The sequence below is a fragment of the Allobosea vaviloviae genome (assembly GCF_001298265.1).
GTDB lineage: Bacteria > Pseudomonadota > Alphaproteobacteria > Rhizobiales > Beijerinckiaceae > Allobosea > Allobosea vaviloviae_B.
In genome coordinates this window covers 226,879-339,882 of sequence record NZ_LGSZ01000048.1, presented here as the reverse complement: position 1 = coordinate 339,882, position 113,004 = coordinate 226,879, and the positions used below count along the sequence as shown (strand labels likewise).

The window sequence follows — 113,004 nt, the reverse complement described above, 5'->3', positions numbered from 1 at the left end:
TGACGCGCAGGGCATGCGTCGTCGGCTCGTGGCGCACGGCCAGCCCGAGCAGCGGTCCGCGCCCGGTCTCGTTGACCTTGCCGAAATCGGTATAGCGGTATTCGGCGCCGAGGATCAGGTTGTCGGTATAGGCGAAATTGACGCCGGCGCCGCCGGTCCAGCCGGTCGCCGAGCGCGTCGCGCTCTCCGCCAACCCCGTCGCGGTATTCTGAAGGCTGTAATCGAAATCGGTGAAGGCCGCGCCGCCGGTGGCGTAGATCATGAAGCGGTCGAGGGCGAAGCCGACGCGCCCGCGCACCGAGGCCTGCCAGTCGCGCCCGATGCGCGCGGCGATTCCCGGTGCGATCAACGTCGCGTTGGCATCGAGCGCCTCGACATCACCCTCGATGCCGAAGACGATGCTGCCGGCCTGGTAGTTGAAGCCGGCATGGGCGCCGCCCAGCGCGGAATCGGAACTCTGGCGGAACGCGGCGCCGTTGAAGGCGCGTCCCAACGTGTCGGAGAAGCGGGTCCGGTCCTGGCCCCAGACATAGCCAGCCTGCACGCCGAGATAGATGCCGGTCCAGGAATAGAAGGACGGCAGCGCTGGCGCGGGAGGCAGCAGCCTGGAGGAGGGAAGGTCGGCAGCGCCAGCCGGTGCTGCGCCCAGCATGCTGCCGCAGAGGACAAGAAGGCTCGCCAGGCCGGCCTTGAGATGCTGCGTTGCCATCGCGTCTCTCTACTCTGAACGAAACTGTTCGATGCGCTTTCAGACGCATCGTGATGACCATGATCAGAAAGCATTAAGGTTAACGATCGGCTAAGGTCGCTTCTGCGGCACTGGCGCGGGGAACATTCGCGCCAGACTGATGTTGCATCGCGGTGCCGCCGCGCGAGGCTGGACGCGGCAGCGGAGACGATCCTGAATGTCCCTCCTGAAACGGATCACGGGTGCGGCCGGCGTCGGCGTCGCGCTGGGTTATGTCTCCGAGGTGGTGACGCGGCGCCTGACCCGTGAAAGACGCCAGGCGGCGCGCGGGCGCATGGCAAAAACGCCGCTGCAGATGCCCTGGCTCGGCTGGAAGGACGTGCTGCTGCGCTTCGCCGGCAACGTCGCCGACAACCGGATCAGCTCGCTTGCCGGCGCGGTTGCCTTCTTCACGCTGTTGTCGCTGGTGCCGGCGCTTTCGCTGCTGGTGACGATCTACCGCTACCTGACCGACCCCGCGACCATCGCCGAACAGCTCGACGCGGTGACGACGGTGTTCCCGCAAGCCGCGCGCGAGCTGATCCACGAACAGGCGATGCGGCTGGCAGGCCAGAACGTCTCGGCCCTGTCGCTGACGTTCCTGATCAGCTTCCTGGTGGCGGCCTGGTCGGCCAATGCGGCGGTGAAGGCGGTGTTCGACGCGCTCAACATCATCTATCGCGAGCAGGAGAAGCGCAGCTTCCTGAAGCTCAACATCATCTCGCTGGCGACCACGATCAGCGGCGTGGTGCTGCTGGTGGCGGCGTTGACCATCATCGCCAGCCTGCCCGTGGTCACGGCGCTGTTTCCCTTCGCCTACGAGCTCGAACGGTTGATCCGTCTGGTGCGCTGGCCGTCCTTCTTCATCATCGCGACGCTGTCGATCGCCTGCCTGTACTGGATCGGGCCGAGCCGCCAGCGCGCCCGCTTCGTCTGGGTGATGCCTGGCGCTGTCGCGGCCGCTCTGCTCTGGGCGGCAGCGTCCTTCGCCTTCTCCTGGTATGTCGGCACGCTCGGCAATTACACCGCCACCTATGGCTCGCTCGCCACCGTCGTCGTGTTCATGACCTGGCTTTGGCTATCGGCGATGATCGTGCTCGGCGGCGCCGAGCTCAATGCGGAGCTCGAACACCAGACCGCTCACGACACGACCACGGGTCGCCCGAAGCCGCTCGGCCGGCGTGGTGCCAGGATGGCGGACACGATCGGCCCTCCGGCCAGCTGATACGGCCTTCGACCGCCTTGGCCTCCCGTCCGTCGCGCCCGGACGATTCCACCATCCCGCGCGATCCGAGGAGTTCTTGACATGCTCGACCCCGACAGCACGCGCCAGGACGATCTGCGCAGCGGCCGCGGCCCCTGGCTCGCGGGTCCGCCGCGGACGACGAGCGAAGGCCTCGACCGCGACATCCGCTGCGACGTCGTCATCGTCGGCGGAGGCATCACCGGAGCGCTCGCAGCCGAGCATCTGACCGCGCGCGGCCTGGACGTCGTGCTGGTCGATCGCGAGCGCGAAGGCTTCGGCAGCACCGCCGCCAGCACGGCGATGCTGCAATGGGAGATCGATCTGCCCTTGCGCCGGCTCACCGAACTCTACGGGTTCAAGACGGCCGCCGATGTCTATCGCCGCAGCTTCAAGGCGGTCGAGGGTCTGCGCGAGCGGATCGCGCAACTGGCACTGGGCTGCGCCTTTTTCGCGCGCGACACCGTCTATCTCGCGGCCGGCGAGGTCGGCCCGCGCGAATTGCGCGACGAATGGAGCTTGCGCGAGAAGGCCGGCCTGCCCGGCACATTGCTCGATCATGCGACGCTGCTCGGGGCCTTCGGCTTCGACCGGGCGGCGGCGATCGTGTCGCCGGGTTCGGCCGAGGCCGATCCCTTGAGCCTGTGCCATGCGCTCCTGCATGTCGCGGCCGGGCGCGGGGCGCGGCTGATCCGGGACGAGGCGGTCGCCTTCGACTCGACGACGGCCAGCGCTGCCGTCAGGCTCTCCGGCGGCCGCACGATCGAGGCCGGCCATGTCGTGCTGGCGACGGGCTATGTCATGCCAGATTGCGTCGACAGCGACTTGCATCGCGTCGCCTCGAGCTGGGCGATCGCGACACTGCCGCAGGCGCCGCAGGTTCTCTGGCCCGGCCCGGCCCTCGTCTGGGAAGCCTCGGAGGATTACATCTATTGCCGCACGACCACTGACGGCCGCATCGTGCTCGGCGGCGAGGATGAGGACACCGACGATCCCGACACCCGTCAAAGCCTCGGGCCGGAAAAGACGCAGGCGCTTCTCGGCAAGCTGCGCGCGCTGCTGCCGGGCGCCGAGCCGACGCTCGGCCATGCCTGGTCGGGTGCCTTCGGACAGACGGTCGATGGATTGCCGCTGATCGGGCGCGTCCCGGGCAGGCCCCGCATGCTCGCGGCCTATGGCTATGGCGGGAACGGGATCACCTTCAGCTTTCTCGCCTCGCGCATGATCGGCGCGCTTGTTGCCGGCGAGGACGCCCCCTGGTTCAGGCATTTCGCCATTGACAGGCCCGACCCCGCAAAGCTCTGAACCGCCTCGGGATTGCGACGGCGCAATCTCGATCTTGCGGAAGCCGGGGCAGACAAGCCCGCCCTCAAGGCGCATCTATCGGCGATGCGGCTCGACGCCGCGAACGAGGGAGGCTGCCATGATCGCGGTCCAGGACAGCAAGATGAAGACGCCGGTCAATCTGGAAGCGCTCGATGCGCCCTTCCATATCGGGGCGGTGACGCTGCGCGTGCACGATCTGCCCGCTCTGACCGCCTTCTATCGCGATGCGATCGGCCTGACCCTGATCGAGACCGGCGCCGGTGTCGCGACGCTGGGCGTCGATGGGCAGGTGCTGGTGCGGCTCGAACAGGGCGCGATGCGTCCGACATCGCCGGCGGGACTGTTCCACACCGCGATCCTGCTGCCGTCGCGCGCCGATCTCGCCGACTGGATCGGGCATGCCGCGGCGACGCGCCTCCCGCTCGAGGGAGCCTCGGACCATCTCGTCAGCGAAGCGCTCTATCTCTCCGATCCGGAGGGGAACGGCATCGAGATCTATCGCGACCGCCCGCGCGCCGACTGGCCGCGTCGTGACGGCGCGATCAAGATGGCGACCGAGCGCCTCGATCTGGAAGCATTGCTCGCCGAAGCCCGCGCTGGCGCCTATGCCGGCATGCCGAGCGGGACGCGGGTCGGCCACATCCACCTTCGCGTCGGCGACACCGCAGAGGCCGAGAGCTTCTATGTCGGCGTTCTCGGTTTCGACCTGATGGTTCGCTATCCCGGCGCCAGCTTCATGGCGAGTGGCGGCTATCACCACCATATCGCCGGCAATGTCTGGAACAGCCGGGGCGCAGCTCCGCGCCAGGCTGGCGAAGCGGGGCTTGCGTCTTTTGAACTGGTTGCCCGCGACCGGGAGGATTTCGAAACGATGCGCGGACGCATGCTCGCGGCCGGCGGCGCTGAAACGGCTGACGGCGCCGCGATCGCCGACCCGTGGGGCAACCGGCTGGTTCTGCGGGCGCCTTAGGCGCTCGACGGGTTCTGGGATGCCGCGACAGCATCCGAGACGAAGCGCGCGATTTCCTGCGTCGAGAACGGCTTGCGCAGGAAGCGCACGGTACGCAGGTCTTCAGGCACATCGGTGGGGGTCGACCCCGACACGAAGGCGAACGGCGTCCCGTTCCGCAGCAGGTTCGCTGCGACGTCGAACGTCTTGCCGCCCACCACATCGATATCCAAAAGCGCGCAGGATAGCTTCGACGCACAGATGTGGCGGGCCTGCGTGAGGGATTCGACGACGATCAGCTCAGCCCGGGTGCCGAGCTGCTCTGCCACCGCGGACTCGATGTCCATGGCGATGAACGGGTCGTCTTCGACGATCAGGACGCGGATATCAGACATCGACTGCCGCTGCCTTTCCAGTTTTGAACCCAACAACGTATCGACTGGACAACGTTAGCGGGATCGCGAGGTTCCTGAGGGTACCAAAAGCAGCCTGTTTTACGTCAAATGAGATGCAACAAGGTTAGCAAACGGTAACCCCGGGATAGGATCGCAGGCGGCCGCGCAGCGGTTAGCGACGCCGGCCGGGCCGGACCAGGTTCAGCTCGAATCCGGTTACGCCGAGCGCGACATTCACGCCGCGCGACCCTTGAAGAGACAGCGGCTGGAGCGTGACCTCGTTGTTGTTGCCGCCGACCAGCAGGTTCGCGCTGCCGCCGACGCCGGCCGAGGCACCGGCCGTCGCGCCCGCATACTGTCCCGAGAGTGCCCCGAGCGGCGCGCGGGCATAGGGGCCGTACACCCGCCATGACATGGTGCTGCTGCGGATCGTCCCGAGATCGAGGCCGAAATTCCTGACGACGCCGACATAGCGCTGCGCAGGTCCGCGACGCGGCGTGAAGGTGCAGTTCATCGGCCGCTGGGATGTCACGACCAGACCGAGGCCGCCGCCGACATTGCAAGTCAGGCGGCCCGTCGGCGGGCCGGACTGGGCGAAAGAGGGAGCGGTTGAAACCAGAAAGCCCACTGCAGCGACAACAGCAGCGAGGACCGGCCGCGAATGGCGAATGTTCATCTGGAGCTCCTGACATGAAGGTGACGATCAAACGCCGTACAGGGACCACAGTTCCGCGCAAGCTGGAACTGGTTAACGTCCGTTGCGTTGGAACGTCACCGTCGCATGGGAAAGGCCGGGGGATCGTGAGCCAGAGCCAAGCCGCCATTCAGACCTCGCCGCTGCCCATGTCTGGTGGCGCCGATGCCCCGCCGTTCTGGGAGCTGGAGGACTTGATCGGGAACGGCTTCCCCCGTGAGGCGGCGCTCGCCGTGATGGCGGCGCGGAGGCCGGCCACGACGCTGCGATTCCACGACGCCGCGATTCAACCTCCCGACATCCACGCGCCGGGACCTCTTCAGAAGCCCATACGGCACGAGCTTTTGACCGTCGTTCTCGCCGGAGCCTGAGCCGATACGAGGCTCAGGCTCGACCTGGAGCGCTATTGGCAGAAGCGACTTGAGGCCGAGCGTCTCGGCTGGATGTCGACATGCAGGTGATTGGCGTGGGCGGCATCCGAACCTGGGCCCAGGCTGGTCATGAAGGCGCCGCAGGCCGACTGCCTGATTGCCGCAAGGAAGCGTTCCTGCGTCGCATCGTGAGGTTTCTCGACCACAACCGTTTCATCCGCTTTGCCGTCTCCGGTCACGAACGCGAAGATATCGAGGGCCTGCCCGGTCGAATGCTCACTGAGTGGCCCATTCGTCGATCTGTTGCGGCGACGGCATTCGTGGCCGCCACCCACCCGCAGTTCGGTCAGTTCGCGAGCGAAATAGCCTTTCGCCAACGGTTGGACGCTCGTCTCGAGCCATAGCGCGACGGCCTTCGCCATGGTGCAGCTCAAGGTCGCCGGCGGCTGTAGGCTGGTCCGCACCGACACGCTCCCTGCTCTCACGGTCAGAGCCTCGACCACGACGGGATCGACGACGGAACAGGCCGCGTCGTGACCGGGCTTGATCTCGGTTGCGCGCACGCCGCTGCCATGAATGGCCACCAACGCCTCCACGCAACTTGCACCGGGCGCGGCGGCAGCGTTTGGCTCGCCAGAGTTTTTCTGCTCCGGAGACGATTCTGCCGCCGGTTTGCTCGCGGGTTCAGCTCCAGGTGCTTGGATTGCGGGCGGCAATTCGGGCGCGACAGGCCGCGTCGGTGGAAGACTGGGTGGGCGGCGCGGCGGCAAAGGCGCTTCGACGGCGAGCACCGGACGGGAGGCCGCTTCGTTGCCGCAGCCAAGGGATGCAAGCGCAAGGCCTCCACATATCGCCGTGGCGCGCAGGAGGACGCCTCGCGCCGTCCTGCGCCCCGCTCGTCGCCTGATTTGGAGCAGGGTCAGCTGTCGAGCGCCGATGCGCTTGCAACTGCAATCGCGGTGACGCCGGCAAGGCCGAGCGACAAAACCTCCGACACAAGCGCGCCTTGCTGCACCAGCCCGCCGAACAGGGCTGCCGCGATCGACGTCGCGGTGACCACCGCTGCGAGGAACGTCATGGCCATGGCTTCACACCCTCCCAGATGCCGAACCGACGCTTCTTTTGGATATTACCCGCCGATGGAACGCGGATGCCGTGGTCCGGTTCCGAGGGCGCGATGTGTTCTCTGTCGGACACATCGACAGACTGAGCGGATCGCCAGAGGCGATCCCGAACCGAAGGTCACACCTGAAAAAGCCCGCGGCGCAAGGCACCGCAGGCCGGATTCCCGGGAATGGAGACGGGCGTGAGAGATGCCCGAATGCAGCAGGGTCAGGCGGCCTTGCGGCCGGCGCGCCTGTCGAAGAACAGCGCCTGGCTGATCGCAGCCTTCACAGCCTCGGGCTGGAACGGCTTGGTGATCAGGAAGGCCGGCTCCGGCCGGTCGCCCGTGAGCAGCCGCTCCGGATAGGCGGTGATGAAGATCACCGGCACGTCGATGGAGGCGAGAATTTCGTTGACCGCATCGAGGCCGGAGCTGCCGTCGGCCAGCTGGATATCCGCCAGGACGAGTCCGGGACGCTTCTTGGCGACGAGCGCGATGGCCTCGCGCTGGGTACGGGCCACGCCGGTGACGGTATGGCCGAGTTCCTCGACCATGGTTTCGATGTCGAGCGCGATGATCGGCTCGTCCTCGATGATCAGGACATCCGTCGCGACCTGTTCGGCGATCTCCTGGCCCGCGGTCTGGACGAGGCCGGCGGCATCCGCCGCAGACACGTCCATGATGCTCGCGACCTCGTCGATCGAGAACCCTTCGACCGTGCGCAGCAGGAACGCCTGACGCGGACGCGGGGTCAGCGCCTCTAGGTTGCGCTCCACCGGGGAGTGATTGAGCGACGCTGCGGTGCCGGACTCGGCCGTATTGAGGCCGACCGAGGACCAGAGCTTGAGGAAGGTGCGATAGAGACCGATCCTCGGGTTGAGATCGCGCGGGAAAGCGCTGGGGTCGAGCACCAGCGCCTCCAGCATCGCCACGACATAGGCGTCGCCGCTGTTCTGCGTGCCCGTCAAGGCGCGTGCGAAACGGCGCAAATAGGGCAAATGCGGCGCAATTTCCTTGGCAATCGACATAGATATGTCCTCTTGAAACGTGCCGGAAATGAGCATCCGGCGGGGCCTGCTGACAAGCGATTTATTTTTCGCGGACGCTGGAACTTTCTGGGTGGAACCCTGTTGAAGGGGAGTACGAGTGTCGGTATCGCCCATCGCTGGCATCCGGACTTGGGTGAGTAGGATGACGGGACCCGCTGGAAAAGCAGGCCTGGTTTTTGTGCGAGGGCTGACATGAGCGACGCAGATACGGCGATGGACGATTCCGACGGGGGGGAGAGCGAACTGATGCTTGATCCGAAGGTGCAGGAGTCCATCGGTCGCTCGCTGAAGGCGCATTACGACGACATCGTCAACGCGCCGGTACCGGACAAGTTTCTGGTTCTGCTCGCCCAACTCGAGGCAACCGAACATCGCGCCGTCGGAGCATTCCCAGATGAGCGCAAGTGAGTTCAAGGACGGCCTCATCAAGGAGATTCCGAACCTGCGGGCCTTCGCTGCTTCGCTGTCGGGCTCGATGCAACTGGCCGATGATCTCGTTCAGGACACGCTGCTGAAGGCCTGGGGCAACTCGGAGAAATTCGAGCCTGGCACCAGCCTGCGCGCCTGGTTGTTCACGATCCTTCGCAACACCTATTATTCGCTCTATCGCAAGCGCGGTCGGGAGGTGCAGGACAGCGAGGGGACCTATGCCGAACGCATGGCGACGCACGGCAACCAGGAAAGCCATCTCGACCTGGCCGACTTCCGCAAGGCCCTGGCGAAATTGCCGGAGGAGCAGCGCGAGGTGCTGATCATGGTTGGCGCGACGGGCCTGTCCTATGAGGAGACGGCCGAGATCTGCGGCGTCGCGATCGGCACGATCAAGAGCCGGGTCAACCGCGCTCGCACGAAACTCGCCGAACTCTTGTCGATCGGGAGCCTCGATGACCTCGGACCCGATCGCAAGAGTGCGGCCGCGATGCAAAGGGTCGGCTCCGAAATCGTCGGACTCTGATGCGCCTCGCGCGCTTCAAGACCGTTCGAGGACGACTTCTCGCGCTTCTGGTGGCGATCGCCTTGCCGATCGCGTGCCTGACCGCGCTGGCCGCGCTCACGACCTATCGCACCGTGATCGCCGCCATCGAGGTGTCCCAGGCGCGGGCCGCGGACGGCTTCGCGGTACGCACCCGCGTCTGGTATCGTGGTGCGCTGCGTTCGTTGCTCGCGACCGGGACCGTGATTGCAAGCACGAGCGGCGGGGACGCTGATTGCGCCGTCTCCGGTCGAGCCCTGCTGCAGCAGGTTCAGGGCTATCGCGCCTTTCATGTATTGACGAATGCCGGCAGGGCTTGCGCGGTCTCGCTCGATCCGGGCCTGACGGTCGCGGACCTGGTTGCTGCCTCTGCCCGGCTGAAAAGCTTGCCCCCGGTCAAGGTGTGGGGCGGCGCTGAACTCGCCCAGATTCGCTATGACTACGTGACGCTGGCGGAGCGCCGCTATCTGGCGATCTATACCAGGAACCCGGATCCGGCGACGGTCTTGCAGGAAGCGCTCCTTCTCGTCGATCCGCAGCTGCTCGATCAGGTTTTCGATCTCGGTGAAGCCGGCGAAGGCATGAAGGTCGCACTCATCTCGAGCGGCGGCACGGTCGTTACCAGTCGAAACAGCACGAAGAGCGACGAGGATGCCTGGCTGCCGCGCGAGGAGGTTGTCCCGCCGGGCCAGATCCGCTGGGAGGCGCCAAGCCGCACGGGCGGAATGCGGACCTATGCGGCGCAGTTGGTGGCGGAGCCCGACCTTTATGTCATCGCCAGCTTCGATGAGGCGCCGGCCCGCGCGGCGCGGGTCCAGTTCCTCGTCCTGCTTTTCGCTCCGCTCCTGACTCTGCTGCTGCTCTGCATCGTCTATCTGCGCGCGATCGATCGGCATTGCGTCGTGTGGCTGCGTGGTATCGAGGCCACTGCGCGGGCCCGTTCGACCCATCCCAACGCCCGGGCGGTCATCGCGGAGGACATGCCGGCCGACATCCGCAGCGTCGCCGAAGCCTTCAATACCATGGTGGACGAGCAGGAGGTACGCCAGCGGCGGCTCCAGACCGCGCTGGACGACAACCGCTTCCTCGTGCGCGAACTGCATCACCGGGTGAAGAACAGCCTGCAGGTCGTGCAGAGCTATATCGGCTTGACCAAGCGCGATTATCGCGACGAAGCGAGACTCGCGTTGGCCGATGCGGAATGCCGTGTCCACGTTCTGTCCGCTGCGTATCGCTTTACGCTGGCGGATGGCGAAATGCAGCCGGTGCGCGTCGACCTGTTCATCGAGGATGTGGTCGCGATGATCGACAATCTCATCCGTCGTCGCGACCAATGGGTCTCGAGCCGGCTCGAGACGGAAGCGACGCTGTCGGTCGACCGGATCATACCGCTCGGCTTCCTGGTCGTGGACGTGGCCTCGCGCATGCTGCGCACCACACCCGGAGTCAGTCTCACAATCATCGTGCGGGATGTCGATGCATCGACGATCGCGATCACGCTCGAGGCGGATCGCGAGATCGCGCCGAGCGAGCCGCCCAAGATCTTTGCAGGCCTGGTGGCACAGATCGAAGCCGTGCAGGTGGAGCCCGCCGAAGGCCGCAGGCTCGGCAGCTGGCACGTCAGGCACAACGTCTGATCGTAAAGGGCCTTGCGCGGATGCCTTCCGCGATCGGCGGCCCGGGCGGAGATCCCGGAGCCGCTCAGCTCGGCTCCTCGACGGTCTCGATGGTGACGCCGACACCCAGCCCCAGGAAGGAGCCGGGCAGCCCGGTGAAGCTGCCCGACACGGGCGAGGCATCCTCCGGGACACGCGAGACCGCGACCCGCAGCAGTTGGCGGTCGGCGACGAGGTCGTTGGTCGGATCGAACTCGACCCAGCCGTCGCCGGGAATGAAGACGTCGGCCCAGGCATGCGTCAGGCCGACCGTCGAGACCAGCCCGGCCGCATTGGGCGTCCGGTCATGGATGTAGCCGGTGACGAAGCGCGAGGCGAAGCCCATGCGTCGGGCGAGCTCGATGAACAGCCAGGCATAGTCGCGGCATGAGCCCGCCTGCTGGAGAAGCGTATCGGCGGGGTGTTGAGTGCCCTCGTCATAGCGCACGGAATAGCTGAGGCTCGTATAGATCGCATGCGCGAGGTCGCGCAGCAGGTGACCGGACCCGCTGCCGAGCCGATTGCGGAAGTCGCTCAGCCACTGCTCGAGCACGCCGTCGGGGTCGGCGGCCGCCGCATCGAGATAGGGCTGGAGAACGATCCTCTCGCTATCGCTGTAGACCACAGCTGTGACGGCCGTCATCGGCTCTACATCCGTTCGCGGCAAGGCGGAGCCGAAACGCTGGATCAGCAGTTCGCTGACGATGTCGAGTTGATCGGCAGGCGCGTCGAAATGGGCGACCGCGACCGAATTGCCGTAGACGTCGTGCATCCAGCGCAACCGCGCCTGAGGCGAGATCGACAGCGCCGTATCGACGACGCGCAGGTCGAAACTGTCACGTGGGCGCAGCATCAGCCGGTGCGGTCCGAACTGCACAGGGCCGCCATAGCTGTAGGTCGTCGAATGCCGAATACGCAGATACATGGGTCGTTTCCGGTGGCAGAAGCGCTCCCGCCCTGATCAGCCGCGGGGCGCGACAAAAAACAAGCCGCCCGAAGGCGGCTTTGAAGTGCGATGCGAGGGGTACATCGTCAGATGAATGCGACACCGGCATGATTGTTCCCGGTCAGCGGTTGATGACGCGCGATTTTCTCAGCGGGTCACGACGCCGCTGGCTGTCGACAGCATCGCCTGCTGCGAGCCGCCGATGGCGCGACGGGTCACGCCGACCGAGCGCTGCGACGGATTGACCGCTGCAAGGCGGATGTCGGACGGAAGATTGTGCTCGATCTTGGCCTGGGCAACCGCAGCGGAGCTGTCGCGGTTGGTCTCCTGCAAGCCGGAGCCGAGAGTGAGCGCGAAAACAGCGGCGCCCATGAATCCGAAGAAAAGGCCGGCGCGCTTGATGGGGGCAAAGCTGTTAGCAAACATCTGTCTCTCCCGTCGCCTATGCCGGGCAAGAACGGCCGGCTTGTGAGGAGTTAACGCAAGGACGCCGAGAGGGTTCCATTTTGGGAGGCCGGGCGGCCGGCGAGCCCCGATCACATCGACGCGAGCGAGCCTGCAGGCTCAGGCCGCCTCGTCATTGGCGGCGATCCTGGTCTTGAACAGGCGCCACAGCGATTTGCCAAGACGGCGTGAGCTCAGATGGGCGCCGGCATGGCGCTTCTCCAGCGTGATCTTGCGGTCGTGGAAGTCCTCCAGCCCAGGGCGATGGCCGACGCTGATGACCGTCGCGTGAGCGAGTTCGGCCTCGAACAGACCAAGCAATGCGTTCTGGCTGTCCTCGTCGAGGGCCGAGGTCGCCTCATCCATGATGATGATGTCGGGCCGCTGGATGACGAGACGGGCAAAAGCGACGCGCTGACGTTCGCCACCTGAGAGGATGCGGTCCCACTTGTCCTGATCGTCGAGTCGTTTGGCGAGATAGGACAGGCCGCATCGCCGCAAGGCGGCGAGGACGATGTGGTCCGGCACCGGCTTTTCGGCCTCGGGATAGAGCAGGACCGTGCGCAGCGTCCCGATCGGCAGATAGGGCTTCTGTGGCACGAAGGCGAGCGACTTGCCGGCCGGCAGCGCGATCGAACCGGAACCCCAGGGCCATAGCCCCGCCAGCGCGCGGATCAGTGTGCTCTTGCCGGTGCCGCTTTCGCCGACGATCAGCACCTTCTCGCCAAGCCCGATCACAACCGACGCGTCCGCGATCACGGCCCTGCCATTGCTGTGGGCGATCGAGAGCCTGTCGATGTGGATCGCGCCATCGGCACTCTCCTTCATGTCGATATGGGTCTCGCCCTCCATGATCGTGCCGACATCGAGCCCTTCCAGAGCCTCCTGCAACTCGTCGACGCGGGTGACCGAGGCGAACCATTCGGCGAGGCGCACGAAGTTGTCGACGAACCAGATCAGCGCTGCCTGCACGGCGCTGAAGGCCGCCACGACCTGCATCACCGCTCCCAGGGAGACATCGCCGGAGAGGTATTTCGGCGCGATCAGAAGCAGCGGCACGATCGGGAAGAGCGCGCCATTGGTGTTGAGCACGAGGGCGATGACGCCCTGCTGCCTGATGACGCGCAGCCAGGCCGCGACGACGCGGCCGTAGTTCTCGCCCACTGAGCCGCGCTCGTCGGCATCGCCGCGGATCAGCGCGATGCTTTCGGCGTTCTCGCGAAGCCGCGTCATCTCGGCGCGAAACTGGGCTTCGGCCTCGTTCTTGGCCGCGATCCTGGCAACCAGCGGCCGCCCCGTCAGATAGGCGGCGAGCGAGGCGACGAGCGCATAGCCGATCGCGGCCAGCGCCATGTAGCTGGGGATCACGATCTCGACGCCCGCCAGCATGAAGCGGGCAGAGCCTGCGACATGCCACAGGATCGCGGCGAAGGTCGCGGCCGTCACCGCCGCGCTGATCAGCCCGATCGCGAATTCGACGAGCGGCTCGATGGCGAGGCGGACGTCCTCGGCGATGCGATATTCCGGTGCCGCCTGCTCCCTGGCGACGAATTGCAGCCGATAATAGCGCTGGTCCGCGATCCACCAGCCCGCGAGCCGGCGTGTGAGGTATTCGCGCCAGCGCATCTGTAGCAGCATCCGGCTGATCACCAGGGCGGACAGGGTGAGTGCCGACACCGCGATCAGCAGGGGCAGCCACGCCGCCACGCTCCAGGCGGCCGCCACGTCACGCTTTTCCAGCGCATCGAAGAAGAGACGGTTCCAGGCGTTGACGCCGACGGCGGTGGCGATCTGCGCGGCGACGAAGGTCAGAACGACGAGCGTCAGGCCCCAGGCACGCCATCGCGTCTCGCCGCTCCAGAACGGGAGGGCCACGACAAAAAAACGCCGCATGCGCGAGCGCTTGGCAACGGGCGGCGTTTCAGTCATCAGAATCGGAACTCCAGGCGGCGCCTGCCTTCGCCGCACATGGGGATCGCCGCCTTCAGCCAACGTGCCGCGTCAGCAACGGTTCCCCAAGGAAATGCGCGCAATGCTCCGCTGCCCGATGGCAAAGATATCCAAACTGGGCGAAAGCTCTCCGCAGGGGACAATTGCGACTGGGATCGTATCGCGGACGGAAGCGGACCGCTGGACTGTCTGAGCCGGGGGATCGAGCGAGGCATGACGGATACCGACCACCATGGCCGCAACGGCGTGCCCTGCCTGGCATGCCCGCTCCGGCTGAAGCCCGCCTTCAAGGACAAGACCGACGATGAAGTCCGCTTCATCCAGTCGATGAAGGTCGAGCATCGCCGTCTGCCGCCGGGGGCCGACATCATCCATCCCGGCCAGGAGGATGCGGAACTCTATACCCTGTTTGCCGGCTGGGCCTTCCGTTACCAGCTTCTTCCCGACGGTCGCCGCCAGATCCTGAACTTCCTACTGCCCGGCGATCTGGTCGGATTGCAGGCTTCCCTTCTGAGTGCCGCCCAGCACGGTATCGAGGCGCTCACCGAGGTCGAACTCTGCGTGTTCTCGCGCAAGCGGGTCTGGGATCTGTTCGTGCGGATGCCGAGCCTGTCCTACGAGATCGCCTGGCTCGGTTCGCGCGAGGAGAGCCTGATCGACCAGAACCTGACCTCGGTCGGCCAGCGCAATGCCGGCGAGCGCATCGCCGCGCTGGTGATTTCCCTCTATCGGCGGGCCGATGCGCTCGGGTTGGTCGCCGACAACAGCTTTCGCTTTCCGCTGTCCCAGCAGCAGCTCGCGGACGCGCTCGGCCTGTCGCTGGTCCACACCAGCAAGACCTGGTCGAGGTTGCGCAAGGCCGGTCTTTTCTCGACGTCGGACGGGCGCCTGACCTTGCTCAATCCGCGCCTGACCTCCCGGATGGCCCTGCTCTACGAGCGGGAATTGGAGCCGAGACCGCTGATCTGACGCCGATTGGCCGCGCGCGCGGGATTTAAGACTTGGCTCCGGACCACTCTTGACCCCATATGACGCGCAGGTAACGTTCGTTACAAGGTGATGGTCGTCCCGTGGGCGATGTCAGAGGTTTCATGTCACTCACGACCCGCAGCCGGTCCTCGCATGGTCGATCGCTGGCAGCCCGCATCGGGCAGTCCCGTGTCGCCCTGCGCATCGAGGACGAGATGCGGGTGACCGCCGCCGATTTGGTCGACAGCGTCGCGGAAGCCCGGCTCAAGGTCGCGACGGTGCGCTACAAGGTCCAGGACGAGGTTCGTAGCAAGACCGAGAAGCTGCGGTCGCGCGTCAGCGAGGCCCGGACGAAACTGGGCGACGAGGCGCGCTTCATCAAGTCTTGGATCGACGATCCGATGCGGACCGGCTCAGTGACGCCGTCGGGCCCGGCGCTGGCCCGGCGCATGGCCTCCTTCGTCGATCCGGCCTTGCCTGGCCCGGTCATCGAGATCGGCCCCGGCACCGGGCCCGTCACCGAAGCGCTGATCGAGCGCGGCGTCAGGGAAGACCGGCTGATCCTGGTCGAGTACAGCCCGGAATTCTGCAAGCTTCTGCGCCAGCGCTTCCCGCAGGCGACGGTGGTCGAAGGTGATGCCTACGCCCTGTCGACGACTCTGGCCGGGCATCTCGACGGCAAGGCCATTGCGGTGGTCTCGAGCCTGCCCCTGTTCAACCAACCCCCGGCGATGCGGACCGCCCTGGGCAAGGACGCCTTCACGCTGCTGGCGGAGGGCGCGCCCTTCATCCAGTTCACCTATTCGGTGGTGTCTCCGTTGCCGCGCAAGGGCTCCGGACTCAAGGCCTTCGTCTCGGACTGGGTTCTGCGGAATATTCCTCCCGCTCGCGTTTGGGTCTATCGCCAGGCGGTTTGACGGAGGCGCGAACCGGGCTGCGGATCCAGGTCGCAGGCAACGGGCCGAGCCGCTGGCCAGGTTTGAAACCGCTCTGCTGCAAAGGCCTTGGCTGAGCCGCGCTTGACCGGCGTGAAGCGCTCGGGCTTGGTTTTGGCTGCTGCCGTGGGGTGAGAGACAGCGTGACCGACATTGCGCGGCTTGTCGCCGACATCGCAGACGAGATGGCGGCCCTGCCCGAGCGCGGCGAGGTCGCGACCTATATTCCGCCGCTGGCTGCGATCGATCCGCGCCATTTCGGTCTGTGCATCGTGACGGCGGATGGGACCGTCCACATGGCCGGCGACGCGCTCGAACCCTTCTCGATCCAGAGCATCTCGAAGGTGTTTGCGCTGACGCAGGCGCTCGGCAAGGTCGGCGAGGCGCTCTGGAACCGCATCGGGCGCGAGCCTTCGGGCACGGCGTTCAATTCCATCGTCCAGCTCGAGCGCGAGCAGGGCATTCCGCGCAACCCCTTCATCAATGCCGGCGCGCTCGTCGTCGCGGACGTCAATCTCGGCGGGCACGAGCCGCGCGTGGCGATCGGTGAGCTGCTGCGCTTCGTGCGCTATCTCGCCGACGACGACACCATCGCCATCGACGAGGCGGTCGCGCGCGCCGAGCAGGCGACCGGTTTCCGCAACATCGCGCTGGCCAATTACATGAAGGCCTTCGGCAATATCAGACATGCGCCGGAGCTGACGCTTGGCGTCTATTTCCATCAATGCGCCATCGCGATGAATTGCCGGCAGCTCGCCATGGCCGGCCGTTTCCTGATGCATGGCGGACGCCATGGTCGGGCCGGCGCTCGCGTCGTCTCGGCCCTGCGCGCACGCAGGATCAACGCCCTGATGCTGACCTGCGGTCATTACGACGCCTCGGGTGATTTCGCCTTTCGCGTCGGCTTGCCTGGCAAGTCCGGGGTCGGCGGTGGTATCCTGGCGATCGCGCCCGGCAGGGCTTCGATCGCGGTCTGGTCGCCCGGCCTCAACACCAGCGGCAACTCGAAGATCGGCACCCTGGCGCTGGAACGGGTCGCCGAGGCGACGGGCTGGTCGGTCTTCGGCGCGGGCTGAAGAGGGCATCCTTGAAACCTGGCGGTAGGGTTACCGCTCACTGCCCGACAAAGAGGGAATATTAATCATCGAGCTGCATACTGTGGTCAGAATTCTTCGGCCGGGCCGCATCATCGAAGACTGTGCGCCCATGCCGTGTTGACCAGGATGGTGCCGGTGCAGCTCTTCCCCGCCTCGATCAAGAACTACCTCGTCGCGACGATGGCATGCCTCTGCATCCCCGGCGTCGGGGCGCTGGCCTATATGGCGACCCAGTCCTTGGCGGATGTCCGCACCAATATGCGCTTGACCGAGCTCGTCGAGGCCGACCGTGCGCTGCTGCTGGCCGGCAACCTCATCCGAAGCAACCGTGGCCAGGCGCAAACCGCGATCCAGGCCATGGACGATCCGAAGCCGATCATTCAGAAGGTCGAGCAGGCCAGCAAGACCGAGCTGGCCAATGCCGTGGCGCGGTTGAGGGCGACCGATCTCGCTGACCGCGAGACGCTGATCGACGGCATCGTCCGTCAGGAGAAGGCGACCGCGACCAAGCTGGCCGACATCCATGCTGAGGCCGGCAAGCCGAAAGCCCAGCGCAGCCTGGCCGCGACGATGCCCTGGTACAACGGCGTGGGCGAGATCGAGACCGCAATCGTCAAGGCCTCGGACGCCACGTCCAATGCCGTGCGGCTGGCCGATCCCGTGCTCGCCGATCTGCAGGCGTTCAAGGCGGCCGGCTGGCGCGTGCGGTCCAGCTACGGTTCTCAATGCTCGGTGCTTCGTCCGGCGCTGGGCTCCGGCAAGGCGCTCGAAACCACCCAGTTGCGGGCGCTCGGCGAACTGCGCGGAGCCTCGAGCGCCGGCGTGTCTCAGTTGCAGCAACTCAGCGCGCGTCCCGGCGTCGGCGCCGAACTGGTGCGCAAGGTCGGCGTGGCTGCCACTGAGGTTCAGGCGGCGAACCGTTTCATGGACGAGCTGATCGGCCGCCTCGGCCAGGGCGCCGGTCCGGTGATTTCGGCAGAAGAGTGGACGAAACAGTGCAATGCGCCGTTCACGGCGATCGTCAGTGCCGTCGAGCAATCGCTGGACGACATGGCGGCATCGACGCAGTCGAAGCTCAGCCAGGCCTCGATCGGCTTGTCGGTGATCGGCGCGCTGCTGGCCGTGCTGCTGGCGGTCTGCGTGACGAGCTGGCGCGGCATGCAGCGCCGCATCGCCAAGCCCGTCGTCGCGTTGAAGTCGGCTCTCGATGTGATGCAGGCCGGCGATTTCTCCCAGCAGATCCCGGCCCCCGCCTCGCCTGACGAGATCGGCGCCCTGAGCGGCGCGCTCGAGGCCTATCGCGAAAACGCCCTGTCCCTCGAGGCGAACCGGCGCGACCGCGAACTCGCCATGCTGGCCGACAGCGAGCAGGCGGCCAATGTCCAGACATTGCTGGCGGAGGTCGCGACCATCGTCGCCGCCGCCCAGAACGGCGATTTCTCCGGCCAGGCCTCGGTCGGCGATGTCGGCGGTGCGCTCGGCGATCTGGTGATGGGCATCAACGAGATCAACGCGGTGGTGGATTCGGCGACGAGCGAGTTCGCCCGGGCGCTGTCGGCGGTAGCCGAGGGCGACCTGACGGTGCGGGTCGAGGCCGCCTATCGCGGCAAGTTCGCGGAGTTGAAGGGCGCGATCAACGACACGGTCGATCGTCTGTCCGCGACGGTGCGCACGATCCAGGTGACCTCGGCCGATGTCGGGCTCGCCGCGCGCGAGATCAACATGGGTGCCGACGATTTGTCGAAGCGCACCGAGGAGCAGGCCTCCTCGCTGGAGGAGACCGCCGCCACGACCGAAGAGCTCGCAGCCTCGGTCAAGGCCTCGGCTCAGGCCTCGAAGGACGCAGCCGCCATCGCCAACGAGGCGATGCAGGCCGCGCAAAGCGGCGGCGCCATCGCCGGCCAGGCTGTCGAGGCCATGGCGCGCATCGAGAGCGCCTCGCAGAAGATCTCCGACATCATCCGTGTCATCGACGACATCGCCTTCCAGACCAACCTGCTGGCGCTGAACGCGGCGGTGGAAGCGGCGCGTGCGGGCGACGCCGGCAAGGGCTTCGCCGTCGTGGCCTCGGAGGTGCGGACGCTGGCGCAGCGCTCCAGCGCCGCCGCCAAGGACATCTCGGGCCTGATCTCGTCGTCGAACCTGGAGGTCGGCGAGGGCGTCAAGCTGGTGCGCCAGGCCGGCGAGCAGCTGAGCCAGATCCTGGCCTCCTCGCGCAAGGTCGCCGCCACCATCGCCGACATCTCGGCGGCGTCCGGCGAACAGGCCAACGGCATCGACGAGATGAGCCAGGCTGTGGCCCATCTCGACGAGATGACCCAGCAAAACGCCGCACTCTCCGAGCAGAGCGCAGCCTCGGCCGCCTCGCTCTCCTCCCGCATCGGGCAGCTCAACGACCTCGTCGCAGCCTTCAGGACAGGTCAGGAGGGCGCGGGGGCGTCGTCGTCCTACCAGCAGCACGGCAGCCATCGCCGCGCGGCGTGACCGAGCGGATGCGACCTGACGCCGGACACGGCGTCAGGTTTTCCACCATCAGGCGGCGGTCAGCCGTGCCTGATAGATCGACATCTGCGCATAGACCGCGGCGAGCAGCGGGGCCGCGACACCGGCAGCCTCGCCGCGCACCAGCAAATCTCCGATGATCTGGTCGGCCTCGATCGACGAGCCGTTCTGGAGATCGCGGTAGAGCGAGGGCGTCAGGTTCGAGCCCTCGGCCGTCAGCATGCTGCGAGCGCCCGCGACAGCCGCCTCGCCGGGAGGCACCCCGGCGGCGCGGATGATCGCCAGAATCTCGTCGAGCAGGCCGTTGGCGACCGCAAGACCTCCCGGTGCCGCCACGACCTCGCCGATCGTGCCGCGCATGAGGCAGGTGATGGCACACAGCGAGGCCAGGAACAGCCATTTCTCCCACATCTCGCGCTCGATCGCGGCCGACAGCCGCGCCTCGAAGCCCGCGCCCTGCATCAAGGCGTCGAGAGCCTGCATGCGCGCACTCGCCGTACCGTCGAACTCGCCATAGGTCAGGCTCTGCATGGGGGAGAGCTGGACGATCCGCCCCTGCGCATCGATCGTCCCGGCGATCCGGCAGACGCCACCGATGATCGCCTTGCTGCCGAAGCGGCGCTTCAGCGCATCGACATGCTTCATGCCGTTCAGCACGGGCATGATCATGGTGTCGGGGCCGACCGCCGGGGCAAGATCCTCCAGCGCGGGCGCAAGCGAGAACGCCTTCACGCTGAGCAGGATCGCATCGTAGTGGCCGGAGAGCTTGCCGGTCTCGACGATCTCCGGCGCCATCGTCAGGTCACCATGCGGGCTGACGATGCGCAGGCCATCGGCCCGGATCTGCGCGGCCCGGCCCGGCCGCAGCAGGAAGGTGACGTCACGCCCGGCCGCAGCCAGCCTCGCGCCGAAATAGCCGCCGGTCGCGCCGGCTCCCACCACGAGCAATCGCATGAGAGGTGTCCCTGTTTGCGTCGTGAAGCGTCGGCGTCATCCTGAAGGCATCACCCCTCACGTATCGACGGTCGCGTTCAGCGCGTTGCTCTGGATGAATTCGCGGCGCGGTTCGACCACGTCGCCCATCAGCTTGACGAAGAGATCGTCGGCCTCGTCGTTCTGGTCGTTCTTGACCCGCAGCAGCGAGCGGACGTCGCGGTCGAGCGTGGTTTCCCAGAGCTGGTCGGGGTTCATCTCGCCGAGGCCTTTGTAGCGCTGCAGCGAGACGCCCTTCTTGCCGATGGCCGTCACCGCATCGAACAGGTCGGTCGGGCCGTTGACCGCCTGGTCGTCGCCCTTGCGGCTGAGCACGCCCGGCTTGGAATAGGCCTCCTGCAGGGATGTCGCGGCTGCATCCAGCTTGCGGGCCTCGGCGCTGGCGAGCAATCCGACATCGATGGCCGCGACCTGCTTCACGCCGCGCACCATGCGCGAGAACAGGAACCCGCCCTCGCTCGCCTTGCCTTCCCAGCCGCGCTCGAGTTCGTCCGAGATCGCATCGAGGCGTGCGGCGACCTTGGCCGCGGCCTCGTTGGCCTGCTGCTCGTTCTCCTCGGACACGGGACGCAGCGCGCCTGCGATCGCCATCTGCTCGACGACGCGGCGGTCATAGCGTGAATGGAGCTGGCCGAGCGTGAACCGGACGCCGCGCGCCTCCTCGATCAGGGCGCGCAGATCCGAGCCGCCGCGCTCGACGCCGCCATTGGTCTTGAAGACGGCGCCGTCCAGCGCGGTCTCAACGAGATAGTCCTCCAGCGCGCGCTCGTCCTTGAGATAGACATGGCTCTTGCCGCGCGCCGCCTTGTAGAGCGGAGGCTGGGCGATGAAGAGGTGCCCGCGCTCGATCACCTCCGGCATCTGCCGGTAGAAGAAGGTCAGCAGAAGGGTGCGGATGTGGGAGCCGTCCACGTCCGCGTCGGTCATGATGATGATCTTGTGGTAGCGCAGCTTCTCGATGTTGAACTCCTCGCGGCCGATGCCGGCGCCGAGCGCCGTGATCAGCGTGCCGACCTGCTCGGAGGAGAGCATCTTGTCGAAGCGTGCGCGCTCGACATTGAGGATCTTGCCGCGCAGCGGCAGCACGGCCTGGTATTCGCGGGCGCGGCCCTGCTTGGCCGAGCCGCCAGCCGAGTCGCCCTCGACGATGAAGAGCTCGGACTTGGCCGGGTCCCTCTCCTGGCAGTCCGCCAGCTTGCCCGGCAGCGAGGCGATGTCGAGTGCGCCCTTGCGGCGGGTGAGATCGCGCGCCTTGCGGGCGGCCTCGCGGGCGGCGGCGGCCTCCGCGACCTTGCCGACGATCGTCTTGGCCTCGTTGGGGTGTTCCTCGAGCCAGGTCGACAGCGCCTGGTTGACCACGTTCTCGACGACGGGGCGCACCTCCGAGGAGACCAGCTTGTCCTTGGTCTGCGAGGAGAATTTCGGATCGGGAACCTTGACCGAGACGATCGCGGTCAGGCCCTCGCGGCAATCGTCGCCGGTGAGCGAGACCTTTTCCTTCTTGGTGATGCCCGAGCTCTCGGCATAGCCGGTGACCTGGCGGGTCAGCGCCGCGCGGAAGCCGGCGAGATGGGTGCCGCCGTCGCGCTGCGGGATGTTGTTGGTGAAGCAGAGCACGTTCTCGTGGTAGCTGTCGTTCCACCACAGCGCGACATCGACGGTGATGCCGTCCTTCTCGTTGCTGAGCATGATCGGCTGGGCGATGACCGAGGTCTTGGCGCGGTCGAGATAGCGCACGAAAGCCTCGACGCCACCCTCATACATCAGCTCCTCGCGCACCACCTCGGCACGACGGGCATCGGTCAGCACGATGCGGACGCCGGAATTGAGGAAGGCGAGCTCGCGCAGGCGATGTTCGAGCGTCTTGTAGTCGAACTCGATCATCGTGAAGGTTTCTTGGGACGGGGTGAAGGTCACCTCCGTACCGCGCTTGTCGCCGGCCGGACCGACGATGGCGAGCGGGGCGACCGCATCGCCATGGCGAAACTCCATGAAATGCTCGTTTCCGCCGCGCCAGATCCGCAGCTTCAGCGACACCGACAGCGCGTTCACGACGGACACGCCGACGCCGTGCAGGCCGCCCGAGACCTTGTAGGAGTTCTGGTCGAACTTACCGCCGGCATGGAGCTGGGTCATGATGACCTCGGCCGCCGAGATGCCTTCCTCGCTGTGGATATTGGTGGGGATGCCGCGTCCATTGTCGGTCACGGTGACCGAACCTTCGGCATTCAGCGTCACGGTGACGAGATCCGCATGGCCGGCGAGCGCCTCGTCGATGGCGTTGTCGACCACCTCATAGACCATGTGGTGCAGGCCGGAGCCGTCGTCGGTGTCGCCGATATACATGCCCGGCCGCTTGCGCACCGCATCCAGGCCTTTGAGAACCTTGATGGAATCGGCGCCGTAAGCGGCGTCTTCAAGGTCGCGGGCAGCGTCGTTCATGTCGTGGTCCTTAGGCGGGCGCGCGGGCACCCGCGATCGTCTTGATTCGTATCACGAATATAGGGGGTGAAGACGGCTTTTTCACGCGCCTACGCGTGCGTGCGCGTGGGTGCGTACTGAACGCAATCACACATCTGTTGACTTCAACATTAATGTTGAATTTGGTACAGTGTTCCGATGTGAGGCTCGATGAACGCGCAAGAGCTGAAGAAGTGGCTGGTGGCGCAGGGCTGCACCTTCGAGACGAAGCGAGGCGGATCTGGCCATCTCGTCGTACGACGCGGGCCGTTCAAATCCGAGATCCCGATGCATGGCGGCCGCAAGGAACTCGGCACCGGCCTGGTCAACGCCATCAAGAAACAACTGGGGTTGAAGTGATGCTGACTTATCATGTCGAACTGACACCCGACGACAATGACACCCTGCTCGTGACCTGCCCCTCCCTGCCGATGGTCGCAAGCTTCGGCGAGGATCGCGAGCGCGCGCTGCATCACGCTAAAGATGCGATCGAGACGGCGTTGGCGAGCATGATCGCGGATGGCGAGGTGATACCGCCTTCCGATCGTGCTGGGACCCTGGTGCGTTTGCCGATGCTGACCACCTTGAAGATCGAGCTTTATCGCGCCGTTCGATCGGCGGGCATCACGCGCGCCGAACTGGCGCGTCGGTTGGGTTGGAAACGAGAATCGGTCGACCGGCTGTTTCGCCTCGATCATGCGTCCCGGCTGGAGCAGATCGAGGCGGCGATGGCGGCGATCGGCAAGACCTTCGAGGTCGAGGTTCAGGAAGCGGCCTGAACCCTTATCCCGCAAACCCCGCGATCGCCTCCAGGAACGCCTCGCCATATTGCGTCAGCTTGCGCTCGCCGACGCCCTCGATCGCCCGCATCTGCTCCAGCCCCCCGGGCCGCGCGCGCGCCATGGCGATCAGCGTGCGGTCGGTGAAGATGATATAGGCCGCGACACCCTCCTCGCGGGCGAGCGACAGGCGCAACTGGCGCAGATGCTCGAACAGGCCGGCGGTGCCTTCGTCGAGACCGTCAGCGCGCGCCGCCTCGCGCCCGGCCCGGCGTATGCGGCGATCGACATGGGGATCGGCACGCAGCGCGATGGTTTCGCGGCCGAACAGAATGTCCTCGCCCTTCTCCGTCAGGCAGAAGCCGCCATGCTCGACGCTGGCCTCGGCCAGCGCGCCGGCGGCGAAGAGCTTGCGGGTCAGCGCCGTCCAGGCGCTCTTGGGCTTGTCCTGGCCGACGCCGAAGGTCTTCAGCCCGTCATGGTTCTGGCGACGGATGGCCTCCGTCGCGGTGCCGGTTAGGATGTCGGCGAGATGGGCCGCCCCGAAGCGCTGGCCCGAGCGCGCGACGGCCGAGAGCAGCTTGCGCGCATCGAGCGTCGCGTCCGCCAGCTCCGGCGCATCCGCGCCGCAGAGGTCGCAGCGGATCGGCGCATTCCCGTGCGGGCAGCTTGGCGTCTCCTCGCCGAAATAGGCCAGCAGCGCGCTGCGCCGGCACAAAGCCGATTCGCAGAGATCGATCATCGCGTTGAGCCGCCTGTGCTCGATGCGGCGGCGCTCGTCGTCGATCGCCTTCTCGTCGATCTGGCGGCGGCGCAGGGACATGTCGTCGATGCCGTAGAGCGTCAGCGTATCCGCATTCAGCCCGTCACGGCCGGCACGGCCGATCTCCTGGTAATAGCTCTCGATCGAGCCTGGCATATCGGCATGGACGACGAAGCGGACATCGGGCTTGTTGATGCCCATGCCGAAGGCGATGGTGGCGCAGACGACCACGCCGTCCTCCTGCAGGAAGATGTCCTGGTTGCGGTTGCGCACGCTTTGATCGAGCCCGGCATGATAGGGCAGGGCGTTCCAGCCCTTCTCGCGCAGTCCGTCGGCCAGTTTCTCGGTGCGGTTGCGCGAGGAGCAGTAGACGATGCCCGAGCCGCCGCGATGGCTGCGCAGGAACTCGTCGATCTGGCGCCGCGGCTGGTCCTTCGGCGCGAAGGACAGCTTCAGGTTCGGCCGGTCGAAGGAATGCACCACCAGATGCGGCGGGTTGGGGAAAAGCTGCTGGGCGATGTCGTCGCGCGTCTGCCGATCGGCGGTCGCGGTCAGCGCCGTCACCGGCACGCCACCCAAGGCCTCGCGCGTCTTGGCCAGCAGCCGGTATTCTGGCCGGAAGTCATGGCCCCATTGCGAGACGCAATGCGCCTCGTCGATGGCCAGCCTTGTCACGCCGAGCCGTCGCAGGCGCGAGACCAGCCCTTCGCCGGCCAGACGCTCGGGCGAGACGAACAGCAGGCGCAGATCGCCGGCATTCAGCCTGTCCCACGCCTCGGCCGCCTCGCTTTCGCTGTTCATCGAATTCAGCGAGGCGGCGGCGACGCCGGCCCGGGTCAACTGCCCGACCTGGTCGCGCATCAGCGCGATCAGCGGCGAGACCACCAGCGTCAGCCCGCCTGCGACCAGCGCCGGGAGCTGGTAGCACATCGATTTGCCGGAGCCCGTCGGCATCACCGCGAAGACATCCTGCCCGGCGAGCGCGGCTTCGATCACCTCCCACTGGCCGGGGCGAAAATCATCATAGCCGAAGACGGATTTGAGGATCGCGCGAGCGTGTGATTCGGCGGGATGCGGCATGGGTGAGGGTTTGCCCGAGGCCGCCGCGGATTGCCAGTCCTGGACCTCAATCGAGGCTTTCGACCTGGCCCGGCCTGACCGCCAGCCTCTGCGACCCTGATGGAAGCTCGGAGAACAACGCCGGATCGGCCCCCGTCATCCAGACCTGGCAGCCCAGAGCGGTCAGCCCCTCATAAAGCGCGGCGCGTCGGCGCGGGTCGAGATGGGCCGCGATCTCGTCGAGCAGAACCAGCGGGCTCAAGCCGCTCATGGCCGCGACAAGCCTGGCATGGGCGAGGACGAGCCCGATCAGCAGGGCCTTCTGCTCCCCGGTCGAGCCCTGGCCGGCCGGAATGCCCTTGGGGCCGTGACGGACCTCGAGGTCCGAGGCCTGCGGACCGGTCAGGGTGCGGCCCGCCGCCCGGTCGCGGGCGCGGCCCTGGCGCAGCAGCGCTCGGTAGCCGTCCTCGGCGTCGATTGCCGCCCCGCGCGAGACGAGCAGGTCGATCTCGCCCGACAGCGCGATGCCGGCATGGGGGAAGGGAGAGCCCTCGTCCCGCGTCTCCGTGATGATCGCCGAGAGACGCGCCACCGTCTCGGCCCGCGCGGCAGCGACGGCCACGCCGAGCTCAGCGATCTCGCGCTCGATGGCGTCGAGCCATTGAGTCTGGTTGGGGCTTTCCTCCAGGATGCGGTTGCGCGAGCGCAGGGCCTTTTCCAACGCGTTGGAGCGCGTGCCATGCACCGGATCGACGGCGAGAACCAACCGGTCGAGGAAGCGGCGGCGGTCTCCGGCTGAACCGCGAAACAGCCCGTCGAGATCCGGCGTCAGCCAGACGACACGCAGATGCTCGCTGAAGGCGAGCGCCGAGCCCGCCGGCGCGCCGTCGATCCGCGCGATCCGCGCGCGCCGGCCCTCTGCATCGGCGGGGCCCAGGCCCACGCCGAGCCGCGAACCGTCCTCGCCGAGCGCGATCGAGGCGGCAAACGCGCCGTCTCCATCCTTGCGGGCCAGATCGGCCAGATCGGCCCGGCGCAGGCCCCGGCCGGGCGAGAACAGCGACAGTGCTTCGAGGATATTGGTCTTGCCGGCGCCGTTCTCGCCGATCAACGCAATGATGTGGCCCCCGATCGTCAGATCGAGAGCCTCGTAAGAACGGAAATCCTGCAGGATCAGGCGCGCGACGGCGGCCACGGCACGTTTTGCGCCTAGACGCGCATCGGCATCAGCACATAGAGCGCCGAGGCCCCCTCGCGGTCCTGGATCACCGTCGGCGAGCCCGGATCCGCGAGCTTGAGCAGGGCGGTGTCGCCATCGAGCTGGGCGGCGATATCCATCAGATAGCGGGCGTTGAAGCCGATATCGAGCGGGCTGGCGTCGTAATCGACCTCGATCTCCTCGGTCGCCGAGCCGGAATCGGGATTGGTCACCGAAAGCGTCATCCGGCCATCGGCCATGGACAGCTTCACCGCCCGGCCACGCTCCGACGAGATGGTCGAGACGCGGTCGACGGATGCGGCGAAATCGCCCCTGTCGACGGTCAGGCGCTTGTCGTTGCCCGAGGGAATGACGCGCTGGTAGTCGGGGAAGGTGCCGTCGATCAGCTTGGAGGTCAGCACCACATCGGCGGTGGCGACGCGGATCTTGGTGGCGGAGAGTTCGATCGTGACTTCGCTCTCGCCATCCTCCAGCAGCTTCTGGATCTCGGACACCGCCTTGCGGGGCACGATGACGCCGGGCATGCCGACGGAACCCACAGGCGCGGCCGTATCGACGCGGGCCAGGCGATGGCCGTCGGTCGCGACCGCGCGCAGGACCGGGCGGCCTTCGACGTCGATGGTGTGGAGATAGATGCCGTTGAGGTAGTAGCGCGTCTCTTCGGTCGAGATCGCGAACTGGGTCTTGTCGATCAGGCGCTTGAACTCGCCGGCTGGCAGCTTGAAGCTGTGCGCCATTTCGCCCGCGGTGATGTCGGGGAAATCGCTCTCCGGCAGCGTCTGGAGCTGGAAGCGCGAGCGGCCCGAGCGCAGCACGAGCCCGGTCTCGCCGGTGGTTTCGAGCGAGACCTGGGCGCCGTCGGGCAATTTGCGCACGATGTCGTAGAGCGTGTGGGCCGGCACGGTCGTGGCGCCGGGCTCCGCCACATCGGCCGCAACGGTTTCCACAACCTCGATGTCGAGGTCGGTCGCCTTGAGCTTCAAGCCGGAGTCGGTGCCGCTGAGCAGGAGATTCGACAGGATCGGAATGGTGTTGCGGCGCTCGACCACGCGATGCACATGGCCCAGCGACTTCAGCAGGGTGGAACGTTCGACGGTGACCTTCATCGCGATTGAGTCTTCTGGCGTGCTGGCGCCCGGAGCGAATGCGCGGGCGGCGGGATGGCCCGCGACATTGCCGGAGCCCGGCGGCAGGCGCAAGGGCAGCAGCTGCCTGCGCCCACAGTCAAAGGTCGCACCGTCAAACGTCGCAGGCTCGAAAAAAGCGCCGCCCCCATCGGGAGCAGCGTCGATCCTCACTCCTGCAGCATGCGCTTCAGCAGATCGACCTCGTCATGCAGCGAACGATCCTCGGTGATCGCCTTTTCGATCTTGCGCACGGCATGAAGCACCGTCGTGTGGTCGCGCCCGCCGAAGCGTCGGCCGATCTCGGGCAGGGAGCGCGGCGTCAGTGCCTTGGACAGATACATCGCGATCTGGCGCGGCTTGACCACGGCGGCGGTGCGGCGCTCCGAGAGGATGTCGGCGCGGCTGACATTGTAGCGGGTCGCGACCAGTTTCTGGATGTCCTCGATCTTCACCCGGCGTGGCTCGCGCGTCCGCACCAGATCGCGGATCGCGGCTTCTGCGGTCTCCAGCGAGACCGGCTGGCCCGACAGCGTCGCATGGGCGAGCAGGCGGTTGGCGGCGCCATCCAGATCGCGACCATTGGTGGCGACGACGCGGGCGACATAGGTGACGACATCGGGGTTGACGTGGAAATTCGGATGGGCCGCGTGCAGCGTGTCCAGCCGGTTGGCGAGGATCTTGCCCCGCAGCCCCTCGTCGAGATCGCCGACCTCGACCACGAGCCCGCCGCCCAGCCGCGAGCGGATGCGCTCGTCGAGCGCTTCGAGATCATTGGCCATGCGGTCGCCGGCGACGACGATCTGCTTGCCGGCGTCGATCAGCGCGTTGATCGTGTGTCCGAATTCCTGCTGGATCGACTTGCCCTGGATGAACTGGACGTCGTCGACGACGAGCAGATCGATGCCGCGCAGCTTTTCCTTGAAAGCCAGCGCCGTTTGGGACTTCAGCGCGGCGACGAAGCCGTACATGAAGCGATCTGCGGTGAAATAGGCGACGCGCTTGCCCTGGCTGCGCGCCTCCTGCGCGATCGCCTGCAGCAGATGCGTCTTGCCCAGCCCGACGCCGGCATGGATGTAGAGCGGGTTGTAGGGCGCGGTGCCGGCCGGGGCCGCAGCGATGCGCTCGGCTGCGGCGAAGGCGAGCTGGTTCGACTTGCCGACGATGAAGGCCTGGAAGTTCATCCGGCGGTCGAGCAGCGTGCCGCAGGCATCGACCAGATCCCGTTCGCAGGGCTCTGCCTGACGGCCTGCCTGGGCGGGCCTGGGCTCGGCAGGCGTCACGGTCGACGGCCGGCTGCGCAGGGCGACGATCTCGGCCGGGGGCTGCTGTGACATGTCGCGGGACACCTGGCGCACCGACAGCATGACGCCATTGAGGGCAGGCAGTTCAGCCATGCAGTTGACACGCAGCCGCTCGGCATAATGCGCCTCGAGCCAGCTTTTCAGAAAGCGCGTAGGCACGGTGAGGTAGGCGACGCCATCGACGATGTCGCCGAGTTCGACACGGGCAAACCAGCTCGAGAACACGTCCTCGCCAAGCTCCGCCCGCAGACGCCGCCGCACGCGGTCCCAGGCTTCCACCGGCGACGCCTGAAGCGCGCCCGCGGGCTCAGGGTCGAAATCAGCCGGTCGCGATTCCACCAGCGCTGCCACCATCGACGCCGACGCAACCTCCACCGCTTCGCCCATTTGCTGCCGCTCGAACATCATTTGCCCCATTTCTTCCAAAATTTACGCGCCTGACCGCGACGGCCACAAAGTGGCCGCCGGGCCGGAGCTGTTCTGTCCGGTCAAAGGACAAGGGCTCCCGCGAACGTGATCCGTCCGCCGGTTTCCCGGTCCGATATGATCGATTACGCTTGAAAGGCTCGTCGCAGGACGAAGCCGCACTTCATCTCAGCTAGAAAAAGACAAAGAGCCGCATCCTCCAACCTCCAGGTCGCGAGCCAAGAACCGATAATCTTGTGGAAACCCCGGCTGGTCATCGCTGTCCGCCCGGCGTTGAAAAAGACCTTACAGGGCGCTCTCGAAGGGCCGCAATATCCCGCTTCGCCGGCTCCCCTGAGTCACCCCCCGCAGAGGCTTCGCGACCTGCAGGCAGCCGGCTCGCAATTGCCTGTGGGACTTAACATTTTCTTTACCAGGGAGAGATGGCGCGACCCCCGAATCTTTTTTTTCGGGGTGGGCGGCGCGGTGCCCAGGAGTCGTCACGATTCCCGGAGGAGAAATGCTTTGCCCGCTAAACTCATGAAAAATAAGCGCTTTCACTGCGCGGTCACGGCGGCCCGAATGGCCGATTTGCAGCCCTGAAAGCCTCAGTGGAGTCAAGCCTGTAAAGGCTCGGAAACGTTGTGGAATCGCGATTGGGGCGTCGAATTTTGATGACGCAGGGACCGTTGCAGAAGCGCAACGAGCCGGCTCGCAGACAACAAAAAAGCCCGGCGGGAAGCCGGGCTTTTCAAACCGTCGATTGATTGCCCGCAGGCGGCGTTCAGGAGGCGAGAGCGCCGATCCGATGCGCCAGGCGCGAGACCTTCCGCGAGGCGGTGTTCTTGTGAACGATGCCCTTCTGGGCCGCACGCATGATCTCCGGCTGAGCAGCCTTTAAAGCGTCGGCGGCGGCGCCCTTGTCGCCGGAGGCGATCGCCTCCTCGACCTTGCGCAGGAAGGTGCGCATCCGCGAACGGCGCGCCTTGTTGACCTCGGTGCGGCGCTCGATCTTGCGCGTCGCCTTCTTGGCCGACGTCGTATTGGCCATAGGATACGTCCTCGTCTGCTTCATCACGACCGGACGCCTGGCGAACTGCCCGGCAGGATCCGACCGCTACCTTGATGGAAATGCGTGAGCGACGACCGATGCTTTCGCGGGCCGTCGCGAGTGGGTGGCGTATAGTGCCAAGCTCGGTTCTCGTCAACGCGGAATTGCGGCTCGACGCGGAATTCTGCGTGGCTCGCCGCGTTTCAGCCCTCGGGGGTCAGGAAGCGGGCATAGCTCGCCAGATCGACATTGCCGCCGCTGATGATCACGCCGACACGCTTGCCTGCGACCGGAACCGCGCCGGTGAAGGCGGCAGCCGCAGCGAGGCAGCCCGTCGGTTCGACGACGAGCTTCATCCGCTCGGCGAAGAAGCGCATCGCCGCGACCAGCGCCTCATCGCTGACGGTGACGATGTCCTCGACGAGGGCCTGGATGATCGGAAAGGTATAATCGCCGAGGAAAGGCGTCTGCGCACCGTCGGCGATGGTCTTGGGGACGGCGATCTTCACGATCTTGCCCGAGCGCAGCGATTGCTGGCCGTCATTGCCGGCCTCCGGCTCGACGCCGAAGACGCGGCAGGTCGGGTTCAGCGCCTTGGCGGCCAGCGCGCAGCCCGCGAGCAGCCCGCCACCGCCGAGGCAGACCAGCAGGATGTCGAGCGGGCCGGCATCCTCGATCAGCTCCTTGGCCGCCGTGCCCTGTCCGGCGATGACGTCTGGATGGTCATAAGGCGGGATCAGACTGAGACCGCGCGACTGCGCCAGCTCGGCGCCGATGGCGAGCCGGTCCTGCGTATAACGGTCATAGGTGATGATCTCGGCGCCGTAGCCGCGCGTCGCCGCGACCTTCGCGGCCGGCGCGTCGAGCGGCATGATGATCGTCGTGGGCACGCCGAGAAGCCGGCCGGCATAGGCGATGGCCTGGGCGTGGTTGCCCGACGAGAAGGTGACGACGCCGGCCTTCTTCTGCGCGGGCGAGAGAGCCGCGATGGCGTTGTATCCGCCGCGGAACTTGAAGGCGCCCATGCGCTGCAGGTTCTCGGGCTTGAAGACGAGATTGGCGCCAGTGCGCTCGTTTGCCGTGCGCGAGGCCAGCGCCGGGGTGTGATGGGCGACGCCGCGGATGCGCCCGGCGGCGGTCTCGACATCGGCGTAGGACGGCAGGACGAGGCCCTCGGGGCTCGCGATGGTCATGGTCATGGCAGATCTCGATTCTCAGGGGGCGCGCTGCTCGAATGGCTCGTCAGCTGTTCTTGAAGTCGGGCTTCCGCTTCTCGGCGAAGGCGGCCATGCCCTCTTTCTGGTCCTGCGTCGCGAAGAGGGAGGAGAACAGCCGGCGCTCGAAGCGCACGCCTTCGGCCAGCGTGACCTCGAAGGCGCGGTTGACGGTTTCCTTGGCCATCAGCACGGAGGGCAGCGACTTGGCGGCGATGGCGTCGGCCGCCTTCATCACCTCGGCCATCAGATCGGCGAGCGGCACGATGCGGGCCACCAGCCCGGCACGCTCGGCCTCGTTGACGTCCATCATCCGGCCGGTGAGGCAGAGATCCATCGCCTTGGCCTTGCCGATGGCCCGGGTCAGCCGCTGCGTGCCGCCTGCGCCGGGGATGACGCCGAGATTGATCTCGGGCTGGCCGAATTTGGCGTTGTCGGCGGCGATGATGAAGTCGCACATCATGGCGAGTTCGCAGCCGCCGCCGAGCGCGAAGCCGGCGACCCCGGCGATGATCGGCTTGCGGCGCTGGCCGATGCGATCCCAATCGGCGAATTTGTCGTCGAGATAGGTCTCGGGATAGGTGCGGCCCTGCATCTCCTTGATGTCGGCGCCGGCGGCGAAGGCCTTCTCCGAGCCGGTGAGCACAATGCAGCCGATGGCGGGATCCTTCTCGAAACCGTCCAGCGCCGTGTTGATCTCGGCGATGAGCTGTCCGTTCAGCGCGTTCAGCGCCTGGGGCCGGTTCAGCGTGACGACGCCGACCTTGCCCTTCGTCTCGACGAGGATGGTCTCATAAGCCATGGCAGCCTCCCGGATGATCTCTTCGGCAGAGCATTAGCCGGGCGGCGGGCGCCGGTCCATGCGCGCCCGCGCAAGGCAGGTTGCGCGATGGCGGCCCGTTGCCGTCCTGCTGCGCCAGGCTTGTTGAACCGAATATCGGCTTCACGCGTATAGGTCCCATGAAAAGCGGCCGGTCAGGGCCGCTCGCGCTGGGGGCAGCGGAGACCATCATGAAGCGCCCAATCCTCGCCGCCCTGTTTGCCGGTGTCATGCTCTCCGGCTGTGCCGGCGCAAACATCTCTGCCGAAAACGCACCGCAGCCCGCCAAAACCATCGATGCGGCGCGTCTCTATACCGGCCTCTGGCACGAGATCGCCCGGCGGCCGATGGCGATTACCGATGGCTGCGTCGCCGGCGCGACCGAATACAAGCGGCCGGGCGGGCGGATCGAGGTGCTCGATTCCTGCCGTATGGGCACGCCGACCGGAGAGCTCAAGACGATCGGCGGTCCCGGCGAGATCCTCGATCCCGGCACCAACGCCAAGCTGCGCGTGACCTACACGGTCTTCGGCGTCGTGCCGGTGGTGCGCGACTACTGGGTCCTCGATCGCGCCAACGACTACAGCTGGTTCATCTCGGCCGATCCGACCCTGAAGGACCTCTATATCTTCACGCGCAACCCGCAGATCGGCGCGGCGCAACGCCAGCGGCTGGTGAAGCGCGCCGCCGAACTCGGCTACGATGTCTCGAAGCTCGAATTCCCGGAACAGCCGAAGCGCTGACGGCCGCGCTCAGTGTCTCGGTTGGCAGCTTTCGCAATAGAAGGTCGAGCGGCCGGACTGGACCAGCCGCTTGACCGCCATGCCGCAGCCCGGCGCCGTGCAGGGCTCACCTTCGCGGTCATAGACCCTGAAGCGATGCTGGAAATAGCCGAGCGAGCCGTCGGCATGGGCGAAGTCGCGCAGCGTCGAGCCACCCGACAGGATCGCCTCCTCCAGCACCTCGCGGATGATCTGCGCCAGCGCATGGGCCGCAGGGCGCGGCCGGCCCGTCGGCGTGGCAATCGAGCCCGCCTCGGCCTCCGGATGGAGGCCCGCCCGGAACAGCGCCTCGCAGACATAGATGTTGCCCAAGCCCGCCACGAGCCGCTGGTCGAGCAGGGCGGCCTTCAGCGGCGCGACCTTGCCGGCGAACAGCCGCGCCAGCGTCTCGCCGGAGAGTTCGTTGCCGAGCGGTTCGATACCCATCCCGGCGAAATGCTTCGAGGCCGCCAGCTCGGCGCGCGGCACGAGGTCCATGAAGCCGAAGCGGCGCACGTCGTTATAGGTGATGCGGGCGCCCGATCCCATGTGGAAGACGACATGGTCGTGGATCAGGTGCCGGCCGATCTCGTTGTAATAGGCACCGGGCTCGACCGGCTTCGTGCCGGGCGCCTCGACGACGAAGCGCCCGCTCATGCCCAGATGCATGATCAGCGCCTGCCCGTCGTCGAGATCGGCGATCAGGTATTTCGCACGCCGCGACAGCGCCTCGACACGCCGCCCGCTCAGCCGCTCGACGAAGCGATCGGGCAGGGGGAAACGCAGATCGGGCCGGTTCTGCTCGATGCGGGCGAATCTCTGCCCGAGCATGGCGGGCTCCAGCCCGCGCCTGACGGTTTCGACCTCGGGGAGTTCGGGCATGGTCGAGACCTTCGGAGAGACTTGCGGCGAAAGGGCCCGCGACAAGCCCCGCTCGTTTGGCTATGCATCGCCACAGGCGAAAACAAGATCGATTTTGCACAAGGCCAGCCCGATCGTGACAGCAGCTTCCGACACCACCCATTTCGGCTTCGAGACCGTGCCGCTGGCCGAGAAGCAGGCCAAGGTCGACGACGTCTTCCACAAGGTGGCAGGCCGCTACGACCTGATGAACGACCTGATGTCGGCGGGGCTGCACCGGGCCTGGAAGAGCGCCCTGCTGACGGCGATCCATCCGCCCAAGGACCGGCCCTTCCACCATCTCGATGTCGCCGGAGGCACGGGCGACGTCGCCTTCTCCGTGCTGGAGGCCGGCGGGCCGCAGACCGACGTCACCGTGCTCGATATCAACGCGCAGATGCTGAGCGTCGGCCGCGACCGTGCGGCTAAGCGCTTTCCCGATGACGAGCGTATCCGTTTCGTCCAGGGCAATGCCGAGGAACTCGGCCTGCCCGACGGCCATTTCGACTGCTACACGATCGCCTTCGGCATTCGCAATGTCCCGCGCATCGACAAGGCGCTGGCCGAAGCCTATCGCGTGCTCAAGCGCGGCGGGCGCTTCCTGTGCCTCGAATTCAGCCATGTCGACGTGCCGCTGCTGGACAAGGTCTACGAGGCCTATTCCTTCAACGTCATCCCGCCGATGGGCCGCATGGTGACGGGCGAGGCCGAGCCCTACCAGTATCTGGTCGAATCGATCCGGAAATTCCCCAGGCCGCAGGCTTTCGTCGGGATGATCGAGGCCGCCGGCTTCCGCCGCGCGAAGTACACGCCCATGACCGGCGGGGTCGTGGCGCTGCATTCCGGCTGGAAGCTGTGATCATGAGCCTCGCGTCATGCTCGGGCTTGACCCGAGCATCTCTCGACGGGAGCCTTTTTCGGCAGGAGATGGTCGGGTCTGGCCCGACCATGACGACTGAGTCATGATCTCATCCCTCTTCCATCTCGCCCGCACCGCCCGTGTCGGCTTCGTGCTGGCGCGTGAGGGCGCGCTCGCTTTGGTCGATCCGTCCGTTCTGCCGCCGCTGGCGCGCGGGGCGATCCGGCTCGGGCGATTGATCGAGCGCCGCGGCGCCGGCACCTCGGCGACGCGGCTGGCGGCCGCGCTGACGCGGCTGGGGCCGTCCTATGTCAAGTTCGGTCAGTTCCTGGCGACGCGGCCCGACGTCGTCGGCATGAAGATCGCCTCCGATCTCTCGGCGCTGCAGGACCGGATGCCGCCCTTTCCGATGGCGCAGGCGCGCGCCATCGTCGAGGCGGCGCATGGCAGGCCAGTCGAGCAGGTCTTCGCATCCTTCGGCGAGCCCGTCGCCGCCGCCTCCATCGCCCAGGTCCACCGCGCGAGGCTGCATGACGGCCGCGAGGTTGCGGTCAAGATCCTGCGGCCCGGCATCCGCGACCGCTTCCACCGCGATCTCGGCGCGATGCGCTTCGGCGCGGAACTGGCCGAGACCCGCTCGGCCGAGGCGCGGCGCCTGCGCATGACCGGCGTCGTCGAGACGCTGGCGCGCTCGGTGACGATGGAGATGGATCTGCGGCTGGAAGCCGCCGCACTCTCCGAATTCGCAGAGAATACCAAGGAAGACTTGGATTTCCGCGTGCCGCAGCCCGACTGGCAATTGACCGCGCGCGAAATGCTGGTCGACGAATGGATCGACGGTGTCCGCCTCTCCGACATCGAGGGCCTGCGCGCGGCCGGCCATGATTTGCCGACGCTCGGGCGCATCGTCATCCAGTCCTTCCTGAAGCATGCGATCCGCGACGGTTTCTTCCATGCCGACATGCATCCGGGGAACCTGTTCGTCGATGCACAGGGGCGCCTCGTCGCCGTCGATGGCGGCATCATGGGCCGCCTCGGCCTGAAGGAGCGGCGCTTCCTCGCCGAAATCCTGCTCGGCTTCATCACCCGCGACTACCGCCGCGTCGCCGAGGTGCATTTCGAGGCCGGCTATGTGCCGGTTCATCACGACGTCGCCGATTTCGCCCAGGCGATCCGCGCGGTCGGCGAGCCGATTCACGACAAGAGCGCCGACCAGATTTCGATGGCCAAGGTCCTGACGCTGCTCTTCGAGATCACCGGCATGTTCGACATGGCGACGCGCACCGAGCTCGTCATGCTGCAGAAGACGATGGTGGTGGTCGAAGGCGTCGCCCGCACGCTCGATCCGCAGCTCGACATGTGGACCACGGCCGAGCCGGTCGTTCGCGAGTGGATCACGCAGAATCTCGGGCCGCTCGGCCGGCTGCAGGATGCAGGGCGCGGCGCGGGTTCGGTGCTGGGCAGTCTCTCGCGACTGCCAGAGACGCTGGTCCGGGCCGAGCGCGTGCTGGGCCAGCTCGAGGACGCCTCGCGCCACGGTTTTTCGCTCGACGAGCGCAGCGTGGCGGCGATCGGCCGGGCCGAGGCCCAGCGCAACCGCTGGGGCAACTGGGCGCTGTGGATGATCACAGGCCTGCTCGCCTGGGCGGTGCTGGGGTAACATCTGTCATTCCGGGGCTTCGCGGAGCGAAGAACCCGGAACCCACGACGGGGTGCGCCTCAACCGGCTGCCCGAAACTGATGTTCACCCCTCGGCGTTCACCCGGTCGTGGGTTCCGGGTTCGCCGCTGTCGCGGCGCCCCGGAATGACAGGCAGCTCAGCCACAATCGGCCTTGTCGGCCGGCATCTCGGCGCCGATCATCCAGTTCGTCCCGAAGCGGTCTCGCAGCATGCCGAAGCGCGGCGACCAGAAGGTTTCCGCCATCGGCATCTGGATCGTCGCACCGTCCGACAAGCCGGCGAAGATGCGTTCCGCTTCGGCTATGTCGGTGACGTTGACGGACACCGACACGCTGCGCATCGGGCCGTCGCTGCGATCGGGCGGCGCGTCGGACGCCATCAGCATCTGGCCTTCGATCTCCAGGCAGGCGTGCATGATCTTGTCGACCCATTCCGGCGGGACATGCGCCTCGGCCGGCGTGCCGCGATGGTCCATCATGGCGAGGATCTTGCCGCCGAAGACGGCCTCATAGAGGGTGAAGGCCTCGCGGCAATGGCCGTCGAACATCAGATAGGGGGCGATCTTCATCGGTCTCTCCTGCGCTTGGGAAGCGGGCGATCACGCCTTGCGGCGGTACTCGGCGGTCATGAACTCGGTCCAGCCGCCATCCCCGTCGGGTGTGTAGGACGCCAGGATGCGGTGATCGGGGCCGACCATGGTGATCACGTCGCGATAGGGGATGATGGCGCCGTCGCCCATCAGGTTCGGCCCTGAGCTTTCGAGCGTCAGCACCTTGCCGCTCTCGTCGAGCGCGCCTTCGTAGAGCCAGAGATGCGTCATCATCGAGCCGATCCAGCTGCCGACGAAGCGGCCTTTCACGGGGTCGAAGCCGAGCGTCAACAGGGTCTTGCCGGTCGAGCCGTCGGGCATCTCGCCCTCGCCTTCGCAGAGCGTCCAGAGCCCTCCGAGCGAGCGCACGGTTTCCCGGCCTGTCGATTTCGATCGCGGCTGGCCGGGGCCCGTCGCGCAGTCCATCTCCGAGGTCCATTCACCGACGAGCTGCTGCAGCCAGTCGTGTTCCGTCTGCGGTTTTGCGAACATGGGCTTGTCCTTTCCGGTTGGAGTTTGACCTCGGATCTCGTCAGGAGCGGCGTTCGGCCGCGGCTTTCATCGCGGCCAGGCCCGCCTCGAAATCGCCGCCGATCATCCTGTCCATGTTCATGAAGACATGGACGATTTTGCCGAGGAATGGAGTCGGCCCGGTCATCGTCCAGACGACATTCGTCGTATGGCCCTGGGGCAGCAGCGCAAAGACGGCTGCGTTGTGGGCCTCGAACGGCGCGATGAAATCGAGCTTGAGAGCGACCTTTGTCGGCGCCACCTCGACGATCTCCATGCTGCCGCGCCCGACAGTCTTGTCGCCCTCCCAGGCATAGCGAGCGCCGACCCCGCTATCCGCACCGCTGAAGCTGCGCGTCATGGCGGGGTCCTTCTTCTCCCAGGGCGACCAGGCCCCCCAGGCCCTGAAATCGGCGATCAGCGGCTGGATGCGCTCCGGCGGCGCCTGGATCGCGATCGAACGCTGGACCTGGAACGTATCCGGCTTCATCGCGGCGAGGATCAGCACGATCGCGACCGCGATGACGACAAGAGCGACGAGGCCGAGCAGAACGGTTTTCATGACGCGGTTTTCCCTGACCCGAAGCGCATCGGTGCCTGCATGCGGCGGCACATTAGTTAACTCATAGGTTTAGTAAATTGCGGCCCGCCGGGAGTCAACCCGCCTCCGCTGTCAGAGGCTGGCAGTTGTCACGCGACCTAGCCCCCGGCTAAAGCTCGCCCGAACGAAAGGACGCCGCCCATGACGTTCGAGACCGCCTCCACTCCCGCTGCCGCCCTCGACAGGCTCGAGGCGCTCTATGCCGAGGCGAGAGCGGCGTTGCGGGACGACCTGCAGCGCTTCTTCGAGACGGGGCAGCCGCCCAGCGCCGGGGAGCGGGCGTGCTACCGCTACCCGCTGCTGCGCGTCACCTACGAACCGTCCAGGCTGCCCGCGGCGACGCGGCGCGGCTATGCCAAATTCGCAGCGCCCGGCATCTATTCGACGACGGTGACCCAGCCGGCCGAGTTCCGCGGCTATCTGCTCGACCAGTTGCAGCCGCTGGTCGACGAATATGGCGCGACCATCGAAACCGGGATCAGCTCGCAGGAAATCCCCTACCCCTACGCGCTCGAGGGCGGCGACGAACTCGGACGCGGCGAGATCACGGCCGCGGAGCTGGCGCGGCATTTCCCGACGCCGCTGCTCTCGCTGGTCGGCGACGAGATCGCCGACGGCACCTTCGACATCGTCGATGGCGAACCACGGCCGCTCTCGCTGTTCGACGCCGTGCGCGTGGACTATTCGCTGCGGCGGCTGGTCCACTACACCGGCACCGATTGGCGCGCCGTGCAGCCCTGGGTGCTGCTGACCAACTACCACCGCTATGTCGACCAGTTCGTCCGGCTCGGCATTGCCGAGATCGAGGCCGGCACGGCGTTGGCGCTGGTGACGCCCGGCGGGGTGCGGATCGAGCGCGATGGCATCGATGTCAGCGCCGCCGAGCGGGTGATGTCGTCGCCTTGGCACCGCTTCCAGATGCCGGCCTATCACCTGATCCGCGAGAACGGCCAGGGCGTGACGCTGGTCAATATCGGCGTCGGCCCCTCCAACGCGAAGAACATCACCGACCATCTCGCGGTGCTGCGGCCGCATTGCTGGCTGATGGTCGGCCATTGCGGGGGCTTACGCCAGACGCAGATCATCGGAGACTACGTCCTGGCCCATGCCTATCTCCGGCAGGACGGCATCCTCGACGAACTGGTGCCGCCCGATGTGCCCGTGCCCGCGCTGGCGGAGGTGCAGGTCGCGTTGCAGGAGGCGGCAGCCGAGGTCACCGGCGAGAGGGGCGACAAGCTGAAGAACCGGCTGCGCACCGGCACCGTGGTGACCCAGGACGACCGCAACTGGGAGCTGCGCTGGACCAAGGAGCGTCGCCGGATCAACCTGTCGCGTGCCATCGCGGTCGACATGGAATCGGGCACCATCGCGGCGCAGGGCTACCGCTTACGCGTGCCTTACGGCACGCTTCTCTGCGTCTCCGACAAGCCGCTGCACGGCGAAATCAAGCTGCCCGGCGCCGCCAACGCCTTCTACGAGCGCGCAGTCAGCGAGCATCTGCGGATCGGGCTCGCGGCGCTGGAAAAGCTGAAGAAGGCGGGATCGACGATCCATTCGCGCAAGCTGCGCAGCTTCGACGAGCCGCCGTTTAGGTGATGAGCCTTGCCGTCATTCTTGGGCGAAGCGAAGCGCAGACCCGAGAATCTCTTGCCGGAGATGCTCGGGTCAAGCCCGAGCATGACGTGAGCGCCCGATGACAGCCCTAGCCCAGCGATGCTAGGTAACGTTCATCTCAAGGCTCAGGAGCCCCGCCTTGTCCGCCTCCCGCTCCATCCTCCTCATCATCGGCGGCGGCATCGCCGCCTATAAATGCCTGGAGCTGATCCGTCGGCTGAAGGATCGCGGGATCGCCACGCGCGCCATCCTGACCAAGGCGGGCGAGGAATTCGTGACGCCGTTGTCAGTCGGGACGCTGGCTGGCGAGCGCTGCTTCACCGATCTGTTCTCGCTGACCGACGAGGCCGATATCGGCCATATCGCCCTGTCGCGCTCGACCGATCTGCTCGTCGTGGCGCCGGCCACCGCCGACCTGATCGCCAAGATGGCGACGGGGCTGGCCAATGATCTGGCATCGACGGCGCTGCTCGCCACCGACAAGCGCGTCCTGATCGCGCCGGCCATGAACCCGCGCATGTGGCAGCACCCGGCGACGCGGCGCAACATGGCGCAGCTCGAGAAGGACGGCGTGCTGGTCGTGGGCCCCAATTCCGGCGCCATGGCGGAGCGCGGCGAGAGCGGGCCGGGCCGCATGGCCGAGCCCGCTGAAATCCTGGCCGCGATCGAACGCGCCTTGGCCGACGAGGCGCCGGGCCAGCGCGCGATCGGGTTCCTCGGCCGTTTGCCCGGAGGCGCCGGCGAACAGGGTGCGCTCGCGGGCCGGCATGTGCTGGTGACATCGGGGCCGACACATGAGGCGATCGACCCGGTGCGCTACATCGCCAACCGCTCCTCGGGCAAGCAGGGTCATGCTCTCGCTGCTGCGGCGGCCGCCGCCGGCGCACGGGTGACGCTGGTCTCCGGCCCGGTCGCGATCCCCGATCCCGAGGGCGTCGAGACCGTTCATGTCGAATCCGCCCGCGAGATGCTGGCCGCTGTCGAGGCGGCGCTGCCGGCCGACATCGCGATCTTCGCCGCTGCCGTGGCCGATTGGCGCGTGGCCGACGCCACGCCCGAGAAAATGAAGAAGGACGGCAGTGGCCTGCCGCCGCTCGCCCTGATCGAGAACCCCGACATCCTCGCCACCGTGGCGCATCGACAAAGCGCCCGACCGGCCCTGGTCGTCGGCTTTGCCGCGGAAACGCAGAACGTCATCGCCTATGCGCAGGCAAAGCTGGCGAGGAAGGGCTGCGACTTGATCGTCGCCAATGATGTCGGCGGCACCGGGGTGATGGGCGGAGACGCCAACACCGTGCATCTGGTGACGCGCGACGGTGTCGAGAACTGGCCGACGCTGGCGAAACAGGAGGTCGCGACCCGCCTGATGGCCCATATCGCGGGGCTCGTGCCGGTCCGGACCGGAGTCTGACGGCATGGTCACCGTTCCCGTACGGCGCGTCGGCCACGGCCTCGGCCTGCCCTTGCCAGCCTATGAGACTGCGGGAGCGGCAGGCCTCGACCTGCGCGCGGCGCTCGGCGAAGGGGAAGCCCTGGTGATCGCGCCCGGCGAGCGCCAGGCCGTTCCAACGGGGCTCTCCATTCAATTGCCTGTCGGTTTCGAGGCTCAAGTGCGCCCCCGTTCCGGGTTGGCCTTTCGGCACGGCGTTACCGTGCTGAACGCGCCGGGGACGGTCGACAGCGACTTTCGCGGCGAGATTACGGCCATCCTGGTCAATCTGGGCGACGTCTCCTTCACGATCCAGCGTGGGGACCGCATCGCGCAATTGGTGATCGCCCCGGTCACGCAGGCTCTGCTCACGGAAACGGATCGCCTGGACGACACGCCCCGTGGAGCCGGTGCCTTCGGCTCGACGGGAATCGACGGCGGCGTGGTTTTCGGCAAGGATAGCGTCTGATGATCCTCCTCTCCCGCCGCAGCCAGCTCGCGATCGCGGCCGTGGTCGACATCGCCCTGCACGCCAGACCCTCGCCGGTGGCGGCCAAGCATCTGGCGGCCCGGCACGATCTGCCGCCGCGCCATCTCGAAACGCTGCTGCAGGCATTGGTCAGGGTCGGCATCCTCAAGGGCGTGCGCGGCCCGCGTGGCGGCTATGAGCTGGCCCGCGAGCGCCGCCGGGTCACCGCCGGAGCCATCGCGCGCGCCGCCATGCAGGAAGCCGGCGATGACGGGCTCGGTCCGGCGCCGCATTCGCGCCTGGTCGACGACGTGATCGGGCCGGAGGTGATGCGCGCCTCGCAGGCGTTTCTGGCCGTGCTGGACGGCATCACCGTCGAGGAACTCTGTCGCCGTGCGCAGGATGAAGCCGTCTTCGGCGTCATGGGCATCGACGGTGATTTTACGATATAGAATGTGAATTATTGAATTCATCGACAGTCTGCGTGAATTGATCTATTGTGAGTCCTCAATCGACGGCACCAGACCGACGCTTTCAGGAGAAACCCATGACTGAGGCAGCGCGTAAGCCCGAGACCGCCCCGGCGAAAGCGCCCGGTCGCGGCCGGATCTACGACTCGATCACCGACACCATCGGCGATACACCGCTCGTCAAGCTCAACCGCCTGCCAGCCGAGCGCGGCGTCAAGGCGACGATCCTGGCGAAGCTCGAATTCTTCAACCCGATCTCCAGCGTCAAGGACCGCATCGGCGTCAACATGATCGACGCCTTGGAGGCGTCGGGAGCGCTCAAGCCGGGCGGCACGCTGATCGAGCCGACCTCGGGCAACACCGGCATTGCGCTCGCTTTTGTGGCGGCCGCGCGCGGCTATCGGCTGATCCTGGTGATGCCCGAGACGATGTCTCTGGAGCGCCGCAAGATGCTGGCGCTGCTTGGTGCCGAGCTTGTGCTGACGCCGGGTCCCGGCGGCATGCGCGGCGCGATCGCCAAGGCCGAGGAGCTCAATGCCGAGATTGCGGGCTCGATCATCCCGCAGCAGTTCGAGAACCCGCACAACCCCGAGATTCACCGCAAGACGACCGCGCTGGAGATCTGGAACGACACGCAGGGCAAGGTCGACATCTTCATCGCCGGCGTCGGCACAGGCGGCACCATCACGGGCGTCGGTCAGGTGCTGAAGGAAAAGAACCCGAATGTCAGGATCGTCGCCGTCGAGCCCGAGGATTCCCCGGTGCTGTCGGGCGGGGCGCCCGGCCCCCACAAGATCCAGGGCATTGGCGCGGGCTTCGTGCCCGGCATCCTCGATCGTTCGGTGATCGACGAGGTCGTGACCGTTGGCAACCAGACCTCGTTCGAGACCTCGCGGGCGCTGGCCAAGTTCGAGGGCATCCCGGCCGGGATCTCGTCGGGGGCCGCCATCGCCGCCGCGCTCGAAGTCGGCGCGCGGCCGGAGAATGCCGGCAAGACGATCGTCGTGATCATCCCGTCCTTCGCCGAGCGCTACATCTCGAGCGCGCTGTTCGAGGGGCTCTGACGAGCGCCTGATCGGCGTGGAGCGCGTGACATCACGAAGGCCCGGTTCAACGACCGGGCCTTTTCATTGGGCTCGACCTAGTCCCGCTTCGGGAAGGTCAGCGTCACGCAGGTGCCGGGGCGGCTTGAGTCCGGAGCGAGAGGGGCGGAGGTCATGGTCGCCTGCATGCTTCTGAGCAGGCTTGCGATGACGGTCTGGCCGAGACCCCTGGTCTCGATTTCGCCGGGCATGCCGATGCCGTCGTCCTCGACCGACAGGGCGAGCGTGGCCGCATCCTCCTGCACCGTTTCCTCGAGGCGGACCACGATCTTGCCGGCCATGCCGTTCGGGAAGGCGTGCTTGATCGCGTTCGTCACCAGTTCGTTGACGATGACGACGAAGGACACCGCGTCGCGGCCCGGCAGCCGGATCGCGTCCATGGCGAGGCTCACCTCGATCGGCCGACCTTCGGCCGCCTTGCCGATCTCGGCCAGCAGATCCTCCATATAAGCCCGCGCGTCGATCTCGTCGGTCTCGATGTCCAGGCGCAGACGCCGCTGTCCTGCGGCGATGGCCTGGATGCGCGACTGCGCCTGCTGCAGGGCCGTGCGAACGGCCGGCTCGCCGCTCTGGCGGCTCTGGACGTTGAGCAGTGCCGAGACCATGGCGAGGTTGTTGCCGACGCGGTGATTGACGTCGCGCAGCAGGGCCTCGATTCGCAGGCGCTCGTTCTCGAGTTCCCGCGTGCGCTCGCTGACGATCTGTTCCAGCTGGGCGTTGCTCACCGCCAGCGACAGGCTGCGGCGCTGCCTTGTCCGCAATTGCAGCCAAGCGGCGAAGGCGAGGCCGGCCAAGGCCACGACGATGCCGATGCTCGCCAAAAGCCGGCGGCGCTCCTCGTTGCGGTTGAGGGAGACCAGCAGGGTGTTCTCGGCCAGCTGGATCTGCTCGATGCTGTCGCGCAACGCGTCCATGGCGCCGATGCCCTCACCTTGGCGGATCATGGCGAGCGCTTCGTTTTGGCGGCCGTCGCGCGTGAGGCCGACCGTGGCGTCGAGTTCCACGAGCTTGCGCTCCATGGGCTGCCGAAGCGCGGCGACGCGCTGCTTCTGCAGCGGATCGGTCTCCACCAGGCGTTCGAGTGTCTGCAGAGCGGGCAGGACGGCGCTGCGGCCATTCGTGAAAGGGACCAGATAGCTCGCTGTCCCCGTCAGCATGTAGCCGCGCTGACCGGTCTCGGCGTCGCGCAAATGGCCGAGGAAGCGCTCGGCGTTTTCGCGGACGGCAATGGCGCGGGAGACGCGCTCGGCGGTGTTCTGGGCCTGCAGATTGATCCAAGCCGCCAACAGGATGGCGACGGCCACGACGCCGATGGCGATCACCGTCGTTGTGGCCGAACGCAAACGCGCCCGAACGGCTGGAATCATGGGAACCGAAAAACGATCGCGGGGCCTCACCTGTGCAAGCATGGCTACCGTGTTACAGGACGGCACCCACGATCCCTATGTAAAAAGACAGAAGGCCGTCATGCCCAGTCGGCCGGTTCGCCACGCCAGGGCGGAGGCCTCACGCCTCGTCGTCGTCATCGCCTCCGGTGAAGAACTGCCGTCCGAGCAACGCACCCAGCACCACGACGCCGCCAACCAGCGCAATGCGCCAGCCCGTGCGGGATTTGACGCCGGAACCGACCAGCTTTGCGATCAGAGGCGCAGCGACCAATGCGGTGGCCGCCACCGGCCGAGCAGGACGGCGACGGTTCTTGACGTAAAGTGCGGCGCCGAAAGCGATCAACGCCGCCACGAACAGACCGCCCGCGATGAACAGGCTGGCCTCCGCCGTGCCGTATCGCAACGCCAGGACCGTATGCAGCGCGCTCAGGGCATAGCCCCCGGCGCATAGGACCAGCAGGACGGCGAACCCCATCAGCGCGTAGACGATGACGTTGCGCCTGACGGCGCCGGAAATCTCCGACGCGATATAGGCTCCGATTCCCCCCAGCATAGGCTCAGCGCGCCGAGAGGAAGCCGACGAACAGGCCGACAGCCGCCGCCAGGCCCAGGGCGCGCAACGGCCGCTCGCGGATTTCGTCCTCGATCAGGCGCTGCAGATCGGTCGCCTGCTCCTTGGCGACATCGACCATGCGGTCGGTATCGACGCCGACCGAACGCAGGCGCTCGCTCACCGTCGCAACCAGCTCCTCGGCGCCGCGGGCGAGACTGTCCTCGATCGCGCCGGCCTCGCGCTTGACGCGGGCGGCCGTCGCGCGTGCCTCGCCGGCCATCTCCTCGGCCCCGGCTGCAACCTCGTCCTTGGCATGCTTCACGGAGGCCGCAGCCTGACGCTTCGCGGATGTGGTGGTGGCCATGTCGCTTTTCCCCTGCATCGATCGGTCTTCGTGAAACGGATTCAAAAATCAGTCGCTATCTGCGGACGGTCCAGTCCTGACAAGCTTTCCGGGCAACGCGTACGGGCCGCAGCGGTTCCGTCCCGTCAGGCTCACGCCGCTTGTCGTTCGGGCTGATCGCTGCGCTCCTCGGCCTGCGCGGCGCGATACCGGGCGAATTCCTCCTGCGCCACCATGGCGACGAGCAGGATCGGAGTCGAGAGGACCGCGCCGACCGGCCCCCACAGCCAGAGCCAGAAGATGAAGCCGATGAAGACCAGGAAGGGTGAGACCGTCAGCCTGCTGCCGACGAAGACCGGCGTGACGGCGTTGCCCTCGATCAGATGGAGAACGAAATAGGCGGCCGCCGGCCAGATCGCCGTCAGCACCAGGGGTGCGTCGATCAGCGCGCTGGCGAACAGCATGACGGTGACGATGATCGGCCCGATGAAGGCGAGATAATTCAGGATGAAGGCGAGCGCGCCCCAGAAGATCGGGAACGGCAGGCCTGCCATCCAGGCGATCGTCATGGTGAGGACGCCCATGCCGAGATTGATCAGCGTCACCAGGCCGAAATAGCGCGCGACACGCGTTTCGATCTCCTGAAAGAATGCGCCGGCGGACTTCCGGGCGCCGCGTCCGAGGCAGAGGCGCAGCGCGCGCGCCTTGAGGTGGCGGCGCGTGGCCAGCCAGAAATAGACGGTGGCGACGAAGATCAGGAGGCCGCCGGCCACCGTCGAGGACGACATCGCGATATCGAGCAGCGGATTTCCCTGCGAGACGTTGAGTTCGGCGCCGGTCTTGCCCATCAGCGAGGCGATGGCATGCTTGGCCTCGTCCATCACCACGAAGACGCTGGCGAGCTTGGTCTTCAGCGCCGTCATCATCGCCGGTGCCTGATCGCTCCAGGCAGCCACGGGGACGGCGAGCACCGTGATCGCAGCCATGATCAGCCCGAGAAACAGAAGCACCACGATCGCCGCCGCCAGATGCTGCGGGACATTGCGGCGCACCAGCCAGTCGACCGCCGGTCCGAGCACCAGGCCGAAGATGATGCCGGCGGTGATCGGCAGCGCGATGACCTTTGTCAGGTACAGCGAGGCGGTGGCGAGGATCACGAAGATGCCGATGATCGTGTACCGGACGATCAGGTCATGCTCGGAGGGCGTGACGTCCTCATGCAAGTCCTCGACCTCGGGTTCCGCCATATAGCGCGGGAATGGCTTCCAGGCCGATGAGTTGAGCATGATGTCGGTTCCAACGCGCGCGAACCGCGCCCCCCGGCGCGTCGCATCGTTAAACGTCGGGTCGTCAGCGAAGGTTCCGGCTGTGTCGGGGTCCGCTCAATGCGCCTCGTCCCAGTTGCCGGCGGCGCGGGCATCGACCTGGAGCGGCACCCGCAGCTGCACCGCCGGATGCGGCGCCTCGACCATCACGCGGGTGATCACCGGCAGCGCAGCCTCGACCTGGTCGTCGGGCACCTCGAAGACCAGCTCGTCATGGACCTGCAGGAGCATGCGGACATCGAGCCTGGCTGCGGTGAGCGCGTCCTCCATGCGGATCATCGCCCGGCGGATGATGTCGGCGGCCGACCCTTGGATCGGCGCATTGATCGCCTGGCGCTCGACGAAGGCGCGCTCCGAGGGGTTCTTGGAGGCGACCGCCGGGAAATGGCAGATCCGCCCGAAGATCGTCTCGACATGGCCGTTGGCGCGCACGAAGGTCTTGGTCGCGTCCATGTAGTCGCGGATGCCGGGGAAGCGCTCGAAGTACTTGCGGATATAGGCGCTCGCCTCCTCGCGGCCGATGCCGAGCTGGTTGGCGAGGCCGAAGGCCGAGATGCCGTAGATGATGCCGAAATTGATCGCCTTGGCGCGGCGGCGCACCTCGCTCGGCATGCCCAGCACGGGCACGCCGAACATCTCCGACGCCGTCATCGCATGGATGTCGATACCATCGGCGAAAGCCTGCCGGAGTTGCGGGATCTCGGCGATATGGGCAAGCAGGCGCAGTTCGATCTGGCTGTAATCCGCCGAGATCAGCTTGTGGCCTTTGTCCGCGACGAAGGCGGTGCGGATCTTGCGGCCGGCCTCGGTGCGGATCGGGATGTTCTGCAGGTTCGGCTCCGACGAGGAGAGCCGGCCGGTCGTGGTCGCCGCGAGCGCATAGGAGGTGTGGACCCTATTGGTCTGCGGGTTCACATAGGCCGGCAGCGAGTCGGTATAGGTCGATTTCAGCTTGGCGAGCTGGCGCCATTCCAGGATCTTTGAGGGCAGCGGATGGCCCTGCTCGGCCAGCTCCTCGAGCACGCCCGCGCCCGTCGCCCATTGGCCCGTCGCGGTCTTCTTGGCGCCCGAAAGCCCCATCTTGCCGAACAGGATGTCGCCGAGCTGCTTGGGTGAGCCGATGGTGAACTTTTCCCCGGCGATCTCGTAGATCTCGTCCTCCAGTCGCGCCAGCGACTGGGCGAACTCGCCCGACAGCCGCGACAGGATCTGGCGGTCGATCGAGATGCCGCGCGCCTCCATCCGGGCGAGTACGCCGATCAGCGGGCGCTCCAGCGTCTCGTAGACCGTGGTCCGGCCCTCGGCGGCGAGGCGCGGCTTCAGCACGCGCCAGAGCCGCAGCGTCACATCGGCATCCTCGGCGGCGTAATCCGTCGCCTTGTCGAGCGCGACCTTGTCGAAGGTCACCTGCGCTTTGCCGGTGCCCGCGACCTGCCCGAAGGTGATCGTCTCATGGCCGAGATGCAGCTCCGAGAGTCGGTCCATGCCGTGGCTGTTGTTGCCGGCGTCGAGCGCATAGGAAATCAGCATGGTGTCGTCGACGGGTGAGACATCGAGGCCGTAGCGCTTCAGCAGGACGAGATCATATTTGAGGTTCTGGCCGATCTTGAGGACGCCGGGATCGCAGAGCAGGGGTTTGAGCGCGGCCAGAGCCTCCGCCAGCGGGATTTGCCCCTCGACCATGCCGCCGCCGAACAGATCGGTGCCGCCGCGATGCTGCAGCGGAATGTAGCAGGCCCGCCCCGGCGCCACCGCCATCGAGACGCCGACGAGATCGGCCTGCATCGGGTCGATGGCGCTCGTCTCCGTGTCGATCGCGACCTGGCCGGCCTCATAGGCCCAGCCGATCCAGCGCTTCAGCCCGTCGAGATCGCGCACGCATTCATAGGCCGAGAGATCGATCTTGCTCGCCAGCGCCTCGTTCTCGCGCGCGGCGGCCAGCGCGGCCGGCTGCATCCAGCCCTCGCCGGCCGGCGCGGGCGCCCCGCCGGGCTGCCCGGGCGCGAGCGGATCGAGCGAGGCCGGCACGGCGGGTCCATCGGTCGTCGCCTCAGTGCCGACATAAAGCGCCTTCAGCTCGGCCGCGCGTGCGCCGCCCGGCGCCAGCGCCGCATCGGCATCGATCGCGCCGACATCGGCGTCATAGGCCTCGCCCACACGCTTCGTGATGGTAGTGAACTCCATCGCCTTGAGGAAGGCGACAAGCCTGACCGGATCGGGCTGGCCGAGCGTCAGATGCGAGAGCGGCGTCTCGACCGCGACATCGTCGACCAGCGTCACCAGCTTGTGCGAAATGCGGATCTTCTCGACGATCTCGGGATTGGTCAGGGTTTCTCGGCGCTTGGGCTGCTTGATCTCAGCCGCGCGCGCCAGCAGCGTGTCGAGATCGCCATATTCGCCGATGAGCTGGGCCGCCGTCTTGATGCCGATGCCCGGCGCGCCCGGCACGTTATCGGTGGCGTCGCCGGCCAGCGCCTGGACGTCGGTGACCTTGTCGGGCATCACGCCGAAATACTCGACGACCTCGGGCTCGCCGATCTTGCGCTCGGCCCGGAAGCCGGCGCCCTTCTTGGCGTCGCCCGATGCGGGGTCGTACATGGCCACGCCCGGCCGCACGAGCTGCATCAAATCCTTGTCGGCCGAGACGATCAGCACGTCGGCGCCGGCCTCGCGGGCCTGTTTCGCATAGGTCGCGATCAGATCGTCGGCTTCGTAGACATCCTGCTCGACCGGCAGCAGCCCGAAGGCGCGCACCGCCTCGCGCATCAGCGGGAATTGCGGGATGAGGTCGGCCGGCGGCTCGGAGCGGTTGCCCTTGTAGGCCGGGTAGATCGCCTTGCGGAACGAGTTCTCCGACTTGTCGAAGACGATGCCCAGATGTGTCGGCCGCACCCCGAGCACGCCCTCGCGGACGAACTGGAAGAGCTTGGTCGTGAACAGCCGCACCGCGCCCGAGGGCAAACCGTCCGAGCGGGCATTGTATTTCCGGTCCTGGTTGATCGACTGGAAATAGGCCCGGAAGATGAAGTTGGAGCCGTCGACCAGAAAGAGATGGTCGCCGGGCTTCAGGTCGGGCGCAATGGAGGTCGGGGCTGTCTCGCTCATGGCGCGGACCATAAGCGGACGGCGCAAGGCGGTCCATCGGCTGCGCGCGCCGATTCGCAAGAAGCTGTCAGGAGCGGGCGCTGCCTTCGCGGGAAGCGCCCGACCTCAGACGCGCCCGAGCCTCGCGCCCGTCTTGGTATCGAACACATGCACGCGGTCGGGATCGACGGTGATCCAGATCCGCCCGGCCACGGCGGCCACGACGTCGGTCGCCGCCTGCATCACGAAGGGCAGGCCCGCGAGCTGGCCGTGGAAGAGCTGCGTCGCGCCGAGTTCCTCGATGAACTCGACATCGAAGGGCAGCGAGCCGGCCTGGCCTTCTGATGCGATCTCGACATCCTCGGGCCGCAGGCCGATCTCGACCGGGGTCTGCGCGGGCAGGTCCTGGCGCAGGTCGCGCGCCTCGAGGATGGCGTCGCCCAGCGCCACGATCCCGGGGCCGTCGATCGTGCCGGGCAGGATGTTCATCGGCGGCGAACCGATGAAGGTCGCGACGAACTTGCTCGCCGGCTTCTTGTAGACGTCGGAGGGCAGGCCGATCTGCTCGACCTGGCCGCCATTCATCACCACGAGCTTGTCCGACAGCGTCATCGCCTCGACCTGGTCATGCGTGACGTAGATCGCGGTGACGCCGAGCGCGCGCTGCAGCTTCTTGATCTCGACGCGCATCTGCACGCGCAGCTTGGCGTCGAGATTGGAGAGCGGTTCGTCAAACAGGAAGACCTGCGGCTTGCGCACGATGGCGCGCCCCATCGCGACGCGCTGGCGCTGTCCGCCCGAAAGCTGCCGCGGCCGGCGATCCAGCAGGTTCTCGATGGCGAGGATGCGCGCCGCTTCCTTGACGCGGGCGTCGATCTCGTCCTTCGGCGTGCCGCGGTTGCGCAGGCCGTAGGACATGTTCTCGTAGACGCTCATATGCGGATAGAGCGCGTAGTTCTGGAACACCATGGCGATGTCGCGGTCGGCGGGGCCGATCTCGTTGACCACGCGCGTGCCGATCGAGACCTCGCCGGCCGAGATCGTCTCCAGCCCCGCGACCATGCGCAAGAGCGTGGACTTGCCGCAGCCTGAGGGGCCGACGAGCACGCAGAAGCCGCCATCGGGAATGTCGAACGACACACCCTTCACGGCCTCGACGCCGCCAGCATAGATCTTCTTGACGTTGGTGAGGGTGACTTGAGCCATTTGGGTTCCAGGCGAATAGCGAGTGGCGAATGGCGAACAGAGAGCAGGAACGGCCATTCGCCATTCGCCACTCGCTATTCGCTCCTATTTCTCCGTCTCCACCAGGCCCTTCACGAAGAGCCTCTGCATCAGGATGACGACGAGCACGGGCGGCAGCATCGCCAGCATGGCGGTGGCCATGGCGAGCTGCCATTCGGTGAGCGCGTCGGAGGTGACGATCATCTTCTTGATCGCGATGACGATGGTCTGCATCGAGTCCTTGGTCGTCACCAGCAGCGGCCAGAGATACTGGTTCCAGCCATAGATGAACTGGATCACGAACAGGGCCGCGATGGTGGTGATCGAGAGCGGCACGACCGTATCCTTGAAGAAGCGGAACGGACCGGCACCGTCGATCCGCGACGCCTCCAGCAGCTCGTCGGGGATCGTCATGAAGAACTGCCGGAACAGCAGCGTGCCGGTGGCCGAGGCGATCAGCGGCACGGCCAGGCCCTGATAGGTGTCGAGCATGTTGAGGTCGGAGACGACCTTGAAGGTCGGGAAGATGCGGACCTCCACGGGCAGCATCAGCGTGACGAAGATGATCCAGAACGCGGCCATGCGGAACGGGAAACGGTAATAGACCACGGCGTAGGCCGAGAGCACCGAGATGAAGATTTTCCCGAGCGCGATCGCCATCGCCATGATGAAGGAGTTCAGCATCAAGCCCAGCACCGGCTCGCGCGTCGTGCCCGACGTGCCGATGAACAGGATGCGGTTGTAGTTCTCCAGGAAATACGGGCCGGGATAGAGCGGCAGCTGGCCGTTGATGATGGTCGCGGCATCCCAGGTCGAGGCGACGAAGGTCAGCCAGACCGGGAAGGCGACGATCAGCACCCCGATCGACAGGATGACATAGGCGATGAAATCGCCGAGGCGGCGGTCCTCGACCATCAGTAGTTCACCTTGCGCTCGATGAATTTGAACTGCACCGCTGTCATGCCGATGACCATGACCAGCAGCACGACCGACTGCGCCGCCGAGCCGCCGAGGTTCGAGCCGCCCTTGCCGTCGGAAAAGACCTTGTAGACCAGCGTCTCGGTCGCGCCCGAGGGGCCGCCGCCGGTGATCGTGTCGATGATGCCGAAGGTGTCGAAGAAGACGTAGACGATGTTGACGACGAGCAGGAAGAAGGTCGTCGGCGACAGCAGCGGGAAGATGATCGTCCAGAAGCGCCGCATCGGCCGCGCCCCGTCGATTACGGCCGCCTCGATCACGCTTTTCGGAATCGATTGCAGGCCCGCGAGGAAGAACAGGAAATTGTAGGAGATCTGCTTCCAGGTCGCCGCCAGGATGACGAGCAGCATCGCGTCATTGCCGTTGAGCCGGGGATTCCAGGCGATGCCCATATTGGACAGCCCGCGCGCCAGCATGCCCAGCGATGGATCGAACATGAACAGCCAGAGCACGCCGGCCACGGCGGGCGCGACGGCATAGGGCCAGATCAGCAAGGTCTTGTAGACCTCCGCGCCCCGGATCTGCCGGTCCGCCATCACCGCGAAGAGCAGGGCGATGGAAAGCGAGAGCACGCAGACGAAGCTCGAGAAGATCGCGGTGTTGATGAAGGCCTTGAGATAGCCGGGATCGGAAAACAGCGTCTGGTAGTTCTCGAACCAGACGAATTCGGTCGAGGTGCCGAAGGCATCCTGCAGCAGGAAGGACTGCCAGACGGCCTGGCTCGCCGGCCAGTAGAAGAACAGGACGGTGATCGCCAGCTGCGGCAGGAGCAGCAGCAGCGGGACGGTCAGGCCGGTGAAATAGGCATTCTTCTGCATGGCTTATCCGAAAGACGCCGCCGCCCCGGCGGGCCGGGACGGCGGCGCGTATGTCACGAGGACGATCAGCGCGAGGCGGTCCGCTCGAACTGGCGCAGCATCTGGTTGCCGCGGTCGACAGCCGCATCCAGCGCCGCCTTGGGCGTCTTCTGCCCGTTCAGCGCCGCTTCCAGCTCTTCCGACCAGATGTCACGAATCTGAACGAGGCTGCCGAAGCGCAGGCCGCGCGAGTTCTCGGTCGGCTCCTTGTTGTTCAGCTCGAGGATCGGCGTCTCGAGATAGGGCTTGTCCTTGTAGAACCCCGAGGCCTTGACCTTCTCGTAGGCGGCCTTGGTGATCGGCAGATAGCCGGACTCGGTGTGCAGCTTCACCTGACGGTCGACATTCGACAGGAAGGTGAAGAACTTGGCGACGCCCTTGTATTCGTCGGGCTTCTTACCGCCCATCACCCACAGCGAGGCGCCGCCGATGATCGAGTTCTGCGGTGCGCCTTGCACGTCCGGATAATACGGCATCGGGGCATTGCCCCAGTCGAACTTGGCGTTCGCCTTGACGTTGCCGAAGAAGCCCGACGAGGTCAGGAAAATCGGGCATTCGCCGGAGGTGAAGCGGCCTTCGCCGTTGTTGGTGCGGCCGGAATAGCTATAGACGCCCTGCTTCTGCAGATCGACCAGATTGGTCCAGTGCTTCAGGAACGCCGGGCTGTTGAAGTTCAGGACCGCGTCGAAGCCGTCGAGGCCATTGGCCTTGGTCGAGAGCGAGACATTGTGCCAGGCGCCGAACTGCTCGATGTTCGCCCAGGTCGCCCAGGCATTCGAGAAGCCGCATTTGTCGAAGCCGGACGCCTTCAGCTTCTTGGCGGCCTCGAAGACCTCGGGCCAGGTCTTGGGCGGCGCCTCGGGGTTCAGGCCGGCCTTCTTGAAGGCATCCTTGTTGTACCACATCACCATCGAGGAGGAGTTGAACGGCATCGAGAGCATGTCGCCCTTCGCCGTCGAGTAGTAGCCGGTGATGGCCGGCAGATAGGCCTTCGGGTCGAAGGCCTCGCCGGCATCCTTCATCATCTCATGAACCGGCTTGATCGCGCCCTTGGCCGACATCATCGTGCCGGTGCCGACCTCGAAGACCTGCAGGATATGCGGCGCGGTACCGGCCCGGAAGGCCGCAATACCGGCGTTCAGCGTGTCGGGATAGGAGCCCTTATAGGCGGGAACGACCTTGTAGTCCTTCTGCGAGGCGTTGAAATCCTCCGCCAGCTTGACGACGACGTCGTTGTTGGCGCCGGTCAGCGCATGCCACCACTGGATTTCGGTCTGGGCCACGGCCGGCGCGGCACCGGCCAGCGCGAAAGCCGCGACGGACATCAGAATGCGAGATTTCACTGTCATCATTATCTCCCTTCCGCCCTCGGTTCGCTTTGGGCGGCTGTTCTTGTTGGTGCGCAAGCTAGCATGAAGGGAGGGCGACGTTTCAATGACAAAATGATGACGAACGCAACCCGTCCCTCCGCCGCCTATCCGCACGCGGGAGGGTCTTGCGTATTGGGCCGGAAGCGGCTGTTCTCCCCGCCCACCTCAGTCGCTCGACGGATCCTTTGCCATGCCGCGCTTTTCGCTGACGCCAGACCAGACTCTGCCGAAGGATGCCACTGACGCAACCCTGCTCGGCCGCGTCTGGCGCCCCGATGTGAACGGCCCGGCCATCGTCACCCTGCGCGGCGATGCGCTGGTCGACGTCACCCGCGCTTTCCCGACGAGCCGCGACCTTTGCGAGGCGAAAGATCCGGCCGCGGCGCTGCGGGTTGCGGCCGGTGAACCGATCGGGACGCTTGCCGACATTCTCGCGAACACGCCGGTCGATGGGCGCGATTCGGGCAAACCCTGGCTGCTCTCGCCACTCGACCTCCAGGCGGTGAAGGCGGCCGGCGTCACCTTCGCGATCTCGATGCTGGAGCGCGTCATCGAGGAGAAGGCGCGCGGCAATCCCGAAGCGGCGGTCGCCATCCGCGCGGAGATCGAAAAGCTGATCGGCGACGATCTCTCGAAGCTGAAGCCCGGTTCGCCCGAGGCGATGCAGCTCAAGGATGTGCTGATCAAGCAGGGCGCCTGGAGCCAGTATCTCGAGGTCGGCATCGGGCCTGACGCGGAGATTTTCACCAAGGCCCAGCCGATGTCGTCGGTCGGCACCGGCTTCGACGCCGGCCTGCATCCGATCTCGACCTGGAACAACCCCGAGCCGGAGGTCGTGCTGATCGTGGCCTCGGACGGCCGCATCGTCGGCGCCACGCTGGGCAACGACGTCAATCTGCGCGATGTCGAGGGCCGCTCGGCGCTGCTGCTCGGCAAGGCCAAGGACAACAACGGCGCCGCGACGGTCGGACCCTTCATCCGCCTGTTCGATCAAGCCTTCACGCTCGACCATATCAGAAACACCACGGTGAGCCTGACGGTCGTGGGCGAGGATGGCTTCACGCTCGAAGGCTCATCCTCGATCGCGAAGATCAGCCGCGACCCGGCCGATCTCGCGGGCCAGATGATCGGCCCCAACCACCAGTACCCGGACGGTGCGGCGCTCTATCTCGGCACCATGTTCGCGCCGATCAAGGATCGCGATACGCCAGGCGGCGGCTTCACTCATAAATACGGCGACATCGTCACCATCGCCGCGCCCGAGCTCGGCGCCCTGGTCAACCGCATGCGCCGCAGCGACGAATGCGAGCCCTGGACCTTCGGCGCCTCGCATCTGATGCGCAGCCTGGCGAAGCGCGGGCTGCTGTGAGTGGCCGCCTCAAGCCCCTCCCCCCCGCTTGGGGGGGGGAGGGGCTGGGGGGGGGGGCCCGCAAAGCCAGAGCACGACGTCACATCGTCTCGCCGAGCGGCACTGCCCCCCACCCAACCCTCCCCACCGCAAGCGGGGGGAGGGCTGAGCACCTCCAGCGCCGATGAGCGCCCGCGACCTGTGCCACGCGATCCTCGTCGTCGGCGAGGCGATTGGCGACTTCATCCCGCGCGATCCGGACGGCCGGCACTACGAGGCCGTCCTTGGCGGCTCCGGCTTCAACGCGGCCCTGGCGCTCGCCCGCTTCGGCGCGAAGCCCGTCTATGCCGGCGCGCTCTCGACCGACGCGCTCGGCCGCCGCTTCCGCGCCGCGCTCCTGGCCGAAGGCATCGGCACGGGGCTGGTCCGGGACAGCGCCCTGCCGACGGCCGTTGCCATCGTCTCGCCGCTCGGTCCGGGTGGCGTGCCGGAATTTGGCCTGCATCTCGAGGGCACGGCCCATGCCGAGCCTGAAGGCACGCCACGCCTGATGCCGCCTGGCGCGGTACATCTCCACGCCGCCTCCTTCGGCGCAACGATCGGTCCGTCCGGCGAAGCCGCGGGCGATCTCGCCGCCAGCGCCCGTCACGCGGGCGCGACCGTCAGCTACGACGTCAACATCCGCGCCTCCGTGCTGCCGGAGCGCAGCCGGGCGCTCCCCTTGATCGAGGCGCGCATCTCTCAATCCGATATCGTCAAGGCGAGCCTCGACGACCTCGCCTGGCTCCATCCCGGCGAGCGGGCCGAGGATGTCGCCCGACGCTGGCAGGGTCTGGGCGCACGTCTCGTGCTGGTCACGCAAGGGCCGGACGGCGCAATCTGCTACGGCCCGGAGACGCCGCCGACAGCCTCCGCGCCATCCGTGATCGTCGCCGACACGGTCGGTGCGGGCGACACCTTCATCGGCGGCTTTCTCGCCGTGCTGGCGGCGCGGGGCAGGCTTGGGGTCGGTTTCGCCGACGTCACGCGCGGCGATCTCCAATCCGCGCTGGCCTTCGCCTGTGCCGTCGCTGCCGACGCCTGCACCAGACCCGGCTGCGATCCGCCGCGACGCAACGCCACCTGACATCGGAACCGCGCGATGCGTTTGAGCTATCTCGACTATCACACCTGCGGCGAGCCGGTTCGCATCGTCACCTCGGGCTATCCCGTGCTCAAGGGCGCGACGATTCTCGAAAAGCGCCGCGACGCGCGCGAGAACCACGACCACCTGCGCCGGGCGATGATGCTGGAGCCACGCGGCCATGCCGGCATGTATGGCGTGATCCCGGTCGCGCCCTCGCATCCGGAGGCCGCCTTCGGGGTGCTCTTCACCCATAACGAGGGCTATTCGACCATGTGCGGCCACGCGACCATCGCGCTTGGCCGTTACGCGATCGAGCATGGGCTGGTGCCCGCGGTCGAACCGGTGACGCGCTTTGCCATCGAGGCGCCTTGCGGCCTGCTGCGGCTGGAATGTGGGGTGCGCGACGGCAAGGTCGAAAGCGTCGTCTTCGAAAGCGTCCCGGCCTTCGTCTTTGCGCGGGATCTCGTCGTCGAGGTGCCGGGCTTCGGGCCGGTCACCACCGACATCGCCTATGGCGGCGCCTTCTACTGCATCCTGCCGGCCTCGCGCTTCGGACTCGACCTGTTCGAGACGCCCGTCGCGGCGCTGACCGATGCGGCAGCCGCGCTCACAGACAAAGTCCGCGCGACGCTCGCCGTCACCCATCCGACCGAGCCCGATCTCGGCTTCCTCTATGGCACGATCGTCACCGACGAGGCTAAGCCCGACGAGGACAGCTTCAATCTCTGCATCTTCGCGGAAGCGCAGATCGACCGCTCGCCGACCGGCTCCGGCGTCACCGCGCGCATGGCGCTGGACCATGCCAAGGGGCTGCTCGCGGCCGGGCAGACCCGGCGTTTCCGCAGCATCACAGGCGGGACGTTCACCGGCCGCGTCTTGCAAGAGGTCGAAGGCCCCGCGCCCGGTGCCGTCACCGTCGCCGTCGGCGGCGCCGGCCATTTCGCCGGAGAGGGCACTTTCGTGATCGAGGCGGACGATCCGCTGCGCCATGGCTTCACCCTGCCGGAGCGCTTCGCCGAGATCATCAGGGGCTGACCCGACGCTGATCGACGCCGGCCTCTCAGGCCGCCGTCTGCCCGGCCTCCCAGCCGAGAATGGCGCGCTTGCGCGTCAGGCCCCAATGGTAGCCGGTCAGCGCGCCTGATTTGCCGATGACGCGGTGGCAAGGCACGACGAAGGAAATCGGGTTCTTGCCCACCGCCATGCCGACGGCGCGCGAGGCCGTCGGCTTGCCGATATGGCAGGCTACGTCGCCATAGGTCGTGGCGCGCCCGACCGGGATGCGCAGCAGAGTCTCCCAAACCCGGACCTCGAAATCCGTGCCGATCAGCACCACGCGCAGCGGCCTCTCGGCCGCCCAGGCCTTCGGATCGAAGATGCGGGCCGCGTAGGGCGCGGTCGCCTGCGGGTCGAAGCGGTAATCGGCATGGGGCCAGCGCCTGATCATGTCGGCCAGCGCCTCCGCTCGTCCGCCCACGACCTTGCCGCCATCGACTGCGTCGGACACCCAGCCGAGCCCGGCCAGACCGCGCGGCGTCGCGACGACCAGCGCCTCGCCGAAGGGGGAGGCGTGGAAGCCATAGGACAAGGCGAGCCCACCGCCGCCGGCCTTCCATTCGCCGGGCGACATCGCCTCATGGGTCACGAAGAGATCGTGCAGTCGCCCCGGCCCCGACAGCCCGACTTCAAGCGCGGTATCGAGCACGCTGGCGGAAGCGCCGAGCAGGCCCTTGGCATGGTCGAGCGTGATCGCCTGCAGGAAGGCCTTGGGGGTCAGCCCGCACCAGCGCCGGAACAGGTGGTGGACATCGGTCGGCGTCGCCCCGGCCGCCTCCGCGATCGCCTCGATCGTCGGCTGCGCGCGCCAGTTCTGGGTAATATAGGCGAGGATGCGCCGCACGGTGTCGTAATCGGAGCCCGGCGCGACGGACGGAAAATCCGCCTCCGGCGGCATGGCGTCCGTGGCGCGCGCCAGCACGGCATCGGAAAAGCGCGTCGGCGTCATCACGCCGAGTTTTGGGATATGAGCGGTCATGGCCGTCACCTTCGCATCATCGATCATGAGGCGAAACTAGGCTCTGGGTGAAACCGATCCCACCCGAAAGCTGGCAACCTTGTCGTTCGATGTGGCGCGTCGTAGCCCCCTAGACGTCCTGCTCCCAATAGGGGGGCGTGCCGAAATGCCGGCGCAGATGCTCGGTCAGCGCCGCGATCTTCGCCGATGGGCCGCGCTGGCTCGGATAGGCGAGATGAACCTCGGCGCCCTCGGCCTCAAGCCCGATATCGACGACGCGAAGCGCTCCGCGCGCGAGTTCCTGATGGATCATGAAGGTCGGCAGCAACGTGATGCCGGCACCAGCCAGCGCAGCGTCCCGCATCACCAGGCCGTTGTTGACGCGCACCGCGGCGGTCGGACGCGCGATGGCGATGCCGTCGGGGCCCTCGAAGCGCCAGTCGGTGTCGCGGTTGGAATAGAGGATGGCGCGATGCCGGCCGAGTTCGGAGACCGAGGCCGGCAGGCCATGGCGTTCGAGGTAGGCTGGCGAGGCTGTGAGGACTCGGCGGCTGCTCGCGAGATGGCGCACAACGAGACGGGTGTCGTGGACCTTGCCGTGCCGGATCACGGCGTCGAACCCGTCGGCGCCGGCATCGACGAAACGGTCATCGAGTTCGAGGTTCAGCGCGATCTCGGGATGGGCGGCAAGGAACGGATAGAGCGCCGGCCCCAGATGCAGGATGCCGAAGCTCACCGGGGCGGAGAGCCGCAAAGGTCCAGCCAGCGCGCCCCGCCGCTCGGCCATTTCGCCGATCGCCTCCTCGGCGTCGCGCAACAGGTTGCGCCCGCGCGCCCAGGCTGCGTTCGAGTTCGGCGAGGCGCTCGCTGACGACCGATTTAGCCAGGCCCATGCGCCGTCCCGCGGCGGCGATCGAACCCGCCTCGGCGACTGCGATGAAGGCTGCGACACCGTCCAGCTTGAGCATTGTTCGGTAATTCCGGAAGCCAATTTCGCCATTAGACGGCTGTGACTGACGCCATTGCAAGCCCATTCTGGTGGTTGGCCGATAATCCGTCGGCTGCATTGAGGGGATAGGACCATGCTTCGATTTCTGGCCGCCGCGATCAGTCTTGCCGCTCTGGTTGTGCCCGCAGCGGCGCAGCTCGTTGCATTCCCGCCGAGCTTCAAGACGCAGGAGATCAAAGCCAACGGCACGACCATCCACGTCCGCATCGGCGGCAAGGGTCCGGCCGTGGTCCTCCTGCATGGCTATGGCGAGACCGGCGACATGTGGGGCGCGATGGCGGCCGATCTTGCCCGCGATCACACGGTCGTCGTGCCCGATTTGCGCGGCATGGGGCTCTCCTCCAGGGCGCCGGGCGGCTACGACAAGAAAACGCAAGGCGCCGATGTCGCCGGGGTTCTCGACGCGTTGAAGATCGGCAAGGTCGATCTCGTCACGCACGACATCGGCAACATGGTCGGCTATGCTTTTGCCGCCCAAAATCGCGACCGCGTCACGAAATTCGTCCTGATCGATGCGCCACTGCCGGGCGTCGGGCCGTGGGAGGAAATCCTCAAGAATCCGCTGCTCTGGCATTTCCGCCTCGGCGGCCCCGACATGGAACGCCTCGTCGCCGGCCGCGAACGCATCTATCTCGACCGCTTCTGGAACGAGTTCTCCGCGACGCCCAGCCGCTTCACCGAAGCCTCGCGGAAGCACTATGCGGCGCTCTACGCCAAGCCGGGCGCGATGCATGCCGGCTTCGCCCAATTTGCCGCCTTCGACCAGGACGCGACCGACAACAGGGCCTTCGTTGCGGCGGGCAAGCTGACCATGCCGGTGCTGGCTTTGGGCGGCGAGAAATCCTTCGGGCTGACCATGGCCGAGGTGATGAAGTTCGCCGCCAGCGATGTGCAGGGTGCGATCGTGCCGGATTCCGGCCACTGGATCATGGAGGAAAACCCGGCCGCGACGATCAAGCTCGTCCGGGCGTTCCTCGACGCCAAGCCCTGACGCTTAAACCGCCCCGAAATCCGGCCCCCGCCGCGCGCTTGCCAGCGCCGCACCGAGGGCATCGGCAAAGCTCTCGCGCTCATGGGGCGAGAGCGCGGCAGCGACCGCCACGCTCTTCCCGCGCGAGACGAGGCTGAGCCGCAGCAGCCCGTAATCCTCGTCGTTCTGGCGCTCCAGCTTGGTCCAGGCCGGGTTGGAGCGCCAGACCGCCTCGTTGCCATGATGCGAGACCTTGCGCAGCAGCACCTCGAGCGGCGTCACGACGATGCGCTCGAAAGCGCGGGCATGTCGGAAATTGACATGGAAGGCGATGAACAGCGCGATCACGTCGAGGCCGAAGAAGCCGGCGACAGGCCAGGCGCCGAGCACGACGAAGGGGATCGAGGAGACGATGCTGGCGAGGCAGACCAGCGTCATCACCAGGCGGAAGCCGTTCTGGCCGAGCGAGCGATGCGGCGTGATCGTGGCGTCGAAGACGGGGCGCTCGGCGGCCGCCGAGGCATCGTCGCCGCGCATCCCTGAATCGCGCTTGCCGAGGTCCATGCGCCCACTATAACGCCGCGATGACCCAAGAGAACAGCCGCACGAGCCGCGTCCTGCCAAAAGCGCGGATCACGAAGCCGCGCGCCCGCAGCGCCGCCGGGGTCCGCGAGATCTTCACGCGCTTTCGCACGGCAAACCCCGAGCCCAAGGGCGAGCTCGACTACGTCAACCCCTTCACCCTGCTGGTCGCGGTCGTGCTCTCGGCGCAGGCGACGGATGTCGGCGTCAACAAGGCGACGCGCAAGCTCTTTGAGATCGCCGACACGCCGCAGAAGATGCTGGCGCTCGGCGAGGATGTGGTGCGCGATCACATCCGCACCATCGGCCTGTTCCGCACCAAGGCCAGGAACGTCATCGCGCTCTGCGAAAAGCTGATTGCGGAATTCGACGGGCAGGTGCCGACGACGCGGGCTGAGCTCGAAAGCCTGCCCGGCGTCGGCCGCAAGACCGCCAATGTCGTGCTCAACATCGCCTTTGGCGAGATCACCCACGCCGTCGACACCCATGTCTTCCGCGTCGCCAACCGCCTGCGCATCGCGCCGGGCAAGAATGTGCTCGAAGTCGAGCTCGGGCTGGAAAAGGCGGTGCCGGCCGAGTTCGGCCGGCACGCGCATCACTGGCTGATCCTGCACGGCCGCTATACCTGCAAGGCGCTAAGGCCCGAATGCGAGCGTTGCCTGCTCAACGATCTCTGCGACTCCCCCGACAAAAGGGTCGCTTGACGCTCGTCCCGCAATAGGCTCACCTCCCCTCCCTAGGCGCTCCGGACGCTGACGACGCGATCCCGAAAGAGAGCGCAAGGTCGGAAGGAAATGCGGGAGATCGCCATGTTCAGACAGATATTGCTTGCCGCCGGCGTCGCCTTGGCGGCATCGGCTGTTTCGTTGCCGGTGCTGGCACAGGCCAAGGGGCCGATCATCGGCGTGAGCTGGTCGAACTTCCAGGAAGAGCGCTGGAAGACCGACGAGGCCGCGATCAAGGCCGCGATCGAGAAGGTCGGCGGCACCTATCTCTCCGCTGATGCGCAGTCGTCGCCGGCCAAGCAGCTCACCGATGTCGAGAGCCTGATCGCGCGCGGCGCCAAGGCGCTGATCGTGCTGGCGCAGGATGCGCAGGCGATCCGGCCCGCCGTCCAGAAAGCGGTCGACGAGGGCATCGCGGTCGTCGGCTATGACCGGCTGATCGAGATTCCGCAGGCCTTCTACCTGACCTTCGACAACGTCGAGGTCGGCCGCATGATGGCGCGCGAGATCGTCAAGGCGAAGCCGGAGGGCAACTACGTCTTCATCAAGGGCTCGTCGGCCGATCCCAATGCCGGCTTCCTCTACCAGGGCTCGGTCGAGGTGCTGAAGGCGGCACTCGATGGCGGCAAGATCAAGAATGTCGGCGAGGCCTCGACCGATGGCTGGCTGCCGGCCAACGCCCAGAAGAACATGGAACAGATCCTGACGCGCAATGCCAACAAGGTCGATGCCGTCATCGCTGCCAATGACGGCACGGCCGGCGGCGCCATCGCCGCCATGGCGGCGCAGGGCCTTGCCGGCTCGGTGCCTGTCTCCGGGCAGGACGCCGATCGCGCCGCGCTGAACCGCATCGCGCTCGGCACCCAGACGGTGACGATCTGGAAGGATGCGCGCGAACTCGGGCGCACCGCCGCCGAGATCGCGATCAAGCTCGCCGGCGGCGCCAAGCTGACCGAGGTCGCCGGTGCGGCAAGCTGGAATCAGGGCCCGGCCAAGCAGGCGATGACGGCCTTGTTCCTGAAGCCCGTGCCGGTGACGCAGGACAATCTCAAACTTGTCATCGATGCTGGCTGGGCGCCGAAATCGGTCGTCTGCCAGGGCGTCGCGGCCGGCAAGGTCAAGGCCTGTGACTGAGGCGCCCGCGCCGGCGACGTCGGCGCAGGGTGGCGAGGCTGTGAGCGGCAAGGGCCTTGCCGATCATCTGCGCGAGATCGAGTTCGATCCGCGCATGATCGGCATGGTTGCCGCGCTGGCGGTGATCTGGCTCGGCTTCGACGGGCTGTCCGGCGGCGCCTTCCTGACCCCGCGCAACCTCTGGAACCTGCTGGTCCAGTCGGCCTCCATCTCGGTGATGGCCTGCGGCATGGTGCTGGTCATCGTCACCCGCAACATCGACCTCTCGGTCGGCTCGATGCTTGGCTTCGTCGGCATGGTCGTCGGGCTGATCCAGGTCCGGTTGCTGCCGGAACTCTGGGGCTTCGAGCACCCCGCGACCTGGATCGTCAGCCTGGTTGCGGCGGTTGCGCTCGGCGGCGTCATCGGCCTGCTCCAGGGCGCGCTGATCGCCTGGCTCGCCATCCCCTCCTTCATCGTCACGTTGGGCGGGCTTCTGGTCTGGCGCGGCGCCGCTTGGTGGGTAACGCAGGGCCAGACCGTCGCGCCGATGGATTCGCGCTTCCGCCCGCTCGGCGGCGGCATCGAGGGTGCGATCGGCACCAGTGCCTCCTGGGCGATCGGCCTTGTGATCTGCGCCATCATCGCCGTGGGGAGCGTGGTCGCGCGCCGCCGGCGCCGTCGTTTCGGCTTCTCACTGCGCCCGCTCTGGGCCGATCTCGTCATCGCGGCGCTGGGCTGCGGCATCGTCGTCGCGACCGTCATGGTCGCCAACGCCTATGCGCTGCCGGCCGGCATCGCGCGCCGCCTGACCGAGGCGCGCGGGCAGGTCTGGCCCGAGGGCGGGCTCGTGATCGGCCATGGCCTGGCCGTGCCGGTGTTGCTGGCGCTGGCGGTCGGCGTCGCCATCACCTTCCTGGCGACGCGGCTGCGCTTCGGCCGCTATGTCTTCGCCATCGGCGGCAACCCTGAGGCGGCGCAGTTGTCCGGCGTCAACACCCGCAAGGTGGTGATGCTGGTGTACGGGCTGATGGGCGCGCTCGTCGGCATTTCCGCCTGCATCGCCACCGCGCGGCTGAACGCGGCGACGAACTCCGCCGGCGCGCTCGACGAGCTCTATGTCATCGCAGCCGCCGTCATCGGCGGCACGTCGCTGGCTGGCGGCGTCGGCACCATCGCCGGCGCGATGCTGGGCGCGCTGGTGATGCAGTCGCTGCAATCGGGCATGGTGCTGATCGGCGTCGACACGCCGTTGCAGAACATCGTCGTCGGCCTCGTGCTGGTGGTCGCGGTCTGGCTCGACGGTCTCTACCGCAAGCGGCTGGGGTGAGGGATGGTCGCGGGAAATGCTGCTGTCATTCCGGGGCTCGCGAAGCGAGATCCCGGAACCCACGACGGGGTGAGACTTCGAATGCAGCCCCGTCGACTGCGCGCGCCCGGTCGTGGCTTCCGGGTTCGCCGCTGCGCGCCGCCCCGGAATGACAACGGAGGAGCCCTCCAATGGACATGACCAGCCCCCTCGTCGAGATGCGCGACATCTCGATCGCCTTCGGTGGCATCAAGGCGGTCGACGCGGTCAGCGTCGATCTTCATCCTGGCGAGGTCGTCGGCCTGCTCGGGCATAACGGGGCCGGCAAATCGACTCTGATCAAGATCCTGTCGGGTGCCTACCGGGCCGATTCCGGGGAGATCCGCGTCAATGGCGAGCCGGTCTCGATCGCAAGCCCGCGCGACGCCAAGCGCCATGGCATCGAGACGATCTACCAGACGCTGGCGCTCGCCGACAATGTCGATGCCGCCGCCAATATCTTCCTCGGGCGCGAACTGCTGACGCCCTGGCGCACGCTCGACGATTCGACCATGGAGGCCGAGACCCGCAAGGTGATGGGCCGGCTCAATCCGCATTTCCGCCGCTTCAAGGAGCCGGTCAAGGCGCTTTCGGGCGGCCAGCGCCAGTCGGTGGCGATCGCGCGCGCGATCTATTTCAATGCCCGCGTGCTGATCATGGACGAGCCGACGGCGGCTCTCGGCCCCGCCGAGACGAAGCAGGTCGCCGAGCTGATCCTTGAGCTGAAGCGCCAGGGCATCGGCATCTTCCTGATCAGCCACGATCTCCACGACGTTTTCGATCTCGCCGACCGCGTCAGCGTGATGAAGAACGGCCGCGTCGTGGGGACGGCCGCGACGAGCGACGTCACTCAGGACGAGGTGCTGGGCATGATCATTTCGGGGAAATGCCCGGCCGGGGCGGTGCCCGGGCCGGGAGCGTTGCGGGGGTAGGGGAAGGGAACCGTCATGCTCGGGCTTGACCCGAGCATCTCGGAAACCAGTTCGCTGGTCCTGATATTCTCGGGTCTGCGCTTCGCACCGCCCGAGAATGACGGCGCTTTGCCACGCCTCACTTGGCGTCGAGCAGGTCCTTCACCGAGAGCAGCACCAACTCGTTGTCGTCGGCCTTCTTCGGGTCGCGCGAGGAGGAGAAGGGCAGGTTGTTGTCGTTGCCGACGACGATGATGCCGTTGGCGCGATCGACGACATCGACGTTCTCGATGGTGAAGAACGGGAAGGGCAGCACGCCGTCGATCGCACCCTGGCGGGCCTTCTTGTCGGGGTCGGCGATCTTCATCAGGTCGATATAGCCGATCTTGCGGACCGACTTGCCGACATTGGCATCGGTCATCTCGATCTTCACGATGCGCTTGAACTTGGCGAGGTCGTGGAAGCAGTCCGGGCCGCGCTGGCCAGCGGCGCAGGCCTTGTCGGCGGTGCCTTCGCCGTTGTCTCTTTCGATGATGAGCGCTGTGGTTGCGTCGATCATGTTGAAGTCGCCGATCGCGTTGACCTTGTTCTCCAGCGGGAAGAACCAGGAGCGGCCGGTCCACTTCTCGGCGGCGACGTCGAATTCGAGGATGCGCAGCGCGTCCTTGCCGTCGACCTGCTCATTGGCCTTGGTCTCGGTGTTCCAGAGCGGGCCTTCCAGCAGCGGGTAGAGGAAGCGGCCGTCCGGCGACTGCGCCATGCCCTCATAGCCCTTGGAGCGGCGGGCGGTGAACGGCACCGGCAGGGCAGCGTCGGGCGCGCCCGGCGTGGTCACGGCGTAGTGGTCGGGCGAGCGCACCGGCTTGCCGTCGACCATCGTCTCGAACACGGCCTCGACCTTGCCGGTCGCATCGACGCGGATGAGATAAGGGCCGAATTCCTCGCCGATCCAGTATTTCCCGCCGATCGGCTGGATCGATTCCGGGTCGAAATCGGCACCGGTCAGATAGCGCTTCTCGGTGCCCTCATGGACGATGCGGAACGGCACCTTCTTGTCGGGGTCGTGCAGGAAGGTGGTGGAAAGCCGCTCGATCGCGCCGGTCGCGAAATCCGCCTTGAGGCGGTGGAAGAACAGCGCCGCGTCAGGCGAATTGGCCTTGGAGCCGAAGCCGTTGTCGGTCAGCACCAGGAACTCGCTGTTTCCCAGCGAGCGGATGCCGGAGAAGCCCTGAACCGGCTGGCCCTGGAAGGGCGTCGACAGGCCGGTCGGACGGCCACCGGACGTTCCCATCACGCTGCCCACCGCCTCGACGCGCTTGCCCGGGGTGACGAACTTGCCGGAGATCTTGAGGTCGGCGGGGGCGTCTGCGGGAGCGGCGACCATGGTGTTGGCCGGCAGGATCGCCTGGCCGACGAGCTTGGCCGGGAATTCCTTCTGCGCGTCCTGCGCGCCGGCGAGGATGGTGGAGGACAGCAGCATGGCTGCGATCAGGGGAAGACGCATGGGACGCTCCGGGCTTGAGGGGGGACGATGGTCCCCCTCGATTGGCCGCGCCGGACTTCAGCGCGACGACGGTTCCGTGACGGCCCCATGACGCCAGGCCCGGCTCACCCCAGGCCCGGTTCAATACCCCCGTGCGGGATCGACGACATGCTCCAGCGGTTCACCGGCTTCGAGCCGCCTGATCTGGGCCGAGATCAGCGTCGCCACCGCTTCCGGTTCGGACATCGCCGCGTTGTGCGGTGTCACGGTGACGGCCGGATGGGTCCAGAGCCGCGACTCAGCCGGGAGCGGCTCAGTCTCGAACACGTCGAGCGTCGCGCCCTTCAGCGTTCCCGCGTCGAGCGCCGCCAGGATATCGGCCTCGACCTGAAGGCCGCCGCGTCCGGCATTGACCAGGAACGGCCCGCCGAGCCGGCCATCCTGGGCGAGGCCGGCCAGCAGCGTGGCGTTGATCGTGCCGCGCGTCTCGGGAGTCAGCGGCAGCAGGCTGACCAGGATGTCGGTGCGGGCGAGGAAGGGCGCCATCCCCTCGGAGCCCGAAAAGCTCGCCAGGCCGTCGATGGCCTTGGGCGACCGGCTCCAGCCGGCAACATCGAAGCCCATCACCTTGAGTTTGTGGACGGCGTCCTGGCCGAGTTCCCCCAGCCCCATCACGCCGACGCGCACCGAGCGCGCCGCCGGCTGGTTGCGGTCGTCGTCCCAGCTCTTCTGCGGCTGCTGAGCATCGTAGCGGCGCTGCTGGCGCAGGATCATCAGGCAGTGCAGCACGATGTATTCGCTCATCCGCGTCGTCAGGTCGGGATCGACCACGCGCGCGATCGGCACGTCGGGCAGGCGCGTATCGGCGAAGAGGTGATCGACCCCGGCGCCGAGCGAAAACACCGCCGCGAGGTTGGGCAGGCCGGCGAGACTGCCCTCCGGATGCTTCCAGCTCGCGACATAATGCACCGAGCGTCGGTCGAAGGGTTCTCCGAGCGTCACGATCGGCATATCCGGCAGCAACGCCTTGAAGCGCGCGCGCCAATCCTCGACATGCCAGCCGGTCATTGCCAGAAGCAGGCTCATCGTTGCGAACTCTCCGTGATGCGTTCCGCGATCAGGCGACCGCGCTGTGGAATACCCTCGCCCACGCGATAGGCATCGCGCAAGCGCGCCTCCGCCCGGGCGAAGCCGGCCTCGTCGCGGGCATGGACGATGCCGAGCGGGCGGTCGGGGCCGACCGCGCCCCCCAGTTCCGCGAGTGCGACGATGCCGACGGCATGGTCGATCGCGTCCTGAGGTCGCGTCCGGCCGCCGCCGAGCGCGACGACGGCCTGGCCGACGCCGCGGGTGTCGATGGACTGGATCGTGCCCGCGGACGCGGTGAAGACAGGCCTCGCGATCGGAGCGGCGGCGAGATGCTTGTCCGGTCGCTCCAGCAGGTCGGCCGGTCCGCCGAGCGCCGCGATCATGCGGGCAAAACGTTCGGCTGCGGCCCCGCTGGCGAAGGCGGCTTCGATCTTCGCCCTCGCCTCGTCGATATCGGCGGCGAGGCGTCCGAGCAGCAGCATCTCGGCGGCCAGCGCCACCGTGACCTCGTGAAAGCGCGGCTCGCGCCGCTTCCCCGTCAGGTGGTCGACGGCGTAGGCGACTTCGAGCGCGTTGCCGGCGGCGCTCGCCAGCGGCTCGTCCATGTCGGTCATCAGCGCCGTCGTCGGCAGGCCGGCACCATTAGCGACGCCGACCAGCGCATCGGCCAGCGCGCGCGCCTTGGCATAATCCGGCAGGAAGGCGCCCGAGCCGTATTTCACGTCCATGGCGAGCCCGTGCAGCCCCGCCGCCAGCTTCTTCGACAGGATCGAGGCGGTGATCAGCGGGATCGTCTCGACCGTCGCGGTGACGTCGCGGATCGCGTAGAGCCGCTTGTCGGCGGGCGCGAGATCGGCGGTCTGGCCGATGATGGCGCAGCCCTCGCTCCGCACGACCTTGCGGAACAGGTCGTTGTCCGGTTGCGTGACATATCCCGGCACGGAATCGAGCTTGTCGAGCGTGCCGCCGGTATGGCCTAAGCCCCGTCCCGAGATCATCGGGACGTAACCGCCGCAGGCCGCGACCGCTGCCGCCAGCGGCAGGCTCACCGTGTCGCCGACGCCGCCGGTGGAATGCTTGTCGAGCGCCGGGCCGGGCAGATCGTCCCAGTTCAGCACCGTGCCGGAATCACGCATCGACAGCGTCAGCGCGACGCGCTCCTTCACGGTCATGTCGCGGAAGAACACCGCCATGGCGAAGGCCGCCGCCTGTCCCTCGCTGACCGAGTGGTCGGCGATGCCGGCGACGATCTGGCGGATGTCGGCATCGGGCAGCTCGCCCCCGTCGCGCTTGGCGGCGATGATTTCCTGCGTCAGCTTCATCTCAATAGGGTCCGCTCGCCTGTCCCGCCGCTCCGCCGGCGATGACATCGGCCAGCACCTGATGCAAGCCGCTCGCGCCGAAACGGAAGGTCTCAGGCCTGGCCCAGCCCGGCCCCTTGATGGCGTCGGCGAGCCCGAGATAGGCGGCCGCATCGGCGAGCGTGCGAATGCCGCCCGAGGGCTTCAGCCCGACCGGGCGATCCGCCTTCGCGATGACCTCCAGCATGGTCCGCACTGCTTCCGGGCTTGCCGAGCGCGCCGTCTTGCCGGTCGAGGTCTTGATGAAATCCGCCCCGGCCGCGATGGCGAGTTCGGAGGCACCTCGGACGGCGTCGAGATCGGGATACTCGCCGGTTTCGAGGATGACCTTGAGCGCCTTGCCCTCGCAGGCCTGCCTCACGGCGCGCACCATGGCCTCGGCCCCCGCCTCGTCGCCGGCCAGATAGGCGCGCCAGGGCAGGACCAGATCGATCTCGTCGGCGCCGTCGGCGAGCGCGGCCTGCGTCTCAGCCAGCACTTCGGCGCCCGTCGCTTCGCCCTGTGGAAAATTCACGACCGTCGCGATTCTGACCGGACTGTTGCCGAGGATCGCCCGCGCCTGCGCCACGAATCGCGGCCAGATGCAGATCGCGGCGACCGGGCCAGGCGTGGAGACCGCCTTGGCGCAGAGCGCGGCGAGGCCGGCCGCGTCGGCAGTATCCGACAGCTCCGTCAGATCGAGCAGCGCCAGCGCGCGGGCGGCGAGGGAGGCATTGGACATGGCGCTCAAAGCTCTCTCACAAAGGAGCGCAGCAGCCGGGCGAGATCGATGGCGGCGGCGCTCGCGACGTCCTTGGTTTCATCGTGATGCGGCGCGCCGCCATGCAGGCCGGCGCCCATATTGGTGACGACCGACAGCGCCGCGACCTTGATCTCGAAGCGCCGTGCCAGGATCACCTCGGGCACGGTCGACATCCCCACGAGATCGGCGCCCATCACCTGCGCCATGCGGATCTCGGCCGGCGTCTCGAAGCTAGGGCCGGAGAACCACATATAGACGCCTTCGCCCAGAGACAGCCCCTCGGCCGTCGCGGCGCGCCCCAGACCCGCCCGCAGCGCCGGATCATAGGCATCGACCATCGGCACGAAGCGGCCGTCGCCGCCATCGCCGACGAGGGGGTTGGGGCCGTTGAAATTGATGTGGTCGGTGATGACAGCCATGCTGCCGGGCGGCATCTCAGGCTTCAGCGAGCCGGCCGCATTGGTCAGGATCAGCGGCGGCGAGCCGAGCGCCTGGAGCATGCCGAGCGGCACCCGCATCACGGCCGCGTCGCCACCCTCATAGAAATGCGCCCGGCCCTGGAAGATCAGCACGGTCTTGTCCGCGAGCCGGCCAATGCAGAGCTGCCGCGCATGGCCTGAGACGCCACCCGCCGGAAAGCCGGGGATCGCGGCATAGGGAATGCGGATCGCATCCTCGAGCTGGTCGGCGAGCCCGCCGAGCCCTGTGCCGAGCACGATCGCGCAATCGATCGCAGCCGTCGCGCCGTGGTCGCGGACGGTTCGGGCGGCTTCAGTGAAGGCGGTGTCGGTCATGTGAATTGTCCAGCCTGCGGCCCTGTTCAAAACGCCGCATCATCCCGGGTGTCCCTACGGTCGTCCGGGATGACCAAATCCGCGTCGCTGATGCAAGGTCGGCCCATCACCGGCGCAAATTGTCCGGTCCGAAGGAGGCTGGCAACAGCTCGGCCAGCGAAAACATCTGCCGGACTCCATCCGGGCCGGCGACGGCCACAGGCGTTTCCGGCGAGGCGAATTCGCGGATGCGCTGGCGGCAGGCGCCGCAGGGCGTGACCAGAGCCTCGCCATCGCCGAGCACCAGGATCGCCGCGATGCGCCGGCCCCCGCCCGCGACCATCGCCGAGATCGCGCCCTGCTCGGCGCAGCTTCCGGATGGATAGGCGGCGTTCTCGACATTGCAGCCGGGATACACGGCGCCGTCATCGGCCAAAATCGCGGCGCCGACCTTGAAGTTGGAGTAGGGCGCATAGGCGAGGCTCTGAACCCTCGCGGCAGCCGCGAACAGCGCCTCGAAATCGATCTCGGGCTGGCCCGCACGCATCGCGCTCAACGCTCCTTCACATAGGGCAGACCGGCGGCCTTGGGCGGCGTCGACCTGCCGATGAAGCCGGCGAGCAGGATCACCGTCATCAGATAGGGCAGGGCCTGGATCGCCTGAACCGGAACCTGCCCGATGCCCGGCAGCGCCACCCCCTGCAGCCGGATCGCGACCGCGTCGAGCAGGCCGAACAGCAGGCAGGCCCAGAGCGCCTGCCAGGGCCGCCAATTCGCGAAGATCACCGCTGCGAGCGCGATGAAGCCCTTGCCGGCGGTCATATGCGGCAGAAAGCCGGCCGATTGCGAGACGGCGAGATAAGTCCCGCCCAGCCCGCAAAGAGCCCCGCAGATGATGACCGCGCCATAGCGCAGCCCGGCGACCGAGATACCGGCAGTATCGACCGCCGCCGGATTTTCGCCGACGGCGCGCAGGCGCAGGCCGAAGCGCGTATGCTTGAGAACCACCGCCGTCAGAACGAGCGCCAACACCGCGAGATAGGCCGGCGCCGACTGGCCGGAGACGACCTCGTCATAGACCAGGCCGAGCGCCGGAACCTGCTCCCGTGCGGCGGCGGCGAAGGGCAGGGTGATCTCGCCGAAGCGTGCCGCCCCTTCGAGCGTCGGGGTGCGCCCGCCCTGGCCATACCAGGCATTGCCGAGGATCACCGTCAGCCCGCCCGCCAGCATGTTGATGGCGACGCCCGACACGATCTGGTTGCCGCGCCAGGTGATCGCGGCAAAGCCATGGACCAGCGACAGCGCGATCGATGCCAGAATGCCCGCCGCCAGCCCGGCCCAGGCAGAGCCGCACTGTGCGGCGATGACGGCCGAGGCGAAGGCCGCGATCAGCATCTTGCCCTCGAGGCCGATATCGACGACGCCGGCCCGCTCCGACCAGAGCCCCGCCAGCGCGGCGCAAAGCAGTGGCACCGACAGCCGGATGGCGGAATCGAGGATGACGGCGAAGGTCTGCACCGCTTCGATCATCGGTAGTCCCACCTTGTCATTCCGGGGCTTCGCGCAGCGAAGAGCCCGGAACCCACTACTGGGTGAGCCCGATCGTTCCCGCGTCTGCAGGGCTCGCCCGGTCGTGGGTTCCGGGTTCGGCCCTGCGGGCCGCCCCGGAATGACAGGACGGGTCGTGCGCTCATGCCGACCGCCCGATCCGCAGGATGCTCGCCACCACCCGCCGGAACAGCCCGTCGAGCGCGCCGGCGAACAGGATGATGACGCCGCCGATTACGACCACCATGTCGCGCGTGATGCTCGGCTTGTCGAAGGAGAGCTCGGCTCCGCCCTGGTAGAGCACGCCGAAGAGCAGCGCCGCCAGCGCCACGCCGACCGGATGGCCGCGCCCCATCAGCGCCACCGCGATGCCGACGAACCCGTAGCCGGCGGTGAAATCGAGCAGCAGCCGGTGCTGCACGCCCATCACCTCATTGACCGCGAGCCCGCCCGCGAGCGCGCCCGAGATCGCCATCGCCACCATGGTGATGCGGGCCGGCGAGATGCCGGCATAGGCCGCGGCCCGGGGATTGGCGCCGACGGTGCGGATCGCATAGCCCAGTCGCGAGCGGAAGATCAGCGCCCAGACCGCGACGAGCGCGGCCAGCGCCAACAGGAAGGCACTGTTCAGCGGCGTCGCCGGCAGCTTCACGCCAAGCGGCGCGAGCAGCGTGTGCATCGGCATCAGGATGGCGTGCGAGGCGAACTCCTTCGTCTCAGGCAGCATCGAGCCGGGCTTCCCGATCACCTCGACCAGCAGATACACGCTGAGCGTCGCCGCCAGGAAATTGAACATGATCGTGGTGATGACGACGTGGCTGCCGCGCGTCGCCTGCAGCCAACCGGGGATCAGGCCGTAGAGCGCGCCGCCTCCGGCCGCCGCGAGAACCGCGAGCGGCACCAGCAGAAAACCCGGCAGCGTCGCGAGCGACAGGCAGGCCAGCGCGGCGAAGACGCCGGCGATCGTGGCCTGCCCCTCGCCGCCGATGTTGAACAGCCCGGCATGGAACGCGACCGCGACCGCCAGGCCCGTGAAGATGAAGTTCGTGGTGTAGTAGAGCGTGAAGCCGATGCCCTCGGCCGAGCCGAGCGCGCCGCGCAGGAGCAGCGCGGTCGCTTCCAGCGGGCTCTCGCCGATGCCCAGCACGACGAGCCCCGCAATCACGAGCGCCGCCGCGACGCTGACCAGCGGCACGAGCGCGGTGTCGGCCCAGCGCGGCAGTTCGATGGGGGCGGCGCTCATCGTGCGGCCCTCGAAGGCAAAGCGCGGGGAACCCTCTCCCGTAGGGAGAGGGCAGGGTGAGGGGTCGGCCCCTCGACCAGCGAGACGGAAACCTGCCCGCTGCTTGATTCAAGCCAACGATGTCTGGCCGACACCTCACCCCTGCCCCTCTCCTTACAGGAGAGGGGTTCCCCGCGCCCCATCGATCCAGCAATAGCGCTCCTCACGCCGCTTCCCCTGTCACGCCTGCCATCAGCAGCCCGAGATCGCGCTCGTCGGCCTCGCCCGCCAGCCGCTCGCCGGTGATGCGCCCGCCGCACATCGCCAGAATCCGGTCCGACAGCGCCATCACCTCCTCGAGCTCGACCGAGACGAGCAGGATCGCGACGCCCGCATCGCGCAGGCCGATCAGCCGGCGGTGGATGAACTCGATCGCGCCGATATCGACGCCGCGCGTCGGCTGGCCGACGAGCAGCACCTTCGGGGCCCGCTCGATCTCGCGGGCAAGCACGATCTTCTGCTGGTTTCCGCCGGAGAATTTCGCGGTCTTGAGGTCAGGGTCCGGTGGGCGCACGTCATAGGCGGCAAAGGTCTCGCGCGCCCGCGCCGAAATCGTCGTGGGGGAGAGGAAGGGGCCGGGGCCGAGCGCCGGATCGTCCTGATAGCCCAGGATGGTGTTCTCGGCGGCCGGGAAGGCCGTGACGAGCCCGCTCCGCAACCGGTCCTCCGGGACATGCATCAACCCGAGCTTGCGCAGCCGCGCCGGGTTGCGGTCCGCGCCGGTCAGGACCTCGCCGTTCAGCCTGACGACGCCCCGCGAGGGCTGCGCCAGTCCGGCCAGAACCTCGAGCAGCTCGCTCTGGCCATTGCCGGCGACGCCCGCGATGCCGACGATCTCGCCTGCATGCAGCGTCAGGTTGACGCCGGTCAGGAGCGCGACGCCGCGCGCATCGACCAGGTCGAGCCCGATCGCCTCCAGCACCTTGGCCCCGCGCGGCCGCTGCGCCTTCTCGACCCGCAGCAGGACCCGGCGGCCGACCATCGCCTCGGCGAGTTCCGGCGGAGAGGTCTCGCGCGTCGCCAGATGCGCGACCATCTCGCCACGCCGCATCACCGAGACCCTGTCCGTCACCTCCATGATCTCGCGCAGCTTGTGCGTGATCAGGATCACGGTCTTGCCCTGGTCCCGCAGCGCCCGCAGCAGCGAGAAGAGCTGGTCGGCTTCCGGCGGGGTCAGAACGGCGGTGGGTTCGTCCAGGATCAGGATCTGCGCGCCGCGATAGAGCGCCTTCAGGATTTCGACGCGCTGCTGCAGCCCGACCGACAGCTCGCCGACGATGGCGTCGGGGTCGATCGCGAGGCCGTAATCCTGCGCCAGCCGCGTCAGTTCGGCCCGCGCGCGCGTCACGCCGCCGCCGAGCCAGGCGCCGCCCTCCGCTCCGAGGATGACGTTCTCGACCACGCTGAGCGTCTCCACCAGCATGAAATGCTGGTGGACCATGCCGATGCCGGCCGCGATCGCATCCGCCGGTGTGCGGATGCGGCAGGGCTTGCCACTGAGCGCGATCTCGCCGGAATCAGCCTCGTAGAAGCCGTAGAGGATCGACATCAGCGTCGATTTCCCCGCGCCGTTCTCGCCGACGATGCCGTGGATCGAGCCGGCCGCGACCGACAGCGACACGTCCCGGTTGGCCTGGACCGAACCGAAGCGCTTGGAGATGCCGGTGAGGGAAATGGCGGGGGCGGATGCCATCATGATGCGGAAGCGTGAGACCAGAGCGTCATGCTCGGGCCTGACCCGAGCATCTCTTGCCGGAGATTCTCGGGTCTTCGCTTCGCTGCGCCCGAGAATGACGGCCTGTCGTCGAGCGACGCTTGCCTCCTCAGATCGTGCACTTCGAATCCGACATGTAGTCGTGGACCTTGACCGCGCCCGAGATGATGTCGGCGCGGGCCTTGTCGGCGGCGGCCTTCATCTCGGGGGTGACCAGGCCCTTGTTGGCGTCGTCGAGCGCCCAGCCGACGCCGTCCTCCTTGAGGCCGAGCACCGAGATGCCCGGCTTCCAGGCGCCGTCACGCGCCGCCTTGAAGGAGGTGTAGGCGGCGACGTCGACGCGCTTGAGCATCGAGGTCAGCACCTTGCCCGGCTGCAGGCCGTTCTGGTTGGAATCGACGCCGATGCCGAGCTTGCCGGCATCGGCCGCCGCGCGCAGCACGCCGATGCCGGTGCCGCCGGCAGCGTGGTAGATCACGTCGGCGCCACGGTCGATCTGCGACTTGGCGAGCTCGCCGCCCTTGACCGGGTCGTTCCAGGCGGCGGGCGTCGATCCGGTCATGTTCTGGAAGATCTCGGCGTCCTTCTTGGCGGCCTTGACGCCCTGGATGTAGCCGCAGGCGAACTTCCGGATCAGCGGGATGTCCATGCCGCCGACGAAGCCGACCTTGTTGGTCTTCGAGGCGAGTCCGGCCAGGAGCCCGACGAGATAGGAGCCCTCATGCTCCTTGAACACGACCGACTGAACATTCGGCAGGTCGACCACCATGTCGATGATGGTGAACTTCAAATTGGGGAACTCGGCGGCGACCTTCTGCAGCGCGGTCGCCTGGGAGAAGCCCACCGCGATGATCGGCGAGTGGCCGTCGCGGGCAAAGCGCCGCAGCGCCTGCTCGATCTGGGCATCGTTTGTCGGCTCGAAATCGCGGAACTCGACGCCGGTCTCGGCCTTGAACTTCTCGGCGCCGATGAAGACGCCCTCGTTGAAGGACTTGTCGAACTTGCCGCCCTTGTCATAGACGACCGCGGGCTTGATCGCCGTCTGCGCCATCGCCGCGACAGCCGAGAGAGCGACGCCGGCCAGCGCCAGCGCGAGCGATTTCAAACGCATGGAAACGATCCCCTGTTGGATAACGGGCTTTGGACCCAGCCCTTCTTGGCCGACACGATGGCATGGCTTGGCGGCGTGGCCAAGCCGGCCAACGGAGCCGGCGACAAAGCATCACAGGCGTAGCCGCACGACGATTGCCCAAGGCGCGCGATGGGCTTAACCCTTCGCGCATGAGCCTGAACGACGACGAGGTCGAACGCTATGCGCGCCATCTGGTGCTGCCGGAGATCGGCGGCCCCGGCCAGCAGAAGCTCAAGCGCGCGCGGGTGCTGGTGGTGGGGGCCGGCGGGCTCGGCGCGCCGCTGATCCAGTATCTCGCAGCCGCCGGTGTCGGCCATATCGGCATCGTCGACGACGACACCGTTTCGCTCTCGAACCTGCAGCGCCAGACGATCTATGGCACGGACGATATCGGCGCCCACAAGGCCGTCGCCGCGGCAGCCTTCGTCAAGCGGCTCAATCCGCATATTGTGGTCGAGGAGCACGTCACCCGCATCGACCCGCACAATGCCCGGGCGCTGATCGCCTTCTACGATGTGGTCGCCGAGGGCTCGGACAATTTCGCGACGCGCTATGCCGTCTCGGATGCCTGCTTCCATGAGCGCAAGCCGCTCGTGATGGCCGCGCTCGGGCGCTTCGACGGCTCGCTGACGACGATCCGGGCGCATGAAACCGGCCCCGACGGCCGCCCGAACCCGACCTGGCGCTGCCTCTTCCCCGACGTGCCGCCATCCGGCACGGTGCCGACCTGCGCGGAGGCTGGCATCCTTGGCGCGCTGCCCGGCGTCATGGGCTCGCTGATGGCACTCGAAGTCATCCGCGCGATCACCGGCTTCGGCGAGCCGCTCGTCGGCCGGCTGCTGCTCGTCGATGCCCTGACGATGCGCTTCGAGACGATGCGCTATGGCTGGGACGAGGAGAACAGTCTGAACGGTTCGGCGGCCCGATAGCCGGTCCGTCGTGGCGCGCCGCCGGCCTCAGCCGCGATGGGCGACCTTGGCCTCGATCACATCGAAGAGCTGCGCCGCGAGGTCCGGCCCGCCGAGCTTCTTGATCGCGCGCACGCCGGTCGGCGCGGTGACGTTGATCTCGGTCAGCTTGCCGTGGATCACGTCGATGCCGACGAGCAGCAGGCCGCGCTCGCGCAGAGCCGGGCCGATCGCCTCGCAAATCTCGAGTTCCTTGGCCGAGAGATCGGTCGGTCGGGCTGCGCCGCCGCGCACCATGTTGGCGCGCAGATCGCCCACCGCCGGCACACGGTTGACCGCGCCCGCCGCCTTGCCGTCGATCAGGATGATGCGCTTGTCGCCCTCCGAGATCTCCTTGATGTAGGCCTGCACCACCCAGGGCTCGCGAAAGAGATTGGCGAAGAGATCGTAGAGCGAGCCGAAATTCGGGTCGTCCTTGCTGGTCTTGAACACGGTCGCGCCGCCATGGCCATAGAGCGGCTTCATGACGATTTCGCCGAACTCGTCGCGGAAGGCCTCGATCTCGGCCTTGTCGCGGGTGATCAGCGTCGGCGGCATCAGCTCGGGAAAATGCGTGACGAAGATCTTCTCGGGCGCATTGCGGACATGGAAGGGGTCGTTGACCACCAGCGTCTTGGGATGGATGCGCTCCAGCATATGCGTGGTCGAGACATAGGCCATGTCGAAGGGCGGATCCTGCCGCAGCAGCACGACGTCCATCGTCGAGAGATCGGTCCTGACCTCTGCGCCGGCGGTGAAATGGTCGCCCTCGACGTCGCGCACCGTCACCGGGCGGATCGGCGCCGTGACCTTGCCGTCCCGAATCGACAGCTTGTCGGGCGTGTAGGTGAACAGCGTATGCCCGCGCGCCTGTGCCTCCAGCATCAGCGCGAAGCCGGTATCGCCGGCGACCCGGAGGCGCTCGATCGGGTCCATCTGGATGGCGACGGTGAGAGTCATGGTTTCCGCTCCGATGAGACGAACGACGTCGAGTGCGCGTCCTTATCGGATGACGCGGCCTGCATCGGCAAGTGGCGTGCCTTGCGTCACAAGACAAGCTCGAACACATCAGGCACATGGCGCGGCCAGCGGCGAGGCGCGAGGAACACGGCGTCGGCGCGCAGAATGTGGTCCATCGCCCAGGGGTTTTGTGCCAGCCACTGGCGGATGCGGGCCTCGACGAGGCGGCGCTTGTCGGGCGTGATCGCGATCATCGCCTCGTCCATCGTTCCGCGCGCCTTCACCTCGACGAAGGCGACCGTGCGTCCCCGCTTCACGATCAGGTCAATTTCGCCACCCTTGCCGCCGAAGCGCCGGGCCAGCAAACGGTAGCCCTTTGCCGCGAGCCAGAGAATCGCCAGCCATTCCGAGCGTGCGCCGGTGATGCCGGAGCGACGGGCCCGCCGGCTGCGCAGCTCACTGCGCTCGCGCTGGAGGCTCAAGGCTCCTCGCGGGTCAGTTCCAGCGCGCGCGCATAGACCTTGCGGCGCGGCTGCCCGGTTTCGGCGGCGACCTGCGCCACCGCCTCCTTCAGCGAGACCTGCGCCAAAGCGGCGCGCAGACGCTCCTCGATCACGTCGCCGGCCGGGGTCAGCTCCTCCGCACCGGGCGGGCCGATGATCACCACGATCTCGCCGCGCGCCTCTTCCTCGCCGTCGTAATGCGCCGCGAGCACCGAGAGCGGGCCACGCTGCACGTTCTCGTAGAACTTCGTCAGCTCGCGCGCGACTGCACCCGGTCGTTCACCCAGCACGCCGGCGGCGTCGGACAGCATCTCGGCCAGGCGCCGCGGCGATTCGAAGAAGACCAGCGTGCCGGGAATGGCGGCGAGTTCGGTCAGCCGCCCGCGCCGCGCCGCAGCCTTGGGCGGCAGGAAACCCTCGAAGAAGAAGCGGTCGGTCGGCAAGCCCGCCAGCACCAGCGCCGCCAGCACGGCAGAGGGACCGGGAATGCCTGTCACCGGCAACCCTTCAGCCACCAGCTCGGCGACGAGCTTGTAGCCGGGGTCGGAGACCAGCGGCGTGCCGGCATCCGAGATCAGTGCCAGCTTGCCGCCCTCGCGCAGCTTGGCGAGGATTTTCGGCCGCATCTGCTCGGCATTGTGCTCGTGATAGGGGTAGAGCGGCGTCGAGATGCCGTAATGCGCCAGCAGCGTCTTCGAGGTGCGGGTATCCTCGGCCAGCACCGCATCGGCTGCCGCCAGCGTCGCCAGCGCCCGAAACGAAATGTCTCTGAGATTGCCGATCGGCGTCGCAACGATGTGCAGGCCCGGAGCGAGCGGCTCTGCTTCCGCCCTGAGCCCGAAGGCGGTGTAGCTCGGTGCGCGCGGCGCAGGCGTGGGTGAGGTCGACATCTGCGCGAACCTGCCACAAGCGCTCCGCCCGCGCCATCGGCCGCGAGTGGGCTTGGCGTCCTTCCGCGAGCGCAACACAGAGTTAACAACTTGAAAATACGATGCCGCACTGGCAGGAGTCTCCCAATGGTCGGGGGACTGCATCGCCGAAGCGGCTTGCCGCCGTCCGGCACAAGATCTGGAGATCGCCCGTGTTGCGTCATCGGCTCCTTGCACCGGCTCTTCGGCGAAGCGCCGCTTCGCTGGTCGCCATCGCCTGCCTGGCGCTCGCAGCCTGTAGCGGCGGTCCCTCCGGATTGCCCGGCTTCGACAGCCCCGCCGCGCAGACGCAGCCTGCGGAGAGCACCGGCCAGACCATCGGCACCGGCAAGGTCAAGGTCGGCCTGATCCTGCCTCTCACGGCGGAAGGGCAGGGCGCTGTCGTCGGCAATTCGCTGCGCAACGCGGCCGAGATGGCGCTGGCCGAATTCCCCAATGCCGACCTGACATTGCTGGTCAAGGATGATCGCGGCACGCCCGAAGGCGCCCAGGCCGCGGCGCAGGAGGCCCTGCGCGAGGGGGCCGAACTGATCATCGGGCCGCTCTTCGCGCCCTCCGTCCAGGCCGCCGGACAGGTCGCGCGCGGCGCCAACCGACCGGTCATCGCCTTCTCCAGCGATACCAATGCCGCCGGGCGCGGCGTCTATCTTCTGTCCTTCCCGCCCGAGAACGACGTCAACCGCGTCATCGCCTATGCCTCGCAGCAGGGCCGCAAATCCTTCGCCGGGATGGTGCCCGACACCGCCTATGGCAAGGTGGTCGAGGCCGCCTTCCAGCAGGCCGTCGCCGCGCGCGGCGGCCGCGTCGTCGCGATCGAGCGCTTCTCCGCGGATCAGGCCGCGATGCGCGCCTCCGCGGCGCGACTGACGCCGGCTCTTCAGCAGGCCGATGCGCTCTTCGTCCCGGCCGCCGCCGACACCATGCCGGCCCTCGGCCTCGCCTTGCAGCAGGCCGGCTACGATCCGACCAAGGTCAAGCCGCTCGGCACCGGTGTCTGGAACGACGCCAATGTCGCGCGCGTCCCGGCGATCCAGGGCGGCTGGTTCGCCTCGCCCGACACCGCCGGCTTCAACGCCTTCGCTGGACGCTATCAGGCGCGCTTCAACAGCGCCCCCACGCGCACCGCGACGCTGGCCTATGACGCGGTGTCGCTCTCGGCCGCGCTCGCACGCACGCAAGGGTCGCAGCGCTTCTCGGAAGCCGTGCTGACCAATGCCTCGGGCTTTGCGGGCGCCGACGGCGTCTTCCGCTTCCGCCCCGACGGCCAGATCGACCGGGGCCTGGCCGTGCTCGAACTGCGCAACGGCCAGATCGTCACGATCAACGCCGCGCCGCGCGATCTCGGGCCGCGGACGCAGTGATCCGACGTCATGCTCGGGCTTGACCCGAGCATCTCCTGACCAAAAGGCTGCTGCATCTCATTTGGCGGGAGATTCTCGGGTCTGCGCTTCGCTTCGCCCGAGAATGACGGTGCTGGCTACGCCGCCAGATCCGCCACCACCGCATCCAGCAGCAGCGCGCCATCGGGGGTGCAGGCGAGCTTGCCGCCGGGCTTGAAGGTCAAGAGCCCGTCGTCGATCAGGCTGTCGATGCGGGTCTGGCTCAGCGTGCGACCCGACAACGCGGTGAAAACCGCGGGGTCGATGCCCTCGACCAGCCGCAGGCCCATCAGCAGATATTCGTCGCCCTGCGCTTCCAGGCTGAGGCGTTCCTGCTCGACCAGCGCATGCCCTTCCGCCTCGACCCGCTCCAGCCAGATTTCCGGCCGCTTCTCGGTGGACTGCGCCATGCGGCCTTCAGACGTCACGAGGCGGCCATGCGCGCCGGGGCCGACGCCGGCATATTCGCCATAGCGCCAGTAGACGAGGTTGTGGCGGCATTGCGCGCCGGGCCTTGCATGGTTCGAGATCTCGTAGACCGGCAGGCCGTGCTTCTGCGTGATCTCCTGCGTGATCTCGTAGAGCACGGCGCCCGCCTCATGGTCGGGAATCGCGAGCTTGCCCGCTTTGTAGAGGCGCTCGAACATCGTGTCGGGCTCGATGGTCAGCTGGTAGAGCGAGAGATGCTCGGCCGCATGGCTGATCGCCAGTTCGAGCTCGGCCCGCCACAAAGCCGGCGTCTGCGCGGGCGAGCGGGCATAGATCAGGTCGAAGGAGTAGCGCTCGAAATATTTCCGGGCGATCGCGACCGCGTCCAGCGCCTCCTGGGCCGAGTGCATCCGGCCCAGCGCCTTGAGATCGGCGTCGTTGAGGGCCTGTACGCCCAGCGAGACGCGGTTGACCCCGGCCGCGCGGAAATCCGCGAAGCGCCCGGCCTCGACGCTGGTCGGGTTGGCCTCGAGCGAGACCTCGCAATCGGGATCGACCACCCAGAATTCGGCGATCGCATCGAGGATCGCGCCGACGGTCCGCCCCTCCATCAGCGAGGGCGTGCCCCCGCCAAAGAAGATCGAGGAGACTGTGCGCCCTGGCGCAAGCTGCGCGCGATGAGCCAGCTCGCGCCGGAAGGCGGCGATATAGCGCGCCTGGTCGGGCGGTTGCAGCCGAACATGGGAGTTGAAGTCGCAATAGGGGCATTTGGCCAGGCAGAACGGCCAATGCACATAGACGGCAAAGCCCGCCCCTGCGGTCGGATGGTCGGGAACCATCGGCTGCCTGTCGAGGGCGGCGAGCGCGGTCATGCCGGTTTGCGCAGGCAGGCGGCTGCCAGCAGCTTGAAGGCGCGCGCCCGGTGCGAGAGCGCCTCGGCCTGTCCGCTCTTGATGGTCGTGCTCATCTCCGCGAAGGTCTGGTCGTGGCCTTCGGGCTGGAAGATCGGGTTGTAGCCGAAGCCACCCGTGCCGCGTGGCGCGTCGACGATCGTGCCGTAAACCCGGCCCTCGAACAGCTCCTGATGCCCGTCCGGCCAGGCGATCACCAGCGCCGAGACGAAATGCGCCTTGCGCTGTTCAGGAGACGTCGCGCCACGCTTGGCCATTTCGGCCAGCACGCGCGCCATCGCCGGCTTGAAATCCTTGCCCGGCCCGGCCCAGTTGGCCGAGAACAGCCCCGGCGCGCCATCGAGCGCATCGACGCAGATGCCTGAATCGTCGGCCAGCGCCGGCAGCCCGCTCGCCTCGGCCGCCGCCACCGCCTTGATCGCCGCGTTCTCGGAGAACATGTAGCCGGTCTCGTCGGGCTCGGGCAGGCCGAGTTCGCCGGCCGAGACCAGTTCGATCCCGTAAGGCGCCATCAGCTCGCGCATCTCGACAAGCTTGCCCTTGTTATGGGTCGCGATCACGACCTTGCCGGTAAGGAGGCGGTGCTCAATCACTAGTCCAGCCCTTCTTGGCTCGGAAACGCACCGTCATCCCGGGCTTGACCCGGGATCCATGCCGGAGCGCTTCCGAGGAAGGTTCAGGCATGGATCCCGGATCTCCGCTTCGCTGCGTCCGGGATGACGGTGTGGTTCGGAGCAAGCGTGATGATCGGCCTATTAAGCGACCGCAGCCTTCTGCAGTGCCACCAGCTTGCTCACCCCGCCCTTGGCGAGCTTGAGCAGTGCCATCAGCTCCTCCTCCGAAAACGGCGCGCCCTCGGCCGTGCCCTGGACCTCGACGAGGCCGCCCGAGCCGGTGATGACGAAATTCGCATCGGTCTGAGCGCCGGAATCCTCGATATAGTCGAGGTCGAGCACCGGATTGCCGGCGACGATGCCACACGAGATCGCGGCGACATGGTCCTTCAGCGGGTTCGGACCTTTGAGCATGGAGCGGCCCTCCATCCATTTCAGCGCATCGTGCAGCGCCACCCAGGCGCCGGTGATCGAGGCTGTGCGGGTGCCGCCATCGGCCTGGAGCACGTCGCAATCGACGACGATCTGGCGCTCGCCGATCGCGGTCAGGTCAACCACGGCGCGAAGCGAGCGCCCGACCAGCCGCTGGATCTCCTGCGTGCGGCCGGACGGCTTGCCGGAGGTGACCTCGCGGCGATTGCGCTCATGCGTGGCGCGCGGCAGCATCGCGTATTCGGCAGTGACCCAGCCCTTGCCGGTGCCGCGTAGCCAGGGCGGACCCTTTTCCTCGACGGTCGCCGCGCACAGCACCTTGGTCTCGCCGAAGGTGACCATGCAGGAGCCTTCCGCATAGCGCACCACGCCGCGTTCGAGCGTGACCTTGCGCATCTCGTCTGCGGCGCGTTTGGAGGGTCGCATGGCGGTATCCTGATTGTTTTGAGATGGCGGCTTGTAGGCGGTCGGGTGCGACGGAGCAAGGTCGGGCTCTTCCCCTATCCCCTCCCCACGAGGGGGAGGGAGGGCGTGCGCCGAATTTCGTTTCCGCTTGATCCTTTTGGGGCGGAAGCCGACAATAACCCCATGTCGCATCCGGTTTTTCACTGACAATGAGCGCTCACACGCCACGTCCCGAATCCCCCAGCGGCTTGATCGAGACCGATCAGCGGTCGCGCGAGATTTTCCGCCAGATCGTCGACGGCTATCTCGCCACCGGCGAGCCGGTCGGCTCGCGCAACATCGCCCGGCTGCTGCCGATGGCACTGTCGCCCGCGACCGTGCGCAACGTGATGACCGATCTCGAGCTCGCCGGCCTGATCTACGCGCCGCATACCTCCGCGGGGCGCCTTCCGACCGAGAGAGGCCTGCGCTTCTTCGTCGACGCGATGATGGAGGTCGGCAACCTGACCTCGGACGAGCGCGCGCGGATCGAGGCGCAGATGAAGGCGGCCGCGACAGGGCGCACCCTCGACGGCACGCTGACGGAGGCGTCCGCGCTTTTGTCGGGCCTGTCGCGTGGCGCCGGCGTCGTCGTCACCACCAAGGCCAATGCGCGGCTGAAGCACATCGAGTTCGTCAGGCTCGATCCGGCGCGCGCATTGGTCGTTCTGGTCGCCGATGACGGCACGGTCGAGAACCGGCTGCTGGCCTTGCCGCCCGGCCTGCCGGCCTCGGCGCTGACGGAAGCCGCGAATTTCCTCAACGCCCGCATCATGGGCAAGACGCTGGGCGAATTGCGCGCCGAGATCGCCCAGCATCGGGCGCAGATGGAAAGCGAACTGGATTCGCTGACGGCACGCCTGGTGGAGAGCGGCATCGCCACCGCCTCGGGGCCGAGTTCCGACCGCCACCTGATCGTGCGCGGCCAGGCCAATCTGCTGGAGGATTTGAAGGCTCAGGAGGATCTCGAGCGCATCCGTCTGCTCTTCGGCGACCTCGAGACGCAGACCGACGTGATCGATCTTCTCAGCCGCGCCGAAGCCGGCGACGGCGTCCGCATCTTCATCGGCTCCGAGAACAAGCTGTTCTCGATGTCGGGCTCCTCGATGGTGGCGGCGCCCTTCCGTGACGCCGAGCAGCGCATCGTCGGCGTCGTCGGCATCATCGGCCCGACACGGCTGAACTATGCCCGCATCGTGCCGATGGTGGATTACACGGCGAAGGTGGTCGGGCGTTTGCTCGATGGCGGGCGGTGAGCAGCGCGCGCCGTCTGCGCAGCGCCATTCTGGGTTTGATGCTGATGACGACGGCCGCCGGCGCAACGGAATCCGCCCTGATCGATGCCGCCGCCGCAGGTCGCGCCGGTGAGGTGGCCCGTCTCATCGCGGCCGGGGCGGCGCTCGAAGCGCAGGACGCTCAGCGGCGCAGTGCCCTGCTGCTTGCGGTTGCGGGAAACCATGTCGCGGTCGCCCATGCCCTGCTCGAAGCCGGCGCGAGCCCGAATACGCAGGCCGCCAATCGCGATACGCCCTGGCTTCTGGCCGGCGCATCGGGGCGTGCCGAGATCATCGCGGCGATGCTGCCGCGCAAGCCCGATCTGACGATCCGCAACCGCTATGGCGGCAATGCGCTCATCCCCGCCTGCGAACGCGCCCATGTCGAGGCTGTGAAGCTTCTCCTGACCAGCGGCATCGACGTCGACCACGTCAATGATCTCGGCTGGACCTGCCTGCTGGAGATCGTGATCCTCGGTGACGGCGGCCCGCGCCATCAGGAGGTGGCGAAGCTGGTTCTGGCCGCCGGTGCCGATCCGAGCCGGCCCGACAAGGACGGCGTGACGCCGCTGGCGCATGCCCGCCAGAAAGGCCAGCGTGCGGTCGCGGCGTTGATCGAGCAGGCCGGCGGACGTTGATCTCCGGCGGATTTGGCATCGCCGCCGGATCGCGCTACCTCTGCCGCAACAGCGAGCCTCCTCGCGCCCAGATCATGCTTTGCAAGGCCAGACATCATGACCGACACCCTGCCTGACCGCCTCTCCTCCAACCCCAACAGCCCCTTCTACGACGAGGAGTTGCTCGCGCGGGACATCGGCATCCGCTTCAAGGGCGTCGAGAAGACCAATGTCGAGGAATACTGCGTCAGCGAGGGCTGGGTCCGCCTGACCGCCGGCAACGCCAAGGACCGCTTCGGCAATCCGATGACGGTGAAGCTCAAGGGCGAGGTCGAGCCCTATTTCCGCCAAGCTGAGCCCGAGCCCGAGGCCTGACGGCCCGCTTCAGGCGAGCGATTTGTAGAAGAAGGTCGAGCCGCAGAAGCGGCCGTCCGGCAACAGCGCGAACCGGGGGATCGTGCCGGCTTCCGTCCAGCCGAGCCGATTGTAGAGCCGCCGCGCCGCGCCCCCCTCGTCGCTGTCGAGCACCAGCAGGTCGCGCCTGGCCTTGCGGGCCTCGGCTTCGACCACCTGCATCAGCGCCTCGCCGATCCCACGCCGGCGCGCCCGCGAATGGACGAGCACCTTGGCGACCTCGGCCCGGTGCGGCTGGTTGGGTTTGCCGATCAGCTGAAGCTGCGCCGTGCCGACGATCTCGCCGGCCAGGCGCGCAGCCAGAAGAATCGTGCGGCCGGCTTCGACCTCGCCTGCAACCCCGCTCCAGAAACCGCGATAGTCCTCCGGCGTATTCCACGCCATGAAGCCGACCGAGGCGCCATGGGCGACGCAATCGTCGAGGATCGCGACCAGCGCCGGGATAGCCGCCCGGGCGGCGTCGGGAGAAAGCGTTTCGACCAGGGGCTCGTCCACCGGCATCATGGTTATCCTTCGAGCGGCGCGCGGCCGGGCGTGGTCAGCACGACGGCATAGCGCGCCAAGACGCTGCCGGGGTTGTGGTAGGCGATCGGCCCGTCGAGCAGCATCTGCAGGCAGTCGCCGGCCGACAGCCGGTGCTCGGCGCCACCGAACATGATCACCATCTCGCCGGCCAGAACCCAGACCTGCTGGTCGAGCCTGTGGGCGCTGCGAGCCGCGTCGAGCAGGACGCGCGCGCCGGCCGGCATCTCGACCTCGACGATCTCGACGCCCGAGCCGGTGCCCGCCGGCGACACATTGCGCCGGACATAGCCGCTGGCCGGATCGGCCCAGACCGGTTGATCCGCGCGCCGCACCAGCGGGCCGCCATGGTCCTCGTCGCGAAACAGCGCCGACAGGAAGATCCCGAGACCGGCGCAGATTCGGTCCAGCAGCGCTGCCGTCGGACTCGATTCCCCCCTCTCGACCCGCGAGATCATCGCGCGGCTGACGCCCGAGCGTTCGGACAGTTGGTCGAGCGTCATCCCGGCAGCGAGGCGCAGCCGCCTGATTCGCTCACCCAGGCGTTTGTCGAGATCGAGGTCGTTCAGCTTCTCCATCAGACCCATGATATTCCATTATATAGGAATTACAATGGCTCTTGATGGAATTAACGTGGTCGGGGTAAGGATCTCATCGAACGCCGCCTTTTCACGGGTAGGCGGCATGAACCTCGCTTTCACTACAACTTGAAGTCTCTCGACCGGAATTGCGCGGTACGGCGCCCGATTTGCTGAAAACTTACCGGTGTGCCGCAAGGGTAGACGTCAATGACGCCGAAGATGGCGCCGTCGACGGAAGCGAGACGGAGGAGAGCAGCCATGAACAGGGGGCTCGAGTGGCTTGGGCAGACGGTCGTGCGTTTCATTACGCGCAATCGCCAGGAGGCCAGCCCGGTCGACGCGAAGGCGCTGGCGCGGCTCAGGAGCGTGCTAAGGCCAGGTGATGTGCTGCTGGTCGAGGGCGGCATGAAGGTCTCGACCGCGATCAAGTATCTGACCCAGTCGACTTGGTCGCACGCGGCCCTTTACGTCGGTGAAACCGACCAGTTCAGCCCGGATGGCGAGCCGCTCGTCCTGGTCGAGGTCGAGATGGATGTCGGCTGCGTGCTTTCGCCCTTGTCCAAATATGGCGCCTTCGGAACACGGATCTGCCGGCCGCAGGGGCTTGACGCCGCGGGCTGCGCCAGCGTCGCCGCCTATGCGCTCGGCCGCCTCGGCACCCAATACGATCTCAAGAACATCGTTGACCTGCTGCGCTGGCTCGTCCCCGTGCCGCTGGTCCCCTCCCGCTGGCGCCGACGCATGATCGCGCTGGGCTCGGGCGACCCGACGCGGGCGATCTGCTCGACGCTGATCGCGCAGGCTTTTGAGGCGGCGCGCTATCCGGTTCTGCCGACGGTGGAATATGCGCAGGCGATGGATGCGGAGGATTTCGAGGAAATCCTGCACATCAGGCATCATTCGCTCTATATGCCGCGCGATTTCGACATCTCGCCTTATTTCGCCGTGGTCAAGCCGACTCTGGAGAGCGGCTTCGACTACCGCGCCTTGACCTGGGCGGAGGAGCCTTCTCCCACGCCTCCGCAGCTCGCCGCGGCGGAATAGCCGCGAACGCCGCAAAAGCTTGGCGTGATGCGGCATCGCTGCTATTCCCGCGCCCATGAGCACGAAGACCTTCGACAACATCCGCAATTTCTCGATCGTGGCGCATATCGACCACGGCAAGTCGACGCTGGCCGACCGGCTGATCCAGACCACCGGCACGGTGGCGGCGCGCGACATGAGCGAGCAGATGCTCGACTCGATGGATATCGAGAAGGAGCGCGGCATCACCATCAAGGCGCAGACCGTGCGGCTCGACTACCGAGCCCAGGACGGCAAGGATTACATCCTGAACCTGATGGACACGCCCGGCCATGTCGACTTCGCCTATGAGGTCTCTCGGTCGCTCGCCGCCTGCGAGGGTTCGCTCCTGGTCGTCGATGCGTCGCAGGGCGTCGAGGCGCAGACGCTGGCGAATGTCTACCAGGCGCTCGACGCCGGCCACGAGATCGTCACCGTCCTCAACAAGATCGACCTGCCCGCCGCCGAACCCGAGCGCATCAAGCAGCAGATCGAGGACGTGATCGGGCTCGACGCCTCGGAGGCCGTGCCGATCTCGGCCAAGACCGGCATCAACATCGAGGGCGTGCTGGAGGCGATCGTCCAGAAGCTGCCCGCGCCCAAGGGCGATCTCGACGCGCCGCTGAAGTGCCTGCTGGTCGACAGCTGGTATGACGCCTATCTCGGCGTCGTCGTGCTCGTGCGCGTCATCGACGGCGTGCTCAAGAAGAACATGACCATCCGCATGATGCGCGCCAACGCCTCCTATGGCGTCGATCGCGTCGGCGTGTTCAAGCCCAAGATGACCGAGGTCAAGGAACTCGGCCCCGGCGAGGTCGGCTTCTTCACCGCCTCGATCAAGGAGGTCGCGGACACGGCGGTCGGCGACACCATCACCGACGAGAAACGCCAGACGCCGCAGGCGCTGCCGGGCTTCAAGCCGGTGCAGCCGGTGGTGTTCTGCGGCATCTTCCCGGTCGATGCCGCCGATTTCGAGGTGCTGCGCTCCGCCATGTCGCGCCTGCGCCTGAACGACGCCAGCTTCTCCTACGAGATGGAAACCTCCGCCGCGCTCGGCTTCGGCTTCCGCTGCGGCTTCCTCGGGCTGCTGCATCTGGAGATCATCCAGGAGCGGCTGGAGCGCGAGTTCAACCTCAACCTGATCTCGACCGCGCCCTCGGTGGTCTATCACCTGAACCTGCGCGACGGCACGGTGCTGGAACTGCACAACCCCGCCGATATGCCCGACGTCATGAAGATCGAGACGATCGAGGAGCCCTGGATCAAGGCGACGATCTTTACGCCCGACGAATATCTCGGCTCGGTCCTGAAGCTCTGCCAGGACCGTCGCGGCGTTCAGACCGACCTGTCCTATGTCGGCTCGCGCGCCAAGGTCATCTACGACCTGCCGCTGAACGAGGTGGTGTTCGACTTCTACGACCGGCTGAAGTCGATCTCGAAGGGCTATGCCTCCTTCGACTATGCCATCACCGACTATCGCGAGGGCGACCTCGTGCGCATGTCGATCCTTGTCAATGCCGAGCCGGTGGACGCCTTGTCCATGCTGGTCCACCGCTCACGCGCGGATGCCCGCGGTCGCGCCATGTGCGAGAAGCTCAAGGACCTGATCCCGCCGCACATGTTCCAGATCCCCGTCCAGGCGGCGATCGGCGGCAAGATCATCGCACGCGAGACCATCCGCGCGCTGCGCAAGGACGTCACGGCCAAGTGCTATGGCGGCGATGCCTCGCGCAAGCGCAAGCTTCTGGACAAGCAGAAGGAAGGCAAGAAGAAGATGCGGCAGTTCGGCAAGGTCGAAATCCCGCAGGAAGCCTTCATCGCGGCGCTGAAGATGGATTCTTGAGCGCTGTCATCCCCGCGCCTATTGCGGCGCGCCGTATATCAGCATCGGGTCGTAGTCGATCGGAATGGCGTTCTTGACCAGCTGTCTGATGTTCGAGACCCCGATCCTGAGACCGTAGTCGGTCAGGGTGTCGGCAACCGAAGCGCGTACGCCGGGTATGACCGTGACGCTGTCGGCGCATTTTTCGAGCCAGCCTACGAGCCAGCTGCGTTCATAGGCGAACTGGAGCGCGTTCTCGTCGAGCGGCGGCAGATTGTTGACTGGAATCCGCTGCCCGTTGGCCGTGATCTGGAGGTCCTGCTTGATTTCGGCGAGCGGATCGAACCCGGCAGGAAGATAGTCGTTGTCATTGTTGATGCCCTCGCGCCAGAAATTCAGCCCCGCTGTGGCAAGACCGAATTCGGCCAGCACGACGCGCCTGACGTTCTCCTTCCAAAGGAAAGGTTCGACCGGCATTCGAGCGCCGTTCCGCGCTTTGAAGACCTCCGCTCCGGTGGTACGGATCGAGTACTTGGCCATGTCCTTGATGCCGTCGATGATAAAGCTCTGGCCCGCTGCGCTTGCCATCACCTCCTTGACGACCTTTCCGGCCACCAGCCCGGCCGCGGCGCCGCCAGCCCCTCCCAGAAATGCGAGCGAGAGCTGAAGCAGGACGTCGTAAGCGAGCTTCTGCGTGGCCGAGATCTCGTTCATGACCGAGTTGAAGGACTGATAGGCGCTGCCGTAACAGATCGCGACGGTGCTCAACCAGATTTCCATATTGGTCTGCGAGTGCACGATGTAGCCGAGTGCCTGCGAGCACTGCTCCAGCATCGCGGTCTTTTCCGCCGGCGACCTGATCTCCTGATAGGCGGGCTCGATCTCGTCCTCCGGCGCCGGCTTGAAATTTCGCGCCTTGGCGACGAGTTGATAGTCCAGTCCCTTCATTCGGCAGCGGCCGGTCCAGTTGTTCGTGTCGATCGGGACATCCCAGGACTCGGTCGTGGCCGATTTGAACCACGTCATTTTCATGACATTGCCGGTGATCTTGTAGGTTCCGCTCCCGGTCATCTTGTTGTTTTCGTCGACCCAGGTCACTGAGCTTTTGCCGTCGAAATGATAGGCCCACCAGAAGTACTGGTTTCCGCGCGAGCAGATGACGCTCCAGCTCAGCTTGCGCATGGTGTACAGCATTGCCATCGACGGTTCCTCGCGATCCAGATCCGCGCCCGAAGTCGCGATCACGCCAGTTCACGTCTCGATGGTAGGGGAGCCATGCCGCTGCCACGTCATTCACATAGTGGATGCGCCGGCAAAAGCGCCCGGCGCACGGTGCTGCCCCACCAGAGGGACCTAGCGAGACCGTCTGGCGCCCCCCGGTGGGCTCTGCGCTCCGTCACCACCCCAGCGCGCAGCCGTCCTTGCGGTGGTCGGAGCCTGCGAGCAGCACGCCGCGCTCATGGTCGATCGCGATCGCCTGCCCGCCGCCGATCGCGGCCGCCGGCGCCGTGAAGGAGAAGCCGCGCCGCTCCAGCTCGGCCTTCACCGCCGCAGGCAGCGTCTTTTCCGCCTCGATTGCCGTCTGGCCCGGGCGCGGGAAGACACGCGGCAGCGAGATCGCGCTCTGCAGGTCGAGGCCGTAGTCGACCAGCTTGCTGACGAGATGGGCATGGCCCATCGCCTGATAATGGCCGCCCATCACGCCGAAGGACAGGCAGACCTTGCCGTCGCGCGTCATCATGCCCGGAATGATCGTGTGCAGCGGGCGCTTGCGCGGCGCGATCGCATTGGGGTGTCCGGCCTTGAGCACGAAGCCCTGGCCGCGGTTCTGCAGCAGCACGCCGCTCTTGGGTGCGACCAATGCGGCGCCATAGGGGTTGAAGACCGAGTTGATGAAGCTCACCGCCATGCCGTCGCCGTCGACGACGCTGATATAGACCGTATCGGCGTGCTCGACCGCCGAGGCCGAGAAGGAGGGCAGTTCCGTGATCGCCTGCTTCAGGTCGATCTTGCCGCGCAGCTCCGCCGCCAGCTCCTCGGACAACAGCCAGTCCAGCGGCACCTTGCTCTGGCTCGGATCGGCCAGAACCGCGTCGCGGACGGAGTAGGCCAGCCGCGACGCTTCGATCTCGACATGCAGGCGGTCCGCCGAGAGCGGGTCGTCGCCCGGCTCGAAGCCCGACAGGATGTTGAGGATCATCAGCGCGATCACGCCCTGGCCGGCGGGCGGGCATTCATGCACCTCGTGGCCGCGGAAGCTTGTCTTGATCGGCGTGACATAGCCGCCCTTCGCCTCCTTGAAATCCTCCAGCGTGTGCAGCCCGCCGAGCTCGCGCAGGCGGTCGACCATGTCCTGCGCGATCTCGCCTTCATAGAAGGCGTCCGGTCCGCGCTCGGCGATGGCCTGCAGCGTCGCTGCCAGCTCGCGCTGGTGGTGGACCTCGCCCGCCAGCGGCGCCCGCCCGCCCGGCAGGAAGACGCGGGCGGCGTGCGGATCCTTGGCCAGCAGCGCGGCCTGCCCGGCCCAGTCGGCCGCGACGCGCGGCGCCACCGCATAGCCGTCGCGGGCGAGTGCGATGGCCGGTTCCAGCAGCTGCGCCAACGGCAGGCGGCCATGGTCCTTGACCAGCGTCGCCCACGCCTCGACGGAGCCGGGAACGGTCACGGCATGGGCGGACTGGCGCGGGATCTCCGTGAAGCCATGCTCAAGATACCAGTCGAGCGTTGCGGCCGCCGGCGCGCGGCCCGAGCCGTCATAGGCGATGACCTTGTCGCTGCCGCCAGCCGCCAGCAGCACGAAGCAATCGCCGCCGATGCCGGTCGAGCCCGGCTCGACGACGCATTGCACGGCGCAGGCCGCCACCGCCGCATCGATCGCGTTGCCGCCCGCCTGCAGGATCGAGATCGCGGTGAGCGTCGCGGTCGGGTGCGAGGTCGCGGCCATGCCGCGCCGGCCCATCACCACCGAACGGCCGGGCTGCTCGAAATCACGCTGGTTCGGTGTGCTCACGTCGCTCTCTCCAGGATCGGCCGGCTTCGGATAAATCGCTCCATCCGGATTCGCCCGGCGCGTGCCGTTTGGCAAGCGCGTCTCGCGCGCCCCGGCCCTGCGGCGGCTTCCACACATGCGCGCGCGCTGATACGAGCGATGCTGCGACAAGAGCAAAACACCGTCCGAGGGGATGAAACCGTGCCGCTACCTGCCTCGCTCACTGGCCGCCTGCGCCTTCCCGTGATCGCCTCCCCGATGTTCCTGGTCTCGGGTCCCGATCTCGTGATCGAGACCTGCAAGGCCGGCATGGTCGGCACCTTCCCGGCGCTCAACCAACGCAGCAGCGAGGGCTACGCCGCCTGGCTCGACGAGATCCAGGGGCGCCTGTCCGGCAGTCCCGATGCGGCGCCCTTCGGCGTGAACCTGATCGTCCACCGCACCAATCCGCGCCTCGAGCAGGATCTGGCGATCACGGCGCAGCACAAGGTGCCGCTGGTCATCACGTCGCTCGGCGCCGTACCCGACATCGTCAAGGCCGTGCATGGCTATGGTGGCGCGGTCTTCCACGACGTCATCAGCCTGCGCCACGCGCAGAAGGCGGCCGAGGCCGGCGTCGACGGCATCATCGCCGTGGCTGCGGGCGCGGGTGGCCATGCCGGCACGCTGAGCCCCTTTGCGCTGGTCGCGGAGATCAGGCGCTTCTTTTCCGGCACGATCGTGCTCGCCGGCGCGATCTCGAGCGGGGCGCAGATCGCGGCCGCGCAGCTTATGGGGGCCGATCTCGCCTATCTCGGCACCCGCTTCATCGCGACGACGGAAAGCCTGGCCGATCCCGCCTACAAGGCGATGTTGCTGCGCACCAGTGCCGCCGACATCCTCTACACCCCCGCAATCAGCGGCGTGAACGCGAATTTCATGCGCGAGAGCATTCAGGCCGCCGGGCTCGACCCCGACAATCTGACCTCCCACGGCAAGCTCGACATGGCCAGCGAAGCCAAGGTCTGGAAGACGATCTGGTCGGCAGGCCAGGGCGTAGGCTCGATCGAGGACGTGCCGAGCGTGGCCGAACTCGGCGCGCGGCTCGCCAGCGAATACGCGCAGGCGCGGGCCTCACTCGCGGGCTGAATGCAACGTGCTGCAGCCGGGGACGCGTCTGGCGCTATCGAATCCGCGCCGTCATCCCGGACGCCGCGAAGCGGAGATCCGGGATCCATGCCTGAACCTTCCTCGGAAGCGCTCCGGCATGGATCCCGGGTCAAGCCCGGGATGACGGTCCTCCTTCGGATTGGAGCGAATTCGGCTTTTCGATGCCGCCGCTCCCGAGATCAGCCCTTGAGCTTGCTGTTGCACTGGCTCCAGTAGCCGCCGCCCTTCTCGATCCATTTCAGCTCGCCATTGGCGTTCGATGCCTTGTTGGCGTTGTACTGGTCCGCGCAGGTCTTGAGCCGCGCCTTGCCGGCCGACAGGTCCGAATACTTCGACGCGACGGCCTTCGGGAACACGGCGGCCTTCGCCTTGCCCGGTGCGGCGGCGGGTTTGGCCGGTGCGCTGGCGGGCGTCGCGGCGGGCTTGGCTGGCGTCGCCGGTGCTGCCGGCTCGGTCACGGCGGCTGCCGCCTCGTTGTCGTCCGCATCGTCGTCGCCGCACTGGGCCTTGCGGAAGTCGTTCCACTTCTGGCCCTTGAGCGTGTTGGCCTTCTTGGCGTCCTGATATTTGACGCTGCATTCCTTCATCGTCAGCGCCGCCGCCGGGGTGACCGGCAGGGCGGCTGCCGCCAACAGGGCAGCGCTGGCAAGGATGGCATCCCTCAACATGATCGTCTCCATCGCAAGGGCGCGTTTGCCCCTACGGCATGGCACTCCCATTCCCGCCGGCTGGCAAGCGGCATTTTGAAGGCGGCGCAGGTGGCGGGCCTCAGGTCAGCGCGCGCAGATCGAATCCCGCATCGCCAGCCTGCTCCGGCGTCGGCGAAATGCCCGCCGCGATCAGGCGTCGGCCCATCATATGGTCGGCCGGCCGGTTGATGCTCTCGATCGCGGCGAGCCGGTCGCCATCATAGCGGAACAGCGAGAACCGCCCCTCTTCCATCGAACCGCGCAGGACGGCAAGGCCACCGGGCACGCCGATGCCGACCATCTGCAGCTTGACGTCATACTGGTCGGACCAGAACCACGGCACGGCCTCGTAGGGTTCGAGCTTGCCGGCAATGGCGTTGCCGGCGACGCGGCCCTGGTCATGGGCGTTCTGGACGGAACTCAGCCGCATCCGCCGCCGCGCGAAAGCATTGGGATGGCTGGTGCAGTCGCCCGCCGCGAAGATGTCGGGATCGGAACTGCGGCAGAATTCGTCCACGACGATGCCGTCCTCGACGGTGAGCCCCGCCTCGATCGCGAGTTCCGTATTGGGTACCGCGCCCACCGCCGCGAGCACGAGGTCGCAAGGCAGGCGCGAACCGTCGGCGCAGATCACGGCTGCGACCCGGCCGGCCTCGCCCTCGATCCGCTCGACCTTCGTCGCAAGCTTCACCGTGACGCCGCGCTCCTCATGGACGTGCTGCACGAAAGCGGAGATTTCCGGCGCGACGGCATGGCCGATCAGGCGCGGGCCCGCTTCGACGACGCTCACCCGCTTGCCGAGCGTGACCGCTGCCGAGGCGACCTCGAGCCCGATGAAGCCGCCGCCGATGATGACGATCGCCGGGGGGGGGGGGAGCCGTTCGCTCAGGGCGCGAGCATCGTCCAGCGAGCGCAGCGAGAGGACGCCGTCGAGTTCGGCGCCCGCACAGCGCAGCGCGGCGGCGCGCGCCCCGGTCGTGAGAGCCAACGTCCGAAAGCCGATCGCGCTGCCGTCGTCCAGCAGCACCCGGCGCGTCTGCCGGTCCAGCGCGACGGCGCGTCGTCCCGCCATGAACGCGACCTGCGCCTCGGCGTAGAACGACTCCGCCTTCAAGGGCAGGCTCGCCAGCCCGGCCTTGCCGAGCAGGAAGCCCTTCGACAGGGGCGGCCGCTGATAGGGGAGGTCGGCCTCGTCGCCGATGAGCGCGATGCGCCCGGCAAAACCGGCCTCCCGCGCCGCAGCCACCACGCCGACGCCGGCATAGGAGGCGCCGATGACGACGAGATCGAAATCGCTGTCGCTGCGCGTGGCGGGGCTCGGATTGGCGGGAGTGGCCGGCATGACGGTGTCCATCTGGCAACGATTGCGCGTTTCGGAAATGCGCCGCGTGCGGATTTCATCGAATGTCGCGGCTATATCAAGCTCTCACGGAACATGGGATGACGACCGCGGCAGAATCGGGACGACGAAGACGATGACGGCAGGCCTGGAGCGCGACGAATTCGACGCAGCGCGGCAACGAGCGAGCGGCATCAGCCGCCGCGCCGCGTTGACGGCCCTGGGCGCAGGCGCGCTCGGCACGGCGGCGGGCGCAGTGCTCGACCAGCCCGCGCTGGCGCAGTCCGGCCCGCTCCGGATCGGTATGATCGCCAGCTATTCCGGTCCCTATGCCGACTATGGCCGGCAGATGGACAACGGCATGGCGCTCTGGCTCAGGCAGAACGGCGGCAAGGTCGGTGGGCGCGACATCGAGATCATCCGGCGCGACACGGGCGGCTCGGCGCCGGACCTCGCCATCCGCTTCGTCCGCGAGCTGGTCACCCGCGACAGGATCGACCTTGTCATGGGGCTCGATTTCAGCCCCAACGCCATCGCGATAGGCCCGGTTCTGACGCAGGCCAGGATTCCCTGCATCATCCTCAATGCCAGCGCCTCGGTCATCCCCAGCCGCTCGCCCTATATCGCCCGCATCTCCTTCACGGTCGGGCAGGTCAGCGCGCCGATGGGCATATGGGCCGGCCGGCAGGGTCTGCGGACCGCGATCACCGTCGTCTCCGACTACGCGCCGGGCGTCGATGCCGAGAAGGCCTTCGCCACCAGCTTCGCCGCCGAGGGCGGCCGGGTCGTGAACGCGCTGCGCGTGCCGCTGGCGGGGGTCGATGTCTCGGCCTATGTCCAGCGCGTCCGCGACGAGAAGCCCGACGCCGTGTTCTTCTTCTTCCCGTCCGGCGACCTGCCCAACAATTTCCTCAAGGCCGCCCGCGAGCGCGGTCTGGCGGAAGCCGGCATCAAGCTGCTCGCGACTGGCGAGGCCATGGACGACAGCTACATGCAGGCCGCCGGCGAGGCGGGCCTGGGGCTGATCACCACGCATCATTATTCGAGCGCCCACGACTCCGCCCTCAACCGCCGGTTCATCGCCGGCTACCAGGCGCAGCATGGCGACTATCCCGCCAACTACATGGCGATGACCGCCTATGACGGCCTCGCCGTGCTCAATGCGGGGCTTACCAGGAGCGGCGGCAAGGTCGGTGGCGATGCGCTGATCGAGGCGCTCAAGGGGCTGTCGATCGAGAGCCCGCGCGGGCCCATCGAGATCGGCGCGGAGAAGCGCGACATCATCCAGACCGTCTATGTCCGGCGCACGGAGCGCGTCGACGGCAAACTCGCCTGCATCGAATTCGACAGGTTCGAGCGCGTTCTCGATCCGCATTCATGAGGCGATGAACGCTGCTGCGGACTCATCAGCTCGCGATCATCGTCGCTGAGACCGACGCCGCCCTGTAGATTGTTAGCCGGCTGCGATCACGGCGCTTGAGAATCGACGTGGTCCTGCGCTGGAGGTCGGCAGAGTCGGGACTGTGGCTGTATTCGACGATCGGCAGTGATGGCGGAAGGCCGGTCAGGCTGTCCTCGCTGCCCGAGGCATAGACCCGTGCATCGGCGTCTGCGGCGAGCGCCGCAACCTCGTCCGCTCCGCCTGCTGCTCCTCGTCGCCGACAGCGAATCCCGCATTTTCCTATAGTTTTTTTATGTCTTTCCCCTGCGGCCTGTCTCGAACCCCTATGCGGTTCGACGCCATATCATCGTCCTATCCCGGGCTGACGTGCGGTCGGCCGCATGGCGGGCCACGGAATGCCTGCCAGTCCGGCGATGACGATCGTGTTTACCAATCGCGCTGACGCCCAACTGCAAGGACACCGTGTCATGGACATCGTTCTACTAGGAACGGGCCTGTTATTCTTCGGCATATCATTTGCCTACATCAAGTTCTGTTCCAGTATCTGACCGGTCGGGAGCGTAAAATGCTGTTTGAATACATCCTGGGCGGCGCGGTGACCCTGTTTCTCCTCGCTTACCTGACCTACGCCCTCGTTCGACCCGAGCGGTTCTGACCGCCACGCGCAATGCCCGGAAAGCCACAGCCATGATTCTCAACGGCATGACTCTCAACGGATGGATCCAGATCCTCGCCTTCTGCGGGATCGTCGTTCTGCTCGTGAAACCGCTCGGCGGCTTCATGACGCGCGTCTTCAAGGGCGAGCGCACCCTGCTCTCGCCGGTCATGGGACCCGTCGAGCGCGCGCTCTATCGCCTCGCCGGCACGAGCGAGCGCGAGGACCAGCACTGGACGACCTATGCGGCCGGCATGCTGTTCTTCAACCTCGCCGGCTTTCTCGTGCTGTACCTCCTGATGCGGCTTCAGGACGTGTTGCCGCTGAACCCGCAGGGCATGGCGGCGGTCGGTCCCGAACTGGCCTTCAACACCTCGGCCAGTTTCGTCACCAACACCAACTGGCAGAACTATGGCGGCGAGAGCACGATGTCCTACCTGACCCAGATGGTCGGACTCACCGTGCAGAACTTCCTCTCGGCCGCCACCGGCATCGCCATCGCGGTCGCGCTGATCCGTGGCTTCGCCAGGGCCTCGGCCAAGTCGATCGGCAATGTCTGGGTCGATATGACCCGTGCCACCCTCTACGTCCTGCTGCCTCTCTGCATCGTCCTGACGCTCGTCTATGTCGCACTCGGCGTGCCGCAGACGCTCGGGTCCTCCATCGAGGCGACCACGCTGGAAGGCGTCCAGCAGACGATCGCCGTCGGCCCCGTCGCCTCGCAACTCGCGATCAAGATGCTCGGCACCAATGGCGGCGGCTTCTTCAACGCCAATTCCGCCCATCCTTTCGAGAACCCCGACGCGATCGTCAACCTGATCCAGATGGTCTCGATCTTCGCCATCGGCGCCGCGATGACCAATGTCTTCGGCCGCATGGTCGGCAATCAGCGGCAGGGCTGGGCGATCCTGTCCACCATGGGCGTGCTGTTCCTGGCCGGTGTCGCCATCTGCTACTGGGCGGAAGCCGCCGGCAACCCGCTGGTCCACGCGCTGGGCCTCCAGGGCGGCAACATGGAGGGCAAGGAGGTCCGCTTCGGCATCTCGCTCTCGGCGCTGTTTGCCGTCATCACCACGGCTGCATCCTGCGGCGCGGTCAACGCCATGCATGGCAGCTTCACAGCGCTGGGTGGCCTGATTCCGCTGATCAACATGGAGCTCGGCGAGATCATCGTCGGCGGCGTCGGCGCCGGCTTCTACGGCATCCTGCTCTTCGTCGTGCTCGCGGTCTTCGTCGCCGGCCTGATGGTCGGCCGCACGCCGGAATATCTCGGCAAGAAGATCGAGGCCACGGAGGTCAAGATGGCGGTCCTGGCCATCCTCTGCCTGCCGGCGGTCATGCTGATCTTCACGGCGATCGCGGTTGTCCTGCCGAGCGCGGTCGCCTCGGTCGGCAACGCCGGCCCGCACGGCTTCTCCGAGATCCTCTACGCCTACACCTCGGCGGCGGCCAACAATGGCTCGGCCTTCGGCGGACTCTCCGGCAACACGCCCTGGTACAACATCACCATCGGCATCGCCGCGCTGATCGGGCGCTTCATGATCATCATCCCGGCCCTGGCGATGGCAGGCTCGCTCGTGGGCAAGAAGACAGTGGCCGCCTCGGCCGGCACCTTCCCGACCGACGGGCCGCTCTTCGTCGGGCTGCTGGCCGGCGTGATCCTGATCGTCGGCGGCCTGACCTTCTTCCCGGCGCTGGCCGTGGGGCCGATCGTCGAGCATCTCGCAATGCTGCTCGGCCAGACCTTCTGACGGTGCGGCCATGACCGACCGGTCCCGCTGCTCTCAAACATTCACGCTGGAGTCTCTCTCATGAGCCCGTCCAAATCCGCGAGCATCCTGGACACGCGCATCCTCGTCCCCGCGCTGGGCGGTGCCGTCCGCAAGCTCGATCCAAGCAGCCTCGCCCGCAACCCGGTGATGTTCGTCGTCGCCGTCGTCTCGGCTCTGACCACCGTGCTGTTCCTCAGGGATCTCACGACCGGTGGAGCCAGCCTCGGCTTCTCCTTCCAGATCGTCATCTGGCTCTGGTTCACCGTGCTCTTCGCCAATTTCGCAGAAGCCGTCGCCGAAGGGCGCGGCAAGGCGCAGGCCGAGTCGCTGCGGCGCACCCGCACCGAAACCCAGGCCAAGCTTCTCTCCGGCGACGACCGTGCCAAGTTCAGGATCGTGCCGGGCAACAGCCTGAAGGTCGGCGACGTCGTCATCGTCGAGGCGGGCGACATCATCCCCTCCGATGGCGAGGTCATCGAGGGTGTCGCCTCGGTCAACGAAGCCGCCATCACCGGCGAATCGGCCCCGGTCATCCGCGAATCCGGCGGCGACCGTTCGGCCGTCACCGGCGGCACGCAGGTCCTGTCCGACTGGATCCGCGTCCGTATCACGGCAGCCGCCGGCTCGACCTTCATCGACCGGATGATTTCGCTGGTCGAGGGCGCCGAGCGCCAGAAGACCCCCAACGAGATCGCTCTCAACATCCTGCTTGCGGGCATGACGCTGATCTTCGTGCTGGCGACGGCGACGATCCCGAGCTTCGCCTCCTATGCCGGCGGCTACATCCCTGTGATCGTGCTCGTCGCGCTGTTCGTCACGCTGATCCCGACCACGATCGGCGCGCTGCTCTCCGCCATCGGCATCGCCGGCATGGACCGTCTCGTGCGCTTCAACGTGCTGGCGATGTCGGGACGTGCCGTCGAGGCGGCCGGCGACGTCGACACGCTCCTGCTCGACAAGACCGGCACGATCACGCTGGGCAACCGCCAGGCGACGCAGTTCCGTCCGGTTCGCGGCGTCACCGAGCAGGAACTGGCCGATGCGGCGCAACTCGCCTCGCTCGCTGACGAGACCCCCGAGGGCCGCTCGATCGTCGTGCTCGCCAAGGAGACATACGGCATTCGCGCCCGCGACATGGCGAGCCTGCACGCGACCTTCGTGCCCTTCACCGCCCAGAGCCGGATGAGCGGCGTCGATCTCGACGGCTCCTCGATCCGCAAGGGCGCCGTCGAGGCGGTGCTGAAACATGTCGATGCGGGCGCCGTCGCGACGGGCAGCACCCGCGCCAGCGGCGAAACCATCCGCGAGATTCAAGGGATCGCCGACGAGATCGCCAAGGCGGGCGGCACCCCGCTCGCCGTGGTCAGGGACGGCCGCCTGCTCGGCGTCATCCACCTCAAGGACATCGTCAAGGGCGGCATCAAGGAGCGCTTCGCCGAACTGCGCCGCATGGGCATCCGCACGGTGATGATCACCGGCGACAATCCGATGACGGCGGCTGCGATCGCGGCCGAGGCCGGCGTCGATGATTTCCTCGCCCAGGCGACGCCTGAGAACAAGCTCGCCTTGATCCGCGAGGAGCAGGCCAAGGGCAAGCTCGTCGCCATGTGCGGCGACGGCACCAACGATGCGCCGGCACTCGCCCAGGCTGATGTCGGCGTCGCCATGAACACCGGCACGGTCGCGGCGCGCGAAGCCGGCAACATGATCGATCTCGACAGCGATCCGACCAAGCTCGTGGAGATCGTCGAGATCGGCAAGCAGCTCCTGATGACGCGCGGCGCGCTGACGACCTTCTCGATCGCCAACGACGTCGCCAAGTATTTCGCCATCATCCCGGCGATGTTCCTGGCCTTCTATCCGCAGCTCGGCGCGCTCAACGTCATGGGCTTGCAGACGCCGCAGAGCGCCATTCTCTCGGCGATCATCTTCAATGCGCTGATCATCGTCGCCCTGATCCCGCTCTCGCTGAAAGGTGTGAAGTATCGGCCCGTCGGCGCCGGCGCCCTGCTCAGCCGCAACCTGCTCATCTACGGGCTCGGCGGCATCATCGTTCCCTTCGTCGGCATCAAGGCCATCGACATGGCCATCAGCGCCATCGGTCTCGTGTAATCGGCCTCGTCTAAAGGACCGCCCCATGCTCAAGCAAATCCGCCCCGCGATCGTCATGATCATCGCGCTTACCGTCATCACCGGCCTGGCCTATCCGCTGGGGATGACCGGCCTCGCCCAGGCGCTGTTCCCGCGCCAGGCCGCCGGCAGCCTGATCGAGAAGGACGGCAAGGTGATCGGCTCCTCGCTGATCGGCCAGAACTTTACGGGCGAGCGCTACTTCCACGGCCGCCCCTCGGCCACCTCGGCGGCCGATCCGGCCGATGCCTCGAAGACGGTAGACGCGCCCTACAATGCCGCGAACTCCGTCGGCTCCAATCTTGGCCCGACCAGCCAGAAGCTGATCGACAGGATCAAGGACGATGTCGCGACGCTGAAGGAGAGCAACCCGGGCGCGCCGGTCCCGATCGATCTCGTCACGACCTCGGGCAGCGGTCTCGATCCGCATATCACGCCGGAGGCTGCCTATTTCCAGGTCGCGCGGGTGGCCAAGGCGCGCAGCCTCGACGAGGCCTCGGTCAAGGCGCTGGTCGACAGCCATGTCGAGGGGCGCAAGCTCGGCCTGCTGGGAGAGCCCGTCGTCAACGTGCTCGCGTTGAACCTCGCGCTGGATCGCAGCGCCCGCTAACAATCGCTTTCCGAGGCATCGCGACGATGCCCCGGAGAGTCCCACCGGACGTTGAAAGCCGATGCCCGACGACATGCGCGAGACCAGGAGCCGGCCCTCGCCGGATGCGCTGCTCGAAAGCGCGGAGCGCGAGGACCGGGGCCGCCTGAAGATCTTCCTCGGCGCGGCTCCCGGCGTCGGCAAGACCTATGAGATGCTGCTGTCGGGGCGGGCGCGCAAGGCCGATGGCGTCGACGTGGTCATCGGCGTGGTCGAGACCCATGGCCGCCAGGAGACGGAGGCTCTGGTCGAGGGCTTCGAGATCATTCCCCGCGTCAGCGTCGCGTATAAGGACCGCCGGCTCGAGGAAATGGATATCGACGCCATTCTGGCGCGGCGCCCGGCGCTCGTCCTCGTCGATGAACTGGCCCACACCAATGTCACCGGCAGCCGCCACCCCAAGCGCTATCTCGATGTCCAGGAGCTTTTGTCTGCCGGCATTGACGTCTACACCACCCTGAACATCCAGCATGTCGAGAGCCTCAACGACGTCGTGGCGCAGATCACCCGCATCCGGGTGCGCGAGACGGTGCCGGACTCGATCATCGACCGGGCCGACGATGTCGAGATCATCGACCTGACGCCCGATGATCTGATCAAGCGCCTGCATGACGGCAAGGTCTACCTGCCCAGGACCGCATCCCGGGCGGTCGAGAACTATTTCTCGCCGGGCAACCTGACGGCCCTGCGCGAGCTGGCGCTGCGCCGCACCGCCCAGCGCGTCGACGATCAGCTCCTCAGCCATATGCAGGCCCATGCCATCCCCGGCCCCTGGGCGGCGGGCGACCGGGTCCTGGTCTGCATCGATGAAGGACCGCGCGGCGCCTCGATGGTGCGCTACGCCAAGCGCCAGGCCGACCGCCTGCGCGCTCCCTGGGCTGCGCTCCACATCGAGACACCGCGCTCCGCGGGCATGGCCGAGCCGGGGAAGGACCGTATCGCCGCGAGCCTGCGCCTGGCCGAGCAGCTCGGCGGCGAGGCGATCACGCTGCCCGGCCAGTCGGTCGCCAGCGAGGTCATCCGCCATGCGGCGGCCAACAACGTCACCCACATCGTCATCGGCAAGCCCGCCAAGGCGCGCTGGCGCGAGCTCTTCGAGGGCTCGGTCTCGCATGAGCTGATCCGCCAGGCCGGCGACATCAGCGTCCATGTCATTTCCGGCAATGAGCGGGACGTGCAGGCCTCGCGGCCAATGACCGCGGCCGAGCCGGAACGCTTCCAGATCTGGCCGTATCTCTGGAGCACGGTCCATGTCGGTCTGGCGCTGGCCTTCGGCACGCTGCTCTTTCGCGTGCTGGACGTGCGCAACATCGCGCTGGTCTTCCTGATGGCGGTGCTGGCCTCGGCGCTGCAGTCGGGGTTGCGGCCGGCGCTATTCGCCTCGGTGCTGAGCGCGCTGGCGTTCAACTTCTTCTTCCTCGAGCCGCGCTACACCTTCACGATCAGCGACCCCGAAAGTGTGATCGCGCTCGGCTTTTTCCTCGGCGTCGCCGTGGTCGCCAGCAACCTGACCGCGCGCGTCCAGCGTCAGGCCACGGCGGCGCGACAGCGCGCCCGGACGACGGAAGACCTCTATTTGTTCTCGAAAAAGCTGGCCGGCACCGGCACGCTCGACGACGTGCTCTGGGCCACGGCCTATCAGATCGCCTCGATGCTCAAGGTCCGCGTCGTGATCCTGCTGCCCGAGGACGGCACGATTGCGGTGCGCGCCGGCTATCCTCCTGACGATACGCTGGTCGATGCCGACATCGCCGCCGCCCGCTGGGCCTGGGAGCATGACCGGCCGGCCGGGCGCGGCGCCGACACCCTGCCTGGTGCGAAGCGGCTCTATCTCCCCTTGCGCACCGGCCGCATGGCCGTGGGCGTTATAGGGCTCGATGACGATCGCCAGGGCCCCTTGCTCACCCCCGAGCAGCAACGGCTGCTCGACGCGCTGGCGGACCAGGCGGCGGTGGCGATCGAACGCATCCAGCTCGTCGCCGATGTCGACCGGGCCAGGCTCGCGGCCGAGGCCGACCGTCTGCGCTCGGCGCTGCTGAGCTCGATCTCGCATGACCTGAAGACGCCGCTCGCGGCGATCATGGGCGCGGCCGGAGCCTTGCGCGACTACCCCGATGAGATCCCGCCGGCCGATCGCATCGATCTGCTCGCGACCGTCAATGACGAATCGGAAAGGCTCTACCGCTTCATCGCCAATCTGCTCGACATGACGCGGATCGAATCCGGCGCGACCCAGCCAAACGCGTCCCTGCAATATCTCGGCGACATCGTCGGCACGGCGCTGCGCCGCGTCGCCAAGATCGCGGGCCAGCATAGGATCGAGACCGATTTGCCCGCCGATCTGCCGATGCTGCGGCTCGATCCCGTTCTGTTCGAGCAGGTCCTGTTCAATCTCATCGACAATGCGGCGAAATACGCGCCGGCCGGCTCGACCATCCGCATTCAGGCCTGGGCCGATGACGGCCGGCTGGAGCTGCAGGTGCTGGATGAGGGGCCGGGCATCCCGCCCGCCGACCTCGAGCGCATCTTCGACAGCTTCTACCGCGTCGACAAAACCGACCATGTCCGTGCCGGGACGGGGCTTGGCCTGTCGATCTGCCGCGGCTTCGTCGAGGCCATGGGCGGGACCATCGCCGCCGGCAACCGGGCCGATCGCTCCGGCTCGGTCTTCACCATCACGATGCCCGTTCCGCCCGAGGCCCTCAATCTGGAAGAGATGTCATGAGTTCGACGGTGAAGGTCCTGATCGTCGATGACGAGCCGCCGATCCGGCGCTTGCTCCGCGTCGGCCTCGGCACCGAAGGTTATGCGATCAGCGAGGCCGGCAATGCGAAGGACGCGATCGAGCAGGTCAAGCTCGACCGGCCGGACCTGATCCTGCTCGATCTCGGCCTGCCCGACATGCCCGGCCATGATCTGCTGCGCCGCTGGCGCGAGGAACACGTCGACCTGCCGATCCTCATCCTGTCGAGCCGTACTGACGAGGCAGGCATCGTCAAGGCGCTCGAGCTCGGCGCCGACGACTATGTAACCAAGCCCTTCGGCATGAAGGAGCTGGTCGCGCGCATCCGCGTCGCCCTTCGCCACAAGCTGCAGGAGCAGGGTGAAAAGCCGGTCTTCCAGACGGGCGAGCTCTCGGTCGATCTGGTCAAGCGGATCGTCACGCTGGCCGGCAAGGAGATCAAATTGTCGCCGAAGGAATACGACATCCTGCGCCTGCTCGTTCAGCACGCCGGCAAGGTGCTGACCCATCAATATCTGCTGAATCAGGTCTGGGGCGCATCGACCGACGTGCAGTATCTGCGCGTCTATGTGCGCCAGCTCCGCCAGAAGCTCGAACGGATGCCGGATCAGCCGCAATACATCACGACGGAGACAGGGGTGGGCTACCGGCTCCGCGAGATCGAATGAACGATCCCACAGAAAAGCCGGCCACAGCGAGTGCGGATATGAAGGCGTCGGATTTCGTCGGTCCCGGGAATGTCGTTCTGGGCCTTGCCGCCCCCTCCAAGGCCAAGGTCATCGAAGCGATCGCCAAGCAGGCCGGGGCAGCGCTCGGCATCCCCGACAGCGTCATTCTCGATGCCCTGATGCGACGAGAAAGCCTGGGCTCGACCGGCGTGGGCGATGGCGTCGCGATCCCGCATGCGCCGGTGCCGGGGCTGGCCAGGCCGGTCGGCTGGCTGGCGAGCCTGGCCAGGCCGATCGACTTCGACGCGATCGACGCAGGCCCGGTCGATATCGTCCTCGTCCTGCTGACGCCGGTGCAGACGCACAGGGAGCACCTGAACGTCCTCGCCTGCCTGGCCCGGCGTCTGCGCTCGCAAGAGGTTCTTCAGGGCATCAGGGCCGCCAGCTCGGCCGCGCAGCTGCATGAAGCCCTGGTCGGCCCGTAGGCGAGCGGACGGTTGCAACGTCTGCTTCGCGTGGACGGTGCGCTGCGCCGGCGACGATGACAGCCGTATTGTGCCGTTCGGTCGGCCGACGATCGACCGAAATCCCGTGACGACGCCCGACAGCTTGCCGCCTTCATCGACGAATTCCGAGCGCTATTGGCCCGCCGCAGGCCTGATGCGTGCCAGGGCCGCTCTCGCGAGAGGGTGAAGCTCGCCTGAACCGGCATCGAACGCCGCGAGGAAATCCTGGCGCATGCGCCGGCTCCAGAACTCGTTGATATGGGCAGCGATCGCCGGCACCGCCTGCTCTTCCGGGTAGGATTTGAAATAGTCGGCGATCTGCCCGGCCATGTGACCGAGCCTGGCGAGATTGGCCGATTTGACTGCCTCGGGATCGTGATAATCGTGGCTCATCGTGCCTGGGCCTCCAGGTGTTCGGCGAGTTCACCGGCAAAGAGGATCGCGGCATCGCCGCGGGCGACGGAGATGAGCGTCAGGCCGAGCCGCTTCGCCCGCTCGATCGCAAGCGAGGTCGGCGCCGAGATCGAGACCAGCGTGCCGGCGCCGAAGATCGCGGTCTTCTCGATCATCTCGAAAGAGGCGCGGCTGGTGACGAGGACGAAGCCCTCGCTGGCGTCGTGACCGGCCCGGAGCCGCGCCCCGATCAGCTTGTCGAGGGCGTTGTGCCGGCCGACATCCTCGCGCGCCGCCAGGATCTTCCCCGTCGCGTCGCACCAGGCGGCGGCATGGACCGCGCGCGTCAGCCGGTGCAGCGGCTGGTGCCGATCCAGCGCGGCGAGTGCGGCCTGGATGGCGTCCGGCGGAATCGGCCGATGCTGCCGCTCGTCGGCACCGGCCATCGGCATCTCGGCCAGGGTCTCGATGCCGCAGAGCCCGCAGGAGGTCCGCCCCGACAGGTTGCGCCGGCGCGCCAGGTGGTCGCGGAAGCGGCCGGGCGCGAGGTCGACGGTGACGACGATGCCGTCGGCCTGCGGCGCGACGGAAATCCCCCTGATCTCGTCGACGCTGCGGACGATGCCCTCGGTCAGGCTGAACCCGGCGACGAAATCCTCGAGATCGGACGGCGTCGCCATCATCACCGCATAGGGCATATTGCCGTAGACGATGTTGATCGGCGCCTCGACGGCGACCTCGGCCACCGCCGCAGGCGCGGGGCCGGCGCCGAAGCGCACCGGCTCGGCCGTGACGGAGAGCGTCGCCGGGGGCTGGGCCGGTGGGCTATTCCGCGGCATCGGCCAGGTTCCCCGCGCTCTTGCCGGCGATGCGCCGCAGCGAGACGTCCTCCTCGCGGTTCTTCTCCTGCCATTGCGAATAGTAGTTGGTCCGCCGCACCTCGACCGCCGTCACCTTGTATTCCGGGCAGTTGGTCGCCCAGTCCGAATAATCGGTGGTGATGACGTTGGCGCCGGTCTCGGCATGGTGGAAGGTGGTGTAGACCACGCCCGGCTGCATCCGCTCGGAGACCTCGGCCTTGAGCGAGATATCGCCGGAGCGGCTGGCGAGCGCGACGAGATCGCCCGATTTGATGCCGCGGTTCTCGGCATCGAAGGGGTGGATCTCCAGCACGTCCTCGTCATGCCAGGTCGAGTTGGCGGTGCGCCGCGTCTGCGCGCCGACATTGTATTGCGACAGGATGCGCCCGGTGGTCAGGATCAGCGGGAAGCGCGCGCCGGTGCGTTCTTCGGTCGGCACGAATTCGGTCAGCATGAAGCGGCCCTTGCCGCGCACGAAATGGTCGACATGCATCAGCGGCGTGCCGAAGGGCGCCTTGTCGTTGCAGGGCCACTGCACCGAACCGAGCTTGTCGAGCGTCGCATAGCTGACCCCGGCGAAGCTCGGCGTCAGCAGCGCGATCTCGTCCATGATCTCAGCCGGATGGGAATAGGGCATCTCGTAGCCGAGCGCGCGGGCGAGATCGATCGTGACCTGCCATTCGGCCTTGCCCGAGAGCGGCTCCATGACCTTGCGCACGCGGTTGATGCGGCGCTCGGCATTGGTGAAGGTGCCGTCCTTCTCCAGGAAGGACGAGCCCGGCAGGAAGACATGGGCGTATTTCGCCGTCTCGTTCAGGAAGATGTCCTGGATGACGACGCATTCCATCGCGGCGAGGCCCGCCGTGACATGCTGGGTGTTGGGGTCGGACTGGGCGATGTCCTCGCCCTGGATGTAGAGCCCCTTGAAGGTGCCGCCGACGGCCTCGTCGAGCATGTTGGGGATGCGCAGGCCGGGCTCCATGTCGAGCGAGACGCCCCATAGCGTCTCGAAGATCTGGCGGGTGCCCTCGTCCGAGACATGGCGGTAGCCGGTGAGCTCATGGGGAAACGAGCCCATGTCGCAGGCGCCCTGGACGTTGTTCTGGCCGCGCAGCGGATTGATGCCGACGCCCTCGCGGCCGATATTGCCGGTCGCCATGGCGAGGTTCGCCATCGCCATGACGGTGGTCGAGCCCTGGCTGTGCTCGGTGACGCCGAGCCCGTAGAAGATCGCCCCGTTGCCGCCGGTGGCGTAGAGCCGCGCCGCCGCGCGGACCTCGTCGGCCGGCACGCCGGTGAATTCCGCGCTCGCCTCGGGCGAGTTGACCTCCTGCGCGATGAAGCGGGCCCAGATCTCGAAATCGGCGAGGTCGCAGCGCTCGCGGACATAGGCCTCGTCGATCAGGCCCTCGGTGACCACGACATGGGCGAGCGCATTGACCAGCGCGACATTGGTGCCGGGCTTGAGCTGCAGATGGTGCTCTGCCTTGATGTGCGGTGACTTCACGATATCGATGCGGCGCGGGTCGGCGACGATCAGCTTGGCGCCCGCCCGCAGACGCTTCTTCATCCGCGAGGCGAAGACCGGGTGGCCGTCGGTCGGATTGGCGCCGATGACGAGGATGACATCGGCCTTCTCCACCGACTTGAAGTCCTGGGTGCCGGCGGAGGTTCCAAGCGTCGTCTTCAGCCCGTAACCGGTCGGCGAATGGCAGACGCGGGCGCAGGTATCGACATTGTTGTTGCGGAAGGCGGCGCGCACCAGCTTCTGGACGAGGAAGACCTCCTCGTTGGTGCAGCGCGACGAGGTGATCGCGCCCAGCGATTCCCGGCCATATTGGGCCTCGACCCGGCGGAATTCCGAAGCCGCGTGGCCGATCGCCTCCTCCCACGACACCTCGCGCCAGGGATCGGTGATCTTGGCGCGGATCATCGGCTTGGTGATGCGGTCCTTATGGGTGGCGTAGCCATAGGCGAAGCGGCCCTTGACGCAGGAATGGCCCTCATTCGCCTTGCCGTCCTTGTAGGGCACCATGCGAACGATCTTGTCGCCCTGCATCTCGGCCTTGAACGAGCAGCCGACGCCGCAATAGGCGCAGGTCGTGATCTTGGAATGCTCGGGCTGGCCCATCTGGATGACGCTTTTCTCCATCAGCGTCGCCGTCGGGCAGGCCTGCACGCAGGCGCCGCAGGAGACGCATTCGGAGCCGAGGAAATCGGTCGGACCGGCGGCGACGCGCGAATCGAAGCCCCGTCCGGTGATGGTCAGCGCGAAGGTGCCCTGCACCTCCTCGCAGGCGCGGACGCAGCGATTGCAGACGATGCATTTCGACGGGTCGTAGGTGAAATAGGGGTTCGAGGTGTCGAGCCCGAGCCAGTTCTCGTTGGCGAGGCCGTCCTTGCCCTTGGCGAAGACGTGGTTCTCGCCCTCATAGCCGTAGCGCACCTCGCGCAGGCCGACCGCGCCGGCCATATCCTGCAATTCGCAATCGCCATTGGCCGAGCAGGTCAGGCAGTCGAGCGGGTGGTCGGAGATGTAGAGCTCCATCACGCCCTTGCGCAGTCCGTGGAGCTGTTCGCTCTGGGTGCGCACGACCATGCCATCCTCGGCCGGCGTTGTGCAGGAGGCGGGCGTGCCGCGCCGCCCCTCGATCTCGACGAGGCAGAGCCGGCAGGAGCCGAAGGGCTCGAGCGAATCGGTGGCGCAGAGCTTGGGGATCTTGGTGCCCACGCTCATCGCGGCGGCCATCACAGAGGTGCCGGCCGGCACCGTGACGCTCTCGCCGTCGATCGTCAGCGTCACCGTCTTGTCGGCGATGCGGATCGGCGTGCCGAAATCGATTTCCTTGATCAGGCTCATGATGGCCTCCTCATTCCGCGGCCATGGGAAGCGCGGGTCGATCGAAATCCTCGGGGAAGTGGTTCAGTGCGCTCAGCACCGGCATCGGCGTCAGCCCGCCCATCGCGCAGAGCGAGGCGTCGGTCATCAGCTTGGAGAGGTCGCGCAGCACGGCGAGGTTCTTCGGGCGCTCGGTCCCGGCGATGATGCGGTCCATCACCTCGACGCCGCGCGTCGCGCCGATGCGGCAGGGCGTGCACTTGCCGCAGCTTTCCTTGGCGCAGAACTCGAAGGCGAAGCGGGCCTGCTTGGCCATGTCGACGCTGTCGTCGAAGACGACGATACCGCCATGGCCGAGCATGGCGCGCATCGCCGCCAGCGCCTCGTAGTCCATGGCGACGTCGAGCTGCGCCGCCGTCAGATAGGCGCCGAGCGGCCCGCCCACCTGCACGGCCCGGATCGGCCGGCCCGAGAGGGTGCCGCCGCCCATGTCCTCGATGATCTCGCGCAGGCTGATGCCGAAGGCGAGTTCGATCAGCCCGCCGCGCTTGACGTTGCCGCCGAGCTGGACCGGCAGCGTGCCGCGCGAGCGGCCGAGACCATAATCGGCATAGGCCTGCGCCCCGTGATCGAGGATCCAGGGCACGGCGGCGAAGGACAAAACGTTGTTGACGATGGTCGGCTTGCCGAACAGGCCCTGCAGCGCCGGAATCGGCGGCTTGGCGCGCACCAGCGCACGCTTGCCCTCGAGGCTTTCGAGCAGCGAGGTCTCCTCGCCGCAGATATAGGCGCCCGCCCCCAGCCGTACTTCGAGGTGGAAGGCGTGGCGGCTGCCGAGCACGGAATCGCCGAGGATGCCGGCGCCCTGCGCCTTCAGGATCGCGCGCTGCAGCGTCTTGAACGCATGCGGATACTCCGAGCGCAGATAGATGTAGCCACGCGTCGCGCCCACCGCGATGGCGGCGATCGTCATGCCCTCGATCAAAAGGAAGGGGTCGCCTTCGATCAGCATCCGGTCGGCGAAGGTGCCGCTGTCGCCCTCGTCGGCATTGCAGACGATGTATTTCTGCTCCGCCCGGGCGTTCTGTACGGTCTTCCACTTGGTCCCGGTGGGAAAGCCGGCACCGCCGCGCCCGCGCAGGCCCGAGGCCCGCACCGCCTCGACGACGTCGTCGGCGGACAGCGCCAGCGCCTTCTCCAGCCCGGCGACACCGCCATGCGCTCGGTAGTCCGCCAGCGAGAGCGGGTCGGTGACGCCGATGCGCTCGAAGGTGAGGCGCTGCTGGCGCTTCATCCAGTCGAGCTCCTCGGTCAGGCCGAGCCGCAGCGCATGGCTGCCGCCGGACTGGAAGTCGGCATCGAAGAGCCCGGCGACATCCTTGCCCGCGACCGGCCCATAGGCGATCCGGCCGGCCGGCGTCTCGACCTCGACCAGCGGCTCCAGCCAGAGCATGCCGCGCGAGCCGTTGCGGACGATCTCGA

Annotated in this window: 104 protein-coding genes and 1 pseudogene (2 of these 105 cut by a window edge); 45 read left to right on the top strand and 60 right to left on the bottom strand. The window is 67.1% G+C overall.

The window, feature by feature from the left end; translation table 11 throughout:
* Positions 1-709: the 5' portion of an outer membrane protein gene (locus AE618_RS17750; protein WP_054210370.1), read on the bottom strand. It extends 20 nt beyond the left edge of the window; the window shows 709 of its 729 coding nt (coding positions 1-709); the start codon lies at positions 707-709; its stop codon lies off the left edge, out of view.
* Positions 710-905: 196 nt separating this feature from the next.
* On the opposite strand from AE618_RS17750, the gene AE618_RS17745 reads away from it, so the two are divergent.
* From AE618_RS17745 to AE618_RS17735, 3 genes are all read left to right on the top strand, one after another.
* Positions 906-1,952 carry a YihY/virulence factor BrkB family protein gene (locus AE618_RS17745; protein WP_054210369.1) on the top strand — a complete coding sequence of 349 codons (1,047 nt, stop codon included), beginning with the start codon at positions 906-908 and terminating at the stop codon, positions 1,950-1,952.
* A gap of 81 nt (positions 1,953-2,033) precedes the next feature.
* Complete coding sequence (locus tag AE618_RS17740) at positions 2,034-3,275, top strand: NAD(P)/FAD-dependent oxidoreductase (RefSeq protein ID WP_054210368.1); 1,242 nt, start codon at positions 2,034-2,036, stop codon at positions 3,273-3,275.
* 118 nt (positions 3,276-3,393) lie between these two features.
* A complete protein-coding gene (locus tag AE618_RS17735) occupies positions 3,394-4,266 on the top strand; it encodes a VOC family protein (protein WP_248310924.1) in 873 nt (290 codons plus the stop codon).
* On the opposite strand, the gene AE618_RS17730 is transcribed toward AE618_RS17735, so the two are convergent.
* Entirely contained in the window at positions 4,263-4,640 is a 378-nt protein-coding gene (locus tag AE618_RS17730) for a response regulator (RefSeq protein ID WP_054210367.1), read from the bottom strand. The genes AE618_RS17735 and AE618_RS17730 overlap by 4 nt on opposite strands.
* A 172-nt stretch (positions 4,641-4,812) precedes the next feature.
* Positions 4,813-5,316, bottom strand: a complete 504-nt coding sequence (locus AE618_RS17725; RefSeq protein WP_054210366.1) for a DUF992 domain-containing protein — start codon at positions 5,314-5,316, stop codon at positions 4,813-4,815.
* A gap of 14 nt (positions 5,317-5,330) precedes the next feature.
* On the opposite strand from AE618_RS17725, the gene AE618_RS17720 reads away from it, so the two are divergent.
* Positions 5,331-5,705, top strand: a complete 375-nt coding sequence (locus AE618_RS17720; protein WP_156330326.1) for a hypothetical protein — start codon at positions 5,331-5,333, stop codon at positions 5,703-5,705.
* A 32-nt stretch (positions 5,706-5,737) separates the two neighbouring features.
* Here AE618_RS17720 and AE618_RS28530 read toward each other — a convergent pair whose 3' ends face one another.
* The 3 genes from AE618_RS28530 to AE618_RS17710 form a co-directional block, all read right to left on the bottom strand.
* Entirely contained in the window at positions 5,738-6,289 is a 552-nt protein-coding gene (locus AE618_RS28530; RefSeq protein ID WP_054210364.1) for an extensin-like domain-containing protein, read from the bottom strand.
* A gap of 335 nt (positions 6,290-6,624) precedes the next feature.
* Positions 6,625-6,789 (bottom strand): hypothetical protein, encoded by a 165-nt coding sequence (locus AE618_RS28050; RefSeq protein ID WP_156330325.1) that lies wholly within the window; start codon positions 6,787-6,789, stop codon positions 6,625-6,627.
* 248 nt (positions 6,790-7,037) lie between these two features.
* Positions 7,038-7,838 (bottom strand): response regulator, encoded by an 801-nt coding sequence (locus tag AE618_RS17710; RefSeq protein ID WP_054210363.1) that lies wholly within the window; start codon positions 7,836-7,838, stop codon positions 7,038-7,040.
* A 213-nt stretch (positions 7,839-8,051) separates the two neighbouring features.
* Between AE618_RS17710 and AE618_RS17705 the strand changes: the two genes are divergently transcribed.
* Genes AE618_RS17705 through AE618_RS17695 form a run of 3 tightly spaced genes read left to right on the top strand, consistent with a single transcriptional unit; the run spans position 8,052 to position 10,469 of the window.
* The gene (locus AE618_RS17705; protein ID WP_054210362.1) at positions 8,052-8,267 is read left to right on the top strand and encodes a NepR family anti-sigma factor; all 216 of its coding nucleotides are present in this window, start codon (positions 8,052-8,054) and stop codon (positions 8,265-8,267) included.
* Positions 8,254-8,814: a sigma-70 family RNA polymerase sigma factor gene (locus AE618_RS17700; RefSeq protein ID WP_054210361.1), complete on the top strand. Its 561-nt coding sequence runs from the start codon at positions 8,254-8,256 to the stop codon at positions 8,812-8,814. Before AE618_RS17705 ends, AE618_RS17700 begins: the two co-directional genes overlap by 14 nt.
* Positions 8,815-8,864: 50 nt before the next feature.
* The gene (locus AE618_RS17695; RefSeq protein ID WP_197280813.1) at positions 8,865-10,469 is read left to right on the top strand and encodes a histidine kinase dimerization/phosphoacceptor domain -containing protein; all 1,605 of its coding nucleotides are present in this window, start codon (positions 8,865-8,867) and stop codon (positions 10,467-10,469) included.
* 64 nt (positions 10,470-10,533) lie between these two features.
* On the opposite strand, the gene AE618_RS17690 is transcribed toward AE618_RS17695, so the two are convergent.
* From AE618_RS17690 to AE618_RS17680, 3 genes are all read right to left on the bottom strand, one after another.
* The gene (locus AE618_RS17690; RefSeq protein ID WP_054210359.1) at positions 10,534-11,412 is read right to left on the bottom strand and encodes a transglutaminase family protein; all 879 of its coding nucleotides are present in this window, start codon (positions 11,410-11,412) and stop codon (positions 10,534-10,536) included.
* A 168-nt stretch (positions 11,413-11,580) separates the two neighbouring features.
* Complete coding sequence (locus tag AE618_RS17685; protein WP_054210358.1) at positions 11,581-11,859, bottom strand: hypothetical protein; 279 nt, start codon at positions 11,857-11,859, stop codon at positions 11,581-11,583.
* A gap of 138 nt (positions 11,860-11,997) precedes the next feature.
* The gene (locus tag AE618_RS17680) at positions 11,998-13,770 is read right to left on the bottom strand and encodes an ABC transporter ATP-binding protein/permease (RefSeq protein ID WP_197280812.1); all 1,773 of its coding nucleotides are present in this window, start codon (positions 13,768-13,770) and stop codon (positions 11,998-12,000) included.
* Between the two features lie 270 nt (positions 13,771-14,040).
* Here AE618_RS17680 and AE618_RS17675 point away from each other — a divergent pair, with 270 nt between their 5' ends.
* The 4 genes from AE618_RS17675 to AE618_RS17660 all read left to right on the top strand — a co-directional run bounded on the left by AE618_RS17675 (position 14,041) and on the right by AE618_RS17660 (position 19,312).
* Positions 14,041-14,796: a Crp/Fnr family transcriptional regulator gene (locus AE618_RS17675; RefSeq protein ID WP_082365366.1), complete on the top strand. Its 756-nt coding sequence runs from the start codon at positions 14,041-14,043 to the stop codon at positions 14,794-14,796.
* A 122-nt stretch (positions 14,797-14,918) separates the two neighbouring features.
* Positions 14,919-15,713, top strand: coding sequence for a class I SAM-dependent methyltransferase (locus AE618_RS17670; protein ID WP_248310923.1), 795 nt, complete (start codon positions 14,919-14,921; stop codon positions 15,711-15,713).
* Between the two features lie 161 nt (positions 15,714-15,874).
* On the top strand, positions 15,875-16,807 hold the full coding sequence (locus AE618_RS17665; protein ID WP_082365365.1) for a glutaminase: 933 nt from the start codon (positions 15,875-15,877) through the stop codon (positions 16,805-16,807).
* Positions 16,808-16,963: 156 nt separating this feature from the next.
* Positions 16,964-19,312: a methyl-accepting chemotaxis protein gene (locus AE618_RS17660; RefSeq protein ID WP_197280811.1), complete on the top strand. Its 2,349-nt coding sequence runs from the start codon at positions 16,964-16,966 to the stop codon at positions 19,310-19,312.
* A 48-nt stretch (positions 19,313-19,360) separates the two neighbouring features.
* On the opposite strand, the gene panE is transcribed toward AE618_RS17660, so the two are convergent.
* Both panE and gyrB read right to left on the bottom strand, forming a co-directional pair.
* Entirely contained in the window at positions 19,361-20,284 is a 924-nt protein-coding gene (gene panE / locus AE618_RS17655; protein ID WP_054210355.1) for a 2-dehydropantoate 2-reductase, read from the bottom strand.
* 57 nt (positions 20,285-20,341) lie between these two features.
* A complete protein-coding gene (gyrB, locus tag AE618_RS17650) occupies positions 20,342-22,765 on the bottom strand; it encodes a DNA topoisomerase (ATP-hydrolyzing) subunit B (RefSeq protein ID WP_054210354.1) in 2,424 nt (807 codons plus the stop codon).
* A 189-nt stretch (positions 22,766-22,954) separates the two neighbouring features.
* Between gyrB and AE618_RS17645 the strand changes: the two genes are divergently transcribed.
* The gene (locus AE618_RS17645; protein WP_054210353.1) at positions 22,955-23,143 is read left to right on the top strand and encodes a type II toxin-antitoxin system HicA family toxin; all 189 of its coding nucleotides are present in this window, start codon (positions 22,955-22,957) and stop codon (positions 23,141-23,143) included.
* Complete coding sequence (locus AE618_RS17640) at positions 23,143-23,562, top strand: type II toxin-antitoxin system HicB family antitoxin (RefSeq protein ID WP_054210352.1); 420 nt, start codon at positions 23,143-23,145, stop codon at positions 23,560-23,562. The genes AE618_RS17645 and AE618_RS17640 overlap by 1 nt, the downstream gene beginning before the upstream one ends.
* 4 nt (positions 23,563-23,566) lie before the next feature.
* On the opposite strand, the gene recQ is transcribed toward AE618_RS17640, so the two are convergent.
* From recQ to AE618_RS17605, 7 genes are all read right to left on the bottom strand, one after another.
* Positions 23,567-25,405: a DNA helicase RecQ gene (gene recQ / locus AE618_RS17635; RefSeq protein WP_054210351.1), complete on the bottom strand. Its 1,839-nt coding sequence runs from the start codon at positions 25,403-25,405 to the stop codon at positions 23,567-23,569.
* Between the two features lie 46 nt (positions 25,406-25,451).
* Positions 25,452-26,579 (bottom strand): DNA replication/repair protein RecF, encoded by a 1,128-nt coding sequence (gene recF, locus AE618_RS17630; RefSeq protein ID WP_054210350.1) that lies wholly within the window; start codon positions 26,577-26,579, stop codon positions 25,452-25,454.
* 14 nt (positions 26,580-26,593) lie between these two features.
* Entirely contained in the window at positions 26,594-27,709 is a 1,116-nt protein-coding gene (gene dnaN, locus AE618_RS17625; RefSeq protein WP_054210512.1) for a DNA polymerase III subunit beta, read from the bottom strand.
* A 188-nt stretch (positions 27,710-27,897) separates the two neighbouring features.
* Positions 27,898-29,439, bottom strand: coding sequence for a chromosomal replication initiator protein DnaA (gene dnaA, locus AE618_RS17620; protein ID WP_248310922.1), 1,542 nt, complete (start codon positions 29,437-29,439; stop codon positions 27,898-27,900).
* Between the two features lie 781 nt (positions 29,440-30,220).
* On the bottom strand, positions 30,221-30,487 hold the full coding sequence (gene rpsT / locus AE618_RS17615) for a 30S ribosomal protein S20 (RefSeq protein ID WP_054210349.1): 267 nt from the start codon (positions 30,485-30,487) through the stop codon (positions 30,221-30,223).
* A 203-nt stretch (positions 30,488-30,690) separates the two neighbouring features.
* Positions 30,691-31,680, bottom strand: coding sequence for a threo-3-hydroxy-L-aspartate ammonia-lyase (locus AE618_RS17610; protein WP_054210510.1), 990 nt, complete (start codon positions 31,678-31,680; stop codon positions 30,691-30,693).
* Between the two features lie 49 nt (positions 31,681-31,729).
* The gene (locus AE618_RS17605) at positions 31,730-32,503 is read right to left on the bottom strand and encodes an enoyl-CoA hydratase (protein ID WP_054210348.1); all 774 of its coding nucleotides are present in this window, start codon (positions 32,501-32,503) and stop codon (positions 31,730-31,732) included.
* Positions 32,504-32,712: 209 nt separating this feature from the next.
* On the opposite strand from AE618_RS17605, the gene AE618_RS17600 reads away from it, so the two are divergent.
* Entirely contained in the window at positions 32,713-33,264 is a 552-nt protein-coding gene (locus AE618_RS17600; protein ID WP_054210509.1) for a lipocalin family protein, read from the top strand.
* A 9-nt stretch (positions 33,265-33,273) separates the two neighbouring features.
* Here AE618_RS17600 and mutM read toward each other — a convergent pair whose 3' ends face one another.
* Positions 33,274-34,164: a bifunctional DNA-formamidopyrimidine glycosylase/DNA-(apurinic or apyrimidinic site) lyase gene (mutM, locus tag AE618_RS17595; RefSeq protein ID WP_054210347.1), complete on the bottom strand. Its 891-nt coding sequence runs from the start codon at positions 34,162-34,164 to the stop codon at positions 33,274-33,276.
* Positions 34,165-34,279: 115 nt separating this feature from the next.
* Here mutM and ubiE point away from each other — a divergent pair, with 115 nt between their 5' ends.
* Together ubiE and ubiB are read left to right on the top strand one after the other, a co-directional pair.
* On the top strand, positions 34,280-35,041 hold the full coding sequence (ubiE, locus tag AE618_RS17590; RefSeq protein WP_248310921.1) for a bifunctional demethylmenaquinone methyltransferase/2-methoxy-6-polyprenyl-1,4-benzoquinol methylase UbiE: 762 nt from the start codon (positions 34,280-34,282) through the stop codon (positions 35,039-35,041).
* A 103-nt stretch (positions 35,042-35,144) separates the two neighbouring features.
* Positions 35,145-36,701 carry a 2-polyprenylphenol 6-hydroxylase gene (gene ubiB / locus AE618_RS17585; protein ID WP_054210346.1) on the top strand — a complete coding sequence of 519 codons (1,557 nt, stop codon included), beginning with the start codon at positions 35,145-35,147 and terminating at the stop codon, positions 36,699-36,701.
* Positions 36,702-36,858: 157 nt separating this feature from the next.
* Here ubiB and AE618_RS17580 read toward each other — a convergent pair whose 3' ends face one another.
* The 3 genes from AE618_RS17580 to AE618_RS17570 are packed head-to-tail and all read right to left on the bottom strand — an operon-like array spanning position 36,859 to position 38,383.
* On the bottom strand, positions 36,859-37,290 hold the full coding sequence (locus AE618_RS17580) for a VOC family protein (RefSeq protein WP_054210345.1): 432 nt from the start codon (positions 37,288-37,290) through the stop codon (positions 36,859-36,861).
* A 30-nt stretch (positions 37,291-37,320) separates the two neighbouring features.
* Entirely contained in the window at positions 37,321-37,803 is a 483-nt protein-coding gene (locus tag AE618_RS17575; RefSeq protein ID WP_054210344.1) for a DUF1579 domain-containing protein, read from the bottom strand.
* A 40-nt stretch (positions 37,804-37,843) separates the two neighbouring features.
* Entirely contained in the window at positions 37,844-38,383 is a 540-nt protein-coding gene (locus AE618_RS17570; RefSeq protein WP_054210343.1) for an SRPBCC family protein, read from the bottom strand.
* Between the two features lie 180 nt (positions 38,384-38,563).
* Between AE618_RS17570 and AE618_RS17565 the strand changes: the two genes are divergently transcribed.
* The 5 genes from AE618_RS17565 to cysK all read left to right on the top strand — a co-directional run bounded on the left by AE618_RS17565 (position 38,564) and on the right by cysK (position 43,468).
* Complete coding sequence (locus AE618_RS17565; RefSeq protein WP_054210342.1) at positions 38,564-40,018, top strand: AMP nucleosidase; 1,455 nt, start codon at positions 38,564-38,566, stop codon at positions 40,016-40,018.
* A 157-nt stretch (positions 40,019-40,175) separates the two neighbouring features.
* Positions 40,176-41,447 (top strand): phosphopantothenoylcysteine decarboxylase, encoded by a 1,272-nt coding sequence (locus AE618_RS17560; protein ID WP_054210341.1) that lies wholly within the window; start codon positions 40,176-40,178, stop codon positions 41,445-41,447.
* Between the two features lie 4 nt (positions 41,448-41,451).
* Positions 41,452-41,934, top strand: coding sequence for a dUTP diphosphatase (gene dut / locus AE618_RS17555; RefSeq protein WP_054210340.1), 483 nt, complete (start codon positions 41,452-41,454; stop codon positions 41,932-41,934).
* Complete coding sequence (locus tag AE618_RS17550; RefSeq protein ID WP_054210339.1) at positions 41,934-42,386, top strand: RrF2 family transcriptional regulator; 453 nt, start codon at positions 41,934-41,936, stop codon at positions 42,384-42,386. The genes dut and AE618_RS17550 overlap by 1 nt, the downstream gene beginning before the upstream one ends.
* A gap of 95 nt (positions 42,387-42,481) precedes the next feature.
* Positions 42,482-43,468, top strand: coding sequence for a cysteine synthase A (gene cysK, locus AE618_RS17545; protein WP_054210338.1), 987 nt, complete (start codon positions 42,482-42,484; stop codon positions 43,466-43,468).
* Between the two features lie 77 nt (positions 43,469-43,545).
* Here the strand turns inward: cysK and AE618_RS17540 are convergent, their stop codons facing one another.
* The 9 genes from AE618_RS17540 to ugpB all read right to left on the bottom strand — a co-directional run bounded on the left by AE618_RS17540 (position 43,546) and on the right by ugpB (position 54,584).
* Complete coding sequence (locus AE618_RS17540) at positions 43,546-44,850, bottom strand: sensor histidine kinase (protein WP_054210337.1); 1,305 nt, start codon at positions 44,848-44,850, stop codon at positions 43,546-43,548.
* Between the two features lie 163 nt (positions 44,851-45,013).
* Positions 45,014-45,448, bottom strand: coding sequence for a hypothetical protein (locus AE618_RS17535; protein ID WP_054210336.1), 435 nt, complete (start codon positions 45,446-45,448; stop codon positions 45,014-45,016).
* A 4-nt stretch (positions 45,449-45,452) separates the two neighbouring features.
* Positions 45,453-45,812 carry a DUF883 C-terminal domain-containing protein gene (locus AE618_RS17530; protein ID WP_054210335.1) on the bottom strand — a complete coding sequence of 120 codons (360 nt, stop codon included), beginning with the start codon at positions 45,810-45,812 and terminating at the stop codon, positions 45,453-45,455.
* A gap of 131 nt (positions 45,813-45,943) precedes the next feature.
* Positions 45,944-47,077, bottom strand: coding sequence for an AI-2E family transporter (locus AE618_RS17525; RefSeq protein ID WP_054210334.1), 1,134 nt, complete (start codon positions 47,075-47,077; stop codon positions 45,944-45,946).
* Between the two features lie 96 nt (positions 47,078-47,173).
* Positions 47,174-50,221 carry a DNA polymerase I gene (gene polA, locus AE618_RS17520; protein ID WP_054210507.1) on the bottom strand — a complete coding sequence of 1,016 codons (3,048 nt, stop codon included), beginning with the start codon at positions 50,219-50,221 and terminating at the stop codon, positions 47,174-47,176.
* 105 nt (positions 50,222-50,326) lie between these two features.
* Positions 50,327-51,406 (bottom strand): sn-glycerol-3-phosphate import ATP-binding protein UgpC, encoded by a 1,080-nt coding sequence (locus tag AE618_RS17515; protein WP_054210333.1) that lies wholly within the window; start codon positions 51,404-51,406, stop codon positions 50,327-50,329.
* Positions 51,407-51,490: 84 nt separating this feature from the next.
* Complete coding sequence (gene ugpE, locus AE618_RS17510; protein WP_054210332.1) at positions 51,491-52,339, bottom strand: sn-glycerol-3-phosphate ABC transporter permease UgpE; 849 nt, start codon at positions 52,337-52,339, stop codon at positions 51,491-51,493.
* Positions 52,339-53,220: a sn-glycerol-3-phosphate ABC transporter permease UgpA gene (ugpA, locus tag AE618_RS17505; protein WP_054210331.1), complete on the bottom strand. Its 882-nt coding sequence runs from the start codon at positions 53,218-53,220 to the stop codon at positions 52,339-52,341. Before ugpA ends, ugpE begins: the two co-directional genes overlap by 1 nt.
* A gap of 65 nt (positions 53,221-53,285) precedes the next feature.
* Positions 53,286-54,584 carry a sn-glycerol-3-phosphate ABC transporter substrate-binding protein UgpB gene (gene ugpB, locus AE618_RS17500; RefSeq protein ID WP_432704513.1) on the bottom strand — a complete coding sequence of 433 codons (1,299 nt, stop codon included), beginning with the start codon at positions 54,582-54,584 and terminating at the stop codon, positions 53,286-53,288.
* 235 nt (positions 54,585-54,819) lie between these two features.
* On the opposite strand from ugpB, the gene AE618_RS17495 reads away from it, so the two are divergent.
* The 3 genes from AE618_RS17495 (at position 54,820) to AE618_RS17485 (ending at position 58,138) form a co-directional block, all read left to right on the top strand.
* Positions 54,820-55,998 carry a fumarylacetoacetate hydrolase family protein gene (locus tag AE618_RS17495; protein ID WP_054210330.1) on the top strand — a complete coding sequence of 393 codons (1,179 nt, stop codon included), beginning with the start codon at positions 54,820-54,822 and terminating at the stop codon, positions 55,996-55,998.
* Between the two features lie 163 nt (positions 55,999-56,161).
* Positions 56,162-57,103, top strand: a complete 942-nt coding sequence (locus AE618_RS17490; protein ID WP_054210329.1) for a PfkB family carbohydrate kinase — start codon at positions 56,162-56,164, stop codon at positions 57,101-57,103.
* A gap of 15 nt (positions 57,104-57,118) precedes the next feature.
* Positions 57,119-58,138 carry a proline racemase family protein gene (locus tag AE618_RS17485; protein ID WP_054210328.1) on the top strand — a complete coding sequence of 340 codons (1,020 nt, stop codon included), beginning with the start codon at positions 57,119-57,121 and terminating at the stop codon, positions 58,136-58,138.
* A gap of 25 nt (positions 58,139-58,163) precedes the next feature.
* Here AE618_RS17485 and AE618_RS17480 read toward each other — a convergent pair whose 3' ends face one another.
* Positions 58,164-59,057 (bottom strand): methylated-DNA--[protein]-cysteine S-methyltransferase, encoded by an 894-nt coding sequence (locus tag AE618_RS17480; protein ID WP_054210505.1) that lies wholly within the window; start codon positions 59,055-59,057, stop codon positions 58,164-58,166.
* 190 nt (positions 59,058-59,247) lie between these two features.
* Positions 59,248-60,085, bottom strand: a pseudogene (locus AE618_RS17475) (LysR family transcriptional regulator).
* Between the two features lie 114 nt (positions 60,086-60,199).
* On the opposite strand from AE618_RS17475, the gene AE618_RS17470 reads away from it, so the two are divergent.
* Positions 60,200-61,117, top strand: coding sequence for an alpha/beta fold hydrolase (locus tag AE618_RS17470; protein ID WP_054210327.1), 918 nt, complete (start codon positions 60,200-60,202; stop codon positions 61,115-61,117).
* Between the two features lie 3 nt (positions 61,118-61,120).
* Here the strand turns inward: AE618_RS17470 and AE618_RS17465 are convergent, their stop codons facing one another.
* Positions 61,121-61,633, bottom strand: a complete 513-nt coding sequence (locus AE618_RS17465; RefSeq protein ID WP_054210504.1) for a DUF2244 domain-containing protein — start codon at positions 61,631-61,633, stop codon at positions 61,121-61,123.
* A 47-nt stretch (positions 61,634-61,680) separates the two neighbouring features.
* Here AE618_RS17465 and nth point away from each other — a divergent pair, with 47 nt between their 5' ends.
* From nth to AE618_RS17445, 4 genes are all read left to right on the top strand, one after another.
* Positions 61,681-62,382 carry an endonuclease III gene (gene nth, locus AE618_RS17460; protein WP_054210326.1) on the top strand — a complete coding sequence of 234 codons (702 nt, stop codon included), beginning with the start codon at positions 61,681-61,683 and terminating at the stop codon, positions 62,380-62,382.
* A gap of 105 nt (positions 62,383-62,487) precedes the next feature.
* Entirely contained in the window at positions 62,488-63,537 is a 1,050-nt protein-coding gene (xylF, locus tag AE618_RS17455; RefSeq protein WP_054210503.1) for a D-xylose ABC transporter substrate-binding protein, read from the top strand.
* Positions 63,538-63,577: 40 nt separating this feature from the next.
* On the top strand, positions 63,578-64,846 hold the full coding sequence (locus AE618_RS17450; RefSeq protein WP_432704512.1) for a sugar ABC transporter permease: 1,269 nt from the start codon (positions 63,578-63,580) through the stop codon (positions 64,844-64,846).
* 170 nt (positions 64,847-65,016) lie between these two features.
* A complete protein-coding gene (locus tag AE618_RS17445; protein WP_054210324.1) occupies positions 65,017-65,796 on the top strand; it encodes an ATP-binding cassette domain-containing protein in 780 nt (259 codons plus the stop codon).
* A 118-nt stretch (positions 65,797-65,914) separates the two neighbouring features.
* On the opposite strand, the gene AE618_RS17440 is transcribed toward AE618_RS17445, so the two are convergent.
* The 10 genes from AE618_RS17440 to AE618_RS17395 form a co-directional block, all read right to left on the bottom strand.
* Complete coding sequence (locus AE618_RS17440) at positions 65,915-67,279, bottom strand: esterase-like activity of phytase family protein (protein ID WP_054210323.1); 1,365 nt, start codon at positions 67,277-67,279, stop codon at positions 65,915-65,917.
* A 120-nt stretch (positions 67,280-67,399) separates the two neighbouring features.
* Positions 67,400-68,344: a 2-hydroxyacid dehydrogenase gene (locus AE618_RS17435; protein ID WP_054210322.1), complete on the bottom strand. Its 945-nt coding sequence runs from the start codon at positions 68,342-68,344 to the stop codon at positions 67,400-67,402.
* On the bottom strand, positions 68,341-69,669 hold the full coding sequence (gene deoA / locus AE618_RS17430) for a thymidine phosphorylase (protein ID WP_054210321.1): 1,329 nt from the start codon (positions 69,667-69,669) through the stop codon (positions 68,341-68,343). The genes AE618_RS17435 and deoA overlap by 4 nt, the downstream gene beginning before the upstream one ends.
* A 1-nt stretch (position 69,670) precedes the next feature.
* Positions 69,671-70,429 carry a deoxyribose-phosphate aldolase gene (gene deoC / locus AE618_RS17425; protein ID WP_054210320.1) on the bottom strand — a complete coding sequence of 253 codons (759 nt, stop codon included), beginning with the start codon at positions 70,427-70,429 and terminating at the stop codon, positions 69,671-69,673.
* A gap of 5 nt (positions 70,430-70,434) precedes the next feature.
* Entirely contained in the window at positions 70,435-71,244 is an 810-nt protein-coding gene (locus AE618_RS17420) for a purine-nucleoside phosphorylase (protein WP_054210319.1), read from the bottom strand.
* Positions 71,245-71,350: 106 nt separating this feature from the next.
* The gene (locus AE618_RS17415) at positions 71,351-71,770 is read right to left on the bottom strand and encodes a cytidine deaminase (protein WP_054210318.1); all 420 of its coding nucleotides are present in this window, start codon (positions 71,768-71,770) and stop codon (positions 71,351-71,353) included.
* A gap of 5 nt (positions 71,771-71,775) precedes the next feature.
* Entirely contained in the window at positions 71,776-72,753 is a 978-nt protein-coding gene (locus AE618_RS17410) for an ABC transporter permease (RefSeq protein ID WP_054210317.1), read from the bottom strand.
* Between the two features lie 160 nt (positions 72,754-72,913).
* On the bottom strand, positions 72,914-74,014 hold the full coding sequence (locus tag AE618_RS17405; RefSeq protein ID WP_054210316.1) for an ABC transporter permease: 1,101 nt from the start codon (positions 74,012-74,014) through the stop codon (positions 72,914-72,916).
* 202 nt (positions 74,015-74,216) lie between these two features.
* On the bottom strand, positions 74,217-75,746 hold the full coding sequence (locus AE618_RS17400) for an ABC transporter ATP-binding protein (protein WP_054210502.1): 1,530 nt from the start codon (positions 75,744-75,746) through the stop codon (positions 74,217-74,219).
* A gap of 130 nt (positions 75,747-75,876) precedes the next feature.
* A complete protein-coding gene (locus tag AE618_RS17395; protein ID WP_432704511.1) occupies positions 75,877-76,872 on the bottom strand; it encodes a BMP family lipoprotein in 996 nt (331 codons plus the stop codon).
* A 176-nt stretch (positions 76,873-77,048) separates the two neighbouring features.
* Here AE618_RS17395 and AE618_RS17390 point away from each other — a divergent pair, with 176 nt between their 5' ends.
* Positions 77,049-77,828 carry a HesA/MoeB/ThiF family protein gene (locus AE618_RS17390; RefSeq protein WP_054210315.1) on the top strand — a complete coding sequence of 260 codons (780 nt, stop codon included), beginning with the start codon at positions 77,049-77,051 and terminating at the stop codon, positions 77,826-77,828.
* Positions 77,829-77,855: 27 nt separating this feature from the next.
* Here the strand turns inward: AE618_RS17390 and gshB are convergent, their stop codons facing one another.
* From gshB to rsmI, 3 genes are all read right to left on the bottom strand, one after another.
* The gene (gene gshB / locus AE618_RS17385) at positions 77,856-78,806 is read right to left on the bottom strand and encodes a glutathione synthase (RefSeq protein ID WP_054210314.1); all 951 of its coding nucleotides are present in this window, start codon (positions 78,804-78,806) and stop codon (positions 77,856-77,858) included.
* Between the two features lie 86 nt (positions 78,807-78,892).
* A complete protein-coding gene (locus AE618_RS17380; RefSeq protein ID WP_054210313.1) occupies positions 78,893-79,288 on the bottom strand; it encodes a YraN family protein in 396 nt (131 codons plus the stop codon).
* Positions 79,285-80,199, bottom strand: coding sequence for a 16S rRNA (cytidine(1402)-2'-O)-methyltransferase (gene rsmI, locus AE618_RS17375; protein WP_054210312.1), 915 nt, complete (start codon positions 80,197-80,199; stop codon positions 79,285-79,287). Before rsmI ends, AE618_RS17380 begins: the two co-directional genes overlap by 4 nt.
* A gap of 191 nt (positions 80,200-80,390) precedes the next feature.
* Here rsmI and AE618_RS17370 point away from each other — a divergent pair, with 191 nt between their 5' ends.
* Positions 80,391-81,599 (top strand): penicillin-binding protein activator, encoded by a 1,209-nt coding sequence (locus tag AE618_RS17370; protein WP_248310920.1) that lies wholly within the window; start codon positions 80,391-80,393, stop codon positions 81,597-81,599.
* A gap of 116 nt (positions 81,600-81,715) precedes the next feature.
* Here the strand turns inward: AE618_RS17370 and hemW are convergent, their stop codons facing one another.
* From hemW to rph, 3 genes are all read right to left on the bottom strand, one after another.
* Positions 81,716-82,918: a radical SAM family heme chaperone HemW gene (hemW, locus tag AE618_RS17365; protein ID WP_432704509.1), complete on the bottom strand. Its 1,203-nt coding sequence runs from the start codon at positions 82,916-82,918 to the stop codon at positions 81,716-81,718.
* The gene (gene rdgB / locus AE618_RS17360; protein WP_054210311.1) at positions 82,915-83,550 is read right to left on the bottom strand and encodes an RdgB/HAM1 family non-canonical purine NTP pyrophosphatase; all 636 of its coding nucleotides are present in this window, start codon (positions 83,548-83,550) and stop codon (positions 82,915-82,917) included. Before rdgB ends, hemW begins: the two co-directional genes overlap by 4 nt.
* A 162-nt stretch (positions 83,551-83,712) precedes the next feature.
* On the bottom strand, positions 83,713-84,429 hold the full coding sequence (rph, locus tag AE618_RS17355; protein WP_054210310.1) for a ribonuclease PH: 717 nt from the start codon (positions 84,427-84,429) through the stop codon (positions 83,713-83,715).
* Positions 84,430-84,617: 188 nt separating this feature from the next.
* Between rph and hrcA the strand changes: the two genes are divergently transcribed.
* From hrcA to AE618_RS17340, 3 genes are all read left to right on the top strand, one after another.
* The gene (hrcA, locus tag AE618_RS17350; protein WP_054210309.1) at positions 84,618-85,703 is read left to right on the top strand and encodes a heat-inducible transcriptional repressor HrcA; all 1,086 of its coding nucleotides are present in this window, start codon (positions 84,618-84,620) and stop codon (positions 85,701-85,703) included.
* Entirely contained in the window at positions 85,700-86,359 is a 660-nt protein-coding gene (locus tag AE618_RS17345; protein WP_248310918.1) for an ankyrin repeat domain-containing protein, read from the top strand. The genes hrcA and AE618_RS17345 overlap by 4 nt, the downstream gene beginning before the upstream one ends.
* 96 nt (positions 86,360-86,455) lie before the next feature.
* Positions 86,456-86,713: a DUF3297 family protein gene (locus tag AE618_RS17340; protein ID WP_054210308.1), complete on the top strand. Its 258-nt coding sequence runs from the start codon at positions 86,456-86,458 to the stop codon at positions 86,711-86,713.
* 9 nt (positions 86,714-86,722) lie between these two features.
* Here the strand turns inward: AE618_RS17340 and AE618_RS17335 are convergent, their stop codons facing one another.
* Entirely contained in the window at positions 86,723-87,256 is a 534-nt protein-coding gene (locus AE618_RS17335; RefSeq protein WP_054210307.1) for a GNAT family N-acetyltransferase, read from the bottom strand.
* A 2-nt stretch (positions 87,257-87,258) separates the two neighbouring features.
* Positions 87,259-87,861 carry a helix-turn-helix domain-containing protein gene (locus AE618_RS17330; protein WP_432704508.1) on the bottom strand — a complete coding sequence of 201 codons (603 nt, stop codon included), beginning with the start codon at positions 87,859-87,861 and terminating at the stop codon, positions 87,259-87,261.
* A gap of 252 nt (positions 87,862-88,113) precedes the next feature.
* Between AE618_RS17330 and AE618_RS17325 the strand changes: the two genes are divergently transcribed.
* Both AE618_RS17325 and lepA read left to right on the top strand, forming a co-directional pair.
* Entirely contained in the window at positions 88,114-88,899 is a 786-nt protein-coding gene (locus AE618_RS17325) for a hypothetical protein (RefSeq protein ID WP_054210306.1), read from the top strand.
* A gap of 55 nt (positions 88,900-88,954) precedes the next feature.
* The gene (gene lepA, locus AE618_RS17320) at positions 88,955-90,760 is read left to right on the top strand and encodes a translation elongation factor 4 (RefSeq protein ID WP_054210305.1); all 1,806 of its coding nucleotides are present in this window, start codon (positions 88,955-88,957) and stop codon (positions 90,758-90,760) included.
* Between the two features lie 18 nt (positions 90,761-90,778).
* On the opposite strand, the gene AE618_RS17315 is transcribed toward lepA, so the two are convergent.
* Positions 90,779-91,939 (bottom strand): hypothetical protein, encoded by a 1,161-nt coding sequence (locus AE618_RS17315; protein WP_156330323.1) that lies wholly within the window; start codon positions 91,937-91,939, stop codon positions 90,779-90,781.
* Positions 91,940-92,135: 196 nt separating this feature from the next.
* Positions 92,136-93,698 carry a gamma-glutamyltransferase gene (gene ggt / locus AE618_RS17310; protein WP_054210496.1) on the bottom strand — a complete coding sequence of 521 codons (1,563 nt, stop codon included), beginning with the start codon at positions 93,696-93,698 and terminating at the stop codon, positions 92,136-92,138.
* 231 nt (positions 93,699-93,929) lie between these two features.
* On the opposite strand from ggt, the gene AE618_RS17305 reads away from it, so the two are divergent.
* Positions 93,930-94,856 (top strand): NAD(P)H-dependent flavin oxidoreductase, encoded by a 927-nt coding sequence (locus AE618_RS17305; RefSeq protein WP_054210303.1) that lies wholly within the window; start codon positions 93,930-93,932, stop codon positions 94,854-94,856.
* A gap of 200 nt (positions 94,857-95,056) precedes the next feature.
* On the opposite strand, the gene AE618_RS17300 is transcribed toward AE618_RS17305, so the two are convergent.
* Positions 95,057-95,545, bottom strand: coding sequence for a hypothetical protein (locus AE618_RS17300; RefSeq protein WP_054210495.1), 489 nt, complete (start codon positions 95,543-95,545; stop codon positions 95,057-95,059).
* 100 nt (positions 95,546-95,645) lie between these two features.
* Entirely contained in the window at positions 95,646-96,908 is a 1,263-nt protein-coding gene (locus AE618_RS17295; protein WP_054210494.1) for an NAD(P)/FAD-dependent oxidoreductase, read from the bottom strand.
* Positions 96,909-97,041: 133 nt separating this feature from the next.
* Between AE618_RS17295 and AE618_RS17290 the strand changes: the two genes are divergently transcribed.
* The 8 genes from AE618_RS17290 to AE618_RS17255 all read left to right on the top strand — a co-directional run bounded on the left by AE618_RS17290 (position 97,042) and on the right by AE618_RS17255 (position 107,409).
* Positions 97,042-98,286, top strand: a complete 1,245-nt coding sequence (locus AE618_RS17290; RefSeq protein WP_082365358.1) for an ABC transporter substrate-binding protein — start codon at positions 97,042-97,044, stop codon at positions 98,284-98,286.
* A 586-nt stretch (positions 98,287-98,872) separates the two neighbouring features.
* The gene (gene kdpF, locus AE618_RS17285) at positions 98,873-98,962 is read left to right on the top strand and encodes a K(+)-transporting ATPase subunit F (RefSeq protein ID WP_054210302.1); all 90 of its coding nucleotides are present in this window, start codon (positions 98,873-98,875) and stop codon (positions 98,960-98,962) included.
* A 47-nt stretch (positions 98,963-99,009) separates the two neighbouring features.
* Positions 99,010-100,713, top strand: a complete 1,704-nt coding sequence (gene kdpA / locus AE618_RS17280) for a potassium-transporting ATPase subunit KdpA (protein ID WP_054210492.1) — start codon at positions 99,010-99,012, stop codon at positions 100,711-100,713.
* A gap of 60 nt (positions 100,714-100,773) precedes the next feature.
* Positions 100,774-102,846: a potassium-transporting ATPase subunit KdpB gene (gene kdpB, locus AE618_RS17275; protein WP_054210301.1), complete on the top strand. Its 2,073-nt coding sequence runs from the start codon at positions 100,774-100,776 to the stop codon at positions 102,844-102,846.
* Between the two features lie 25 nt (positions 102,847-102,871).
* A complete protein-coding gene (locus AE618_RS17270) occupies positions 102,872-103,474 on the top strand; it encodes a K(+)-transporting ATPase subunit C (protein WP_054210300.1) in 603 nt (200 codons plus the stop codon).
* A gap of 61 nt (positions 103,475-103,535) precedes the next feature.
* Positions 103,536-106,238 (top strand): sensor histidine kinase, encoded by a 2,703-nt coding sequence (locus tag AE618_RS17265; protein ID WP_054210299.1) that lies wholly within the window; start codon positions 103,536-103,538, stop codon positions 106,236-106,238.
* The gene (locus AE618_RS17260; protein WP_054210298.1) at positions 106,235-106,924 is read left to right on the top strand and encodes a response regulator transcription factor; all 690 of its coding nucleotides are present in this window, start codon (positions 106,235-106,237) and stop codon (positions 106,922-106,924) included. Before AE618_RS17265 ends, AE618_RS17260 begins: the two co-directional genes overlap by 4 nt.
* The gene (locus AE618_RS17255; RefSeq protein WP_248310917.1) at positions 106,921-107,409 is read left to right on the top strand and encodes a PTS sugar transporter subunit IIA; all 489 of its coding nucleotides are present in this window, start codon (positions 106,921-106,923) and stop codon (positions 107,407-107,409) included. The genes AE618_RS17260 and AE618_RS17255 overlap by 4 nt, the downstream gene beginning before the upstream one ends.
* Positions 107,410-107,562: 153 nt before the next feature.
* On the opposite strand, the gene AE618_RS17250 is transcribed toward AE618_RS17255, so the two are convergent.
* The 4 genes in view from AE618_RS17250 to AE618_RS17235 are tightly spaced (at most 10 nt apart) and all read right to left on the bottom strand, a layout consistent with a single transcriptional unit that may run on beyond the window.
* On the bottom strand, positions 107,563-107,823 hold the full coding sequence (locus tag AE618_RS17250; RefSeq protein ID WP_054210296.1) for a formate dehydrogenase subunit delta: 261 nt from the start codon (positions 107,821-107,823) through the stop codon (positions 107,563-107,565).
* On the bottom strand, positions 107,820-108,662 hold the full coding sequence (gene fdhD, locus AE618_RS17245) for a formate dehydrogenase accessory sulfurtransferase FdhD (protein ID WP_054210295.1): 843 nt from the start codon (positions 108,660-108,662) through the stop codon (positions 107,820-107,822). The genes AE618_RS17250 and fdhD overlap by 4 nt, the downstream gene beginning before the upstream one ends.
* Positions 108,649-111,543: a formate dehydrogenase subunit alpha gene (gene fdhF / locus AE618_RS17240; protein WP_054210294.1), complete on the bottom strand. Its 2,895-nt coding sequence runs from the start codon at positions 111,541-111,543 to the stop codon at positions 108,649-108,651. The genes fdhD and fdhF overlap by 14 nt, the downstream gene beginning before the upstream one ends.
* A 10-nt stretch (positions 111,544-111,553) precedes the next feature.
* Positions 111,554-113,004 carry the 3' portion of a formate dehydrogenase beta subunit gene (locus AE618_RS17235; protein WP_054210293.1) on the bottom strand. It continues 121 nt past the right edge of the window, so 1,451 of the gene's 1,572 nt are visible here — the last part of the coding sequence; its start codon lies off the right edge, out of view; the stop codon is at positions 111,554-111,556.

Coding starts and splice junctions, on each gene's coding strand:
- AE618_RS17440 (WP_054210323.1), bottom strand. CDS start 67,279: ATGCGTCTTCCCCTGATCGCAGCCATGCTGCTGTCCTCCACCATCCTC.
- deoA (WP_054210321.1), bottom strand. CDS start 69,669: ATGAAGCTGACGCAGGAAATCATCGCCGCCAAGCGCGACGGGGGCGAG.
- AE618_RS17340 (WP_054210308.1), top strand. CDS start 86,456: ATGACCGACACCCTGCCTGACCGCCTCTCCTCCAACCCCAACAGCCCC.
- AE618_RS17705 (WP_054210362.1), top strand. CDS start 8,052: ATGAGCGACGCAGATACGGCGATGGACGATTCCGACGGGGGGGAGAGC.
- ggt (WP_054210496.1), bottom strand. CDS start 93,698: ATGGGCCGGCGCGGCATGGCCGCGACCTCGCACCCGACCGCGACGCTC.
- AE618_RS17495 (WP_054210330.1), top strand. CDS start 54,820: ATGCCGCGCTTTTCGCTGACGCCAGACCAGACTCTGCCGAAGGATGCC.
- rpsT (WP_054210349.1), bottom strand. CDS start 30,487: ATGGCCAATACGACGTCGGCCAAGAAGGCGACGCGCAAGATCGAGCGC.
- recQ (WP_054210351.1), bottom strand. CDS start 25,405: ATGCCGCATCCCGCCGAATCACACGCTCGCGCGATCCTCAAATCCGTC.
- kdpB (WP_054210301.1), top strand. CDS start 100,774: ATGAGCCCGTCCAAATCCGCGAGCATCCTGGACACGCGCATCCTCGTC.
- AE618_RS17725 (WP_054210366.1), bottom strand. CDS start 5,316: ATGAACATTCGCCATTCGCGGCCGGTCCTCGCTGCTGTTGTCGCTGCA.
- AE618_RS17480 (WP_054210505.1), bottom strand. CDS start 59,057: ATGCCGCCGGAGGCGGATTTTCCGTCCGTCGCGCCGGGCTCCGATTAC.
- mutM (WP_054210347.1), bottom strand. CDS start 34,164: ATGCCCGAACTCCCCGAGGTCGAAACCGTCAGGCGCGGGCTGGAGCCC.
- ugpB (WP_432704513.1), bottom strand. CDS start 54,584: ATGTCCGTCGCGGCTTTCGCGCTGGCCGGTGCCGCGCCGGCCGTGGCC.
- AE618_RS17550 (WP_054210339.1), top strand. CDS start 41,934: ATGATCCTCCTCTCCCGCCGCAGCCAGCTCGCGATCGCGGCCGTGGTC.
- gshB (WP_054210314.1), bottom strand. CDS start 78,806: ATGACTCTCACCGTCGCCATCCAGATGGACCCGATCGAGCGCCTCCGG.
- deoC (WP_054210320.1), bottom strand. CDS start 70,429: ATGTCCAATGCCTCCCTCGCCGCCCGCGCGCTGGCGCTGCTCGATCTG.
- dut (WP_054210340.1), top strand. CDS start 41,452: ATGGTCACCGTTCCCGTACGGCGCGTCGGCCACGGCCTCGGCCTGCCC.
- AE618_RS17400 (WP_054210502.1), bottom strand. CDS start 75,746: ATGGCATCCGCCCCCGCCATTTCCCTCACCGGCATCTCCAAGCGCTTC.
- AE618_RS17730 (WP_054210367.1), bottom strand. CDS start 4,640: ATGTCTGATATCCGCGTCCTGATCGTCGAAGACGACCCGTTCATCGCC.
- AE618_RS17250 (WP_054210296.1), bottom strand. CDS start 107,823: ATGAGCCACGATTATCACGATCCCGAGGCAGTCAAATCGGCCAATCTC.
- AE618_RS17675 (WP_082365366.1), top strand. CDS start 14,041: ATGACGGATACCGACCACCATGGCCGCAACGGCGTGCCCTGCCTGGCA.
- AE618_RS17415 (WP_054210318.1), bottom strand. CDS start 71,770: ATGCGTGCGGGCCAGCCCGAGATCGATTTCGAGGCGCTGTTCGCGGCT.
- AE618_RS17605 (WP_054210348.1), bottom strand. CDS start 32,503: ATGGCTTATGAGACCATCCTCGTCGAGACGAAGGGCAAGGTCGGCGTC.
- AE618_RS17260 (WP_054210298.1), top strand. CDS start 106,235: ATGAGTTCGACGGTGAAGGTCCTGATCGTCGATGACGAGCCGCCGATC.
- AE618_RS17745 (WP_054210369.1), top strand. CDS start 906: ATGTCCCTCCTGAAACGGATCACGGGTGCGGCCGGCGTCGGCGTCGCG.
- hrcA (WP_054210309.1), top strand. CDS start 84,618: ATGAGCGCTCACACGCCACGTCCCGAATCCCCCAGCGGCTTGATCGAG.
- rsmI (WP_054210312.1), bottom strand. CDS start 80,199: ATGTCGACCTCACCCACGCCTGCGCCGCGCGCACCGAGCTACACCGCC.
- AE618_RS17720 (WP_156330326.1), top strand. CDS start 5,331: ATGAAGGTGACGATCAAACGCCGTACAGGGACCACAGTTCCGCGCAAG.
- cysK (WP_054210338.1), top strand. CDS start 42,482: ATGACTGAGGCAGCGCGTAAGCCCGAGACCGCCCCGGCGAAAGCGCCC.
- ugpA (WP_054210331.1), bottom strand. CDS start 53,220: ATGCAGAAGAATGCCTATTTCACCGGCCTGACCGTCCCGCTGCTGCTG.
- AE618_RS17580 (WP_054210345.1), bottom strand. CDS start 37,290: ATGAAGATCGCCCCCTATCTGATGTTCGACGGCCATTGCCGCGAGGCC.
- kdpA (WP_054210492.1), top strand. CDS start 99,010: ATGACTCTCAACGGATGGATCCAGATCCTCGCCTTCTGCGGGATCGTC.
- AE618_RS17535 (WP_054210336.1), bottom strand. CDS start 45,448: ATGCTGGGGGGAATCGGAGCCTATATCGCGTCGGAGATTTCCGGCGCC.
- AE618_RS17600 (WP_054210509.1), top strand. CDS start 32,713: ATGAAGCGCCCAATCCTCGCCGCCCTGTTTGCCGGTGTCATGCTCTCC.
- AE618_RS28050 (WP_156330325.1), bottom strand. CDS start 6,789: ATGGCCATGACGTTCCTCGCAGCGGTGGTCACCGCGACGTCGATCGCG.
- ugpE (WP_054210332.1), bottom strand. CDS start 52,339: ATGGTCGAGGACCGCCGCCTCGGCGATTTCATCGCCTATGTCATCCTG.
- AE618_RS17735 (WP_248310924.1), top strand. CDS start 3,394: ATGATCGCGGTCCAGGACAGCAAGATGAAGACGCCGGTCAATCTGGAA.
- ubiB (WP_054210346.1), top strand. CDS start 35,145: ATGATCTCATCCCTCTTCCATCTCGCCCGCACCGCCCGTGTCGGCTTC.
- AE618_RS17255 (WP_248310917.1), top strand. CDS start 106,921: ATGAACGATCCCACAGAAAAGCCGGCCACAGCGAGTGCGGATATGAAG.
- AE618_RS17680 (WP_197280812.1), bottom strand. CDS start 13,770: ATGCGGCGTTTTTTTGTCGTGGCCCTCCCGTTCTGGAGCGGCGAGACG.
- nth (WP_054210326.1), top strand. CDS start 61,681: ATGACCCAAGAGAACAGCCGCACGAGCCGCGTCCTGCCAAAAGCGCGG.
- AE618_RS17610 (WP_054210510.1), bottom strand. CDS start 31,680: ATGACCATCGCGAGCCCCGAGGGCCTCGTCCTGCCGTCCTACGCCGAT.
- AE618_RS17390 (WP_054210315.1), top strand. CDS start 77,049: ATGAGCCTGAACGACGACGAGGTCGAACGCTATGCGCGCCATCTGGTG.
- AE618_RS17265 (WP_054210299.1), top strand. CDS start 103,536: ATGCCCGACGACATGCGCGAGACCAGGAGCCGGCCCTCGCCGGATGCG.
- lepA (WP_054210305.1), top strand. CDS start 88,955: ATGAGCACGAAGACCTTCGACAACATCCGCAATTTCTCGATCGTGGCG.
- AE618_RS17690 (WP_054210359.1), bottom strand. CDS start 11,412: ATGTATCTGCGTATTCGGCATTCGACGACCTACAGCTATGGCGGCCCT.
- AE618_RS17685 (WP_054210358.1), bottom strand. CDS start 11,859: ATGTTTGCTAACAGCTTTGCCCCCATCAAGCGCGCCGGCCTTTTCTTC.
- hemW (WP_432704509.1), bottom strand. CDS start 82,918: ATGACCGCGCTCGCCGCCCTCGACAGGCAGCCGATGGTTCCCGACCAT.
- AE618_RS17315 (WP_156330323.1), bottom strand. CDS start 91,939: ATGGCAATGCTGTACACCATGCGCAAGCTGAGCTGGAGCGTCATCTGC.
- AE618_RS17335 (WP_054210307.1), bottom strand. CDS start 87,256: ATGATGCCGGTGGACGAGCCCCTGGTCGAAACGCTTTCTCCCGACGCC.
- AE618_RS17405 (WP_054210316.1), bottom strand. CDS start 74,014: ATGAGCGCCGCCCCCATCGAACTGCCGCGCTGGGCCGACACCGCGCTC.
- AE618_RS17470 (WP_054210327.1), top strand. CDS start 60,200: ATGCTTCGATTTCTGGCCGCCGCGATCAGTCTTGCCGCTCTGGTTGTG.
- rph (WP_054210310.1), bottom strand. CDS start 84,429: ATGCGACCCTCCAAACGCGCCGCAGACGAGATGCGCAAGGTCACGCTC.
- polA (WP_054210507.1), bottom strand. CDS start 50,221: ATGAGCGAGACAGCCCCGACCTCCATTGCGCCCGACCTGAAGCCCGGC.
- dnaA (WP_248310922.1), bottom strand. CDS start 29,439: ATGATGTTCGAGCGGCAGCAAATGGGCGAAGCGGTGGAGGTTGCGTCG.
- AE618_RS17645 (WP_054210353.1), top strand. CDS start 22,955: ATGAACGCGCAAGAGCTGAAGAAGTGGCTGGTGGCGCAGGGCTGCACC.
- AE618_RS17420 (WP_054210319.1), bottom strand. CDS start 71,244: ATGACCGACACCGCCTTCACTGAAGCCGCCCGAACCGTCCGCGACCAC.
- AE618_RS17295 (WP_054210494.1), bottom strand. CDS start 96,908: ATGCCGGCCACTCCCGCCAATCCGAGCCCCGCCACGCGCAGCGACAGC.
- fdhD (WP_054210295.1), bottom strand. CDS start 108,662: ATGCCGCGGAATAGCCCACCGGCCCAGCCCCCGGCGACGCTCTCCGTC.
- AE618_RS17445 (WP_054210324.1), top strand. CDS start 65,017: ATGGACATGACCAGCCCCCTCGTCGAGATGCGCGACATCTCGATCGCC.
- AE618_RS17290 (WP_082365358.1), top strand. CDS start 97,042: ATGACGGCAGGCCTGGAGCGCGACGAATTCGACGCAGCGCGGCAACGA.
- AE618_RS17490 (WP_054210329.1), top strand. CDS start 56,162: ATGAGCGCCCGCGACCTGTGCCACGCGATCCTCGTCGTCGGCGAGGCG.
- AE618_RS17515 (WP_054210333.1), bottom strand. CDS start 51,406: ATGGCTCAAGTCACCCTCACCAACGTCAAGAAGATCTATGCTGGCGGC.
- panE (WP_054210355.1), bottom strand. CDS start 20,284: ATGCGATTGCTCGTGGTGGGAGCCGGCGCGACCGGCGGCTATTTCGGC.
- AE618_RS17525 (WP_054210334.1), bottom strand. CDS start 47,077: ATGCTCAACTCATCGGCCTGGAAGCCATTCCCGCGCTATATGGCGGAA.
- gyrB (WP_054210354.1), bottom strand. CDS start 22,765: ATGAACGACGCTGCCCGCGACCTTGAAGACGCCGCTTACGGCGCCGAT.
- AE618_RS17325 (WP_054210306.1), top strand. CDS start 88,114: ATGAACAGGGGGCTCGAGTGGCTTGGGCAGACGGTCGTGCGTTTCATT.
- AE618_RS17640 (WP_054210352.1), top strand. CDS start 23,143: ATGCTGACTTATCATGTCGAACTGACACCCGACGACAATGACACCCTG.
- AE618_RS17485 (WP_054210328.1), top strand. CDS start 57,119: ATGCGTTTGAGCTATCTCGACTATCACACCTGCGGCGAGCCGGTTCGC.
- AE618_RS17465 (WP_054210504.1), bottom strand. CDS start 61,633: ATGCGCGGCGACGATGCCTCGGCGGCCGCCGAGCGCCCCGTCTTCGAC.
- kdpF (WP_054210302.1), top strand. CDS start 98,873: ATGCTGTTTGAATACATCCTGGGCGGCGCGGTGACCCTGTTTCTCCTC.
- AE618_RS17740 (WP_054210368.1), top strand. CDS start 2,034: ATGCTCGACCCCGACAGCACGCGCCAGGACGATCTGCGCAGCGGCCGC.
- AE618_RS17270 (WP_054210300.1), top strand. CDS start 102,872: ATGCTCAAGCAAATCCGCCCCGCGATCGTCATGATCATCGCGCTTACC.
- AE618_RS17575 (WP_054210344.1), bottom strand. CDS start 37,803: ATGTTCGCAAAACCGCAGACGGAACACGACTGGCTGCAGCAGCTCGTC.
- xylF (WP_054210503.1), top strand. CDS start 62,488: ATGTTCAGACAGATATTGCTTGCCGCCGGCGTCGCCTTGGCGGCATCG.
- dnaN (WP_054210512.1), bottom strand. CDS start 27,709: ATGAAGGTCACCGTCGAACGTTCCACCCTGCTGAAGTCGCTGGGCCAT.
- AE618_RS17410 (WP_054210317.1), bottom strand. CDS start 72,753: ATGATCGAAGCGGTGCAGACCTTCGCCGTCATCCTCGATTCCGCCATC.
- fdhF (WP_054210294.1), bottom strand. CDS start 111,543: ATGAGCCTGATCAAGGAAATCGATTTCGGCACGCCGATCCGCATCGCC.
- AE618_RS17565 (WP_054210342.1), top strand. CDS start 38,564: ATGACGTTCGAGACCGCCTCCACTCCCGCTGCCGCCCTCGACAGGCTC.
- AE618_RS17570 (WP_054210343.1), bottom strand. CDS start 38,383: ATGAAAACCGTTCTGCTCGGCCTCGTCGCTCTTGTCGTCATCGCGGTC.
- AE618_RS17330 (WP_432704508.1), bottom strand. CDS start 87,861: ATGGGTCTGATGGAGAAGCTGAACGACCTCGATCTCGACAAACGCCTG.
- AE618_RS17530 (WP_054210335.1), bottom strand. CDS start 45,812: ATGGCCACCACCACATCCGCGAAGCGTCAGGCTGCGGCCTCCGTGAAG.
- AE618_RS17300 (WP_054210495.1), bottom strand. CDS start 95,545: ATGTTGAGGGATGCCATCCTTGCCAGCGCTGCCCTGTTGGCGGCAGCC.
- AE618_RS17710 (WP_054210363.1), bottom strand. CDS start 7,838: ATGTCGATTGCCAAGGAAATTGCGCCGCATTTGCCCTATTTGCGCCGT.
- AE618_RS17700 (WP_054210361.1), top strand. CDS start 8,254: ATGAGCGCAAGTGAGTTCAAGGACGGCCTCATCAAGGAGATTCCGAAC.
- AE618_RS17435 (WP_054210322.1), bottom strand. CDS start 68,344: ATGAGCCTGCTTCTGGCAATGACCGGCTGGCATGTCGAGGATTGGCGC.
- AE618_RS17670 (WP_248310923.1), top strand. CDS start 14,919: ATGTCACTCACGACCCGCAGCCGGTCCTCGCATGGTCGATCGCTGGCA.